Source organism: Tepidimonas fonticaldi (assembly GCF_001675355.1).
Classification (GTDB): Bacteria; Pseudomonadota; Gammaproteobacteria; order Burkholderiales; family Burkholderiaceae_C; genus Tepidimonas; species Tepidimonas fonticaldi.
Genome location: NZ_LZDH01000056.1, coordinates 726,903 through 840,195, shown reverse-complemented (window position 1 = coordinate 840,195; position 113,293 = coordinate 726,903). Strand labels below are relative to the sequence as shown.

Annotated in this window: 103 protein-coding genes, 3 tRNA genes and 1 other RNA gene (2 of these 107 only partly in view); 50 read left to right on the top strand and 57 right to left on the bottom strand. The window is 69.7% G+C overall.

Features of this window, described 5'->3' with window-relative positions; all coding sequences use genetic code 11:
- A protein-coding gene (locus tag A9O67_RS09775; protein WP_068609983.1) for a hemerythrin domain-containing protein crosses the window boundary here: on the top strand, positions 1-378 show its 3' portion. Its footprint begins 168 nt before the window's first position; 378 of the gene's 546 nt are visible here — the last part of the coding sequence; its start codon lies beyond the left edge, outside the window; the stop codon is at positions 376-378.
- Positions 379-397: 19 nt separating this feature from the next.
- Here the strand turns inward: A9O67_RS09775 and A9O67_RS09770 are convergent, their stop codons facing one another.
- Positions 398-2,404: a peptidase U32 family protein gene (locus A9O67_RS09770; RefSeq protein WP_068609627.1), complete on the bottom strand. Its 2,007-nt coding sequence runs from the start codon at positions 2,402-2,404 to the stop codon at positions 398-400.
- Positions 2,405-2,451: 47 nt separating this feature from the next.
- On the opposite strand from A9O67_RS09770, the gene A9O67_RS09765 reads away from it, so the two are divergent.
- Positions 2,452-3,309 (top strand): YbgC/FadM family acyl-CoA thioesterase, encoded by an 858-nt coding sequence (locus A9O67_RS09765; protein ID WP_068609625.1) that lies wholly within the window; start codon positions 2,452-2,454, stop codon positions 3,307-3,309.
- On the opposite strand, the gene A9O67_RS09760 is transcribed toward A9O67_RS09765, so the two are convergent.
- Both A9O67_RS09760 and ygfZ read right to left on the bottom strand, forming a co-directional pair.
- Positions 3,261-4,100: an NRDE family protein gene (locus tag A9O67_RS09760; RefSeq protein WP_068609623.1), complete on the bottom strand. Its 840-nt coding sequence runs from the start codon at positions 4,098-4,100 to the stop codon at positions 3,261-3,263. The genes A9O67_RS09765 and A9O67_RS09760 overlap by 49 nt on opposite strands.
- Positions 4,101-4,104: 4 nt before the next feature.
- Positions 4,105-5,001 (bottom strand): CAF17-like 4Fe-4S cluster assembly/insertion protein YgfZ, encoded by an 897-nt coding sequence (gene ygfZ / locus A9O67_RS09755; RefSeq protein ID WP_231960301.1) that lies wholly within the window; start codon positions 4,999-5,001, stop codon positions 4,105-4,107.
- Positions 5,002-5,132: 131 nt separating this feature from the next.
- Here ygfZ and mltG point away from each other — a divergent pair, with 131 nt between their 5' ends.
- The 14 genes from mltG (at position 5,133) to A9O67_RS09685 (ending at position 17,859) form a co-directional block, all read left to right on the top strand.
- Entirely contained in the window at positions 5,133-6,158 is a 1,026-nt protein-coding gene (mltG, locus tag A9O67_RS09750) for an endolytic transglycosylase MltG (protein WP_231960298.1), read from the top strand.
- Between the two features lie 5 nt (positions 6,159-6,163).
- On the top strand, positions 6,164-7,636 hold the full coding sequence (locus A9O67_RS09745; RefSeq protein WP_068609619.1) for a glycosyltransferase family 39 protein: 1,473 nt from the start codon (positions 6,164-6,166) through the stop codon (positions 7,634-7,636).
- A gap of 9 nt (positions 7,637-7,645) precedes the next feature.
- Positions 7,646-8,287 carry a dTMP kinase gene (tmk, locus tag A9O67_RS09740; protein WP_068609978.1) on the top strand — a complete coding sequence of 214 codons (642 nt, stop codon included), beginning with the start codon at positions 7,646-7,648 and terminating at the stop codon, positions 8,285-8,287.
- A gap of 38 nt (positions 8,288-8,325) precedes the next feature.
- Positions 8,326-9,339, top strand: coding sequence for a DNA polymerase III subunit delta' (locus tag A9O67_RS09735; RefSeq protein ID WP_068609979.1), 1,014 nt, complete (start codon positions 8,326-8,328; stop codon positions 9,337-9,339).
- The gene (locus tag A9O67_RS09730; RefSeq protein WP_068609617.1) at positions 9,336-9,716 is read left to right on the top strand and encodes a PilZ domain-containing protein; all 381 of its coding nucleotides are present in this window, start codon (positions 9,336-9,338) and stop codon (positions 9,714-9,716) included. Before A9O67_RS09735 ends, A9O67_RS09730 begins: the two co-directional genes overlap by 4 nt.
- A 53-nt stretch (positions 9,717-9,769) precedes the next feature.
- Positions 9,770-10,621, top strand: a complete 852-nt coding sequence (locus A9O67_RS09725) for a TatD family hydrolase (RefSeq protein ID WP_068609615.1) — start codon at positions 9,770-9,772, stop codon at positions 10,619-10,621.
- Positions 10,618-11,289 carry an ankyrin repeat domain-containing protein gene (locus A9O67_RS09720; RefSeq protein ID WP_068609613.1) on the top strand — a complete coding sequence of 224 codons (672 nt, stop codon included), beginning with the start codon at positions 10,618-10,620 and terminating at the stop codon, positions 11,287-11,289. The genes A9O67_RS09725 and A9O67_RS09720 overlap by 4 nt, the downstream gene beginning before the upstream one ends.
- Positions 11,290-11,377: 88 nt before the next feature.
- Positions 11,378-11,869, top strand: coding sequence for a tripartite tricarboxylate transporter TctB family protein (locus A9O67_RS09715; RefSeq protein ID WP_331711359.1), 492 nt, complete (start codon positions 11,378-11,380; stop codon positions 11,867-11,869).
- Between the two features lie 10 nt (positions 11,870-11,879).
- The gene (locus A9O67_RS09710) at positions 11,880-13,394 is read left to right on the top strand and encodes a tripartite tricarboxylate transporter permease (RefSeq protein WP_068609611.1); all 1,515 of its coding nucleotides are present in this window, start codon (positions 11,880-11,882) and stop codon (positions 13,392-13,394) included.
- A gap of 243 nt (positions 13,395-13,637) precedes the next feature.
- The gene (locus A9O67_RS09705) at positions 13,638-14,417 is read left to right on the top strand and encodes a lysine/arginine/ornithine ABC transporter substrate-binding protein (protein ID WP_068609609.1); all 780 of its coding nucleotides are present in this window, start codon (positions 13,638-13,640) and stop codon (positions 14,415-14,417) included.
- A gap of 65 nt (positions 14,418-14,482) precedes the next feature.
- Complete coding sequence (locus A9O67_RS09700; protein ID WP_068609607.1) at positions 14,483-15,178, top strand: ABC transporter permease; 696 nt, start codon at positions 14,483-14,485, stop codon at positions 15,176-15,178.
- An 18-nt stretch (positions 15,179-15,196) separates the two neighbouring features.
- Entirely contained in the window at positions 15,197-15,910 is a 714-nt protein-coding gene (locus A9O67_RS09695) for an ABC transporter permease (protein WP_068609605.1), read from the top strand.
- Positions 15,911-17,041, top strand: coding sequence for a succinylglutamate desuccinylase/aspartoacylase family protein (locus tag A9O67_RS09690; protein ID WP_068609603.1), 1,131 nt, complete (start codon positions 15,911-15,913; stop codon positions 17,039-17,041).
- A gap of 41 nt (positions 17,042-17,082) precedes the next feature.
- On the top strand, positions 17,083-17,859 hold the full coding sequence (locus tag A9O67_RS09685) for an ABC transporter ATP-binding protein (protein WP_068609601.1): 777 nt from the start codon (positions 17,083-17,085) through the stop codon (positions 17,857-17,859).
- 36 nt (positions 17,860-17,895) lie between these two features.
- On the opposite strand, the gene A9O67_RS09680 is transcribed toward A9O67_RS09685, so the two are convergent.
- Together A9O67_RS09680 and A9O67_RS09675 are read right to left on the bottom strand one after the other, a co-directional pair.
- On the bottom strand, positions 17,896-18,381 hold the full coding sequence (locus tag A9O67_RS09680; protein ID WP_068609599.1) for a cyanophycin metabolism-associated DUF1854 family protein: 486 nt from the start codon (positions 18,379-18,381) through the stop codon (positions 17,896-17,898).
- A 5-nt stretch (positions 18,382-18,386) separates the two neighbouring features.
- Entirely contained in the window at positions 18,387-20,675 is a 2,289-nt protein-coding gene (locus A9O67_RS09675) for a cyanophycin metabolism-associated ABC transporter (RefSeq protein WP_068609596.1), read from the bottom strand.
- Between the two features lie 181 nt (positions 20,676-20,856).
- Here A9O67_RS09675 and A9O67_RS09670 point away from each other — a divergent pair, with 181 nt between their 5' ends.
- On the top strand, positions 20,857-23,028 hold the full coding sequence (locus tag A9O67_RS09670; protein ID WP_068609594.1) for a cyanophycin synthetase: 2,172 nt from the start codon (positions 20,857-20,859) through the stop codon (positions 23,026-23,028).
- Between the two features lie 19 nt (positions 23,029-23,047).
- On the top strand, positions 23,048-25,633 hold the full coding sequence (gene cphA / locus A9O67_RS09665; protein ID WP_068609593.1) for a cyanophycin synthetase: 2,586 nt from the start codon (positions 23,048-23,050) through the stop codon (positions 25,631-25,633).
- A gap of 12 nt (positions 25,634-25,645) precedes the next feature.
- Here the strand turns inward: cphA and A9O67_RS09660 are convergent, their stop codons facing one another.
- Together A9O67_RS09660 and tadA are read right to left on the bottom strand one after the other, a co-directional pair.
- Positions 25,646-26,566 carry an LD-carboxypeptidase gene (locus A9O67_RS09660; RefSeq protein ID WP_068609591.1) on the bottom strand — a complete coding sequence of 307 codons (921 nt, stop codon included), beginning with the start codon at positions 26,564-26,566 and terminating at the stop codon, positions 25,646-25,648.
- 7 nt (positions 26,567-26,573) lie between these two features.
- Positions 26,574-27,635: a tRNA adenosine(34) deaminase TadA gene (gene tadA / locus A9O67_RS09655; RefSeq protein ID WP_082955484.1), complete on the bottom strand. Its 1,062-nt coding sequence runs from the start codon at positions 27,633-27,635 to the stop codon at positions 26,574-26,576.
- A 94-nt stretch (positions 27,636-27,729) separates the two neighbouring features.
- Between tadA and A9O67_RS09650 the strand changes: the two genes are divergently transcribed.
- Together A9O67_RS09650 and A9O67_RS09645 are read left to right on the top strand one after the other, a co-directional pair.
- Positions 27,730-27,993 carry an antitoxin gene (locus A9O67_RS09650; protein WP_068609587.1) on the top strand — a complete coding sequence of 88 codons (264 nt, stop codon included), beginning with the start codon at positions 27,730-27,732 and terminating at the stop codon, positions 27,991-27,993.
- Positions 27,990-28,397, top strand: a complete 408-nt coding sequence (locus A9O67_RS09645; RefSeq protein WP_068609585.1) for a type II toxin-antitoxin system VapC family toxin — start codon at positions 27,990-27,992, stop codon at positions 28,395-28,397. Before A9O67_RS09650 ends, A9O67_RS09645 begins: the two co-directional genes overlap by 4 nt.
- Before the next feature lies 1 nt (position 28,398).
- Here the strand turns inward: A9O67_RS09645 and guaA are convergent, their stop codons facing one another.
- The 4 genes from guaA to A9O67_RS09625 all read right to left on the bottom strand — a co-directional run bounded on the left by guaA (position 28,399) and on the right by A9O67_RS09625 (position 32,423).
- Complete coding sequence (gene guaA / locus A9O67_RS09640; RefSeq protein ID WP_068609583.1) at positions 28,399-30,015, bottom strand: glutamine-hydrolyzing GMP synthase; 1,617 nt, start codon at positions 30,013-30,015, stop codon at positions 28,399-28,401.
- A 71-nt stretch (positions 30,016-30,086) separates the two neighbouring features.
- Complete coding sequence (gene guaB, locus A9O67_RS09635; RefSeq protein ID WP_068609581.1) at positions 30,087-31,559, bottom strand: IMP dehydrogenase; 1,473 nt, start codon at positions 31,557-31,559, stop codon at positions 30,087-30,089.
- An 84-nt stretch (positions 31,560-31,643) separates the two neighbouring features.
- Entirely contained in the window at positions 31,644-31,958 is a 315-nt protein-coding gene (locus A9O67_RS09630; protein ID WP_068609579.1) for an RnfH family protein, read from the bottom strand.
- Positions 31,959-31,973: 15 nt separating this feature from the next.
- Complete coding sequence (locus tag A9O67_RS09625; protein WP_068609577.1) at positions 31,974-32,423, bottom strand: type II toxin-antitoxin system RatA family toxin; 450 nt, start codon at positions 32,421-32,423, stop codon at positions 31,974-31,976.
- A 33-nt stretch (positions 32,424-32,456) separates the two neighbouring features.
- Here A9O67_RS09625 and smpB point away from each other — a divergent pair, with 33 nt between their 5' ends.
- Entirely contained in the window at positions 32,457-32,939 is a 483-nt protein-coding gene (gene smpB, locus A9O67_RS09620; protein WP_068609576.1) for an SsrA-binding protein SmpB, read from the top strand.
- 46 nt (positions 32,940-32,985) lie between these two features.
- Here the strand turns inward: smpB and A9O67_RS09615 are convergent, their stop codons facing one another.
- The 8 genes from A9O67_RS09615 to rimP are packed head-to-tail and all read right to left on the bottom strand — an operon-like array spanning position 32,986 to position 43,206.
- Complete coding sequence (locus tag A9O67_RS09615; protein ID WP_068609574.1) at positions 32,986-34,116, bottom strand: enoyl-CoA hydratase/isomerase family protein; 1,131 nt, start codon at positions 34,114-34,116, stop codon at positions 32,986-32,988.
- Positions 34,113-34,991 carry a DMT family transporter gene (locus tag A9O67_RS09610; RefSeq protein WP_068609572.1) on the bottom strand — a complete coding sequence of 293 codons (879 nt, stop codon included), beginning with the start codon at positions 34,989-34,991 and terminating at the stop codon, positions 34,113-34,115. The genes A9O67_RS09615 and A9O67_RS09610 overlap by 4 nt, the downstream gene beginning before the upstream one ends.
- Positions 34,988-36,823 (bottom strand): translational GTPase TypA, encoded by a 1,836-nt coding sequence (typA, locus tag A9O67_RS09605; RefSeq protein WP_068609570.1) that lies wholly within the window; start codon positions 36,821-36,823, stop codon positions 34,988-34,990. Before typA ends, A9O67_RS09610 begins: the two co-directional genes overlap by 4 nt.
- The gene (gene truB, locus A9O67_RS09600) at positions 36,820-37,779 is read right to left on the bottom strand and encodes a tRNA pseudouridine(55) synthase TruB (protein WP_068609568.1); all 960 of its coding nucleotides are present in this window, start codon (positions 37,777-37,779) and stop codon (positions 36,820-36,822) included. The genes typA and truB overlap by 4 nt, the downstream gene beginning before the upstream one ends.
- On the bottom strand, positions 37,776-38,150 hold the full coding sequence (gene rbfA / locus A9O67_RS09595; RefSeq protein WP_068609565.1) for a 30S ribosome-binding factor RbfA: 375 nt from the start codon (positions 38,148-38,150) through the stop codon (positions 37,776-37,778). The genes truB and rbfA overlap by 4 nt, the downstream gene beginning before the upstream one ends.
- Before the next feature lie 9 nt (positions 38,151-38,159).
- Entirely contained in the window at positions 38,160-41,063 is a 2,904-nt protein-coding gene (gene infB, locus A9O67_RS09590; protein ID WP_068609563.1) for a translation initiation factor IF-2, read from the bottom strand.
- Between the two features lie 28 nt (positions 41,064-41,091).
- The gene (gene nusA, locus A9O67_RS09585; protein ID WP_068609561.1) at positions 41,092-42,591 is read right to left on the bottom strand and encodes a transcription termination factor NusA; all 1,500 of its coding nucleotides are present in this window, start codon (positions 42,589-42,591) and stop codon (positions 41,092-41,094) included.
- A gap of 33 nt (positions 42,592-42,624) precedes the next feature.
- Positions 42,625-43,206, bottom strand: coding sequence for a ribosome maturation factor RimP (rimP, locus tag A9O67_RS09580; protein ID WP_068609559.1), 582 nt, complete (start codon positions 43,204-43,206; stop codon positions 42,625-42,627).
- A gap of 185 nt (positions 43,207-43,391) precedes the next feature.
- On the opposite strand from rimP, the gene A9O67_RS09575 reads away from it, so the two are divergent.
- The 6 genes from A9O67_RS09575 (at position 43,392) to A9O67_RS09550 (ending at position 48,173) form a co-directional block, all read left to right on the top strand.
- The gene (locus A9O67_RS09575) at positions 43,392-44,051 is read left to right on the top strand and encodes a glutathione binding-like protein (protein ID WP_068609556.1); all 660 of its coding nucleotides are present in this window, start codon (positions 43,392-43,394) and stop codon (positions 44,049-44,051) included.
- Between the two features lie 3 nt (positions 44,052-44,054).
- Positions 44,055-44,131 (top strand) — tRNA-Pro (locus A9O67_RS09570).
- 14 nt (positions 44,132-44,145) lie between these two features.
- Positions 44,146-44,222, top strand: a tRNA-Arg gene (locus tag A9O67_RS09565).
- Between the two features lie 14 nt (positions 44,223-44,236).
- Complete coding sequence (map, locus tag A9O67_RS09560) at positions 44,237-45,070, top strand: type I methionyl aminopeptidase (protein WP_269451565.1); 834 nt, start codon at positions 44,237-44,239, stop codon at positions 45,068-45,070.
- Between the two features lie 63 nt (positions 45,071-45,133).
- Positions 45,134-47,803, top strand: coding sequence for a [protein-PII] uridylyltransferase (locus tag A9O67_RS09555; RefSeq protein ID WP_068609552.1), 2,670 nt, complete (start codon positions 45,134-45,136; stop codon positions 47,801-47,803).
- Between the two features lie 37 nt (positions 47,804-47,840).
- Positions 47,841-48,173: a cytochrome c gene (locus A9O67_RS09550; protein WP_068609550.1), complete on the top strand. Its 333-nt coding sequence runs from the start codon at positions 47,841-47,843 to the stop codon at positions 48,171-48,173.
- On the opposite strand, the gene ligA is transcribed toward A9O67_RS09550, so the two are convergent.
- The 5 genes from ligA to dnaX form a co-directional block, all read right to left on the bottom strand.
- Positions 48,142-50,253, bottom strand: a complete 2,112-nt coding sequence (gene ligA, locus A9O67_RS09545) for an NAD-dependent DNA ligase LigA (protein WP_068609974.1) — start codon at positions 50,251-50,253, stop codon at positions 48,142-48,144. The genes A9O67_RS09550 and ligA overlap by 32 nt on opposite strands.
- A 96-nt stretch (positions 50,254-50,349) precedes the next feature.
- On the bottom strand, positions 50,350-51,333 hold the full coding sequence (locus tag A9O67_RS09540; RefSeq protein WP_068609548.1) for an ABC transporter substrate-binding protein: 984 nt from the start codon (positions 51,331-51,333) through the stop codon (positions 50,350-50,352).
- A 147-nt stretch (positions 51,334-51,480) separates the two neighbouring features.
- Positions 51,481-52,080 (bottom strand): recombination mediator RecR, encoded by a 600-nt coding sequence (recR, locus tag A9O67_RS09535; RefSeq protein WP_068609546.1) that lies wholly within the window; start codon positions 52,078-52,080, stop codon positions 51,481-51,483.
- 29 nt (positions 52,081-52,109) lie between these two features.
- Positions 52,110-52,442, bottom strand: coding sequence for a YbaB/EbfC family nucleoid-associated protein (locus A9O67_RS09530; RefSeq protein ID WP_068609539.1), 333 nt, complete (start codon positions 52,440-52,442; stop codon positions 52,110-52,112).
- Between the two features lie 26 nt (positions 52,443-52,468).
- Entirely contained in the window at positions 52,469-54,202 is a 1,734-nt protein-coding gene (gene dnaX / locus A9O67_RS09525) for a DNA polymerase III subunit gamma/tau (protein WP_068609537.1), read from the bottom strand.
- Between the two features lie 34 nt (positions 54,203-54,236).
- On the opposite strand from dnaX, the gene ffs reads away from it, so the two are divergent.
- The 5 genes from ffs (at position 54,237) to A9O67_RS09500 (ending at position 58,423) form a co-directional block, all read left to right on the top strand.
- Positions 54,237-54,333, top strand: an RNA gene (gene ffs / locus A9O67_RS09520) — signal recognition particle sRNA small type.
- Positions 54,334-54,381: 48 nt separating this feature from the next.
- Positions 54,382-54,714, top strand: coding sequence for a thioredoxin TrxA (gene trxA, locus A9O67_RS09515; RefSeq protein WP_068609536.1), 333 nt, complete (start codon positions 54,382-54,384; stop codon positions 54,712-54,714).
- 252 nt (positions 54,715-54,966) lie between these two features.
- The gene (rho, locus tag A9O67_RS09510) at positions 54,967-56,232 is read left to right on the top strand and encodes a transcription termination factor Rho (protein WP_068609535.1); all 1,266 of its coding nucleotides are present in this window, start codon (positions 54,967-54,969) and stop codon (positions 56,230-56,232) included.
- A gap of 84 nt (positions 56,233-56,316) precedes the next feature.
- Positions 56,317-56,571, top strand: coding sequence for a type B 50S ribosomal protein L31 (locus A9O67_RS09505; RefSeq protein ID WP_068609972.1), 255 nt, complete (start codon positions 56,317-56,319; stop codon positions 56,569-56,571).
- 151 nt (positions 56,572-56,722) lie between these two features.
- The gene (locus A9O67_RS09500; protein ID WP_068609534.1) at positions 56,723-58,423 is read left to right on the top strand and encodes a hypothetical protein; all 1,701 of its coding nucleotides are present in this window, start codon (positions 56,723-56,725) and stop codon (positions 58,421-58,423) included.
- 23 nt (positions 58,424-58,446) lie between these two features.
- Here A9O67_RS09500 and phoR read toward each other — a convergent pair whose 3' ends face one another.
- The 7 genes from phoR to pstS form a co-directional block, all read right to left on the bottom strand.
- The gene (phoR, locus tag A9O67_RS09495) at positions 58,447-59,769 is read right to left on the bottom strand and encodes a phosphate regulon sensor histidine kinase PhoR (protein WP_068609533.1); all 1,323 of its coding nucleotides are present in this window, start codon (positions 59,767-59,769) and stop codon (positions 58,447-58,449) included.
- Between the two features lie 57 nt (positions 59,770-59,826).
- Entirely contained in the window at positions 59,827-60,546 is a 720-nt protein-coding gene (gene phoB / locus A9O67_RS09490; protein ID WP_068609532.1) for a phosphate regulon transcriptional regulator PhoB, read from the bottom strand.
- A complete protein-coding gene (phoU, locus tag A9O67_RS09485; RefSeq protein ID WP_068609970.1) occupies positions 60,543-61,244 on the bottom strand; it encodes a phosphate signaling complex protein PhoU in 702 nt (233 codons plus the stop codon). The genes phoB and phoU overlap by 4 nt, the downstream gene beginning before the upstream one ends.
- On the bottom strand, positions 61,244-62,062 hold the full coding sequence (gene pstB, locus A9O67_RS09480) for a phosphate ABC transporter ATP-binding protein PstB (protein ID WP_068609968.1): 819 nt from the start codon (positions 62,060-62,062) through the stop codon (positions 61,244-61,246). Before pstB ends, phoU begins: the two co-directional genes overlap by 1 nt.
- 49 nt (positions 62,063-62,111) lie before the next feature.
- A complete protein-coding gene (gene pstA / locus A9O67_RS09475) occupies positions 62,112-62,966 on the bottom strand; it encodes a phosphate ABC transporter permease PstA (protein WP_068609530.1) in 855 nt (284 codons plus the stop codon).
- 1 nt (position 62,967) lies between these two features.
- Entirely contained in the window at positions 62,968-63,951 is a 984-nt protein-coding gene (gene pstC / locus A9O67_RS09470) for a phosphate ABC transporter permease subunit PstC (protein ID WP_231960296.1), read from the bottom strand.
- Between the two features lie 98 nt (positions 63,952-64,049).
- A complete protein-coding gene (pstS, locus tag A9O67_RS09465) occupies positions 64,050-65,087 on the bottom strand; it encodes a phosphate ABC transporter substrate-binding protein PstS (protein WP_068609523.1) in 1,038 nt (345 codons plus the stop codon).
- Between the two features lie 141 nt (positions 65,088-65,228).
- Between pstS and A9O67_RS09460 the strand changes: the two genes are divergently transcribed.
- Positions 65,229-66,713 carry a Ppx/GppA phosphatase family protein gene (locus A9O67_RS09460; RefSeq protein ID WP_068609966.1) on the top strand — a complete coding sequence of 495 codons (1,485 nt, stop codon included), beginning with the start codon at positions 65,229-65,231 and terminating at the stop codon, positions 66,711-66,713.
- A 51-nt stretch (positions 66,714-66,764) separates the two neighbouring features.
- Here A9O67_RS09460 and A9O67_RS09455 read toward each other — a convergent pair whose 3' ends face one another.
- The 4 genes from A9O67_RS09455 to A9O67_RS09440 form a co-directional block, all read right to left on the bottom strand.
- Positions 66,765-67,238 (bottom strand): SixA phosphatase family protein, encoded by a 474-nt coding sequence (locus A9O67_RS09455; RefSeq protein ID WP_068609522.1) that lies wholly within the window; start codon positions 67,236-67,238, stop codon positions 66,765-66,767.
- Positions 67,239-67,243: 5 nt separating this feature from the next.
- The gene (ppk1, locus tag A9O67_RS09450; RefSeq protein ID WP_068609521.1) at positions 67,244-69,331 is read right to left on the bottom strand and encodes a polyphosphate kinase 1; all 2,088 of its coding nucleotides are present in this window, start codon (positions 69,329-69,331) and stop codon (positions 67,244-67,246) included.
- 128 nt (positions 69,332-69,459) lie between these two features.
- A complete protein-coding gene (locus A9O67_RS09445) occupies positions 69,460-70,383 on the bottom strand; it encodes a UDP-2,3-diacylglucosamine diphosphatase (protein WP_082955482.1) in 924 nt (307 codons plus the stop codon).
- Positions 70,383-71,240 (bottom strand): GNAT family N-acetyltransferase, encoded by an 858-nt coding sequence (locus A9O67_RS09440; protein ID WP_068609519.1) that lies wholly within the window; start codon positions 71,238-71,240, stop codon positions 70,383-70,385. Before A9O67_RS09440 ends, A9O67_RS09445 begins: the two co-directional genes overlap by 1 nt.
- Before the next feature lie 172 nt (positions 71,241-71,412).
- Between A9O67_RS09440 and lplT the strand changes: the two genes are divergently transcribed.
- A complete protein-coding gene (lplT, locus tag A9O67_RS09435) occupies positions 71,413-72,660 on the top strand; it encodes a lysophospholipid transporter LplT (RefSeq protein ID WP_068609965.1) in 1,248 nt (415 codons plus the stop codon).
- Here lplT and A9O67_RS09430 read toward each other — a convergent pair.
- On the bottom strand, positions 72,614-73,864 hold the full coding sequence (locus A9O67_RS09430) for a glycosyltransferase family 4 protein (protein ID WP_068609517.1): 1,251 nt from the start codon (positions 73,862-73,864) through the stop codon (positions 72,614-72,616). The genes lplT and A9O67_RS09430 overlap by 47 nt on opposite strands.
- Positions 73,865-74,035: 171 nt before the next feature.
- Here A9O67_RS09430 and A9O67_RS09425 point away from each other — a divergent pair, with 171 nt between their 5' ends.
- A complete protein-coding gene (locus A9O67_RS09425; protein ID WP_231960294.1) occupies positions 74,036-74,647 on the top strand; it encodes a hypothetical protein in 612 nt (203 codons plus the stop codon).
- 72 nt (positions 74,648-74,719) lie between these two features.
- Here the strand turns inward: A9O67_RS09425 and A9O67_RS09420 are convergent, their stop codons facing one another.
- Positions 74,720-76,399 (bottom strand): aminotransferase class III-fold pyridoxal phosphate-dependent enzyme, encoded by a 1,680-nt coding sequence (locus A9O67_RS09420; RefSeq protein WP_068609515.1) that lies wholly within the window; start codon positions 76,397-76,399, stop codon positions 74,720-74,722.
- A 61-nt stretch (positions 76,400-76,460) separates the two neighbouring features.
- On the opposite strand from A9O67_RS09420, the gene asd reads away from it, so the two are divergent.
- The gene (asd, locus tag A9O67_RS09415) at positions 76,461-77,345 is read left to right on the top strand and encodes an archaetidylserine decarboxylase (protein ID WP_231960292.1); all 885 of its coding nucleotides are present in this window, start codon (positions 76,461-76,463) and stop codon (positions 77,343-77,345) included.
- A gap of 87 nt (positions 77,346-77,432) precedes the next feature.
- Here asd and otnI read toward each other — a convergent pair whose 3' ends face one another.
- From otnI to A9O67_RS09365, 10 genes are all read right to left on the bottom strand, one after another.
- Positions 77,433-78,221, bottom strand: a complete 789-nt coding sequence (gene otnI / locus A9O67_RS09410; protein WP_068609513.1) for a 2-oxo-tetronate isomerase — start codon at positions 78,219-78,221, stop codon at positions 77,433-77,435.
- Positions 78,222-78,233: 12 nt separating this feature from the next.
- Positions 78,234-78,905 (bottom strand): class II aldolase/adducin family protein, encoded by a 672-nt coding sequence (locus A9O67_RS09405; protein WP_068609511.1) that lies wholly within the window; start codon positions 78,903-78,905, stop codon positions 78,234-78,236.
- Complete coding sequence (otnK, locus tag A9O67_RS09400) at positions 78,905-80,164, bottom strand: 3-oxo-tetronate kinase (protein WP_068609509.1); 1,260 nt, start codon at positions 80,162-80,164, stop codon at positions 78,905-78,907. The genes A9O67_RS09405 and otnK overlap by 1 nt, the downstream gene beginning before the upstream one ends.
- The gene (gene ltnD / locus A9O67_RS09395; protein ID WP_068609507.1) at positions 80,161-81,060 is read right to left on the bottom strand and encodes an L-threonate dehydrogenase; all 900 of its coding nucleotides are present in this window, start codon (positions 81,058-81,060) and stop codon (positions 80,161-80,163) included. Before ltnD ends, otnK begins: the two co-directional genes overlap by 4 nt.
- On the bottom strand, positions 81,057-81,845 hold the full coding sequence (locus A9O67_RS09390; protein WP_156682288.1) for a FadR/GntR family transcriptional regulator: 789 nt from the start codon (positions 81,843-81,845) through the stop codon (positions 81,057-81,059). The genes ltnD and A9O67_RS09390 overlap by 4 nt, the downstream gene beginning before the upstream one ends.
- Before the next feature lie 178 nt (positions 81,846-82,023).
- Complete coding sequence (gene glmM, locus A9O67_RS09385; protein ID WP_068609506.1) at positions 82,024-83,376, bottom strand: phosphoglucosamine mutase; 1,353 nt, start codon at positions 83,374-83,376, stop codon at positions 82,024-82,026.
- Entirely contained in the window at positions 83,373-84,260 is an 888-nt protein-coding gene (folP, locus tag A9O67_RS09380; protein ID WP_068609503.1) for a dihydropteroate synthase, read from the bottom strand. Before folP ends, glmM begins: the two co-directional genes overlap by 4 nt.
- 105 nt (positions 84,261-84,365) lie before the next feature.
- The gene (ftsH, locus tag A9O67_RS09375) at positions 84,366-86,297 is read right to left on the bottom strand and encodes an ATP-dependent zinc metalloprotease FtsH (protein ID WP_068609501.1); all 1,932 of its coding nucleotides are present in this window, start codon (positions 86,295-86,297) and stop codon (positions 84,366-84,368) included.
- A gap of 169 nt (positions 86,298-86,466) precedes the next feature.
- Positions 86,467-87,156 (bottom strand): RlmE family RNA methyltransferase, encoded by a 690-nt coding sequence (locus A9O67_RS09370; protein WP_068609498.1) that lies wholly within the window; start codon positions 87,154-87,156, stop codon positions 86,467-86,469.
- Between the two features lie 48 nt (positions 87,157-87,204).
- A complete protein-coding gene (locus A9O67_RS09365; RefSeq protein WP_068609496.1) occupies positions 87,205-88,383 on the bottom strand; it encodes an MFS transporter in 1,179 nt (392 codons plus the stop codon).
- A gap of 50 nt (positions 88,384-88,433) precedes the next feature.
- Here A9O67_RS09365 and A9O67_RS09360 point away from each other — a divergent pair, with 50 nt between their 5' ends.
- The 3 genes from A9O67_RS09360 (at position 88,434) to A9O67_RS09350 (ending at position 92,704) form a co-directional block, all read left to right on the top strand.
- Positions 88,434-88,913 (top strand): YhbY family RNA-binding protein, encoded by a 480-nt coding sequence (locus tag A9O67_RS09360; protein WP_068609494.1) that lies wholly within the window; start codon positions 88,434-88,436, stop codon positions 88,911-88,913.
- Positions 88,914-88,962: 49 nt separating this feature from the next.
- Entirely contained in the window at positions 88,963-91,023 is a 2,061-nt protein-coding gene (locus tag A9O67_RS09355; RefSeq protein ID WP_068609493.1) for a M3 family metallopeptidase, read from the top strand.
- Between the two features lie 103 nt (positions 91,024-91,126).
- The gene (locus A9O67_RS09350; RefSeq protein ID WP_197484469.1) at positions 91,127-92,704 is read left to right on the top strand and encodes a methyl-accepting chemotaxis protein; all 1,578 of its coding nucleotides are present in this window, start codon (positions 91,127-91,129) and stop codon (positions 92,702-92,704) included.
- 5 nt (positions 92,705-92,709) lie between these two features.
- On the opposite strand, the gene rpiA is transcribed toward A9O67_RS09350, so the two are convergent.
- Entirely contained in the window at positions 92,710-93,429 is a 720-nt protein-coding gene (gene rpiA, locus A9O67_RS09345) for a ribose-5-phosphate isomerase RpiA (protein ID WP_068609487.1), read from the bottom strand.
- A 104-nt stretch (positions 93,430-93,533) separates the two neighbouring features.
- On the opposite strand from rpiA, the gene A9O67_RS09340 reads away from it, so the two are divergent.
- Both A9O67_RS09340 and A9O67_RS09335 read left to right on the top strand, forming a co-directional pair.
- Complete coding sequence (locus A9O67_RS09340) at positions 93,534-94,601, top strand: quinone-dependent dihydroorotate dehydrogenase (RefSeq protein WP_068609485.1); 1,068 nt, start codon at positions 93,534-93,536, stop codon at positions 94,599-94,601.
- Positions 94,598-95,224 carry a LysE family translocator gene (locus tag A9O67_RS09335; protein WP_068609483.1) on the top strand — a complete coding sequence of 209 codons (627 nt, stop codon included), beginning with the start codon at positions 94,598-94,600 and terminating at the stop codon, positions 95,222-95,224. The genes A9O67_RS09340 and A9O67_RS09335 overlap by 4 nt, the downstream gene beginning before the upstream one ends.
- On the opposite strand, the gene A9O67_RS09330 is transcribed toward A9O67_RS09335, so the two are convergent.
- Genes A9O67_RS09330 through A9O67_RS09310 form a run of 5 tightly spaced genes read right to left on the bottom strand, consistent with a single transcriptional unit; the run spans position 95,221 to position 100,313 of the window.
- Positions 95,221-96,147: a universal stress protein gene (locus A9O67_RS09330; protein WP_068609481.1), complete on the bottom strand. Its 927-nt coding sequence runs from the start codon at positions 96,145-96,147 to the stop codon at positions 95,221-95,223. The two genes, A9O67_RS09335 and A9O67_RS09330, sit on opposite strands and share 4 nt — an antisense overlap.
- A complete protein-coding gene (locus A9O67_RS09325) occupies positions 96,144-97,817 on the bottom strand; it encodes a cation:proton antiporter (protein ID WP_068609480.1) in 1,674 nt (557 codons plus the stop codon). Before A9O67_RS09325 ends, A9O67_RS09330 begins: the two co-directional genes overlap by 4 nt.
- A gap of 52 nt (positions 97,818-97,869) precedes the next feature.
- Positions 97,870-99,006: an NAD(P)/FAD-dependent oxidoreductase gene (locus A9O67_RS09320; protein ID WP_068609478.1), complete on the bottom strand. Its 1,137-nt coding sequence runs from the start codon at positions 99,004-99,006 to the stop codon at positions 97,870-97,872.
- A gap of 4 nt (positions 99,007-99,010) precedes the next feature.
- Complete coding sequence (locus tag A9O67_RS09315) at positions 99,011-99,544, bottom strand: disulfide bond formation protein B (protein WP_082955479.1); 534 nt, start codon at positions 99,542-99,544, stop codon at positions 99,011-99,013.
- Positions 99,534-100,313: a ferredoxin--NADP reductase gene (locus A9O67_RS09310; protein WP_068609476.1), complete on the bottom strand. Its 780-nt coding sequence runs from the start codon at positions 100,311-100,313 to the stop codon at positions 99,534-99,536. Before A9O67_RS09310 ends, A9O67_RS09315 begins: the two co-directional genes overlap by 11 nt.
- A gap of 260 nt (positions 100,314-100,573) precedes the next feature.
- Between A9O67_RS09310 and A9O67_RS09305 the strand changes: the two genes are divergently transcribed.
- Both A9O67_RS09305 and mnmC read left to right on the top strand, forming a co-directional pair.
- Positions 100,574-100,849: an oxidative damage protection protein gene (locus A9O67_RS09305; protein ID WP_068609475.1), complete on the top strand. Its 276-nt coding sequence runs from the start codon at positions 100,574-100,576 to the stop codon at positions 100,847-100,849.
- Between the two features lies 1 nt (position 100,850).
- Complete coding sequence (mnmC, locus tag A9O67_RS09300; RefSeq protein WP_068609474.1) at positions 100,851-102,860, top strand: FAD-dependent 5-carboxymethylaminomethyl-2-thiouridine(34) oxidoreductase MnmC; 2,010 nt, start codon at positions 100,851-100,853, stop codon at positions 102,858-102,860.
- On the opposite strand, the gene A9O67_RS09295 is transcribed toward mnmC, so the two are convergent.
- Positions 102,848-104,830, bottom strand: coding sequence for a PHA/PHB synthase family protein (locus A9O67_RS09295; RefSeq protein WP_156682287.1), 1,983 nt, complete (start codon positions 104,828-104,830; stop codon positions 102,848-102,850). The two genes, mnmC and A9O67_RS09295, sit on opposite strands and share 13 nt — an antisense overlap.
- 189 nt (positions 104,831-105,019) lie before the next feature.
- On the opposite strand from A9O67_RS09295, the gene fdxA reads away from it, so the two are divergent.
- The gene (gene fdxA, locus A9O67_RS09290; protein ID WP_068609472.1) at positions 105,020-105,349 is read left to right on the top strand and encodes a ferredoxin FdxA; all 330 of its coding nucleotides are present in this window, start codon (positions 105,020-105,022) and stop codon (positions 105,347-105,349) included.
- 40 nt (positions 105,350-105,389) lie between these two features.
- Positions 105,390-106,454, top strand: a complete 1,065-nt coding sequence (locus A9O67_RS09285) for an NAD(P)/FAD-dependent oxidoreductase (RefSeq protein WP_068609471.1) — start codon at positions 105,390-105,392, stop codon at positions 106,452-106,454.
- Here A9O67_RS09285 and thiD read toward each other — a convergent pair whose 3' ends face one another.
- On the bottom strand, positions 106,455-107,318 hold the full coding sequence (thiD, locus tag A9O67_RS09280; RefSeq protein WP_068609470.1) for a bifunctional hydroxymethylpyrimidine kinase/phosphomethylpyrimidine kinase: 864 nt from the start codon (positions 107,316-107,318) through the stop codon (positions 106,455-106,457).
- Between the two features lie 81 nt (positions 107,319-107,399).
- On the opposite strand from thiD, the gene A9O67_RS09275 reads away from it, so the two are divergent.
- From A9O67_RS09275 to A9O67_RS09255, 5 genes are all read left to right on the top strand, one after another.
- Positions 107,400-108,542, top strand: a complete 1,143-nt coding sequence (locus A9O67_RS09275) for an FAD-dependent oxidoreductase (RefSeq protein WP_068609469.1) — start codon at positions 107,400-107,402, stop codon at positions 108,540-108,542.
- Positions 108,539-108,748, top strand: coding sequence for a sulfur carrier protein ThiS (gene thiS, locus A9O67_RS09270; RefSeq protein WP_068609468.1), 210 nt, complete (start codon positions 108,539-108,541; stop codon positions 108,746-108,748). The genes A9O67_RS09275 and thiS overlap by 4 nt, the downstream gene beginning before the upstream one ends.
- Before the next feature lie 6 nt (positions 108,749-108,754).
- Positions 108,755-109,573, top strand: a complete 819-nt coding sequence (locus A9O67_RS09265; protein WP_068609466.1) for a thiazole synthase — start codon at positions 108,755-108,757, stop codon at positions 109,571-109,573.
- Positions 109,574-109,581: 8 nt separating this feature from the next.
- Positions 109,582-110,532: a thiamine phosphate synthase gene (locus A9O67_RS09260; RefSeq protein ID WP_068609465.1), complete on the top strand. Its 951-nt coding sequence runs from the start codon at positions 109,582-109,584 to the stop codon at positions 110,530-110,532.
- Positions 110,533-110,543: 11 nt separating this feature from the next.
- A tRNA-Asn gene (locus A9O67_RS09255) sits at positions 110,544-110,619 on the top strand.
- Positions 110,620-110,673: 54 nt separating this feature from the next.
- Here the strand turns inward: A9O67_RS09255 and A9O67_RS09250 are convergent.
- Together A9O67_RS09250 and A9O67_RS09245 are read right to left on the bottom strand one after the other, a co-directional pair.
- The gene (locus A9O67_RS09250; protein WP_231960289.1) at positions 110,674-111,915 is read right to left on the bottom strand and encodes a glutamine synthetase family protein; all 1,242 of its coding nucleotides are present in this window, start codon (positions 111,913-111,915) and stop codon (positions 110,674-110,676) included.
- A 232-nt stretch (positions 111,916-112,147) separates the two neighbouring features.
- Positions 112,148-113,293 carry the 3' portion of a Rieske 2Fe-2S domain-containing protein gene (locus tag A9O67_RS09245; RefSeq protein WP_068609463.1) on the bottom strand. 207 nt of this gene lie beyond the right edge of the window, so 1,146 of the gene's 1,353 nt are visible here — the last part of the coding sequence; the start codon falls outside the window, past its right edge — the gene reads right to left on this strand; the stop codon is at positions 112,148-112,150.

Genomic DNA, 113,293 nt, shown 5'->3' with positions numbered 1-113,293 from the left:
GAGGCCATCTTCGAGCACCACCTGGACGAGGAGCGCGAGCTGTTCCCCGCCGTGATCGCCAGCAGCGAAGCCGGGGCGGAGCGCGATCGCGCCCAGGCCCTGGTGCGGCGGCTGACCGACGAGCACCGCACGCTGGAGACGCTGTGGAAGCGACTGGAGGGCGGGCTCAAGAAAGTGGCCAAAGGCCAGTCGTTCGAACTGGACACCGCCGGCCTGGAGGCGCTGGTCGCCCAGTACCGCGCCCACGCGCGCTTCGAAGAGACCGAATTTTTGCCCATGGCCCAGGCGATCCTGAGCCGCAACGGCGACCACATGGCCGCCCTGGGGCTGGCGCTGCACATGCGCCACACGCCCATGCCGGTGGCGGGTTACGTCTGACCGCGGCGGCCCCCTCCCGTCAGGGTGCCGTCGGCACGGGCCGGGTCCGGTAAAAGCGCAGCGGCGCCTCGCGCGACTGGCGTTTGGCGTCACGCACCACATGGCGCTTCAGGCGCCCGACGACGTGCATCTCGCACGGCTTGCAGTCGAAGCGCAGCGTCAAGCGCTCCTGCCCGTGGACCAGCACCAGCGGCTCGGCACGAATCGTGCCCTGCACGCCCGTCACCCCCTTGGCCTGTTTGGGGCACAGACTCAGGCTGTAGCGCACGCAGTGCTTGGTGATCATCAGGCTGACTTCGCCCGGTTCCTCGTGGCTCTCGTAGGCGGCCTCGATCACGCGCACCCCGTGGCGGGCGTAAAAGTCGCGCGCCTTGTGGTTGTAGACGTTGCCCAGGTAGGTCAGCACATCGTCGGGATAGGGCACGGGCGGCTGCACGGCCGGCGCGCGGACCGGCCGCACACGGGCCGCCTCGCGCGCGGCCATCAGGGCCTCCACGGCGTCGCGTCGCAGCGCATTCAGCCGGGACGCCGGCACGAACCACGGGGCCGGCAGCGCCACATCCAGCGCCACGGCCTCGAACACCGTATCGCCCAAACGGCCCAGCCCGTCGGCCAGCCGCGCCTCGTGCGACGCGGCATCGCGGGCCAGATCGAAGGGGCCGGGCAGGGTGGCCGAGCCCGTGCAGTCATCGGCATCGGTCAGCGTCAGGCACAGGGCGTCCCCCTGGGCGCGCAGTTGCACCCACAGCGGGATGCGCCGATCGGCCGACGGCCGCTCCAGCGCCCGCACCCAGGCCATGCTGCGGTTGCGGTTGACCACCGTGCCCGGGCGCAGGCCCTTCAGGCTGGCCATCGCATCCTTGGGGTGGATGCGCCAGCGCGTGCCCCCTTCCGTCCCCTGGCCCAGCCGCTCGACCCGGTTGGTCTGCAGACCGATCAGGTTGTGCTGCAGGTCCAGGTAACACAGGCCGTCGCCGTTGGCCAGTTCGGTGGCGGGGTCGTTGGTTTCGATCTCGATATGGTCCGCAGTCGTGCGCACCACCCAGCCGATCGGACGGCCGGGGTTCTTGGGGCTGTCGAAGGCGCCGATGTCGATCTGCCGGCCGTTGACGAAGTAATCTGTGAACTCCCGGTTGAAGTTCTGGTCCGGATCCGGCGTGAAGGTGTAGGTGCAGCGGCCGCTGGAAGAGGGCGCCAGATCGGGCCGCTCCTCCAGAATCTGGTCGAGCAGCCGGCGGTAGTGGGCGGTGATGTTTTTCACATACCCCATGTCCTTGTAGCGGCCCTCGATCTTGAAGCTGCGCACGCCGGCGTCGATCAGCGCGCGCAGGTTGGCGCTCTGGTTGTTGTCCTTCATGGACAAGACGTGCTTGTCGTGCGCCAGGATGCGCCCTTGCGCGTCGCGCACCTCGTAGGGCAGGCGGCAGGCCTGCGAGCAGTCGCCCCGGTTGGCGCTGCGCCCGGTGTGGGCGTGGCTGATGTAGCACTGGCCGCTGTAGGCCACGCAGAGCGCCCCGTGGATGAAAAACTCCAGCACCGCACGCCCGGGCGCGTCGCGCGGCCCCAGCGCCGCATCGACCGCGGCGATCTGCTCCAGCGTCAGCTCCCGCGCCAGCACCACCTGGGAAAAGCCCACATCCTGCAAAAACCGCGCTTTCTGCGGCGTGCGGATGTCGCATTGGGTGCTGGCATGCAACTGGATGGGGGGCAGGTCGAGCTCCAGCAGTCCCATGTCCTGCACGATCAGCGCGTCCACGCCGATGTCGTACAGCGCGTGGATGAGGCGCCGCGCCGGCTCCAGCTCGTCGTCGCGCAAAATGGTGTTGAGCGTGACGAAAACCCGCGCATGGTAGCGGTGGGCGTGGCGCACCAGCCGTTCGATGGCACCAAGCGGGTTGGCGGCGTTGGCGCGCGCCCCAAAGCCCGGCCCGCCGATGTAGACCGCATCCGCTCCGTGGTTGACCGCTTCGATGCCGATGTCGGCATCGCGCGCGGGTGACAGGAGTTCGAGCTGGTGGGGCAACATAATCGGGCTTGCGTCGTCCAAAGCCCGCGATTGTCCCAAATCCCGCCATGAAACGCCACGAATTCCGCTGTTTCCACCGCCTGCGCGTGCGCTGGGCCGAGGTGGATATGCAGGGCATCGTCTTCAACGCCCACTATCTGATGTACTTTGACGTCGGCATCACCGAGTACTGGCGCGCGCTGGGCCTGCCCTACGCCGATGCGATGCACCAACTGGGCGGCGAGCTCTACGTCAAGAAGGCGAGCCTCGAATTTGCCGCCAGCGCCCGCATGGACGACCAGGTGGACGTGGCGCTGCGCTGCGAGCGCATCGGCAACTCGTCGATGACGATGACCGGTGCGCTGTTCCTGGGCGAGCGCGCGCTGGTGGGCGCGAAAATCGTCTATGTGTTTGCCGATCCGGCCACGCAAACCTCGCGCCCGGTGCCGGCGGCGCTGCGCGAGCTGGTGCAACGCTACGAAGCCGGCCAGGACGTGCTGCGGGTGGTGACCGGCCCCTGGCACACCCTGGAGCGCGATGCGGCCCCGCTGCGCCGTGCGGTGTTCGTGGACGAACAGGGCATCCCGGAATCGGAGGAGTGGGACGCGGCCGACGCCACCGCGCTGCACGCGGTGGCCTACAACCACCTGGGGCAGGCGGTGGGCACCGGGCGGCTGCTGACCGCCGAGCCGGGGGTGGGCAAAGTGGGCCGCATGGCGGTGCACCGCGTGCTGCGCGGCACCGGCGTCGGCGCACGGGTGCTGCAGGCCCTGTCGGATGCCGCCCGCGCGCGCGGCGACCACACCCTGCGCCTGAGCGCGCAGCGCACCGCCATCGGCTTTTATGAGCGGCTGGGCTGGCGGCGCGTGGGCGAGCCCTATGACGAGGTTGGCATTCCCCACCAGTCGATGGAAATGCGCCTTTGATCGGCGCAATCGGCCGCCGCCGGCCCCTGCGGACTGGCATAGGTCCACTCGGTCAGCGTCAGGGTGCCGGCGCGATCCCAACGGGCGATCAGGCTGCTGCGCGTGCCGTAGCGGCGCTCGGGCAGGTGGACATAGGGGCTGGATTCCAGATGCTGCCCGACGTCTGCACTCGGCACGTGGGTGCGCAGGGCCTCCAGCAAGGTGCAGCACGCCGCGTCCACGCGGGGCGTGGCCAGGGCCTGGTCGAGGGCCGATTTGAGTCGGCGCAGCTTGGGCCAAGGCGTATCCAGCGCCGCATTCGACAGGGCATAGACGCCGGGCGGTAACTCCCGCGCCCACCAGCCCCCGACGCGCTCGGTCGCGGGGTCGTCGGCGAGCGCGGGGCCCGGGTCGCGGTTGGTCAGCCGCGCCCAGCGTCCCTGCAGGACATCGCCCAGCACCACGTTGCAGCCGTTATACGCCATGGGATCGTGTCGGTGGGCGAATTCGGCCCACGTCGGCAGATCCTCGGGCGACAGCCAGGCGGTGACCAGGCTGCCCCGGCTGCGGTCCTGCGCCGGCTCGGGCGGCCAGGCGCGCACATTGGTCAACATGGCCACCCGCCCCGCCGAGCCGAACGCCAGCCACGATCCCCCGGCCTGGGCATCCCGGCCGCTCCAGACCGTCCCGCCCTGGGGCAACGTCCAGGCGTGCAGCGGCAGGGTGGGGCGGTCCCACTGCTCGTCGCGGTTGGCCGCCACCCACAGCGGCGCTGCCGGGTCCTGCCCCAGCGCCCAGGCCATCAGGCACATGGTGTCAGATGTCCTGCAGCAGCTCGTAGGGCAGGGCTTGCAGGCGCACGGGGACGCCATCCGGGCCGCCGGCCGTCAGCGGCTGCCCATCGGCCGCGCTGATCTGCAGCGACACGATGGCGTCCCACCCCGCGACGGGATGGGGGGCCGCCTGCACCACCAGCCCCGCGGGCTGCTCTGGATCGGCGGCGTGGAACACCTCCTGCCCCGCCGCCAGGGGGCCATCGGCATGAACCAGGTAGCCGCGCCGCTTGAGCGTGCCGCGGAATTGGCTGCGGGCCACCACCTCCTGCCCCGGGTAGCACCCCTTCTTGAAATGGACGCCTCCCACCGATTCGTAGTTGATCATCTGCGGCACGAAGGCCTCCACCACGGGATCGGTGATGTGGGCCACACCGCTCATCACCGCCAGCCACTGCCAATGGGCCGGGGCGAGCGCAGGCCCCTCGGGCGCGGGGGCAGAGGCCGGCTGGATCAGCAGCGCCCGGGGCACACCCGCCCCTGGCGGCAACCGCACCCAGGTACGGTCGCCCTCGCGCCACACGGACCAGACGGCCGGCGGCAGCGCGACGGGCACCGCGTCACCCGCCGCCCCCCACAACGCCCATTGCTGGGACGCATCGCTGAGCCGCACCTTGGCCCGCAGCACGAACATCGACAAGCGCTTGACGGTCGGCGCGATGCGCTCACGCGGCGCACACAGCAGCACCTCGCCATCGCGCCGAACGCCGATGGCGCTGAACAGCATGCGCCCCTTGGGTGTGCAGTAGGCGGCGAGCCGCGCTTCGGCATCGCGCTGCAGGATGAAGTCCTGCGTCAACTGTCCATGCAGAAACGCGGCCGCCTCTTCGCCCTGGGCGCTGATCACGCCCCAGTCCTGAAGGCGGACGATCCCGTGCATGGCGGGGATGGTGGCAGGTTCGGTGGCGGGGGTCGGGGCGAGCGTCATGGGCGAACAACGGTTGCGGCTATCATCGATGGCCGTATTCTCCTGCAGCCTTGACGCCGCTGACGGCGACCTGCCCATTACCCGTGTCCCGCTCGTTGCGATCCCTGGCATTCCGTTGGACCCTGCTCGCGGCGGTGGCCGTGCTGGCCGGTGCCACGGCCATCGCCGCGTGGCTGCACCGCCCCTTGTCCCTGCGGCTGCAGGGGCAGCCGGCCGTGGATGTGGTGATCGAGCCGGGCATGTCCGCCGCCGAGGTGGCCGACGCACTGGTCGCCTCGGGGGTGGACACCTCGGCCTGGGGGCTGTTCCTGTGGTTTCGGCTCTCGGGGCAATCGCGCGCGCTCAAGGCCGGCAGCTACGAGATCGCGCCGGGCACCACCCCCACCACGCTGCTGGACAAGCTGGTGCGCGGCGAACAGGCGGTGCGGCGCCTAACGCTGGTGGAAGGGTGGAATGTGCGCCAGGTGCTGCAGGCGGTGCGTGCCGCCGAACACCTGATCGACGATTTGCCAGCAGGCGACGACCCGGTCGCCCTGGCGCGGCACCTGGGCCTGCGCGTCGCCCATGCCGAGGGGCGGTTCTTCCCCGACACGTATGTGTACCCCAAGCGCACGCCGGCATCGCGCGTCCTGCGGCAGGCCGCCGCGGCCATGGACACCCGCCTGGCCGATGCCTGGGCCCGGCGCCAGCCCGGACTGCCGCTGCGGACGCCGGACGAGGCGCTGATCCTCGCCAGCATCGTCGAGAAGGAAACCGGGCTGGAAGCCGACCGCGCCCACGTCGCTGCCGTGTTCATCAACCGCCTGCGCATCGGCATGCGCCTGCAGACCGACCCGGCCGTGATCTATGGCCTGGGCGAGCGCTTCGACGGCGATCTGCGCCGCCGGGATCTGGTCACCGACACGCCCTACAACACTTACACCCGGGCAGGGCTGCCGCCCACGCCCATCGCCATGCCCGGCTGGAACTCGCTGCTGGCCGCCGTCCAGCCCGCGTCCAGCCGTGCCCTGTACTTCGTCGCCCGAGGGGATGGCTCCAGCGCCTTCAGCCAGACGCTGGATGAACACAACCGAGCGGTGCGGCGCTATCAATTGCAGCCGCGCCAGTGACGGGGATGGTGCTGCACTCGGCTGAAGCGTCGGCGGACCGGCGGCTGTGGCACGCCGGCCTGATCGCGCTGGCCATCTATTTTGGCCTGCATGCCGCGGTGCGCGTGGGGGTCTCGCCCTCGCCGGAGCTGGACGAGGCCGAGCAACTCGTCTGGACACAGCGCCTGGCCTGGGGCTATGGCACCCAGCCGCCGCTCTATACCTGGGTGCAGGCGGTGTGGTTCGAGCTGGTGGGCGTGTCGGTGCTGGGGCTGACCACGCTGAAAAACGCGTTGCTCTGGATCTGCCACGCGGCCACCGCCGCAGCGGTGCGCCGGATCGCCGGAACGCGGGCCGCCTGGGTCGCCACCGCCTCGCTGTTGTGGTTGCCCACCCTGGGCTGGGAGTCGCAGCGCGACCTGACCCACACGGTGCTGGCCACGACGCTGGCCGCCGTAGCCCTGTGGCTCTTCGTGCGCATCGCCCAGGACGGCCGAGCGCGCGACTACCTGGCCTTGGGCTGGGTGGCGGGGGCGGGCGTGCTGGCCAAGTACAACTTCGTGCTTTTTGTGGTGCTGGCAGTGGCGGCGGCCGCGACCGTCCCGGCGCTGCGCCAGCGGCTGTTCTGCCGTTGGACGCTGTGGGCAATCGTCATCGCGCTGGCCGTGGCCTTGCCGCACCTGTTGTGGGCTATCGACCACTGGCATCTGGTCAGTGACCAGACCCTGGACAAGATGACCCGACACGACGCCCGCGCCCTGCCCGCGCGGCTGGGTGCGGCGGCCCTCACCCTGCTGTCGTTTGCCACGCCGTGGTGGGTGGCGTTTGGGGTGGCGCTGGCGGTGGATAGGCGGCAGCGGCGTGGCGAAGGAGCCTCTCCGACCCAGGGGGATGCCCGCAACTGTGTCCTGCGGCAGTGGGCGCTGGCCTACCTGGGGCTGGCGCTGCTGATGCTGGGGGGACTGGTGGCCTTGGGCGCCAGCGACATCAAAGCCCGCTGGCTTCAGCCGTGGCTGTTCCTGCTGCCGGCATTGGCGGTATGGATCGCCCGCATCGATGGTCATGGCCGCGCGTGGCGGGGTTTTCTGGCGGCATCGGTGTTGCTGGGACTGACCTGGGTGGTGCTGATGGCGGCCCGCGGCTACCATCAGGCAGCCCGCGGGACGCCGGACGAATGGAATGTGCCCATCCCGGCGCTGGCGCAGGCGCTGCGCGAGGCGGGGTTTTCCCGCGGCGTGATCGTCAGTCCGCAGGCCGTGATCGCGGGCGGTCTGCGGCTGCAGTTTCCCGACTCGACGGTCGTGGTCGCGCCGCACCCGCTGCCCGATGTGGGCGGACAGACCCAGGTGTTCGTGCAGACCAACCACGACGGGGAGGCCCTGGCACCATGGCCCGTGGCCACCGCCCCACGGTCCGTGCAGCTGCCCTTCTTGTATGCTCGCTCCGACACCCCTTTATTCGAGGCCCGCTTTGCCGTGCTGCCCCCCGCACGCCCCTGAATGCCCGCCATGTCGCTCCACGCTCCCGGACTGTTCATCACTTTCGAAGGCATCGACGGCGCCGGCAAATCGACGCATCTGACCACCCTGGCCGAGCGCTTGCGCCGCCATGGGCGCGAGGTGACGGTGACCCGCGAGCCGGGGGGCACGCCGCTGGCCGAGACCCTGCGCGAATGCCTGCTGCACACCCCGATGGATGCGCTGACGGAAGCCCTGCTGATGTTTGCGGCCCGGCGCGACCATTTGCGCCAAGTGATCGAGCCGGCGCTGGCCGCCGGGCAGGTGGTGCTGTGCGATCGCTTCACCGACGCCACCTTCGCCTACCAAGGCCACGGGCGCGGCTTCGACCTGGCCGTCCTGCGCACCCTGGAAGGCTGGGTGCAGACGATGGACGGCGGTTTTCGGCAGCCCGATCTGACCCTGTGGTTCGACGTCTCGCCCGCCGTTGCGGCGAGCCGGCTGTCGGGTGCTCGCGCGCCGGACAAATTCGAATCGGAGCCGCGCGCCTTCTTCGATCGGGTGGCGGCCGGCTACGCCCAGCGCGCCGCCGAAGCGCCGCAGCGCTTCGTGCGCATCGACGCCCATGTGCCCATGGACGACGTGTGGCAGCAGGTGGAGGCCGCGTGCCGCCAGCGGGGGTGGCTGTCGTGACGCTGCCCCCCTGGCTGCAGCGCCAGTTGCGCGATCTGATGTCGCTGCGCGGCCACGCGGTTCTGCTGACCGGCCCGGCGGGGCTGGGCCAGTACGACTTGGCGCTCGCGCTCGCGCGCACCTGGTTGTGCGAACGGCCGGGCGCGCACGGGGCCTGTGGCGACTGCCCCGCCTGCCACGCCATCGACGTGCGCACCCACGCCGATCTGTTCGTGCTGATGCCCGAACAGCAGGCCCTCGACCTGGGCTGGCCGCTGGACGCAGCAACCCAAGAGCGCATCGAGCGCAAGGAGATCAAGCCCAGCCGCCAGATCCGGGTGGAAGCCACCCGCGCGGCGGTTGCGTTCACCCAGGTGACGCACGCACGGGGACAGGGCAAGGTCGTGCTGATCCACCCCGCCGAGCGGCTGAATGTGGAATCGGCCAATACGCTGCTCAAGACGTTGGAGGAGCCCCCGGGGCGCGTGCGGTTCATCCTAGCGACCGAGGCCGCGCACCTGCTGCTGCCCACGATCCGCAGCCGCTGCCAAACCCACGCGATGGCCTGGCCCACCGAGGCCGAGGGCCAGGCCTGGCTGATGCAGACGGCGGGGGAGGGGTCCACGTCGACCCGGGCGCTGACCGAGGCGGACTGGGCGGCATGCTGGCAGGCGGCCGGCGGCCGGCCGCAGGAAGCGCTGGCCTGGGCCCGACTGGGGGTGACCGCACGGCTGTGGGCCGATCTCCCCCGCCAGCTGGCGCAAGGGGACTGGTCCGCCATCGTCGACTGGCCCATCCCGCGGCAGCTGCAGGTGCTGATGCTGCTGTGCCACGACGCCATGGCCGTGGCAGCGGGGGCGCCCCCGCGCTACTTTGCCGCCGAGGCGTTGCCGCCCGACCCCGTCGCGCGCCGCTTGTCCGGCTACTGGCGGGCTTTGCAGCAAGCATGGCGCACGGCCGAACACCCGCTGCAGGCCGGGCTGTGGGCCGAGGCATGGGCCGAGCGCACCCGCGCGGTTTTCGCCCGCACCTCCGGGCAGCCCGCCACCGCGGCGATACACTCGCGGGCATGAACACCGGCTCGCCGGCCGGCGGCGACGCGGCCTCCCATCCGCGCCCCACGGTCATCCAACTGTCGATCAAGGAAAAAGGCGCGCTCTACGCGGCCTACATCCCCTTGTTCACGGAGGGGGGCATTTTCGTGCCGTCCTCGCGCCAGTACACGCTGGGACAGGATGTGTACGTGCTGCTCACGCTGCCCGAGGACCCGCAGCGCTATCCCGTCGCCGGCAAGGTGGCCTGGATCACGCCCGCCGGAGCGACGGGATCGCGCACGCCGGGAATCGGGGTGCGCTTCCCGGCGGACGACAAGTCCCGCGCGCTGCGGGCACGGATCGAAGAAATCCTGGGCGCGCACCTGGCTTCCGACCGGCCGACCCAGACCCTTTGAACCAACAGCTGCCACCGCAATCGACGGGCGGCCCCCCAAGCACTCCCATTTGCATGTTCACCGACTCCCATTGCCATCTGGACTTTCCCGAGCTGCAGGCCCAATACCCCGAGATCCTGGCGGCGATGCGTGCCACCGGCGTGCTGCGGGCGCTGTGCATCTGCACCACCCTGGAAGGCTTTGACGCCGTACACCGCTTGGCCCTCGACGGTGCGGGCGCTGCCCCCCAGTTGTGGGCGACGGTCGGCGTGCACCCGGACAACGAAGGGGTGCGCGAGCCCACCGTGGCCGATCTGGTCGAGCGCGCCGCGCTGCCGCGGGTGATCGGCATCGGCGAAACGGGGCTGGACTACTACCGGCTGGGCGAGCGCACGGTGGCCGACATGGCATGGCAGCGCGAGCGCTTTCGGATCCACATCCGGGCCGCTCGCCAGACCGATCTGCCGCTGATCATCCACACCCGCAGCGCCTCGGACGACACGCTGGCCATTCTGCGGGAAGAGGGCGGTTTTGCGGCCGACGCCCCTCTGGAGCGCCCGCAGGCCCGGGGGGTGTTCCACTGCTTTACCGAAACCCGGGAGGTCGCGCGCGCGGCGCTGGACCTGGGGTTCTACATTTCGTTTTCGGGGATTCTCACGTTCAAGAACGCCGCCGACCTGCGGGAGGTGGCCCGCTTCGTGCCGCTCGATCGGTGCCTGATCGAGACCGACAGCCCCTACCTGGCCCCCGTGCCGCACCGCGGCAAAACCAACACCCCGGCGTATGTGCCGCATGTGGCCGCGCAACTGGCCGAGCTCAAGGGCCTGAGCGTCGATGCCGTGGCCGAGGCCACCAGCGCCAACTTTGATCGGTTGTTCACCCGTGCCGCCCGGGCGGTCGCGCCCACCCGCGCAGAAATCGCATGAAAAAGATTCTCTATCTTCTTTTTTCGATTGCGGTTTTTTTATCCTCTGGCGGGGCGCAGGCGCAACGCGCCTACGACCAGTTCATCACTGCGGTGATCCGCGACGACCTGTCCACGGTCCGGGATTTGCACGCGCGCGGGCTCGATCTGAATACCCCGGACCCCGACCTCAACCCGGCCCTGGTGCTGGCCCTGCAACGCGACGCCCTGGCGGTCGCGCGCTACCTGATCGCACAGCCCGCGGTCGACGTGGATGCGGTCAATGCGGTGGGCGAGAACGCGCTGATGATGGCTGCGCTGCGCGACCATCTGGATGTGGTGCAGCAGTTGCTGGCCCGGGGCGCGCAGGTCAACCGGCCGGGCTGGACACCGCTGCACTACGCGGCCACCAACAAGGGCGGGCACGCGCTGGCCATCACGCGGCTGCTGCTGGAGCACCATGCCTACATCGACGCCGAATCACCCAACCGCACGACGCCGCTGATGATGGCCGCCCGCTACGGGCGCGAAGAGGTGGTGCGCCTGCTGCTGGAGGAGGGCGCCGACCCGACCCTGCGCAATCAGCAGGGGCTCGACGCCATCGACTTCGCCCGCCAGGTGAGCCGACAAAGCGTCGTCGAGCTGATCGCGGCGGCCATCCGGGCGCGCCAACCCCGCGGCACCTGGTAGCCGGCCTGCCCGCGCCCAAGGGCAGACCCGGAGGCGGCACGGCGCCGAATCGGGGACAATCCGCTGCGCCATCGTTGGAGGAGAAACCGTGCTGGCCATCCGCAACCAGAAAGATTTCGTCGCCGGGCTGCTGTTCACCGTCACCGGCGGCGCCTTTGCCATCGGCGCGTTGGAGTACGAGGTGGGCAGCTCGGCCCGCATGGGGCCGGGGTACTTTCCCCTGGCGCTCGGGGTCATCCTGGCGATCCTGGGCGCACTCATCACGCTGAAAGCGCTCGGCGACACGCGCGACCCGGCGGGGGACTTGGGGCGCATCGCGTTCAAGCCGCTGCTGTACATCATTGGCGCCAATGTGATCTTTGGTGTCCTGTTGGGGGGGCTGCCTGTCATCGGCCTGCCGCCCATGGGGCTGATCGCGTCCGTGGTCGCGCTCGTCGTCGTCGCCTCGATCGCGGGCGACCGCTTCCAGCCGCGCGAAGTCGCGATGCTGGCCATCATCCTGGCCGCCGCCAGCGACGTGCTGTTCATCCGGCTGCTGGGGCTGCCGTTCCAGGCCTGGCCGGCCTTCATTTCGGGTTGAGGGGGATGCCGTGACCGACCTGCTGAACAATCTGGCGCTCGGATTCTCGGTCGCCTTCACCACCCAGAACCTGATCTACGCCTTCATCGGCTGTGTGTTGGGCACGCTGATTGGCGTGTTGCCCGGGCTGGGGCCTGTGGCGACGATCGCCATGCTGCTGCCGGCCACCTATGCCTTGCCCCCGGTCGCGGCCCTGATCATGTTGGCCGGGATCTATTACGGGGCGCAATACGGCGGCTCGACGACGGCCATTCTGGTCAATCTGCCGGGCGAGGCATCCTCCGTCGTGACCACGTTGGACGGCTACCAAATGGCGCGCCAGGGCAGGGCGGGGCCGGCGCTGGCAGCGGCGGGGATCGGCTCCTTTTTTGCCGGGACGGTGGGGACGCTGGTGCTCGCCGCGTTTGCCATTCCGCTGACGGAATTGGCCTTCGAGTTTGGTCCGGCCGAGTACTTTTCGCTGATGGTGCTGGGGTTGATCGGTGCCGTGGTGCTGGCCTCCGGGTCACTGCTCAAAGCCATCGCGATGATCATCCTGGGCCTGCTGATCGGCATGGTCGGCACCGACATCAACTCCGGCGTTGCCCGCTACACCTTCGAAATCCCCGAGCTGATCGACGGCATCGGCTTCATCGTCATCGCGATGGGTCTGTTCGGTTACGGGGAGATCATCCACAACCTCTCGCAGCCCGCCGAGCAGCGGCAGGTGTTCACCGCCAAGCTCAAGGGGCTGTTCCCGTCGCGGCGCGACTTCCGCCTGATGACGCCCGCCATCCTGCGCGGCACGACGCTCGGGGCCATCCTGGGCGTTCTGCCGGGCGGCGGCGCGTTGCTGTCGTCGTTTGCCGCCTACACGATCGAGAAGAAAACCCGCCTGGCCCCCGATGAAAAGCCGTTTGGCCACGGCAACATCCGCGGCGTGGCGGCCCCCGAGGCGGCCAACAACGCCGGCTCGCAAACGTCGTTCATCCCGCTGCTGACGCTGGGCATTCCGCCCAACGCCGTGATGGCGCTGATGGTGGGCGCAATGACCATCCACAACATCCAGCCCGGGCCGATGGTCATGTCCAACAACCCGGACCTGTTCTGGGGGCTGATCGCCTCCATGTGGATCGGCAACGCCATCCTGGTCATCCTCAACCTGCCGCTGATCGGCATCTGGATCAAGCTGCTGACGGTGCCATACCGCTGGCTGTTTCCGGCCATCGTGCTGTTTTGCGCGATCGGCGTGTATTCCACCAACAACAACACGTGGGATGTGTGGATGGTGGGGCTGTTCGGCATTCTGGGCTATGTCTTCATCAAGCTGGGCTGCGAGCCGGCGCCGCTGCTGCTGGGCCTGATCCTGGGCCCCATGATGGAAGAAAACCTGCGCCGCGCCTTGCTGCTGTCGCGCGGGGACTGGAGCGTGTTCGTCACCCGGCCGCTGTCGGCGGGTCTGCTGGTCGCTGCCGTGTTGCTGCTGATCGTCGTGGCGCTGCCGTCGATCAAAAAGCGCCGGGAAGAAGCCTTTGCGGAGGACTGACGTTCGCCGCGGCTCCGGTGTCTGGCGGCATGGCGTTGGCCGTGCTGCCGGACCAGTCTTGCGCTTGGAATCGGCCCCGATAAATGTTCCACAATGTGTATTATGTTAAGTCAGAGAAACGAGTGAGAAAGCCCGCCTGTGGCAAGCACGCCAAACGGAGCACTCAAAGGGAAAACCACAAGTCGGCACGGGGCACTCGCCTGTCTACAATGGCGCTCATGTTCAACTTCGGGTGACACCCTCATGAAGCGCCGCCACATTCTGCAAGCCATCGGTCTTGCGGCCGTCGTGTCCACCGGTGCCGTTCAGGCCCAGGGCAACGAGCTGAAGGTCGCCATCGATGCGACCTACGAGCCGTTCACCTACAAGACGCCCGATGGCAAGCCGACCGGTTTCGACGTCGACATTGCCGAGGCCATCTGCGCCAAGCTCAACCGCAAGTGCGTGTACGTCGAACAGGTGTGGGACAGCATGATCCCCGGCCTGCAGGCGCGCAAGTACGACGTCATCATCAGCTCGATGTCGATCACCGACGACCGCAAAAAGGTCATCGACTTCAGCGACAAGTACTACAAGACCCCGAGCGGCATCGTCGTCAAGGAAGGCACCCCCTACAGCGGCCCGGCGTCGCTCAAGGGCAAGAAGATCGGTGTGCTCAAGGGCAGCACGCAAGAGAAGTACGCCATGGGTGAGCTCAAGCCCGCCGGCGTGCAGGTGATCCCCTACGAGGCGCAGGACCAGGTGTATCTGGACATCAAATCCGGCCGGCTCGACGGCACCGTGGCCGACAAGGTCGAGGTGCGCGGCGGCTTCCTGCGCAAGCCGGAAGGCACGGGCTACGGTTTCGTCGGCCCGGATCTGTACGACGTCAAGTACTTCGGCTACGGCGTCGGCGTGGGCATGCGCAAGGGCCAAGACAAGCTCAAGGCCGACATCAACGCGGCGATCAAGGCGATCCGCGCCGACGGCACGTACGAGAAAATCGCCAAGAAGTATTTCGACTTCGATCCGTACGGCAACTGATCTGACGGGGTGAAGGGCGCGTCGCCCGCCGGTGGGCACCGGCGCGACGCGTTTTTCATTGGCACATGCTCGACTACATTCCCGCGATCCTCGAAGGCGCGCTGCTGACGGTGGCGGTGTCGCTGCTGTCGCTGGCCGTCTCGATCGTGCTGGGCTTGCTCGGCGCCACCGCCAAGCTCTCCGGGCGCCGCTTGCTCACCGGCGTGGCCACGGTCTACACCACCGTGGTGCGTGGCGTGCCGGAGCTGGTGCTGATGCTGCTCGTCTTCTATGGCGGCACGATTGGACTGAACGCGCTGCTGGAGTCGCTCGGCCGCGCCGAGCCGGTGGACATCAACCCCTTCGTCGCGGGCGTGCTGACCATCGGCTTCATCTACGGCGCCTATATGACCGAGACGTTTCGCGGGGCAATTCTGGCGATTCCGCGCGGACAGATGGAGGCGGCCTGGGCCTTCGGCATGGGCCGGCTGCAGACCTTCGTGCGCATCACGCTGCCGCAAATGGTGCGCTACGCCCTGCCCGGCTTCACCAACAACTGGCTGGTCCTGATCAAAAGCACCGCTCTGGTCAGCCTGATCGGGCTCAAGGACATGACGTTTCTGGCCAAACAGGCCTCGGCCGCGACGCGCGAGCCGTTCTTCTTCTTTTTGTTCGTGGGGGCGCTGTTTCTGATCTACACGTCGGTGTCGCTGTGGGCGCTGCGCCGCCTCAACGACCGTTACAGCCTCGGGGTGCGGCGCGTCACCTCGTGGCAGGGTTGATCGGGCGGGCGTGTCACCGTGAACTGGTCTGTGATTTTCGAACCGGCGCAGCTCGAGCTCTATGGCCAGGGGCTGTGGACCACGCTGAAGCTGCTGCTGTCGTCCTTGGCGGTCGGGGGCGTGTTGGCCCTGTTTCTGGCTTTGGCGCTCAACAGCCGCCATGCCTGGCTGCGCTGGCTGGTCGGCAGCTACACCTACGTCATCCGCGGCACACCGCTGCTGATCCAAGTCTATCTGATCTATTACGGCATTGCGCAACTGGACTGGATCCAGGCGCGTTGGGACGAGATCTGGCCTTGGACCTGGTTCAAGGAGGCGTTCTTCTGCGCCCTGCTTGCCTTCGCCTTGAACACGGCGGGCTACACGGCCGAGATGCTGGCCGGGGCCATCCGCGAAACCCCGCATGGCGAAATCGAGGCCGCGCGCGCGATGGGCATGTCGCCCCGCCAGGTGCTGTGGCGCATCGTCATGCCCAGCGCGCTGCGGCGCACACTGCCGGCCTACAGCAACGAGGTTGTCATGATGCTGCACAGCACGAGTCTGGCCAGCACCGTGCCCGCGATGACGGATCTGACCGCGGCGGCCAGCCGCGTCTACTCCGACTTTTACCTGCCCTTCGAGGCCTATCTGTTCGCCGGGGCCATCTACCTCGGCATCACCTTCACGCTGGTGGGCATGTTCAAGCTGGCCGAGCGCCGCTTCCTGGCCCACCTGGCGCCGCGCCGCACCTGAATGGACGTCCGTCACCACCCCCTGCCCTGCACCAGCCTCGGCAGTGCCCGCACGGTCACCAGCCTGCATTTCGGCACGCCCGGGGCTCGCCCCAAGGTGTACATCCAGGCCAGCCTGCACGCCGACGAGCTGCCCGGCATGCTGGTGGCCCACCACCTGCGCCAGAAGCTCGCCGCCGCCGAGGCGCAGGGCGCCATCCGCGGCGAAGTCGTGCTCGTCCCGGTGGCCAACCCGATCGGGCTGGCCCAGCGCATCGACCACCGGCCCATGGGCCGCTTCGAGCTCAACACCTCCGAAAACTTCAACCGCGGCTACCCGGACCTGGCCCAGGTGGCGTTCGATCGGGTGGGCCCTGCCCTGGGCGGGGACGCGGCGGAGAATGTCCGGCGGGTGCGGCAGGCCGTGCTCGACTGGCTGGCCGAGCAAACACCGGTCACCGAACTCGAAGGCCTGCGGCTGGCGCTGTTCCGCCTGGCGGCCGATGCCGATGTCGTCCTCGATCTCCACTGCGACTCCGAAGCCGTGCTGCACCTGTACAGCGAGACCGCCTGCTGGCCCGCGCTCGAACCCCTGGCGCGCTGGCTGCAGGCGCAGACGGTGCTGGTTGCCGACTATGGCGCCGGCGGCCAGCCGTTCGACGAGCAGCTCTCGGGTCTATGGTCGCAGTTGGCGGCGCGCCTGTCGGCGGCAGGGCGCCCGGTGCCGCTGCCCCAGGCCTGCGCCAGCGCGACGGTCGAACTGCGCGGCGAAGCGGACGTCGGCCACGCCTGGGCGGCCCGCGATGCCGATGGCATCTGGCGATATTTGCAGCACCTGGGCGCGGTGGCCTGCGACCCTGGGCCCATGCCCGATCCAGCCTGCGCCCCCACGCCGCTGGCTGGCTCCGAGCCGTTGAAGGCGCCCTGCCCCGGCGTGCTCGTGTTTCTGGCCGACACCGGCGCACGGCTGGCCCCCGGCGACGCCGTCGCCGAGGTCATCGACCCTGTTACTGGCCACACCACGACCCTGCGTACTGCCCAGGGGGGCGTGCTGTACGCCCGGGCCCGCGAACGCTATGCCCCCGCCGGACTGACGGTGGCCAAGGTGGCCGGCAGCCAGCCCGTGCGCCACGGCTACCTGCTGTCCGAATGAGCCCCTCTTGCCCCCCGCCTGGCCCCCACGCATCCCTTGCCATGAGCACTGCCCCCGTCAAACTCCAGGTCGAAGACATCCACAAGCGCTACGGCGCGCACGAGGTGCTCAAAGGCGTCTCCCTCACGGCGCGCGCCGGCGATGTGATCAGCATCATTGGCAGCTCGGGGTCCGGCAAGAGCACGTTTCTGCGCTGCATCAATCTGCTCGAGCGGCCGCACGCGGGGCGCATCGTCGTGGCCGGCGAGGAGTTGCGGCTCAAGCCCGGCCCCGATGGCGACCTCCAGGCGGCGGATCCCGCACAACTGCAACGCCTGCGCACGCGGCTGGCCATGGTGTTCCAGAACTTCAACCTCTGGGGCCATATGACGGTGCTGCAAAACATCATCGAAGTGCCCGTCCATGTGCTGAAGGTGCCGCGCGAGCAGGCCGTCGCCACCGCGCGCAAATACCTGGACCGGGTCGGCCTCAAGGGTGTGGAAGACCGCTACCCCGCCCACATGAGCGGCGGACAGCAACAGCGGGTGGCGATTGCGCGCGCGCTGGCGGTGGAGCCCGAGGTGATGCTGTTCGACGAACCCACCAGCGCGCTGGATCCGGAGCTGGTGATCGAGGTGCTGCGCGTCATGCAGGGCCTGGCCGAGGAGCACCGCACGATGGTGGTGGTGACGCACGAGATGGGCTTTGCCCGCGAGGTGTCCAACCACGTCGTCTTTTTGCATCAGGGCCGCATCGAGGAACAGGGCGACCCGCGGCAGGTGCTCACGTCGCCGCGCAGCGAACGGCTGCAGCAATTCCTCAGTGGTAACTTGAAGTGACGTCAACAACCCATTGTCAATAAATGGGTTGTTTGGTCACAGAAAACGGTCGAGCAGACGCCGGCTGTGCCGATCCAATTCCAACGGTCGGCGAATCAGGTACTGCACACCGTGGCTGTCCTGGATCAGCAACACATCGCGCGCCAGGCGGCGGATGTCCTCCTCGCCCTTGAGCACGAAGCGCGTGACGCCGCGGTCGGTCTCCACGGTCCAGGTGCTGGGGGTGGCAAAGCTGCTCACCTCCAGCAAGCGCCGGATGACGGGGGTGAACTCCCGCTCGTGCAGCGCCTGCTCGATCAGGGCGCGGGTCGGCGCATCCAGTGCCGCCAGCGACTCGACATACGCGACTTCGTGACCGTCCGGCCCGACGAGCGAGACATGCCGGTCGGGGGCCTGGATGGGGAAGGCGCGCACCGGCACCACGCCACTGACCCATTCCCCATCGGGGCCACGCCATTCCAGGCGTCCGGCGCTGTTGCGGCGCAGTTCAGGGGCTTGGGTGGCGGGCAGGCTCGTCGTCATGGCGGTTAATCCTTCAGCAGTTCGCGCTCGGCCTCGGCCTGACGGGCCTGCGCCTGGTAAAGCCGCCAGTAGGCGCCCTGACGGGCCATCAGCTCGTCGTGGCTGCCCTCCTCCACCTTGCGGCCCTTGTCCATGACCACCAACCGGTCGGCCCGGCGCAGGGTGGACAGGCGGTGCGCGATGGCGATCGTCGTGCGCCCGCGGACCAAGTTGTCCAGCGCCTTTTGGATTTCCTTTTCGGTTTCGGTGTCCACGCTGGAGGTGGCCTCGTCCAGAATCAGGATGCGCGGGTCGATCAGCAGCGCACGCGCGATGCTGATCCGCTGGCGCTCGCCACCGGAGAGGCCCTGGCCGCGCTCGCCCACCAACGAGTCGTAGCCCTGCGGCAGGCGCAGGATGAAGTCGTGCGCATGCGCGGCGCGCGCGGCGGCGATGATCTCCTCGCGCGTCGCATCGGGGCGCCCGTACGCGATGTTTTCGGCAATCGTGCCAAAGAACAGGAACGGCTCCTGCAGCACCAAGCCGATGTGGCGGCGGTAGTCGGCCACGCGCAGTTGCCGGATGTCCACACCATCCACCAGGATCTGCCCTTCGGCCACGTCGTAGAAGCGGCAGATCAGGTTGACCAGCGTGCTCTTGCCCGAGCCGCTGTGGCCGACCAGGCCAATCATCTCGCCCGGGCGCACATCCAGGTCCAGCCCCTGGATGACCGAGCGGTTGCCGTAGCGGAAGGTCACGCCCCGCACCTCGATGCGGCCCTGCACCGCGGGCAGTGGCACGGGCTGGGCGGGCTCCGGCACGCTGGAGACGTGGTCCAGAATGTCGAAGATGCGCTTGGCGCCCGCGGCGGCCTTTTGCGTCACCGAGACGATGCGGCTCATCGAATCCAGCCGGGTGTAGAAGCGCCCGATATAGGCCAAAAAAGCCGTGAGCACGCCCACCGTGACCGATCCGCGCGCCACCAGCCAGATGCCAAAGCCCCACACGACCAGCAGGCCGATTTCCGTCAGCAGCGACACCGTCGGCGAAAACAGCGACCACAGCCGGTTGAGCCGGTCGTTGACGGCCAGGTTGTGCCGGTTGGCTTCGCGAAAGCGCTCGGCCTCGCGCCCCTCCTGCGCAAACGCCTTGACGACGCGGATGCCGGGGATGGTGTCGGCCAGCACGCTCGTCACCTCGGCCCAGACGCGGTCGATCTTCTCGAACCCGGTGCGCAGCCGGTCGCGCACCACGTGGATCAACCACGCGATCAGCGGCAGCGGCAGCAAGGTCGCCAGCGCCAGCGTCGGGCTGATGGAAAACAGGATCACCGCCGTCATGCCGATCATGATCACGTCGGTGGCGAAGTCCAGCAGGTGCAGCGACAAGAAGATGTTGATGCGATCGGTCTCCGACCCGATGCGCGCCATCAGGTCGCCGGTGCGGCGGTTGCCGAAATATTCCAGTGACAAGCCCAGCAGGTGCTCATAGGTGGTGGTGCGCAGGTCCGCGCCGATGCGCTCCGACACCAGCGCCAGGATGTAGGTCTTGGCCCAGCCCAGGCCCCAGGCCAGCAGCGCAGCGCCCAGCAGGCCGCCGAGCAGCCAGCCCACCCGTGCCACGTCGATCGGCTGCCCGCTCTGGTAGGGGATCAGCACATCGTCCATCAGGGGGATGGTCAGGTACGGCGGCACCAGGGTGGCCGCCGTGGCGGCCAGCGTCAGCAAAAACCCCGCCAGCAACTGCCACCGATAGGGCCGCGCAAAACGCCACAGCCGCAACAGCGTCAGCGTGGACGGCGGGGTGTGCACCACCTGGGCGCAGACGGCGCATTCGTCGTCCTCCGGCTCCATCGGGGCGTGGCAAACCGGGCACTGCAACGCGGCCGCGTCGGGGACGGTGACCGGGCGGCCGGCGGCATCCCGCAGGGCCTCGAAGCGCTCCATCAGCCGCCGCGCGGGCACTTGGCGCCCCAGGGTGTAGCGCCACACCGCCAGCCGCTCGGCGGAGGCGCCGTCGCGGGCTTCGCGCACCAGCTCCAGCGCGGCCACGCCGTTGTGGTCGCTCATCCACAAGGCCAGACCGGCTTCGATGGGCCAACTCACCGGCGTGGCCTGCGGTTCGGCCGCCCACCACAGCCGGCCGGCCGCGATCCACAGCAAACCCTCGCGAAAGCGCAGCTCGGTGTCGAGGTCGGTCAGCAGCCAGACGCCACCGGCGGCACCCTCCCCGGCCGCCTCGGTGCGCTCGACGGCGGGGCGCCACGCGGCGGGCAGTCCCGCCCAGGCGGGGGTCGATGGCGTCGGATACGACATGTTGCAATTTCGTTTCACCAAATGCCACCAGTCTCGGGCCGCTGGATCACAATATCCATCGGCGATGCTGGCGCGCGGGCGTCGCATTCTACGGCCGACCCGGGCCGCGTGGATGCGACGGATCGCGCAGCGCCCCCGCACGGCGACGGTCGGGCCCGTTCGACCCTACAACGTTTTTTCCATGTCGCACAAGACCATCCGGATCCTGCGCATGCACCACCTGCGCGGACCCAACCTCTGGACCTACCGGGCCGCGATCGAGGCGCTGATCGACATCGGCGATCTCGAGGACTGCCCTTCCAACACCATCCCCGGCCTGTACGAGCGGCTGACGGCCTGGCTGCCGGGCTTGATCGAGCACCACTGCGGCGTCGGGGAGCGGGGAGGCTTTCTGCAGCGGCTGCGCGAAGGCACGTGGCCGGGCCACATCATGGAGCACGTGGCCATCGAGCTGCTGAACCTGGCCGGCATGGCGACCAGCTTCGGGCAGACCCGCTCGACCAGCGAGCGTGGCATCTACAAACTGGTGATCCGCGCCCGCCAGGAGGAAGTCGCCCGCCAGGCCCTGCTCGATGCGCGCGACCTGCTCATGGCCGCCATCGAGGACCAAACCTATGACGTGGAGGCGGCGGTCAAGGGCCTCAAAGGGCTGATCGACCGCCATGCCCTCGGACCGAGCACCGCGGCCATCGTCGATGCCGCGACGGCGCGCCGCATCCCGCACATCCGCTTGACCGACGGCAACCTGGTGCAGTTGGGCTACGGTGCGCGCCAGCGCCGTATCTGGACCGCCGAAACCGACCGCACCAGCGCGATTGCCGAGACCATCTCGCGCGACAAGGACCTGACCAAGCGGCTGCTGGCCGAGTGCGGCGTGCCGGTGCCGGAGGGGCGCGTGGTCACCAGCGCCGACGATGCCTGGGCTGCGGCCGAGGAAATCGGGCTGCCCGTGGTCGTCAAGCCGGTGGACGCCAACCATGCGCGTGGGGTCTCGCTGGATGTGCGCACGCGCGAGGAAATCGCCATCGCCTACGAGCTCGCCGACCGTGAGGGCTCCGAAGTCATGGTCGAGCGCTACATCCGCGGCCACGAACACCGGGTGCTCGTGATCGGGGGGCGCGTGGTCGCTGCCTCGCGCGGCGAGCGCGCGGTGGTCGTCGGCGACGGGGTGCACAGCGTGCGCGAACTGATCGAGCGCGACATCAACAGCGACCCCCGGCGGGGCGAGGAGGAAGAGTTCCCGCTCGACACCATCCGCCTGCCCGAAAACCGCGACGTGATGCTGGAGCTGCGCCGCCAAGGGCTGGAGCCCGACAGCGTGCCCGAGGCCGGCCGCGAGGTGCTGGTGCAGCGCACCGGGCTGCTGACGGACGACGTGACCGACCTGGTGCACCCGGACGTGGCCGAGCTGACGGCCCTGGCCGCCCGCGTGGTGGGGCTGGACATCGCGGGCATCGACTTGGTGGTGGAAGACATCGGCCGGCCCCTCGCCGCGCAGGGCGGGGCGATCGTGGAGGTCAACGCCGGCCCCGGGCTGTTGCCTCACCTCAAGCCCGCCAACGGCAAGCCGCGCCCGGTGGGCGAGGCCATCGTCGATCACCTATTCCCCGGGCAAGAGAATGGCCGCATCCCCGTCGTCGGCATCACCGGCACCCGGGAGACGGCACCGCTAGCGCTGCTGATCGGGTCGCTGCTGCAACGCGCCGACCACACCGTCGGCGTCTCGTGCGGGGGGCGCCTGTACCTGCAGTCCCACCCCATCGACGCCAGCCTGCCCTCGGACTGGGAGGCCGGCCAGCGCATCCTCATGAACCGCTGCGTCGATGCGGCCGTAATCGAAAACTCCCCGCGCAGCATGCTGGACGAGGGCCTGCCCTACGACCGCTGTCTGGTGGGCGTGGTGACCGACGTGCCCGAACCCCAAGGGCTGGAGGACCACTACATCACCACCCGCGAGCACATGCGCAAGGTGTTGCGCACCCAGGTCGATGTGGTGCTGCCGCAGGGGTGCGCCGTGCTCAATGCCGACTGCGACGTGTGCGCCAGCCTGGCCGAGCTGTGCGACGGCGATGTGCTGCTGTTCAGCACCGATCCGCGCCACACGGCGCGCGAGGCGCATGTGGCCGATGGCCGGCGCTTTTTGACCGTCGACGGACGGCAAGCCGTGCTGGTGCGCGCCAACGGCACCACCCCGGTGCTGGATCTGGACCACCCCGGCGTGCAAGCCGTGCTGCGCCACATCCGGGTCGAGACGCTGCTGGCCGTGCTGGGCGCCGCCGTGGCGCTGGGCCTGCCCCTCGGCCTGATCCGTGCCGGAATCGAAACCGCCGCCCCTCAACTCTCCGTCCTCTGACACTGCTGCCCGAGCCGCCATGAACGTCACCCGCCTGCGGGCCCTGCGGGGCCCGAACCTGTGGAGCCGCTACACGGCCATCGAAGCGACCGTGCACTGCACGCCAGAGGAGTCCGACCTGCGCCGCCTGGCCGGCTTCGAGGCGCGGCTGCGGCAGCGCTTCCCCGAGCTGGGCATGCTGCCGGAGCCGACCGCCGACGGCGTGGTGTCGATGGCGCACGCGCTGGAGATCACCGCCCTGGCGCTGCAGACCCACGCCGGCTGCCCGCTGAGTTTCAGCCGCACCATCGCCGCGCCCGAGCCGGGCATCTACCAGGTCGTCGTCGAGTACACCGTGGAGGAAGTCGGGCGTCTGGCCTTCGACACGGCCCTGGAGCTGCTGCAGGCGGCGCGCGACGACCAGCCCTACGACACGGCCGCCGCCATCGGCCGGCTGAAAGAACTGGACGAGGACATCCGCCTGGGCCCCTCGACCGGCTCCATCGTCGATGCGGCCGTCGCGCGCGGCATCCCCTTCCGGCGCCTGACCACGGGCAGTCTGGTGCAGTTCGGCTGGGGCAGCAAGCAGCGCCGCATCCAGGCGGCGGAGTGCGACACCACCAGCGCGATTGCCGAGGCGATCGCGCAGGACAAGGAGCTGACGAAAAAACTGCTGCACGCGGCCGGCGTGCCCGTGCCGCTGGGGCGCCCCGTTACCGACGCCGAGGACGCCTGGCGGGCCGCACAGGCCTTGGGCGGGGCCGTTGTCGTCAAGCCGCGCGACGGCAATCAGGGCAAGGGCGTGACGGTCAACATCCAGACGCGCGAGCAGGTGTTGGCCGCCTACGAAGTCGCCAGCCACTACGGCAGCGAGGTGATGGTCGAGCGCTATTTGCCGGGCATCGATTTTCGGCTGCTGGTCGTCGGGCGCAAGCTGGTGGCCGCGGCGCGCCGCGATCCGCCGCTGGTCGTGGGGGATGGGGTGCACACCGTGCGCCAGTTGGTGGACGCGGTCAATGCCGACCCTCGGCGCGGCGATGGGCACGCCACGCCGCTGACGCGCATCCGGCTCGACGACATCGCCATCGACCGACTGGCACAGCAGGGGCTGACGCCGGACTCGGTGCCACCGCGCGGTGCGCGCGTCGTGCTGCGCAACAACGCCAACCTGTCCACCGGCGGCACCGCCACCGACGTCACCGACGAGGTGCATCCACTGGTGGCGCAGCGCGCCGTGGCCGCTGCCATGACGGTGGGGCTGGACGTGTGCGGTGTGGACGTGGTGTGCCGCAACGTGGTCGAGCCGCTGGAGTCGCAAAGCGGCGGCATCGTCGAGGTAAACGCCGCGCCGGGCCTACGCATGCACCTCAGCCCTTCTTTTGGCAAGGGACGCAACGTCGGGCAGGCCATCATCGACCATATGTTCGCGCCGGGCGAGGACGGGCGCATCCCCGTCATCGCCGTCACCGGCACCAACGGCAAGACCACCACCGTGCGCCTGACCTCGCACCTGCTGGAACAGCGCGGCTGGCGCGTGGGCTTCACCGACACCAACGGGGTGTATGTCAACGGCCGGCAAATCGACAGAGGCGACTGCAGCGGTCCGCGCAGCGCCCGCCGCGTGCTCGCCCACCCCGATGTGGATGCCGCCGTGCTGGAGACCGCCCGCGGGGGCATTCTGCGCGAGGGTCTGGCGTTCGACCGCTGCCAGGTGGCCGTCGTCACCAACATCGGCACGGGCGACCACCTGGGCCTCAACTACATCACCACCGTGGAGGACCTGAGCGTCCTCAAGCGCGTGATCGTGCAGAACGTGGCCGCCGGGGGCATGGCCGTGCTCAACGCGGCCGACCCCCACTGCGTGGCCATGGCGGACTTTTGCCCGGGCCAGATCACCTATTTCGGCCCCGCGCCGCACCACCCGGTCATCGCCACCCACCGCGCGCTGGGCAAGCGCGTGGTGTTCGTGGAAGACGGGCACATCGTCGCGGCCGAAGGGGGCTGGCAGGTGCGCCTGCCGCTGGCCCAGATCCCGCTGACCGATGGCGGGGCGCTGGGCTTTCAGGTCGACAATGCCATGGCCGCCATCGCCGCGGCGTGGGCCGTCGGGGTGCCATGGGATGCCATCGCCCGCGGACTGGAGAGCTTTGCCTCCGACGCCGCCACCGTGCCCGGCCGGTTCAACCGCTTCGAGTACCGCGGCGCCACGGTGATTGCCGACTACGGTCACAACCCGGATGCGATCGCCGCGCTGTGCCGCGCCGCCGAGGCCTTGCCGGCAGGCAAGCGGGTCGCAGTCATCAGCGCGGCCGGCGATCGGCGCGACCAGGACATCGTGGACCAAACCCGCCAGATCGGCCAGGTCTTCGACGAAGTGGTGCTGTTCGAGGACGCCTGCCAGCGCGGACGGGCGGACGGCGAAGTCATCGCCCTGCTGCAGCAGGGCCTCGAAGGCGCGCCCAAGACCCGCTGGCACACCGCCATCCGGGGCGAGTTCCTGGCCATCGACACGGCGCTGGCGCGCCTGCAGCCCGGCGACCTGTGCCTGATCCTCATCGATCAGGTGGACGAGGCGCTGGCACACATCGCGCGCCGCGTGGCGGAGGCGGCCGCGGTCGCGGCCTGATCGGCCGGCGGATCAGCCCCAGAACAACAAGGCGTCGCGGCCCTCGACCATCGCATCGACGGGCCGCCCCACCGGCAGCACGACCTTGGTCGGCACATGGCCGAACGGCAGCCCGGTCAGCACCGGCACCCCGGGCAGTTGGGCGCGCAACCACGCCACCACCGTCTCGAGCCGGAACCCCCGGTCGTGGGGCGTGAGCGCAAAGCGGTTGAACGCGCCCAACAGGATGGCCTTTTGCCGCCCCAACACCCCCGCAAGCAGCAGTTGCGTCAGCATCCGCTCGATGCGGTAGGGGTGTTCCCCGACATCCTCCAAAAACAGCAATCCGCCATCCACCGACGGCAAGTAGGGGGTACCCACCAGCCCGGCCAGGATCGACAGATTGCCTCCCCAGAGCATGGCGCCTTCCACACGCCAGCCGGCCGCCAGCTCGGGGTGCGCCCGCAGGTCGGACAGCGGCAGCCGCCAGCCGGAACCCTCCCCCACGCCCTGCGCCAGGTCATCGAAACAGGCGGTGGTGATGTCGTCCGGCGCATCGACCGCCCAGTCCTCCATCACCGCCGGGCCGGCCCAGGTGGCCGTCCCGCGCTGGGCCAGCACAGCCAGGCCAAACGCAGTGAAATCGCTCAGCCCCACCCACGACATGCCACGGCACGCGGCGGCGTCGATCGCATCGTATGGCAGGCGCGGCAGCAGACGGGTCAGGCCATAGCCCCCGCGCGTGGTCAGCGCCACGTCCGCACCGCTGGCGGCCGCGCGCTCGATGGCGGCCAGCCGCGCATCGTCATCGCCCGCAAAGCGTTGGTGTCGGGCCAGCGCCGCGGGGTCCACCGCGACCTCGTAGCCGGCGGCCTGCAAGCGGCGCACGGCGCGCCGAAAGGCGGCGCGGTCGCGCACCGCCCCGCTGGGGGAGTAGATGTACAGACTGGGCATGGCCCGATTATCGGGCCGCACCGGTCAGCGCCCGGGGGCCAGCCCGGTGACCGCGATCGGGGAAGGGCGCATCCAGCCAGTCCCCAGCGGGGGGCAGCAGCTCCTCCGCCGGCACATGGAGCACATCCCGTACGCGCGGCCCCAGGGCGGTCTGCAGCGCTGGCCACAGGGCTTCCGCGCCGGGGGCCAGGGCCAGCCGGCAGGTGTCCACGGCCAGCGCATCCAGCCAGTCGCGCAGGATTGCGGCATGGCGCGCGGGACTGTGCCACGCGGGCTTTTTGGGCTTGTCGCTCTGGCCAAAGCCGATCAGGTCTGGAACCAAACAGCGCTCGCCCTGCGCCAGCCGGGGCGGCAGCCACGGCCCCCATTGCGGCCACCACGCCAGCGGCCCGTGCAGACAAAGCCACGGCGCCGTGCTGTCCGATGGCCCCACATCCACCCAGTGCAAGCGCAGCCCGTCCAGACTGGGCAAATCCTGGCGCGTATGGGAAGCCTGGGGTGTCACCCCCCAGGCACTTGCCCGCTGCCACACGGCCTTGAAGGCCGCGGTGGGGGTGCGCAACGCGTCTTCGCGCAACGGCTCGGCGGCGGCCCGCTGCTCGCGGCGCCGGCGGGCGAAAAAGGCCCGCATCAGGGCCGCCGCCGGCTCGGCCTGCACCCCTGCCACCACGGCGGTGTGCGCGTTGAGCGCCGGCAGGGCAAACAGATCCACGACCGATCCCACCGCCCCCGTGCGGGGCTCCGCCGCACCATAGACCACGCGGGCCACCCGCGCGTGCAAGGCCGCTTGCGCGCACATGGCGCACGGCTCCAGCGTCACATACAGCGTGCAGCCGTCCAGGCGGTAGTTGCCCAGTGTGCGTGCGGCCTCGCGCAGCGCGACGATTTCGGCATGCGCCGTGGGATCGCCGCTGCCCACCGGCTGGTTGTGCCCCCGGCCGACGATGCGCCCGGCATGCACCACCACGGCCCCCACCGGCACCTCGCCGGCCTCGGCTGCCTGCTGCGCCAACGCCAGCGCTTCGGCCATGTAGCGTGTGTCTTCGGGGTGAGTGGGGGTTGGCTCCATCGTAGTGCCACTGTAGCGCAGCTTGTCGCCCGGACGTACATCTATGACAATACACACATCCGGCGACCCCAGCTACGACCCAGGAAACCCACCCATGACGACCGTGACCACGCGCGTCTTCCACAACGGCAACAGTCAGGCGGTGCGCATCCCGGCCGAATTCCGCCTCGACACCGACCGCGTCGCCATCTCGCGCAACGAGGCGGGCGACCTCGTCCTGCACCCGCTGCGCCTTCGCCGCGGAGAGGCGCTGCTGGCGGCCGCGCGGGCCCTGCGGGACGAGGACGAGGCCTTCGTAGCGGCGCTGGAAGACGACCGTTGCAACGCACAGCCGCCCCAGGAGCGGGAGGCCCTGTGACGACCTACCTGCTCGACACCAACATCCTGATCTACCTGATCAAGCAGCAGCCGCCCTCGGTGGCCCAGCGCGTCGACGCGCTCGCCGACGACGACCGCCTCGTGATGTCGTTCGTCACCTGGGGCGAACTGCTGGCCGGCGCCGAGCGAAGCAACCGCAGGGCCCAGGTGCTGCGCCGCCTGCAGGAGCTGACCCGGATCGTCACCGTTCTCTACCCCAGGGGACCGGCAATTTGCCGCCACTACGCCGAGCAATCGACCCGGCTGCGTCAGGCCGGCACCCCGATCGGGGCCAACGATCTCTGGATCGCCTGCCACGCCCTGGCCGAGGACGCCACGCTCGTTACCCACAACATGCGGGAGTTCGAACGGGTGCAGGGGCTGCGCGTGGAGGACTGGGTCTGAGTCACTCCCACTCGATCGTCGCTGGCGGCTTGGAGCTGACGTCGTAGGTGACGCGGTTGATGCCGCGCACCTCGTTGATGATGCGGCTGGAGACGCGCTTGAGCAGGCTGTAGGGCAACTCGGCCCAATCCGCCGTCATGAAGTCGCTCGTCTGCACCGCGCGCAAGGCCACCACGTAGTCGTAGGTGCGGCCGTCGCCCATCACGCCGACGCTCTTGACCGGCAGGAACACCGCAAACGCCTGGCTGACGAGGTCGTACCAGCTTTTGCCGGAGTTCGGCTCGATGGTGGAGCGCAGCTCCTCGATGAAGATGGCATCCGCCCGGCGCAGCAGGTCGGCGTATTCCTTCTTCACCTCGCCCAGGATGCGCACGCCCAGGCCCGGCCCCGGGAACGGGTGGCGGTACACCATGTCGTGCGGCAGGCCGAGCGCCACGCCGAGCTCGCGCACCTCGTCCTTGAACAGGTCGCGCAGCGGCTCCAGGAGCTTGAGGCCCAGCTGCTCGGGCAGGCCGCCGACGTTGTGGTGGCTCTTGATCGTGACGGCTTTCTTGCTCTTGGCGCCGCCGGACTCGATCACGTCCGGGTAGATGGTGCCCTGCGCCAGCCACTGGATGCCCTTGGAGCCGGGGCGCGCGGCCTTGAGCTTTTCCGCCTCGGCCTTGAAGACATCGACGAACAGCCGCCCGATGATCTTGCGCTTGCGCTCGGGGTCGGTCACGCCAGCCAGCTCGCGCAGGAACAGGTCGCTGGCGTCCACCCGGATCACCCGGGCGTGCAGCTTGCCGGCGAACATGTCCATCACCATGTCGCCTTCGTGCAGGCGCAGCAGGCCATGATCGACGAACACGCAGGTGAGCTGGTCGCCAATCGCCCGGTGGATGAGCGCTGCGGCCACCGAGGAATCGACCCCTCCCGAGAGGCCCAGCAGCACCTCCTCGTCGCCGACCTGGGCGCGGATGGCCGCCACCGCCTCCTCGATGTGGTCGCGCATGATCCAGTCGGGCCTGGCGCCGCAGATCTCCAGCACGAAGCGCTCCAGGATCGCCCGCCCCTGCACGGTGTGCGTCACCTCCGGGTGGAACTGCACGCCGTAGAAGCGCCGCGCCTCGTCGGCCATGCCGGCGATCGGGCAGGAGTCGGTGCTGGCCATCAGCTTGAAGCCGGGCGGCAGCTCCACCACCTTGTCGCCGTGGCTCATCCACACCTTGAGCATCCCATGCCCCTCGGGGGTGTGGAAGTCGGCGATGTCCTTCAGCAGCGCGGTGTGGCCGCGCGCGCGCACCTCGGCGTAGCCGAACTCGCGCACCGGCGAGCCCTCCACGCGCCCGCCGAGCTGCTGTGCCATCGTCTGCATGCCGTAGCAGATGCCCAGCACCGGCACGCCCAGCTCGAACACCGCATCGGGCGCGCGGTCGTCCACCTCGTAGACGCTGGCGTGGCTGCCCGAAAGGATCACGCCCTTGAGCCGCCCGTCGGCGGCGTACTGCCGCACCCACTCGCTGCTGACGTCGCAGGGGTGCACCTCGCAATAGACGTGCGCCTCGCGCACGCGCCGCGCGATCAGCTGCGTGACCTGCGAGCCGAAGTCGAGGATGAGGATCTTGTCGTGGTTCATCGGGTCATATCCGCTGCGGGGCCGACAAAGCGAAGGGCCGCCTCGCTGGCGGCCCTCGGCACGGCGTGGTATCAATCCAGCCGGTAGTTCGGCGCTTCCTTGGTGATCTGCACGTCGTGCACGTGGCTTTCGCGGATGCCGGCGGCGGTGATCTCGACGAAGGCGGCCTTCTCGTGCAGCTCGGCGATGCTGGCGCAGCCACAGTAGCCCAGCGCCGCGCGGATGCCGCCGGCCATCTGGAAGATGATCGTCACCACCGAGCCTTTGTACGGCACGCGGCCCTCGATACCCTCGGGCACCAGCTTGTCGGCGTTGGGGTTGGCGGCCTCGTCGTTTTCCTGAAAGTAACGGTCGGCGCTGCCGGCCTTCATCGCACCGATCGAGCCCATGCCGCGGTAGCTCTTGTAGCTGCGGCCCTGGTACAGGATCACCTCGCCGGGCGCCTCCTCGGTGCCGGCGAACATGCCGCCCATCATCACGCAGTGCGCGCCGGCGGCCAGGGCCTTGGCGATGTCGCCGCTGTAGCGGATGCCGCCGTCGGCGATCAGCGGCACACCCGTCCCCTTGAGCGCCGTGGCCACGTTGTCGATGGCGGTGATCTGCGGCACGCCGACCCCGGCGACGATGCGCGTGGTGCAGATCGAGCCCGGCCCGATGCCGACCTTGACCGCGTCCGCGCCGGCCTCCGCCAGCGCGCGGGCGGCCTCGCCAGTGGCGATGTTGCCGCCGATGACCTGCACCTGCGGGAAGTTGTGCTTGACCCAGCGCACGCGGTCCAGCACGCCCTTGCTGTGGCCGTGCGCGGTGTCGACGACGATCACGTCCACGCCGGCCTTGACCAGCGCCTCGACGCGCTCGTCGGTGCCGGGGCCGACGCCGACCGCGGCGCCGACGCGCAGGCGGCCGTTGTCGTCGCGCGCGGCGTTGGGGAAATTAAGCTGCTTGGTGATGTCCTTGACGGTGATCAGGCCCTTGAGCTCGAAGGCGTCGTTGACGACCAGCAGCCGCTCCAGCTTGTGCTTGTTCAGCAGCGCCTTGGCCGCCTCCGGCGTAGTGCCCTCCGGCACGGTGACCAGCCGCTCGCGCGGCGTCATGATCTCGCGCACCGGGGCGTCCATGCGCGTCTCGAAGCGCAGGTCACGCCCGGTGACGATGCCGACCACCTTGCCACCCTCGACGACCGGAAAGCCCGACACGCCCAGCTCGTCCGACAGCCTGACGACCTGGCGCACCGTGGTGTCGGGACTGATGACGACCGGGTCGCGCAGCACGCCGGATTCGTAGCGCTTGACCTTGGCCACCTGCGCGGCCTGCTCCTGCACCGACAGGTTCTTGTGGATGATGCCGATGCCGCCTTCCTGCGCGATGGCGATCGCCAGCCGGGCCTCGGTGACGGTGTCCATGGCGGCCGACACCAGCGGCAGGTTGAGGGTGATGTCGCGGGTAAAGCGGGTGGCCAGCGACGTGTCCTTGGGCAGAACTTGCGAGTACGCGGGGACCAACAACACATCGTCGAAGGTCAACGCTTTTCCGAGCAGGCGCATGGGATGGGCTCCAAAAGCGCTATTGTATTCGGGGCATCGGCACCGCACGGGGCCCGGTCCGCCCGAAGGGTGAGCCCCGGCGCGTCAACGTTTGGGGGTGCGGGCAAACAGGCCAGCCGCGCGCGCGCCTTGGCGCTGGAAGCGTTCCCGCCGCGCGACCTTGGGGTCCACCCGCAGCGGGCGGGTCAGTTCCAGCCGGTCACCGTCGCGCAGCGGTGTATCCGGGGTCACACGCCGACCCCAGACGCTCGACGCCAAGCCGCCCGGCCTCGCATCGAGCGGCCCGAGGTCCCAACCGGTAACGGCCAGCGCCTGCGCCACCGTCGCCCCGTCTGGCAGATCCAGGGCGACCTCCTGCACGGTGCGGGGGGCCGAGGCCCAGACGACGGTCACGCGCATCGCACCCCCTGCACCTCACACCCCATACACCTGGTCGGCCCGTTTGACGAAGGCGTCCACCAGGGAATCGGCAATGCGGTCGAACACCGGCCCCACCAGGGCCGCCAGCACGCTGCTGGAAAACCCGTACCGCAGCGAAAACTCGATCTTGCAGGCGCGCGCGTCGCCGTCGCCCACGGGCAAGAACTCCCAATGCCCCTCCAGCTGGGAAAACGGCCCCTCCACCAGGCGCAGATGGATGCGGCGGTCGGCCTCGTGCACATTGCGGGTGGTGAAGCTTTTGCGCACGCCACCAAAGGCCATGCCGATCGATGCCACCATGCCGTCCGGCGTGCGCTCGAGCACCTGGCCGGACGCGCACCACGGCAGAAACTCGGGGTAGCGCTCCACGTCGCTGACCAGCTGAAACATCTCGTGCGGGCTGTGCCAGACGAGCACGGACTTGCGGACGGTTTTCGGTTTCATACAATCGTCGGCCCTGCCCCGATTGTAGGTCCCATGTCAGCCCCCAAGTCCAAAGCCGCCACCGACAGCCGCATCGCCGAGAACAAGAAGGCGTTCTTCAACTACCACATCGAAGAGCGCTTCGAGGCCGGCGTCGTCCTGCAGGGCTGGGAGGTCAAGGCCATCCGCGACGGCAAGGTGCAGATCACCGAGGGCTATGTCGTGGTGCGCGACGGCGAGCTGTTCCTGATCGGCTGCCTGATCCACCCGCTGCGCAGCACATCCACGCACATTCGGGCGGATAGCGACCGCACGCGCAAGCTGTTGATGCACAAGGCCGAGATCCGCCGCCTCATCGGCAAGGTGGAGCAAAAGGGCTACACCCTGGTGCCGCTGAACCTGCACTGGAAAAATGGCCGCGTCAAGTGCGAAATCGCGCTGGCGCGCGGCAAGGCGCAGCACGACAAGCGCGACACCATCAAAGAGCGCGAGGGCAAGCGCGAGGTGGAGCGCGCGCTCAAACACCGCATGCGCTGACCCCCGGCCGCCCTGCCCCGGCGGCGCCGGCCGCCGGAGGGACGAATCAGCGCAAATGCCCGAGCGGATGCGCGTGCGCGGGCCAGGGGCTGTCGAAGAACGGCGCCACCATCGCCGCCGTCACGTCCTCGATGCGCGCCGGGTTCCAACGCGGCTGCTGGTCCTTGTCCACCGCCAGGGCGCGGATGCCCTCGACCGTCTCCCCCTCGGCTGGCGAGCGCCCCAGATGGCGGGGATGGAAGCAATGGCGCACCAGGTCCCGCTCCAGGCGCAGATCCTCGGCCAGGGTCATGCCCCGCGCGCGCCGCACATGTTCCAGCACCACATGCAGCATCAGCGGGCTGCGCAGGCGCAGTGTGGCCAGGGCCTGTGCCGCCGCGTCCGTGCCGGCCGCCTGCAGCGCCTGCACGATGCCGCCCACGGTGTCGGCACCAAAGGCGGCATCCACCTCTGGCGCCAGCGGCGCCACGGTGCGAGGCCCCGCGCTGCGCCAGCCGGCCTGCGCCGTCCACCCACGCCACGCAGCCTCGAACGCCTGGGGGCTATCCGCCTGCACGGTGGCGAGTGCGTCCCACGCGCGCGGCAGATCGGCCGCGGGGGCGGCCACATCGGCCAGGCCCCAGGCCAGCGCCGCATCCGCCCCGACGACCACCCCGGTCAGCCCCAGATACTCCCCGACATGCCCCGGGCAGCGGCTCAGGAAATGCCCTCCGCCGACATCTGGGAACAGCCCGATGTTGGTCTCGGGCATGGCCATCTTGGTGCGCTCGGTGACGATGCGGCAGCGCCCGCCCTGGCTGATGCCCATACCGCCACCCATGACGATGCCGTCCATGAAAGCGATATACGGCTTGGGGTAGGTAAAGATCAGGTGGTTGAGGGCGTACTCCTCGGTAAAGAAGTCCTCCAGCCGCGGATCGCCCGCCAGCGCGGCCTGATGGAAGAAGCGGATGTCCCCGCCCGCGCAAAAGGCCCCGAACGGCCCGTCCTTGGAGGTGCCGCGAATCGCCACCGCCACCACGGCGGGGTCATCGCGCCAGGCGAGCAACGCCTCGGCGAGCGCCCGGATCATGCCCAGATCCAGGGCATTGAGGGCCTTGGGTCGGTCGAGGGTGATGCGCCCGACGCCGTTGGGCGTGCGCTCGATGTGGACGAAATCGCTCCAGCGCGAAGTCATGGGGATGTCTCCTTCCGTTGGGTCAACCACAAGTGGGTCAGCAATGCGCCCAGCACCAGGGCGCCGCCTTGCCAGACGGCGGGCGAAGGCACCTCGCCCGCGCCCAGCCACGCCAGCACGATGCCAAAGAGCACCTCCAGCAAGGCCAGCATCGAAACCTCGGTGGGCTTGAGCACACGCGCGCAGACGACGGCCAGCACGCACGGCACCGCCAGTTGCCACACGCCCAGCCCCGCCAGCCACGCCACGTCGTGCGCGCTGGCCCGCAGCGGCCAGGCCAGCGGCAGCGTCACCGCCGCCGACACGGCGGCGCCCACCAGCACGGCGGGCACCAAATCCACCCCGTGCCCTTCGCGCTGGCTGCGCTGCACCAGATTCCAGTTGAAGGCGCCCCCCAGCGGGGCGCCCAGCGCCACCACGCTGCCCAGCCAGCCGCCCTCGCCCAGTTGGCGCGCAAACATCCATGCGATGCCCAGGCCCGCCACCACGATGGCCGCCCAGGTCTGTCGCGCCAGCCGCTGCCCGAAGAACAGGCGCGAGATGAGCGCCGTCAGCAGCGGCCCGGCCGCCAGCGTGATCAGCACATTGGCCACACTGGTCAGCGCCAGCGCGATCATGAAGGCGGTGAACATGACCGCCCAGCACACCCCCGACCACCACAGAGCGCGGCCGCTGGTGACCATCCGGCGCCACACGCCGCGACCCTGCCACAGAGGCAGGATCAGCGCCAGCGACAGCGCGGTGAACGCGCTGCGCCAGAAGGTGATCTCGAACGCCTGCGCCTGCTCGAGCTGGCGCGTGACCACGCCCGCCGTCGCCCACAGGAACGTCACCGCCACCATCAGGGCGACGGCCTGCCCGTGACGCAGCGTCATGCGCCTTCCCGCGCGGCGCGCTTGCGCTCGTGCTCCTTCAGGTAGCGCTTGCGCAGGCGGATGCTCTTGGGCGTGATTTCCACCAGCTCGTCATCCTCGATGAACTCGACCGCGTACTCCAGCGTCAGCTCGATGGGCGGGGTGATCTTGATCGCATCCTCCTTGCCCGAGACGCGGAAATTGGTCAGCTGCTTGGTGCGCGTCGCATTGACCACCAGGTCGTTATCGCGGTTGTGCACGCCGACGATCATGCCCTCGTACACCGGGTCGCCGGCCTTGACGAACATGCGGCCGCGATCGTCCAGCTTGCCCAGCGCGTAGGTGAAGATCTCGCCGTCGTCCATGCTGATGAGCACGCCGTTCTTGCGACCGCCGATGTCGCCCTTGTGCGGCTCGTAGCCGTCAAAGATATTGGAGATCAGGCCCGAGCCGCGCGTGAGGTTGAGGAATTCGTTGGAAAAACCGATCAGCCCCCGCGCCGGGATGCGGTACTCCAGCCGCACGCGGCCGCGGCCGTCGGGCTCCATGTTCACCAACTCTCCCTTGCGCTCGCCCAGCGCCTGCATCACGCCGCCCTGGTGCTGCTCCTCGATGTCGCAGGTCACCAGCTCGATCGGCTCGCACCGCACGCCGTCGATCTCTTTGAACACGACGCGCGGCTTGCTCACGGCCAGCTCGTAACCCTCGCGGCGCATGTTCTCCAGCAGGATGGTCAGGTGCAGCTCGCCCCGGCCCGAGACTTCGAAGACTCCGTCCTCGCCCGTCTCGCGCACGCGCAGCGCCACGTTGGATTGCAGCTCCTTTTGCAGCCGGTCCCAGATTTGCCGGCTGGTGACGAACTTGCCCTCACGCCCGGCCAGCGGCGAGGTGTTGACGCAAAAATTCATCGTCAGCGTCGGCTCGTCGATCTTGAGCATGGGCAGCGGCCGCGGGTTGGCGATGTCGGTGACCGTCACACCGATGCCGATCTCGTCGATGCCGTTGATCAGCACGATGTCGCCCGGCCCGGCCTCGCTCACCTGCACCCGGTCCAGCCCCTGGAACTTGTGCACCTGGTTGATGCGGCCCTTGAACTGCCGGCCGTCCGGCCCCTCCATGACCAGCACGTCCATTGCCGGCCGCAGCGTGCCGGCGTTGATGCGGCCCACGCCAATGCGGCCCACGAAGCTGTTGTAGTCCAGCGCCGAAATCTGCAGTTGCAGCGGCGCAGCGGGATCGCCCTCGTGGGCGGGCACATGTTTGAGGATGGTCTCGAACAGCGCGGACATGTCCGGCCCCCAGCGCTCGCCAGGCGCCCCCTCGGTCAGCGACGACCAGCCGTTGATGCCCGAGGCATACACCACCGGAAAATCCAGCTGCTCGTCGGTCGCCCCCAGCTTGTCGAACAGGTCGAACGCGGCGTTGATCACCTTGTCGCAATTGGCCCCGGGCTTGTCCACCTTGTTGACCACCACGATGGGCTTGAGGCCCAGCGCCAGCGCCTTCTTGGTCACGAAACGTGTCTGCGGCATCGGCCCTTCCTGGGCGTCGATCAGCAGCAGCACGCCATCCACCATGGACAGCGCGCGCTCGACCTCGCCGCCAAAGTCGGCGTGGCCCGGTGTGTCCACGATGTTGATGTGCGTGCCGTTCCAGCGCACGGCGCAGTTCTTGGCCAGGATGGTGATGCCGCGCTCGCGTTCGAGCGCGTTGCTGTCCATGACCGTGTCCTCCACCTTCTCATGGGCGGCAAAGGTGCCGGACTGGCGCAGCAGTTGGTCGACCATGGTCGTTTTGCCGTGGTCGACGTGGGCGATGATCGCGATGTTGCGAATCGGGGGGCGGGAGGTCATGGTGCAGCCTGTTGCAGATATTGGGAAACTTCGGTGGGCGCGAGCAGACGCGCCGGAATCAATTCGCCGCCGGCACAGCGGGCGGTGCCCAGCAGGGCCCGCGGGCGGTCGCCGAACACGGCAACCAGTTCAGCGGGCGGCCACGGGCCGCGGCGGCGCAAACCGCTCAGAAAACGGCCCGCATCGCGCTCATCCAGCACGACGCGCGGCGCGCCCTCCAGCAAGGTCTCGGGGGGCAGCAGGCAGCGCAGGCGTTGCGGTGGAGACAGGGCTTCCAGCGCGTCCAGCGTGATCGCCTGCGGCAGCGTCAGCCCCCCGGTGGCGGTGCGCCGCAGCGCGGTCAGGTGCGCGCCACAGCCCAGCGCCGCGCCGATGTCCTCGGCCAGCGTGCGCACATAGGTGCCTTTGCTGCAGCGCACTCGCAGGCGCAGCGCGGCGGGGTCGTCGGGCATCGGCTCCAGCGTCAACGCATGGATCGTCACGCGGCGCGGCGCGCGCTCGACCTCGATGCCCGCACGCGCATATTCGTACAGCGCCTTGCCGTCCTTTTTGAGGGCACTGTGCATCGGCGGAATCTGCTCGATCACGCCGGTGAAGCGGCGCGCCAGCTCGGCCAGCCGCGAGGGGGTCAGCCGGGCCGCGTCCACCGGCGCGGTGGCGATCACCTCGCCCTCGGCATCGCCGGTGGTGGTGCGCACACCCAGGCGCAGCACGGCCTCGTAGGCCTTGTCGGCCTCCAGTTGCACCTGCGCAAACTTGGTGGCCGCGCCCAGACACACCGGCAACAGCCCGCTGGCCAGCGGGTCGAGGGTGCCGGTGTGGCCGGCCTTTTCGGCCGCCAGCAGCCATTTGACCTTGGACACCGCCGCCTGCGCGGACAAACCGACGGGTTTGTCCAGCAGCAGCACCCCATGCACGGGGCGCCGCGGCACCCGTGCACGGGGCTCGGCCGTCATGTCGCGTCCTCGTCCTTGCCGCGCGAGGCGACCGCCTTGGCGATCAGGGCGTTCATGTCCGCCGCCCGCTCAATGGAGCGGTCGTAGACGAAGTGCAGCGTCGGCACCGTGTGGATGTGCAGCCGCTTGAACAAGGCATTGCGCAAAAAGCCCGCGCCCTGGTTGAGCGCGTCCTGGCTGTCTTGCGGGTCGCCGACCAGCACGCTGAAGTACACCTTGGCGTGCGCATAGTCGGGCGACACCTCAACGGCCTGGATGGTGACCATGCCCAGACGCGGATCCTTGAGCTCGCGCGGGATCAGCTCGCTCAGGTCGCGCTGGATCTGGTCGGCCACCTTCAGGCCGCGGTTGGATGCCTTTCTCGTCGCCATGCGGGTCTCTTACAGCGTGCGCGCGATTTCCTTGATCTCGAAGAACTCCAACTGATCCCCTTCCTGGATGTCGTTGTAGTTCTTGAGCTTGATGCCGCACTCGAAGCCTTCCTTGACCTCGCGCACATCGTCCTTGAAGCGCTTGAGCGACTCCAGCTCGCCGGTGTAGATGACCACATTGTCGCGCAGCAGGCGGAAATGCGCGCTGCGTGTGACGTGGCCCTGCGTGACCATACAGCCCGCCACGGTGCCGATCTTGGAGGCGACGAAGACGCTGCGGATCTCGGCCATGCCGATGACTTCCTCGCGCTTCTCGGGCGCGAGCAGCCCCGCCATCGCGGCCTTCAGGTCGTCCACCGCGTCGTAGATGATGTTGTAGTAGCGGATCTCGACGTCGCTGGCCTCGGCCACCTTGCGCGCGTTGGCGTCGGCGCGGGTGTTGAAGCCGATGATGATGGCCTTGGACGCGATCGCCAGGTTGACGTCGGATTCGCTGATGCCGCCCACGCCCGCGTACACGAGCTGCACCCGCACCTCGTCGGTGGAGAGCTTGAGCAGCGCGGCCGACAGCGCCTCCTGCGAGCCTTGCACATCCGCCTTGATGATGATGGGCAGGGTCTTGACCTCGCCCGCCGCCATCTCGGCAAACATGTTCTCCAGCTTGGCCGCCTGTTGCTTGGCCAGCTTGGTGCTGCGGTACTTGCCGGCGCGGTAGGTGGCGATTTCGCGCGCGCGGCGCTCATCGGCCATGACCATGAAGTCGTCGCCCGCCAGCGGCACCTCGGCCAGGCCCTGGATCTCCACCGGGATGGACGGCCCGGCTTCCTTGACCGGACGGCCGGCCTCGTCGAGCATGGCGCGCACCCGGCCATAGGTCTGACCGGCCAGCACCACGTCGCCGACGCGCAGCGTACCCGACTGCACCAGGGCGGTCGCCACGGGGCCGCGGCCTTTGTCCAGCCGCGCCTCGATCACCAAGCCCTTGGCCTTGGCGTCCACCGGGGCCTTCAGCTCCAGCACCTCGGCCTGCAGCAACACGTTTTCCAGCAGCTCGTCGATGCCCTGGCCGGTCTTGGACGACACGCCAATGAAGGGCGAATCGCCGCCATACTCCTCGGGCACCACCTCCTCGGCCACCAGCTCCTGCTTGACGCGGTCGGGGTTGGCCTCGGGCTTGTCGATCTTGGTGAGCGCCACCACGATCGGCACCCCCGCCGCCTTGGCGTGCTTGATCGCCTCGCGCGTCTGCGGCATCACGCCGTCGTCGGCCGCCACCACCAGGATGACGATGTCGGTGGCCTGCGCGCCGCGCGCCCGCATGGCGGTGAACGCTTCGTGACCCGGCGTGTCCAGGAAGGTGACGACGCCGCGCGGCGTCTCGACGTGGTAGGCGCCAATGTGCTGGGTGATGCCACCGGCCTCGCCCGCGGCGACCTTGGCGCGGCGGATGTAGTCCAGCAGCGAGGTCTTGCCGTGGTCGACGTGGCCCATGACCGTGACGACCGGCGGGCGGGGCTTCTCCTCGCCCTGGTACAGCACCGCTTCCTCTTCCGAGAAGGCCTCCGGGTCGTCCAGGGCCGCGGCCACCGCCTTGTGGCCCAGCTCCTCGACGACGATCATCGCCGTGTCCTGGTCCAGCGACTGGTTGATGGTCACCATCTGACCCAGCTTCATGAGCTGCTTGATGACCTCGGACGCCTTGAGCGCCATCTTGTGGGCCAGTTCGGCCACGGTGATGGTCTCAGGCACGTGCACTTCGATGACACGCTGCTCGCTGGCGGGGGCGGCAGAGGCGCCGCGCTCGTCCCGTCCGCCGCGGCCGGGCTTGCCCTTCGGGCCGGCGCGCCAATTGCTGCCCGAGCGTGCCGGACCGCTGTCGCCGCGCGTCTTGAGCTCCTTCTTCTTGCCGGCCTCGTCCTTCCACGACGACGACAGCGCCTCGGACTTGACCTCCTTCTTGGCCGAAGGCGCCGCCGGTGCGCCGGCGGGCGGACGCGCGGGCGTGCCCGCGGGCTTGTGCAGCGTGCCCTTGATGCCCGGCTTGGCTTCGGCCGCGGGCTTGGGTTCCTCGGGCTTCTTGGCCACCAGCACCTTGCGCGGCTGGGCCATCATGGCCCGGATGGCTTCCGCCTCGGCCAGCGCCTTGCGGCGACGTTCTTCGATTTCGCGCACGCGGGCTTCCTCGGCCGCTTTTTCGGCGGCCTTCTCGGCGGCTTGCTCCGCCGCCCGGCGGGCCTGCTCCGCCTGTTCGGCCTCGGCGCGCTCGGCTGCCGCGCGCACCGCCTCATCGGCCGCCGGTTGGGCCGGGGCCGCGGGCTCGTCGGCGACCGACTCGCCGGTCGTGGCGACGGCGGTTTCGGCGCGGGCCTTCAGGGCCGCCGCCTCGCGCTCGGCTCGGGCCCGGGCTTCGGCCGCTTCGCGGGCCAGCCGGGCCTCCTCGGCGGCGCGGGCCTCGGCCTCTTCGCGCTCGCGGCGCTTGCGGGCGAGTTCTTCCTCTTCCTGACGCAGGCGCTCCGCCTGCAGCCGCGCCTCTTCTTCCAGCCGGGCCAGTTCGGCCGCCTGCGCCGCTTCCTCGGCCTGGGCGGCAGCGTCGCTGGCGCGCTCGGCCTCGTCGTCGCGCTTGACGAAAGTGCGCTTCTTGCGCACCTCCACTTGGATGGTGCGCGCACGGCCGGAGGCGTCGGCTTGCTTGATCTCGGTGGTCGAGCGCTTGGTCAGCGTGATCTTGCGCCGCTCCTGCCCCAGGGTGCCGTGGGCGGCCTTGAGGTGGGCGAGCAGGCGCTGCTTGTCCGCCTCGGTGACGGGGTCGCTGCCGGCGTGCTTGTCCACACCAGCGGCGACGAACTGCTCCAGCAGCAGCGAGACGGGTTTGTTCAGTTCGGCGGCGAATTCGGCGACGGTGTTACTCGACATACGGTGTCCTTCTCCTCGGCTGGGCTGTTCACGAACGCGCGGACGATGCATCGCCGGCGAACCAGTGTTCGCGCGCCTTCATGATCAGGGCCGTCGCTTCCTCGCGGCTCTGTCCCGTGATCTCGACCAATTCGTCGACGGCCAGATCGGCCAGGTCGTCGAGCGTGTGCACACCGGCATCGGCCAGCTTGGCGATCAGGTCGGTGGTCAGCCCGTCCAGATCGCGCAGATCCTGCGAGACCTCCTCGACGCTTTCCTCCTTGGCGATCTCCATCGTCAGCAGCGCGTCCTTGGCGCGGGCGCGCAGCTCGTTGACGGTGTCCTCGTCGAAGGCCTCGATCTCCAGCATCTCTTGCAGCGGCACATAAGCCACTTCCTCGAGGCTGGTGAAGCCTTCCTCGATCAAGATGTCGGCGATCTCCTCGTCGACGTCGAGCTTGCTCATGAACAGCTCGCGCAGCGCCTGGCGCTCCTGGGCCTGCTTCTCGGCCGATTCCTCGGCCGTCATGATGTTGATCTTCCAGCCCGTCAAGTCGGATGCGAGCCGGACGTTCTGCCCGCCGCGGCCGATGGCGATGGCCAGGTTTTCCTCGTCGACGACCACGTCCATCGCGTGCCGCTCTTCATCGACGACGATGGACTGCACATTGGCCGGTGCCAACGCGCCGATCACGAACTGGGCCGGATCGTCGCTCCACAGCACGATGTCCACGCGCTCGCCGGACAGCTCGTTGGTCACCGCGTTGACGCGCGAGCCGCGCACTCCGACACAGGTGCCGATGGGGTCGATGCGGCGGTCGTGCGACAGCACGGCGATCTTGGCGCGACTGCCCGGATCGCGCGCGCAGGCCTTGATCTCCAGCAGGCCCTGCTCGATCTCGGGCACCTCCTGGCGGAACAGCTCGATCATGAACTCCGGGCTGGCGCGCGACAGCAGAATGGGCGCGCCCCGCAGGGTCGGGTCCACCTCGATGATGAGGGCGCGCACGCGGTCGCCCGAGCGGAAGTTTTCCTTCGGGATCATCTCGCTGCGCTTGAGCCGCCCTTCGACACGGCCGCTCTCGACGATCACATCGCCCTTGTCCAGCCGCTTGACGGTGCCCACGAAGATCTTGTCGCCACGCGACAGAAAATCGTTGAGCAGCATCTCGCGCTCGGCGTCACGGATCTTTTGCAGGATCACCTGCTTGGCCGCCATCGCGCCGATGCGGCCAATGGGCACGCTCTCGATCGGCTTTTCGATGAAATCGCCCACCTGGATGCCGGGGTGGTCCTCCACGGCGTCGGAGTACAGCTCCTCGGCATCGGGGTTTTGCAGGCCGGCCTCATCCGGCACCACCTTCCAGCGCTGGAAGGTTTCGTAGGCGCCGGTGTCGGGGTCGATCGACACCCGCACGTCCACCTCGCCGCCCAGCAGCTTTTTGGTGGCCGACGCCAGCGCGGACTCCACCGCGCCCAGCACGACGCGCGGCTCCACGTTCTTCTCGCGCGAGATGGCATCGATCAACATCAACATTTCGCGGTTCATTGCTCTGGCCTGCCTTTCACTGCCTGCGTACTCTTATGCGTTACCGGCGGCGCCGCGCGGGCGACGCCCCTTGAAATCCACGATCGGCGCCAGCCGTGCCTCGCGCACCTCGTCGAGCGTGAAGCCGAGCACCTGCACGGCTGCGGGCTCGGCGGGGCGGCGCGACGACTTGGCGGCCGGTTTGGCGGGCGCGTCCTCGACCAGCTCGAGCTGCCACGCCCCGGGCGCCTCGCCGCGGCGCAAGACGCCACGAAACTTTTTGCGCCCCGGCGCCACCGCCCCCGCGCCGGCCGCCCCGATGGGCGCGCGCAGCGTGACATCGACGGTCTCGCCGACGAAGCGCTCGTAATCGCGGGCGTGGCGCAGCGGGCGGTCGATACCGGGCGACCCCACCTCGAGGCGGCGATAGTCCACGGCCTCGACCTCCAGGACATACTGGAGCTGGCGTGTGACGCGCTCGCAGTCCTCGACGGTGATGAAGCGCTCCTGCGCCTGCGTCGCATCCCAGGGCCAATCGATGGTCACGCGCAGCAAGCCGCCGGCGGACCGCTCCAGGTCCACCAAGTCATATCCGAGCCCGACCACCGTCTGCTCCACCACCTGCTGCCAGCTCATGCGTCCCGTTTTCGCCTTTCGTGTCGGCACCGGGCGGTGCCTGATTGCGCCTTGCGCTGGATGGCGCTCGATCGCGTTCGACCAAAAAAAATGGGCCGGTGTGCACCCGCCCATTCGGTCGTGAGATCATTATTCTACCACCCTAGGTCAGAATTCGCACTCCCTCCACCCACCCGCCCACCGCCATGATCGACGTCTATTCCTGGCCCACCCCCAACGGCCACAAGGTCCACATCGCACTCGAGGAGTGCGGCTTGCGCCTGGGGCGCGACTGGCGGGTGCATCCCGTGGACATCGGCAAGGGCGAGCAGTTCGCCCCCGACTTTCTGCGCATCAGCCCCAACAACAAAATCCCCGCCATCGTCGACCCCGATGGCCCGGACGGCAAACCGATTGCGCTGTTCGAGTCCGGCGCGATTCTGCTCTACCTGGCCAGCAAAACCGGCAAACTGCTGCCCAAGGGCGAGCGCCAGCGCTGGGAGGTGCTGCAGTGGCTGATGTTCCAGGTCGGCGGCGTCGGCCCCATGCTGGGCCAAGCGCACCATTTTCGGATATACGCACCGCAAAAAATCGACTACGCCGTCGACCGCTACACCAACGAGGCGCGTCGCCTGTACGGCGTGATGGAGCGCCGCCTGCAAAGCAGCCCCTGGCTCGGCGGGCGCAGCTACAGCATCGCGGACGTGGCGACCTTCCCCTGGGTGCGCGTGTGGCAAAACCAGGGCGTGGCGCTGTCCGACCACCCCGCGGTGCAGGCCTGGCTGGACCGCATCGCCGCGCGTCCCGCGGTGCAGCGCGGCCTCGCGACCCTGGCCAATGCCCGCCCGCAGGTACAATCGCGCTGATGTCGGAGCGTAGCGCAGTCTGGTAGCGCATCTGCTTTGGGAGCAGAGGGTCGAAGGTTCGAATCCTTTCGCTCCGACCACAAACAAACCCCTGCCGTCCGTAGCTCAGCCGGATAGAGCAACGGCCTTCTAAGCCGTGGGTCGGGGGTTCGAGCCCCTCCGGACGGGCCATCCGCACACGCACGATTCACGACATGACAGCCACCATCAAGGACGCCGCAGGCATCGAGGGCATGCGCACCGCCGGACGTCTGGCGGCAGAGGTGCTGGACTACCTGACACCGCACGTGCGGCCGGGCGTCACCACCAACGAGCTGGACCGCCTGGCGCACGACTACATCGTGCACGTCCAGCAGGCCATCCCCGCGCCGCTCAACTACGCCCCCAGCGGCTACCAGCCCTACCCCAAGAGCATCTGCACCTCGGTCAACCACGTCGTCTGCCACGGCATCCCCAACGACAAGCCGCTCAAAAAAGGCGACATCGTCAACATCGACGTCACCGTCATCAAGGACGGCTGGCATGGCGACACGAGCCGCATGTTTCTGGTCGGTGAGGTGCCCCCGCACGCGCGGCGCTTGTGCCAGGTGACCTACGAGGCCATGTGGAAAGGCATCGAGCAGGTCCGCCCCGGCGTGCGCCTGGGCGATATCGGGCACGCGATCCAGACCTACGCCGAGAGCGCCGGTTACAGCGTGGTGCGGGAGTTCTGCGGCCACGGCATCGGTCAGCGCTTTCACGAGGACCCGCAGGTGCTGCACTACGGCCGCCCCGGCACGGGGATGGAAATCAGGCCGGGCATGACGTTCACCATCGAACCCATGATCAACCAGGGCCGGCGCGAGATCCGCGAGATGGGCGACGGCTGGACGATCATCACCAAGGACCGGTCGCTGTCCGCGCAGTGGGAGCACACCGTGCTGTGCACCGAAGACGGCTACGAGATCCTGACCCGGTCGGCCGGCATGCCGGCGTCGCCCCCCTTCGTCTCGGCAGCGGCCAGCCCGGCTGCGGCTTGACGCAGCCGCTGGAGGTCGCCGCTGGATGCCGTATCTGGCCCCGGTCTTGCTTGTGACCGAGCCATGTCCGCCCCACCCTGCCCCGCCCCAGCCGACCGTCTGGACATCGCCGCGCTGCGGCAGCACTACCGCGATGCCAAGCGCGGGGTGCTGCACGCCATCGAGGGCCTGAGCGGCCGCTCGCGCGGCGTGCGCGTTCTGTTGCGGCGGCTGAGCCGCCTGACCGACGACACACTGCGCACGCTGTGGGCGGCCTCCGGACTGCCGGACACGCTGGCGCTGGTGGCCGTGGGCGGCTACGGGCGGGGGGAGCTGTTCCCCTACTCCGACGTCGATGTGCTGGTGCTGCTGCCCGACGGCGTCCGCGCCGAGGCGGATGCGGCGCTCAAGGCCGCGCTGGAGCGCTTCATCGGCCACTGCTGGGACATCGGGCTGGAGATCGCCTCCAGCGTGCGCACCGTGACCGAATGCCTGCAGGAGGCGGCCGCCGACATCTCGGTGCAAACCGCGCTGCTGGAAAGCCGCTGGCTGGCCGGGGACCGGCGGCGCTTCGTCGCGCTGGGCCGCGCGCTGGACGAGCAGATCGACCCGCTGGCGTTTTGCCGCGCCAAGCAGTTCGAGATGCAGCAACGCCACCAGCGCTACGAGAACACGCCCTACGCGCTGGAGCCCAATTGCAAGGAATCGCCGGGCGGGCTGCGTGACCTGCAGGTGATCCTGTGGGTCGCCAAGGCCGCCGGTTTCGGCCACACCTGGGGCGAACTCGCGCGCCGCGGGCTGGCCACGGCGCGCGAGGCCCGCCAGCTCAAGGCCAACGAGGCGCTGTTGAGCCTCATCCGCGCCCGTCTGCACACCCTGGCCCAGCGGCGCGAGGACCGCCTGGTGTTCGACCTGCAGACCGCGCTGGCGGCCTCGTTCGGCATCGAGGCCGAGGGCACGGGCGACGGCAGCCGCGAGCAATCGGCGCGCCGCGCGCGCAAGGCCAGCGAGCGGCTCATGCGGCGCTACTACTGGGCGGCCAAGGCGGTGACGCAGCTCAACCAGATCCTGCTGCTCAACATCCAGGAGCGCCTGGAGCGCGACGAGCACGGGATGGAGCCCCCGCGCCCGCTGAACCCGCGCTTTCTGGACAAGGGCGGCCTGCTGGAGGTGGCCAGCGACGACCTGTATCTCCAGCAGCCGCACGCGATCCTGGAAACCTTTTTGCTGTACCAGCAAATCCCGGGCATCAAGGGCTTGTCCGCGCGCACGCTGCGGGCCTTGTACAACGCCCGCCCCATCATGAATGCGGCGTTTAGGCGCGATCCCGTCAACCGCCGCACCTTCGTGCAGATGCTGCAGCAGCCGCAGGGCATCACACATGCCTTCCGGCTGATGAACCAGACCTCGGTGCTGGGGCGCTACTTGTGGCCGTTTCGCAATACGGTCGGCCAGATGCAGCACGACCTGTTCCACGTCTATACGGTGGATCAGCACATCCTGATGGTGCTGCGCAACATGCGGCGCTTTTTCATCCCGGAGCATGCGCACGAGTACCCGTTTTGCTCGCAGCTGGCGGCCGGCTGGGACAAGCCGTGGGTGCTGTACGTCGCGGCGCTGTTCCACGACATCGGCAAGGGCCGGGGCGGCGACCATTCCGTGCTGGGCGCGCGGGACGTGCTGACCTTCGCGCGCCAACACGGCATCGATCGCGAGGATGCGGCGCTGATCCGCTTTCTGGTCGCGGAGCACCTGACCATGAGCCAGGTGGCCCAGAAAGAGGACATCAGCGATCCGGACGTCATCCGCGCGTTTGCGCGGCGCGTGGGCGACGAGCGGCACCTCACGGGCCTGTACCTGCTGACCGTGGCCGACATCCGCGGCACCAGCCCCAAGGTCTGGAACGGCTGGAAAGCCAAGCTGCTGGAGGACCTCTACCGCGCCACCCTGCGCGCGCTCGGCGGCGGGTCGCCGGACCCCCACGCCGAAATCGAAGCCTGCAAGCGCGAAGCGCTCGCGCTGCTGGCCCTGCACGCCCTGCCGCACCAGGCCCACCAGGCGCTGTGGTCACGGCTGGATGTCGGCTACTTCATGCGCCACAGCGCCGACGAGATCGCCTGGCATACACGCCACCTCTCGCGCGCGCTGGCGCAGGCCGCGCCGGGCGCGCCGCTCACCCTGGTGCGCGCCCGCCTGTCCCCCGCCGGCGAGGGGCTGCAGGTGCTCGTCTACACGGACGACCAGCCCGATCTGTTTGCCCGCATTTGCGGCTACTTCGACCAGGCCGGCTTTTCCATTCTGGACGCCAAGATCCACACCACGGGCGACGGCCGCGCCCTCGACACCTTTCAGGTCGCGACGGAAACCCTGTCCGAACACTACCGCGAGCTGGTGGGCATGGTCGAAAGCGGCCTGCCGCGCGCGCTGGATCCGGCCACGCCGCTGCCCCCGCCGGGGCGCGGCCGCGTCTCGCGCCGCGTGCGCAGCTTTCCGGTCGTGCCGCGCGTGCAGCTGCAGCCGGACGAGCGGGGCCAGCGCTGGCTGCTGAGCCTCTCGGCCAGCGACCGCAAGGGGCTGCTCTACCGCATCGCGGGGGTGTTCGCCCGCCACCGGGTGCAACTGCAGCTCGCCAAGGTCACGACGCTGGGCGAGCGGGTGGAGGACACCTTCGTCATCTCCGGCCCCGCGCTCCACGTCCACCGCGAGCAGGCCCTGTTGACGCAGGATCTGCTGGCGGTGCTGGACGAAACCTGAGCGCTGGATTTATAGTGCCGCCACAAGGAGGTGCGGCATGGTCCTTTCACACGTTTGGCCCCTGATCGTGGGGATGGTGCTGTTGATCCCGACGCTCAGCCGCGGCGAAGTCCCCGCGATCTTCCGCGGCGCCGATCTGGCCGCGGGCGAACAGCTCATCCGCCAGCACCGCTGTGCCCAGTGCCACACCGAGAAGGTGGGCGGCGACGGCAGCGGCATCTACCGTCCGCTCGGCCGCATCAACACCCCCGGGTTGCTGCGCGGCATGGTGGAGCAATGCAACGCTTCACTCAACCTGCAGATGTGGCCGGAAGAGGTGACGGCGGTGGCGGCGGTCCTCAACCGGGATCACTATCGCTTCCGGGACTGACGGCGCCGGGGTTGTCCAGCAAGGCGATCAGGCCCGCTTCGTCGAGGATCGGCACGCCCAGCTCCCGCGCCTTGTCGAGCTTGCTGCCGGCGGCTTCGCCCGCCACCACCCAGTCGGTCTTGCGGCTGACCGAGCCCGCCACTTTACCGCCCGCCGCTTCGATGCGGGCCTTGGCCTCCTCGCGCGTCAGGGTGGGCAAGGTGCCGGTCAGCACGAAGGTCTTGCCGCTCAGCGGCAGCGGTTCGGCCTTGGCGTCGCCGTCGTGCTCGGGCCAGTGCACGCCGCTGGCGCGCAATTGCTCCACCACCTCGCGGTTGTGCGGCTGCGCAAAAAAGGTGTGGATGCTGTTCGCCACCACCGGCCCCACGTCGGGCACGCGCAGCAGGTCGTCCACCGACGCGTCCATGATGGCGTCCAGCCGCCCGAAGTGGCGGGCCAGATCGCGCGCCGTACTTTCGCCGACGTGGCGGATGCCCAGGCCAAACAGAAACCGCGCCAGCGTCGTGGACTTGGACGCCTCGATGGCCGCCAGCACATTGGAGGCCGATTTGTCCGCCATGCGATCCAGCCCGACCAGCGACGACAGGCCCAGCCGGTACAGGTCCGCCACGCCGCGCACGACGTTGCCGTCCACCAACTGATCGACCAGCTTTTCGCCCAGGCCCTCGATGTCCATGGCTCGGCGCTGCGCGAAGTGCAGGATCGCCTGCTTGCGCTGGGCGGGGCAGTACAGCCCCCCCGAGCAGCGGTGGTCGACCTCGTCCGCCTCGCGCACCACCGCGCTGCCACAGACGGGGCAGGCCGACGGCATCACGAAGGGCTCGCCGCGCGGCTGCGGCAGGGGCGGCGCCACGGCCACCACTTCCGGGATCACGTCGCCGGCGCGGCGCACGATCACGGTATCGCCCACCCGCACGTCCTTGCGCGCCACTTCGTCGGCGTTGTGCAGCGTCGCATTCGTCACGGTCACCCCACCGACGAACACCGGCTCCAGCTTGGCCACGGGCGTGAGCTTGCCCGTGCGCCCCACCTGCACGTCGATCGCCAGCACCCGGGTGAGCTGCTCCTGCGCGGGGAACTTGTGCGCGATCGCCCAGCGCGGCTCGCGCGTGACGAAGCCCAGGGTGCGCTGCCAATCCAGCCGATCCACCTTGTACACGACGCCATCGATATCGAAGGGCAGCGCGTCGCGGCGCGCCCCGATGTCGCGGTGGTAGGCCGCCAGGGCCTCGCCCCCTTCGCAGCGGCGCACCAAGTCCGACACGGGAAAGCCCCAGTCGCGCAGCGCCTGCAGCACCTGCCAATGGGTCCCTCCCTCGGGGCCGTCACCCAAAGCGGCGGGCCATTCGCCCACGCCATAGGCAAAAAAACTCAGCGGGCGCGACGCCGTGACGGCCGGGTCCAACTGGCGCACGGCGCCGGCGGCGGCATTGCGCGGGTTGACGAACGTCTTGTCGCCCCGGGCGCGCTGGCGTTCGTTGAGCGCCTCGAAATCGTCGCGGCGCATGTACACCTCACCGCGCACCTCCAGCCGCTCGATCTCCGCCCCCGCCCCCCGCAGGCGCAATGGAATCTGGCCGATGGTGCGGATGTTTTGCGTCACGTCCTCGCCGGTTTCGCCATCGCCGCGCGTTGCGGCGCGCACCAGCAAACCGTGCTCGTACAGCAGCCCGATCGCCAGACCGTCGAACTTGGGCTCGGCCACGTAGACCACCGGCGGGTCGTCCGGGCCCAGCGCCAGCTCCTTGCGGATACGGGCGTCGAAGGCCAGGGCGGCGCCTGCCTCGGTATCGGTTTCGGTGCGGATGCTGAGCATCGGCACCGTGTGGCGCACCGGCTCAAAACCTTCCAGCGGGCGCCCCCCGACGCGTTGGGTGGGCGAATCGGGCGTGACCCAATCGGGGTGTCGCGCCTCGATGGCCTGTAGCTCGGCGAAGAGGCGGTCGTACTCGGCGTCCGGGATTTCGGGGTCGTCGAGCACATAGTAGCGCCACGCATGGTGATGGAGGGCACGGCGCAAGGCCTCGGCACGCCGCCATTCGGGATCGGCCACCGCCCCCGTGGGCAAGGCGGCGAACAGATCGGGTTGCGGGGACGGATCGGGGGCAGAGGATGGTGCGGACACGGCCCCGATTATCCATCCGCGCATCCCCCCGAGCGACGATGCGGCGCCTTTTCAAGGCGTAGAGACCAACCGAGCGGTGTAGAGGCGCGCTGGCTCCAGACCGTCGTACTGGTGTCCCTGCGGCAGCGAACGCAAGACCCGCAACACGTTGTGGATGGCGCGCTCGTCCACCGCACCGTCCACGGCAAACGACTCCCCGGTGTGCATGATGACGGACAGAAATGCCCCGGGGTCACCGGCAAAGCCGGCGAGACCGGCATGGGGGGCCAGGTCCATCGGCCCGGCCGTCTGCAACCAGCGCAGCGCCCGCTGAACGGCACGGGCAACGGCCTGCAATTCGGCCGCGTGCGATTCGACCATGGCTGCGGGGGTGCTCAGCCCCGCGCACAGCACGGGGCCGCCAAGCAGGCGCAGGCTCTCGCTCAGGTGGCGGGTGTCCGTGACGACCCGGATGGCCCCTCGGCGTTGCAGGCCCGTCAACAGCGGGTCGCCCACGCAGACGGCATCCACCTCGCCGAGCAGAAACGCGGCCTGCGCCCGCTGCGCCGTGGGCAGGGCGACGAACTGCGCGGGGCGCGGCTGGGCCCCATGGGCCTGCACCACCAACCACGCAATCCGTTGGGCCAGACGGCTCGTCTGCGGCACCCCGATGCGGGCATCCTGCAGTTGCAGGGGCAGCTCCGCGCCGGCCCGCAACGGATGCCGCAGACCAAAGCCCAGTTGCGGTGTCCGCGCCAGGGTCAGAAACACCAGCTCCGGCTGTCCTTGCAGGTGCTGCCGCAGCACGGTGTCGAAGCCCCCCGCGCTCACCCGCACGGGCGGGCGTGCCCCCGGCAGCGCCTGCGGCGGCCGCTCGCTCCAGGGCTCGAACGCCACAGGCACGCCTTCGGCAGAGAAATACCCCAGGCGCTCCGCCAGCCGAACCGGCAGGACTTTGAGGGGCGCATCGGTCTGCCACTGGATCGTGACCGGGCGCAGCGTCGCCGCCCGCACGCGCACCGCGGCGGCAGCGACCACCGCCGTCATCGCCCCCATGCGCAAGCACCGCCGCCTGTCCATCGCCGTCGCCTCGTCGCCGCCCGTGCGGGCCGTTGGCGTCAGCGTACGCCGCCCCAGGCCCGGCAGGCATCGGGATCTGCCCCATGCGGGAAGACCCGGACGACGCCCAACACGGCGTTCGTGTCAGCGCCGATCGGCCAGCGCGTGGGCGATGGTGCCCAGGTCCACGTACTCCAGCTCGCTGCCGACGGGCACCCCGCGCGCCAGCCGCGTGGCCTTCAGGCCCAGGGCCCGCGCCAGTTCACCCACGACATGGGCGGTGGCCTCGCCTTCGGCGGTGAAGTTGGTGGCCAGGATCACCTCGCGAACCGGCGGCTGCGCCTGGAGGCGTTCCAGCAGCGGACGCACACCGATGTGGTCGGGGCCGATGCCGTCCAACGGGCTGAGCCGCCCCATCAACACGAAGTAGCGGCCGCGATAGGCCCCGGTGCGCTCCAGCGCCGCCTGGTCGGCGGGCGTCTCCACCACGCAGAGCAGGCCGGTGTCGCGGGACGGATCGGCGCAGGTAGGGCACACCTCCTCTTCCGAAAAGGTGTGGCACAGCGCACAGTGCCGGATGCCTTCGGCCGCGGCCTGCAGCGCCTGCGCCAGTTGCAGCGCGCCGTCGCGGTCGTGCTGCAGCAGGTGGTACGCCATGCGGGAGGCCGACCGCGCCCCCACGCCGGGCAGACGTTGCAGCGCCTGCACGAGCCGATCGAGCCGCCGCGAGGCCGACGGGGCCATGGGGGACGGGGGCCGAACCAATGGCGCCGTCAGAACGGGAACTTCATGCCGCCGGGCAGCCCCGGCATGCCGGCCGTCACTTTGGCCATGCGCTCCTGCGTGGTCTCTTCGACCTTGCGCACGGCGGCGTTGAAGGCGGCCGCCACCAGATCTTCGAGCATGTCCTTGTCGTCGGCCAGCAGGCTGGGGTCGATGGTCACGCGCTTGACGTCGTGCTTGCCCGTCATGACCACTTTGACCAGCCCCGCGCCGGATTCGCCGGTGACTTCCATTTGGGCCAGCTCCTCCTGCGCGCGCTTGAGGTTGTCCTGCATGGCCTGGGCCTGCTTCATCAGGCCCGCGAGTTGTCCTTTGTTGAACATGGTTGGCGACTTTCGTGAATGCGGATTCAGACGGCGGCAGCGCCGTCGACGGGCTGGATGCTACCAGGGACGATGGTGGCCCCGTACTCGTGCATCATGGCCTGGACGAAGGGGTCGGACAGAATGGCGGCCTCGGCCGCCGCCTGTCGGGCACGGCGGGCCGCCGCCCGCCGTTCGGCCGGGGAGTCGGGGGCCGGCCCCACCTCCACGACCAGGCGCCAGTCCTCCCCCACCCCCAGATGCTCGACCAGGGCGGCGCGCAGGCGCTCGCGCGGGGTGTCCTGGGCCAGGGTGGTGCGCGGCACGCGCAAGCGCCACCCCTCGGCACGGCGCTCGATCAGCTCGGCCTGCAGCGCCAGCTCGCGCGCCAGGGCCTGTACGCGCCCGGCCGCCTCCAACGCCTCGACCACACGCGCCCATTCGTCGCCGAGCGACCCATCGGGTGTCGCCTCGCCATCGGTTGCCACAGGGGGCGGTATGGTCGTATCCGGTGGCGGCCCCGCTGGTGGTGGCGATGCCGGTTGGGGCAATGGCTGCGGTTGAGGCGGTTCAGGCGGAGGGGGCGGACTCTCCGGCGTTTTTTTTTCCGGTACGGCCGGGGCTGCCACGGCCACGGCACCTTCGACACCCGCGGGGAGCTGCCCGGCGCTCTGTCCGCTCGGCCCATCGCCCCAAAAGGTGAGCGCCCGCAGCAACACCATGGTCAGCGCGGCATATTCGTCGGGGGCCAGACCCAATTCGCCGCGCCCGTGCAGGCACAGGCTGTAGAGCAATTGCGTGATATCGGGGGACAGCGCCGATGCCAGGGCTGCCAGCCGCGGCTCGGGCGGCTCATCGGCCCCCGCCGTACCCGTCCATTGCAGCACCGCCATGCGCTGCAGCGCGGCGACCAGTTCCTCGAGCGTCGCGGCGGGTGCCACGCCGTTGCGGCGCATGTCCTCCACGGCGGCCACCAGTGTGCGCGCGTCGCGGGCCGCCAGCGCCTCCAGCAACCCATACACGGGGTCGCGGTCCACCACGCCGAGCATCTGGCGTACTCCGGCTTCGTCCAGGCGGCCGCCGCCGAATGCAATGGCCTGATCCGTCAGGCTCAAGGCGTCGCGCATCGATCCGCGCGCGGCGCGCGAGAGCAGGCGCACGGCCTGTGCGTCCGCGGCAATGCCTTCCACTGCCAGCACGCGCTGCAGATGCTCGGCGACGGTGGCCGGCGCCATCGGCCGCAGGTTGAACTGCAGGCAGCGGCTCAGCACCGTCACCGGCACCTTCTGCGGGTCGGTGGTGGCCAGCACGAACTTGAGGTACTCCGGCGGCTCCTCCAGCGTCTTCAACATGGCGTTGAAGGCGGTGTTGGTCAGCATGTGCACTTCGTCGATCATGAAGACCTTGAAGCGCCCCTGCACCGGCTTGTAGACCGCCTGCTCCAGCAGCGTCTGCACCTCGTCGACGCCGCGGTTGGAGGCGGCGTCCAGCTCCGTGTAGTCCACGAAGCGGCCCGCGTCGATCTCGCGGCAGGCGTCGCACACGCCACACGGCGCGTCGGTGATGTCGCCCTGCCCGTCCGGGCCCGTGCAGTTGAGCGACTTGGCCAGGATGCGGGAGACCGTGGTCTTGCCCACCCCGCGCGTGCCCGTGAACAGGTAGGCGTGGTGCAGCCGCCGCGCGCGCAGCGCATTGCCCAGGGCCTGCACCACGTGCTCCTGCCCCACCATCTCGGCAAATGTCTTGGGGCGGTACTTGCGGGCCAGGACCAGATACGACATGCGGGGATTCTAGCGGTCGCATACAATGCGGGGTGACGGGCCTTCCCGCATGGTGAAGCGGCCAACCGGGTCAGGTGGGGAACCAAGCAGCCCTAACCGTGTAGCCAGTGCCGGGGTCAAGGCTCGTCACCCCCGATTTCTCCGTTGACGCGAACAAGACGACCCGAGGCCCATCCACCATGGCGAGCGACCTGATCAAACACGTGACCGATGCCACCTTCGAAGCCGACGTGCTCAAGTCGGCGACGCCGGTGCTGGTCGACTTCTGGGCCGAGTGGTGCGGGCCGTGCCGCATGATCGCCCCCATCCTGGACGAAGTGGCCGGCGCCTACCAAGGCAAGCTGCAAATCGCCAAAGTCAACGTGGACGAGAACCGGGCCATCCCCGCGCAGTACGGCATCCGCGGCATCCCCACGCTGATGCTGTTCAAGGACGGCCAATTGGCCGCCACCAAGGTGGGCGCACTGAGCAAGGCGCAACTCACCGCCTTCGTCGAGCCCTACCTGGCCTGATAGCCGTTTGCCGGCCGGCGCCTCGCGCACGGCCTCGGCCTACCTGCCGGTCTGTTGGCCGGCGGTAATGTCATAATATGCGCTGATACGGCATCGTACCTCTCGCTGCCGCGCTGCGGTCGTCAGATCGACCCACCACAGCAACCCATCCAGATGCCGGCACCGTCGGCCCCTCGTGATCCTCTCTTGCCTTAGGCGCCCGCCCCCGCGGCGGCTCGCCGATACCGCACTCCCCATCCGGAGTTGACCCCCATGCACCTGAACGAACTGAAGGCCCTGCACGTCTCGGAGCTGCTCAAGATGGCCGAGGCGCTCGAGATCGAGAACACGGGCCGCATGCGCAAACAGGAGCTGATGTTTGCCATCATCAAACGGCGCGCCAAGGCCGGTGAGCAGGTGTTCGCCGACGGCGTGCTGGAGGTGCTGCCCGACGGTTTCGGCTTCCTGCGCGACCCGAGTGCCAGCTACACAGCCAGCACCGACGACATCTACATCTCGCCCAGCCAGATCCGCCGCTTCAACCTGCACACCGGCGACATGATCGAGGGTGATGTGCGCATCCCCAAGGATGGCGAGCGCTACTTCGCCCTCAACAAGCTCGACAAGATCAACGGGCTGCCGCCGGAGCAGAACAAGCACAAGATCATGTTCGAGAACCTCACGCCGCTGTTCCCCAAGGAACAGATGAAGCTGGAGCGTGAGGGGCTCAAGAGCGAGGAAAACATCACCGGCCGCATCATCGACATCATCGCGCCGATCGGCAAGGGCCAGCGCGCGCTGATCGTCGCGCCGCCCAAGAGCGGCAAGACCGTCATGATGCAGCACATGGCGCACGCCATCACGGCCAACTACCCCGAAGTGACGCTGATGGTGCTGCTGGTGGACGAGCGCCCCGAAGAAGTGACCGAGATGCAGCGCACCGTGCGCGGCGAGGTCATCGCCTCCACCTTCGACGAGCCGGCGGCGCGCCATGTGCACGTAGCCGAAATGGTGATCGAGCGCGCCAAGCGGCTGGTGGAGCTGAAGAAGGACGTGGTGATCCTGCTGGACTCCATCACCCGGCTGGCGCGCGCCTACAACAACGTGCTGCCTTCCAGCGGCAAGGTGCTGACCGGCGGCGTGGACGCCAACGCGCTGCAGCGGCCCAAGCGCTTCTTCGGTGCCGCGCGCAACGTCGAGGAAGGCGGCAGCCTCACCATCATCGCCACCGCGCTGGTGGACACCGGCAGCCGCATGGACGAAGTGATTTTTGAAGAGTTCAAGGGCACCGGCAACAGCGAACTGCACCTGGACCGCCGCCTGTACGAAAAGCGCGTCTTCCCCTCGATCCAGCTCAGCCGCAGCGGCACGCGGCGCGAGGAACTGCTGCTGCCGCCGGAGATCCTGCAGAAGACCCGCATCCTGCGCCAGTTCTTCTACAACATGGACGAGATCGAGGCGATGGAGATGGTGCTCAAGAGCATGAAGCAGACGAAGAACAACCAGGAGTTCTTCGAGCTGATGCGCCGCGGCGGTTGAACGCGGCCGTCCGCCGTATAATGCGAAGCTTTGCAGCAAGTGCGCCGGATGGGCCGGTCGTGGCTACTGCAGCAGGAAGCGATCATGAAAGAAGGCATCCACCCGAACTACCGCGACGTGTGCTTCGTCGACCTGTCCAACGGCAACCAGTTCATCATCCGCTCGTGCGCGCCGACCAAAGAGACCATCAAGCTCGACGACGGCCGGGAGCTGCCGCTGTTCAAGCTGGAAACGTCGAGTGAGTCGCATCCCTTCTACACGGGCACGCAAAAGAGCGTGGACACCATGGGTGGCCGTGTCGAGAAGTTCCGCAACCGCTACGCGCGCGTCGGCAAGTAAGCCTTTGTGGTCGTCGGCCGCAGCCCCGCGCGGCCGAGTCCCCTGCACGAAAGCAGCCCTGCGGCTGCTTTTTTGTTGTCCGGCTCGTGTAGGCTAGCGACCCATTGACGCTCTCGCTCTCGCTCTCGCCCCCCGCCGCCCCGCCCTTGCCGTGCTGCGCCCCAATCCCGCCCTCGTCACCGCGAATGCCGCCCGCCGTCTGCCCCGCTGGGTGCCGTGGCTGTTGATCGCCGCCTACGTCCTGCCCGGCTTTCTGGGACGGGACCCGTGGCGTACGGAGGATCTGGCCGCCTTTGCCGTGATGCTGGACATGCACCATGGCGGGCCGTGGTGGACGCCCCAGGTGCTGGGCCAGCCCGCGGAGACGCTCGCATGGCTGCCCTACTGGCTGGGCGCGCTGGCCCTGGGCACCCTGCCCCTGCCGGCCGAGCTGGCCGTTCGCGTGCCCTTCGCGGGATTGCTGGGCCTGACGCTGGCGGCCACGTGGTATGCCACCTACCACTTGGCACGCGAGCCCGCCGCGCAACCGCTGAGCCTGGCTTTTGGCGGCGAAGCCCGGCCGGCGGACTACGCGCGCGCCCTCGCTGACGGTGCCCTGCTCGTTCTGGTGGCCACGCTGGGTTTGGCCATGCTGTCGCACGAGGCCACCCCGACGGCGGCGCAACTGGGGTTTGCCACGCTGGTGTTTTATGCGGTGGCGCTGGGACTGCGCTCCCCGTCCGACGCCACACGACCCGCCGTCTGGCCCAACTTGGCGCTGTGGTGGGCGGGCGCCTGGGGATGGGCGTTGTCGGGCGGCCCCGTGCCCATGCTGGCGGTCTCGGCGGCGGGCGTGTGGTGGTGGTGGCGCTGCGGGCGCCCCCCCAGGGTCTGGGGGATCGCGGCATTGGGCAGCCTGTGCGCGGCCGGCGTGGCGTTTGCGCTCGGCGCAGCGGCCGGTCAAACGGCCGAGCTCATCCCCCTGCGTTGGGGGGGCTGGTCCACGCTCGCGGCATGGCAGGGGCTGGGGCGGCTGCTTGCGTGGTTTCTGTGGCCGGCAGCGGCCTTTGCGCTCTGGACGCTGTGGCGCTGGCGCGGCCGCTGGCGTGCGCCGCACATCGGCTGGCCCGCGACGGTGGTGGTGCTGGTGCTGGGCATGACCTTTTTGAACGGTGGCGACGATCGCACCCTGCTGTTGGCGCTGCCACCGCTGGCGTCGCTGGCGGCGTTTGCCCTACCGACCCTGCGGCGCAGCGTCAGCGCGCTGATCGACTGGTTTGCGGTGCTGTTTTTTACCGGGGCGGCGGTCCTCGTCTGGCTGATCTGGATCGCCATGCAAACGGGGGTCCCGCCCAAACCCGCCGCCAACATTGCCCGGTTGGTTCCGGGGTTCGAGCCCGTGCTCGACGGGTGGCTGCTGCTGCCGGCGCTGGTCGCCACGGCGGCCTGGATCGGCCTGGTGGCCTGGCGCCTGGGGCGCTATGCGCCGGCGCTGTGGAAAGGGGTGGTGCTGTCGGCATCCGGCCTGACGCTGAACTGGGTGCTGCTCATGACCCTGTGGCTGCCGCTGCTGAACTACGGCCTGGGGCAGGCTCCGGTGTCACGGCGGATCGCCGCGCTGGTGGCGCCCGGCGATTGTGTGCTGGTGCACGGGCTGGATGCCGCGCGCATCGCCGGGCTGCAGCACCACGGCGGCCTGACGGTGCGGCGCATCGGGCAAGCGGACGCACCACGCTGCCGCTGGCTGGTGGCCTCGCCCACGGACTTTCCGGGTCTGGCCCGCAGCGAAGATCTGTCCGGCTGGCAACTGCGCACCGAAGTCCCGCGCCTGCGCGAAAACCGCGAAAAGTGGCTGGTGTTCGAGCGCCGCTGACGCTCAGGCCGGTTGGGGTGGACTCAAGCCCGCTCGCGGACGAGCACGCGCGCCGGTGGCAGGCGCAGCCGGAACGTCGAGCCGACCCCCAGCGTGCTCTCGATGAGCAACTGGCCGCCGTGCCGCTGGGCCACGTGCTTGACGATCGCCAGCCCCAGCCCGGTCCCGCCGCTGTCGCGCGAGCGGCTGCGGTCCACGCGATAGAAGCGCTCCGTCAACCGGGGCAGATGCTCCGGCGCGATGCCGGGGCCAGTGTCCGTGACGTAGAACTCGACCTCGTCGTCCGCCAACAGCCGCCAGCCCGCCTCGACACGGCCCTGCGCCGGGGTGTAGCGCACGGCGTTGGTCAGCAGGTTGCCAATGGCGCTGAGCAACTCGCCGCGCGCGCCGGCCACCTCCAGCGCCGGGCCGGGCTGCAGCACGAGCGTCTGCTGGCCGGCGTGCAGCACATCGGCCAGCGCCTGGGCCTGGGTGCCCGCCTCGGTCAGCAAATCGGCGGCCGCCACCCATTGCGAATCGTCGGGGATGGGGCTGCCCTCCAGCCGCGACAGGGTGAGCAAATCGTCTACCAGCGTTTGCATGCGCTGCGCCTGCTGCCGCATCAGCTCCAGAAAGTGCGCGCGCTCGGCCTCTTGCAGCGGCAGGGTTTGCAGGGTTTCGATGAAGCCGGCGATCACCGTCAGCGGGCTGCGGATCTCGTGCGAGACATTGGCCACGAAATCGCGCCGCATCGCCTCGGCCAGTTCGATCGTGGTGACGTCGCGCGTGAGCAGCAGGCGGCGCCCTTTGGCGTAGGGGAAGATCTGGATCGCGATGTGCTGCGGATGACCGGGGCGGGCATTGCGGCCGTCGATCTCCACCGGCTGGCTGAAGTCGCGCTGGTTGAGATAGGCGATGAAGGCCGGATCGCGGACCAGGTTGCGGATGCGCTGGCCCAGATCGCGCTTGGCGTCGAAGCCCAGATGCTCGCCCGCCATCAGATTGCACCACTCGATGGTGCCTTCCTTGCCCAACAGCACGACCCCGTTGGGCGAGGCCTGCATGGCCGCCAGCAGCTCCTGCAACCGCGCATTGCTTTTGCGCGCCTTGCGGTTCAACACCTTGAAGGCGCGCCGGGAGCGGTCTACGACCTCCCCCCACACCGAGCCGACGGCGGGCAGCCGCGCGGCGGAGGGCTCGCGCAACCACGCCAGCACCCGGCGCGCGCGCCAGTTGTCCACGGCCAGCCACACCAGCGCGCCCGCCAGGGCGCCCAGCACGCCCCAACCCGGCCCATCGGACCACAGGAGCGCCAAGCCACCCCCTGCGGCCACCAGGCCGGTCAGTTCTAACGAGCGTCGCATCATCGCCGCGCCATCATAGCGAAGCCCCTGCGCCGGGGACCGGACGATGGCGCGGCGGCATCACGCCGAGCGGGCGTCGGCGACCGATTCCAGCGCGCGCGGCGAGAAGCGATAGCCCGCCCCGCGCACCGTCTCGATCAGCGCACCGGCCACCCCGAGCGCCTCGCGCAGGCGCTTGATGTGCACATCCACCGTGCGCTCCTCGATAAACACATGGTCACCCCAAATGCGGTCGAGCAGCGCGGCCCGCGTGTGGACCCGCTCGGGGTGCTTCATCAGGAAATGCAACAGGCGAAACTCGGTGGGTCCGAGTTTGAGCTCCCGTCCCTCGAAGGACACGCGGTGGGCGGCGGCGTCCAGCATCAGCCCACCTGCCTGCACGGTGTCGTTGACCGCTTCCGGCGCGCGGCGGCGCAACACCGCGCGGATGCGCGCGAGCAGCTCCTGCGTGGAAAAGGGCTTGGTGATGTAGTCATCGGCGCCGGCATCCAGCCCCTGGACCTTGTCGGACTCCTCGGAGCGGGCGGTGAGCATAATGATGGGCACCGCCTTGGAGCGCTCGTGGGCGCGCCACTGCCGGGCCAGTTGCACCCCGCTCTGGCCCGGCAGCATCCAGTCCAGCAGGATGACGTCCGGCAGCACGGCATCGACCTCGCGCTGGGCAGCGTCGGCGTCGAAGACGACGATGGGCGAGAACCCGTTGTGCCGCAGGTTCACCGCAATCAGTTCCGCGATCGAGGGCTCGTCCTCGACCACCAGCACGCGGGGCAGCTTCCTCATTTGAGGGCGGACTCGCGCTGTTCCGGCGTGGCGTGCCGGATGTCCTTGCCCATGGCCACGTAGACCGCGGCCTCGGCGATGTTCTTCGCGTGGTCGCCCACGCGCTCGACCGCCTTGGCCAGGAACATCAGCCCCAGACACGGGGTGATCATGCGCGGGTCTTCCATCATGTAGGTGATCAGCTTGCGCACGAAGCCCTCGTACACCACGTCGAGGCGGTTGTCCTCGTCGATGACCTTGATCGCCGCCTGCACATCCAGCCGGGCAAAGGCGTCGAGCGTGGCGCGAATCGACTCGGCCGCCATCTTCGCGGCGTTGACCAGATCGTCGATGGGCAGCGCGCGCGGGGCACCGGCGTCGATGAAGTCCTTGGTCAGGCGTGCGATGCGCGCGGCCTCGTCGCCAGCGCGCTCCAGGTTGACGATGACGCGCGAGACGCCCACCAGCAGGCGCAGATCGCGCGCGGTGGGCTGGCGGCGGCTCATCACCGAGGTGATGTCGCGGTCGATCTCGACCTCGAGCCGGTTGACGCGCTCCTCCAGCTCCAGCACCTGCTGCGTGGCCGGCAGGTCGAGCTGATAGAGGGCATAGATGGCATGGCGAAGCTGCGACTCCACCACGCCCCCCATCTCGAGCACGCGGGTCGAGATGCGGTTGAGTTCCTCGTCGAACTGGCTGGACAGGTGTTTTTCCATGATCAGCCGAACCTCCCGGTGATGTAGTCCTCGGTTTCCGTGCGCTTGGGCTTGACGAAGATTTGCTCCGTCTCGCCAAACTCGATCAACTCGCCCAGGTACATGTAGGCGGTGTAGTCGCTGCAGCGCGCGGCCTGCTGCATGTTGTGGGTGACGATGGCGATCGTGTACTCGGTCTTGAGCTCGTGGATCAGCTCTTCGATCTTGCCGGTGGAGATGGGGTCCAGCGCCGAGGTCGGCTCGTCGAGCAGCACCACCGAGGGCTTGACCGCCACGCTGCGCGCGATGCACAGACGCTGCTGCTGGCCGCCCGACAGCGACATGCCGTTTTGGTGCAGCTTGTCCTTGACCTCGTTCCACAGGGCCGCCTTGGTCAGCGCCCACTCGACGCGGTCGTCCATGTCGGACTTGGACAGCTTTTCGTACAGACGCACGCCAAAGGCGATGTTCTCGTAAATCGTCATCGGAAACGGCGTGGGCTTTTGGAACACCATGCCGATGCGCGCGCGCAGCAGGTTCAGGTCCGTGTCGGGGTCGAGGATGTTGCGGCCGTCGAAGCGGATTTCGCCCTCGGCACGCTGCCCCGGATACAGGCTGTACATGCGGTTGAGCGTGCGCAGCAGCGTGGACTTGCCGCAGCCCGAGGGGCCGATGAAGGCCGTCACGCGGCGCTCGGGGATGTCCAGCGAGACGTTCTTGAGCCCCTGGAACTGACCGTAATAGAAATTGAGGTTGCGGATCTCGATCGCGTTGCGCTCGGGCGCGGCCGAGGCCGCCCGGTTCTCGCCGAGTGCCGCTGCGGTGGAAATGGAGGCGGTCATGGTGGAATGTTCCTGCGTATCCTGCGAATCCTGGGAATGGGTCATCGGCTCACTTGGGCGCGCGCTCGCGGAAGTAGACGCGCGCCAGGATGTTGAGCAGCAGCACGGCGAGCGTGATCAGCAGCGCCCCGCCCCACGCCAGGCGGATCCAGTTGTCGTACGGGCTCATGGCGAACTGGAAGATGACCACCGGCAGGTTGGCCATGGGCTTGCCCATGTCGGTGCTGAAGAACTGGTTGTTGAGGGCCGTGAACAACAGCGGCGCGGTCTCGCCGCTGATGCGTGCGACGGCCAGCAGCACGCCGGTGATGACGCCGCTCTTGGCCGCCCGCAGCGTCACCATGATCGCCACCTTCCAGCGCGGCGCCCCCAGGGCGAAGGCCGCCTCGCGCAGGCTGCCCGGCACCAGGCGCAGCATGTTCTCGGTGGTGCGCACCACCACCGGCACGGCGATCAGCGACAGCGCCAGGCTGCCCGCATAGCCCGAGAAGTTGCCCACGGTGGCCACCGCGATGGCATAGACGAACAGCCCCAGCACGATGGATGGCGCCGACAGCATGATGTCGGTGACGAAGCGCGTCAACGACGCGGTCCGGCTGGTGTCGCCGTACTCCGCGAGGTAGACGCCGGCCAGGATGCCGATAGGCGTGGAGACCAGCACCGTGAGCCCGACGATCATCAGGCTGCCGACGATGGCGTTGCGCAGGCCGCCCCCTTCGGTGCCCGGGGCCGGCGTGTCTTTGGTGAAGATGTTGCCGTCGATCGCGGCGATGCCGTTGGAGAACAGCACGTACAGGATCCACAGCAGCACGGTCAGGCCCAGGGCCATGGCCGCCATGGACAACGTCAGGCCGATGGCGTTGGAGAGCCGGCGGCGGGCGTAGAGTCGATCGTTCATTGCCATGTCAGAGCCCCTTGGCTTTCTCGGCGCGCAGGATCATCAGCTTGGCCAGCGACAGCACCACGAAGGTGATGAGGAACAGCAGCAACCCCAGCGCGAACAGCGTCGAGAGGTGGAAGTCGGCCGCCTCGGCGAACTCGTTGGCCAGCGTCGAGGCGATGGACGTCCCCGGCGAGAACAGCGAGTTGGGCAGGCGGTTGGCATTGCCGATCACGAACGTCACCGCCATCGTCTCGCCCAGCGCACGCCCCAGCCCCAGCATCACCCCGCCGATCACCCCCTTTTGCGTGTACGGCAACACGATGCGCCGCACCACCTCCCAGGTGGTGCAGCCCAGGCCATAGGCGGACTCGCGCAGGATGCCGGGCACGATCTCGAACACATCGCGCATGACGGCGGCGATGAAGGGCAGGATCATGAACGCCAGGATGATGCCAGCGGCCAGGATGCCCAGGCCGGTGGGAGCGCCGCCGAACAGCCAGCCGATCAGCGGCATCCCCCCGAGCACGTCCTGCAACGGCACCTGCACGTAGTCCGCGAACAGCGGGGCGAACACGAACAGGCCGAACATGCCGTAGATGATGGAGGGTACCGCGGCGAGCAGCTCCACCGCGGTGCCGAGCGGCCGCCGCAGCCAGACCGGGCACGTCTCGGTCAGGAACAGCGCGATGCCAAAGGCCAGCGGCATGGCCAACAGCAGCGCGATGCCCGCGCTGATCAGCGTGCCGACGATGGCGATGGCGGCCCCGAACTCCTCGTTGATGATGTCCCACTCGACATACCAGATGAAGCCCACGCCAAACTTCTGGAAGGTGGGCCACGCCTTGATCATCAGGGACACGATGATGCCCAGCAGCGCCGCCAACACCAGCAGCGAGAAGGCCTGGGTCAGGCGGTGGAAGATGGCGTCCTGCCAGCGCTGACGGCGGGCGATCGCCGCCACGCGCGACGCCTGGGCCGCATCGGAGACTTCGGAAAGAGGGGTCATGGGGATGTCCACGTTCATCGACCAGAGACTCCGCAGAATATCCAACAAAAACCCGTCGGCGCTCAGGAGCCGCCGACGGGCGATCGGTCATCCACCCATCACTTGGTGTTGATCTGCGACCACACCTTGCTGCGGATTTCGGCGGTCAGCTTGTCGGGCAGCGGGACATACTCCAGGTCCAGCGCCATTTGCTTGCCGTTCTTGAACGCCCAGTCGAAGAACTTGAGCACTTCGGCGCTCTCGGCCTTGTTGGTGGGCTCCTTGTACATCAGGATGAACGAGGCCGTGACCACGGGGTAGGCGTTGTCGCCCGGCTGGTTGACCAGCGAGATGCCCATGCCCGGCACGCTGAACCAGTCGGCGCCGGCCGCGGCCGCCGCAAACGTCGTGTCGTCCGGCATCACATACTTGCCGTTGCGGTTTTGCAACTGCATGACCGGAATGTTGTTCTTCTTGGCGTAAGCGTATTCCACGTAGCCGATGGAGCCCTTGATGCGCGAGACGTTGGCCGCCACCCCTTCGTTGCCCTTGCCGCCCACCGAGGTCGGCGCGGGCCACTTGACGGCCGCCCCCTTGCCCACCGTGTCCGCCCATTCCTTGCTGACGGCGCTCAGATAATCGGTCCAGTTGAAGGTGGTGCCCGAGCCGTCGGCGCGGTGCACGACGGTGATGGCCAAGTCGGGCAGGTTCTTGCCCGGGTTCAGCGCGGCGATCTTGGGATCGTTCCACTTGCTGATCTTGCCCATGAACATCTCGGCCAGCACGGGACCGGTGATGCGCAGCTCGCCCTTGCCGAAGCCGTCCAGGTTGAACACGGGCACCGTGCCACCGATGATGGCGGGGAACTGCACCATGCCGTCGCGCTCCAGCTCGTTGCCCGGCACGGGGGCGTCGGAAGCACCGAAGGCCACCGTCTTGGCGCGAATCTGGCGAATACCGCCCGAGGATCCGATGGACTGGTAGTTCAGGCCGGTGCCGGTGACCTTCTTGTACTCTTCCGCCCACTTGGCGTAGATCGGGAACGGGAAGGTCGCGCCCGCGCCGGTGATGTCGGCGGCCATGGCGGCGGAGCCCCAGCCCAGGGTGACGGAAGCCACGGCGACGGCGGCGACGGTCTTGAGGAATTGGCGTTTCATGCGGATCCTTTCGTGGTGTGCATCAACACGATCGGGACTGTAGTGACGCTTTGTGACGGTTCTGTGACATCCGTGCGGCGCGGCACCGCGGCGCCGTCACGGGGGTTTGGTATGCTGCGGGCCGACGACTGGAAGCCCTGCATGCAAGACGGAACCCTGCTGGCCGCGCTGGACCTCGGCTCGAACAGCTTTCGCCTGGAAATCGGCCGCTACCATGGCGGCCACATCGAACGCGTCGAGTACCTGAAAGAGACGGTACGCCTAGGCGCGGGCCTGGACGAGCACAAGACGCTGAGTCTGGTGGCGATGGAGCGCGGCTGGGAATGTCTGGCGCGCTTTGCCGAGAAGCTGCGCCCGTTCGAGCGCCGGCAGGTGCGCGCGGTGGCCACCCAGACGCTGCGCGAGGCGCGCAACCGCGACGATTTTCTGGGCCGGGCGCAGGCGATTCTGGGCTTTCCCATCGACGTCATCGCCGGCCACGAGGAGGCGCGGCTGATCTATCAAGGCGTGTCGCACCTGCTGCCGCAGTCGGACGAACGCCGCCTGGTGGTGGACATCGGCGGCCGCTCGACCGAGGTGATCCTGGGCCAGGGCTACAGCCCGCAGCGCATGGAGTCCTACGGCCTGGGCAGTGTGGCGTGGTCGACGCGGTATTTTCCCGGCGGGCGGGTGAGCGAGGCGGCATTGCGCCGGGCCGTCGTCGCGGCCAAGGCCGTGGTGGACGAGGCGCTGGACGTCTTTGCGCCGGGGAGTTGGGACGCGGTGTACGCCTCCTCCGGCACGGCGGGGGCGCTGGCCGACATTCTGGCGCTGGCCGGCTTTGCGCCAGGGGTGATCACGCGCGAGGGGATCGACTGGGTGGCCGACCGGCTGGTGCGCGCGGGCCACGTGGACGAGGTGCGGCTGGAAGGGCTGAAAGACGACCGCCGACCGGTGCTGGCCGGGGGCCTGAGCGTGCTGCTCGCGCTGTTCGAACTGTTCGACTGGACCGTGGTCAACCGCGCCCAAGGCGCGCTGCGCCAGGGCGCCCTGTACGACCTGATCGACCGGGCGTCGGACCAGACGGACGTGCGCGAGCGCACCGTGCGCTGGCTGGCGCAGAAGTTTGCTGTCGATACGGCGCAAGCCGAGCGCGTGCGCCGCGTGGCCACCGGTCTGTTCGAGCAGGTGGCCACGCCCGATCCGCGCAACGGCCGCTATTCCCAAAAACTGGCATGGGCGGCGCGGCTGCACGAGATCGGCGCGCACATCTCCCACACCAGCGCCCACCGCCATGGGGCGTACATCCTGGACCATGTGGATGCGCCGGGTTTTTCGCTGCCCGAACTGCACCGCATGAGCCTGCTGGTGCTGGGGCAGCGGGGCAAACTGCGCAAGCTGGAGCCCCACTTTGGCGACGAGCTGTTCGTCAAGCAGTTGCTGTGCCTGCGCCTGGCGGTGCTGCTGTGCCACGCGCGCAAAGATCCGGACGTCGCGGCACTGCGGCTGCAGTATGCCTCGCGGCAGTTCCGGCTCACCACGGTGCCCGGATGGGCCCGGCAGTACCCGCAGTCCGCGTGGCTGCTGCAGGAAGAAGCCGACGCCTGGGGCAAGACCGCATGGCGGCTGACGGTGGACCTGCGCTAAATCAGCCGGTGCGCTGACCGCGCTTGCCGAGCTGGCCGCGGGTGCAGCGCCTCAGAGCAGTTCCGGCGACTGCACGCACAGCAGCACGGTTTGCCAGCCCTGGTGGCGTTCGCGGCGGCGCAGCCACCAGACCGCGCCCTTGCGGATCGAGCATTCGCCGCTTTCGATACCCAGCAACCCCGCCACGACGCGGCCCAGGGTTGGCTGGTGCCCCACCACCAGGGCCGGGTGGCGCGCATCGGGCCACTGCACCACGTTCAGCAGCCCCTGCGGCGTGCCGTCGGGGGCCAGCTCATGCCGGACGCGGTAACGCCGCCCGAGCGCCAGCACCGTCTGCTCCGTGCGCACGGCGGGGCTGGACCAGATGCGGGTGCCCTCCGGCAGCTGGCGGTCGAGCCATGCCGCCATGCGCGCGGCCTGCTTCTCGCCCTTCGGCGTCAGACGGCGCGACAGGTCGTCACCCCCGCCCTCGTCGGTTTCGTCCAGGTCCTCGGCTTCGGCGTGTCGCCACAAAATCAGGTCCATCCGGTTCACCCTTTGGTGCCGTAGCGGCCCATCAAGCTGGCCTGCGCCGACGGCAGACCGCTGCCGCGCGCGGGCTTGGCCGCCAGGGACGCGGCCTTGACGTAGTTCCCGTCAGGCTGCAGCAGCCAGGCGTCGCGCTGATCGGCCAGATACAAATGCAGGCACTCGTCCATGATGCGGGCGCGCAGATGCGGATCGGTCACCGGCCAGGCCAGCTCGACCCGACGCAACATGTTGCGGTTCATCCAGTCGGCGCTGGACAGCCACAGCTCCTCCTCGTCACCGCAACGGAAGTAAAACACCCGCGAATGTTCGAGAAAACGCCCGATCACCGAGCGGATGCGCACGTTGTCGGTGTGGCCGGGCACCCCTGCGGGCAGGATGCACGCGCCGCGCACGATCGCCTCCACCTGCACACCGGCCTGGGAGGCGGCCACCAGCGCCCGCGCGAGCGGCTCGTCCGTCAGGGCGTTCATCTTGAGGACGATCTGCGCGGGCCGGCCCGCCTTGGCCGCGGCAATGGCGGCATCGATGCGCTCCAACATCCCTTTGTGCAGATGGAACGGCGCCATGAGCACCTTCTGCAACCGCGGCAGCCGGTTCTGGCTGGCCAAATGGCCGAAGATGTGGTCGACGTCGGCGGTCAGCGCCTCGTCGGCGGTGAGGTAGCTGAGGTCGGTGTAGACCTTGGCCGTGCCGGGGTTGTAGTTGCCGGTGGAGACGTGGGCATAGCGCACGATGCGCCCGTCCTCGCGCCGGGTGACGAGCAGCATCTTGGCATGCGTCTTGAGGCCGACGATGCCATAGACCACTTGTGCGCCGACCGACTCCAGCCGCTCGGCGTGGTTGATGTTGGCCTCCTCGTCGAAGCGGGCTTTGAGCTCCACCACCGCGGTGACTTCCTTGCCGCGGCGCACCGCCTCGCGCAGCAGCTCGGTCATTTCGCCGCGCGAGCCGGTGCGATAGATGGTTTGCTTGATGGCGAGCACTTGAGGGTCTTCCACCGCCTCGCGCAGGAAGGCCAGCACCGCGTCGAAGCTCTCGAACGGCTGGTGGATGAGCACATCCCCCTGCTTGAGCCGTTCGAAGAACGACTGCCCCGGCACCAGCGCCACCGGCCAGCCGGGCGTAAAGCGCTCGAAGCGCAGCGCCGGGGCGTCGATCAGGTCCACCAACTGGTTGAGGCGCACCAGGTTCACCGGACCCGCCACGCGGTAGAGGCTCTCGGGCGGCAGATTGAATTGCTCGAGCAAAAAGCCCGCCAAAAAGTCGGAGCAACCGGCAGACACCTCCAGCCGCAGCGCCTGGCCGTAGTGGCGCTGCTGCAGGCCCAGCCGCAGCGCGGTGCGCAGGTTTTTGACCTCTTCCTCGTCCACGGCCAGGTCGGAGTGGCGCGTGACGCGAAACTGCGAGAACTCCAGCACCGTCCGCCCCGGGAACAGATCGGCCAGATGGGAGCGCACGATGCTGGAGATGGAGACGAAATGCAGCTGCTTGGAGCCCTTGACCCCCGGCATCGGCACGAAACGCTTGAGCGCCCGCGGCACCTTGACGATGGCGATCTCGTTTTCGCGCCCGAAGGCGTCGCGCCCGCCCAGCCGCACGATGAAGTTGAGCGACTTGTTGGCCACCTGGGGGAAGGGGTGGGACGGATCCAGTCCCACCGGCAGCAGCAGCGGCTGCACCTCGTTGACGAAGTACTCGCGCACCCAGCGGCGCTGGCGGGGGTTGCGCTCGCCGTGCGAGATGATGCGGATGCCGCGCTTTTCCAGCGCGGGCAGCAGCTCGTCGTTGTAGATCGCGTACTGGCGTTCCACCAGGGCGTGCACCCGTTCGGTCAGGGCGCGGTAGGTATCGACCGTGGCGGCCCCCCGCTGCTCGTTGGTCAGGCGGGCCGTGTGGTGCGGCGCGAAGCGGACCTCGAAAAACTCATCCAGGTTGGACGACACGATGGCCAGGTAGCGCAGCCGCTCCAGCAGCGGGACGTCGGCGCGGCAGGCCCAGTCGAGCACGCGCTCGTTGAAGGCGAGGATGCTCTGGTCGCGATCGAGAAAAACGTGGCGGTGGACGGAGTTCAAGGCAGCGTGGGTCATGGTCGAGGACAGGGGGCGTGACCGGGACGCCCAGGTACACGGTTCAGCCTACCATTATTTCCACTCTGCGCGTCGATTTGATGACAACTCGATGACGCTCACCGCACCGTGCGGGCTCGGTGACCGGCTCAGGCGCGCGCACGGTGGACCGCGGCCCCGGCCGTGACGGGGACGGCCACCCGCTCCTGCGCCCAGTGGACGATCTCCAGTCGGCCATCGGCGTGTTCGACCAGGGCGCTGAGGCTCTCCACCCAATCCCCGTCGTTGCAGTACAGCACACCGTCGATGACACGCATCTCCGGCCGGTGGATGTGGCCGCAGACGACGCCGTCCAGCCCGCGGCGGCGCGCCTCGTGCGCCAGCGCCTCCTCGAAGCGGGTGATGAAGCTGACCGCCGACTTGACACGGTGCTTGAGGTACTGCGACAGGGACCAGTAGGGCAACCCCATGCGGGCGCGCCAGGAGTTGACATGGCGATTCAGGCGCAGCGCCCACTCGTACAGGGTGTCCCCCAAGTAAGCCAGCCATTTGGCGTACTGGATCACGCCGTCGTACAAATCGCCGTGCGTCACCCACAGGCGGCGGCCGTCGGCGGTCTCGTGCACGGCTTCTTCCACCACGCCCACCCCGCCGAAGGGGTGCCCGACGAACTCGCGCACGAACTCGTCGTGGTTGCCGGGGATGAACACCACCTGGCAGCCCTTGCGCGCGCGGCGCAGGATCTTCTGCACGACGTCGTTGTGGCTCTGCGGCCAGTACCAGCGCCGGCGCAGCTGCCAGCCGTCGATGATGTCGCCGACCAGGTACAGCCGGTCGCTCGGGTGCGCCTTGAGGAACGCCAGCAGCGCCTTGGCCTGGCAGCCCGGCGTGCCCAGGTGCAGGTCCGAGATGAACACCGCGCGCAGCCGCTCTCGCCCCTCGGCGGGATGGTCGTCCTCGTCGGGTTCGATCCAGCCCCCGTCCCGCGCCGCGGCCACCCCGCTCGGCCGGGCACCGCCCGCCGCGTCCGGCCACCGGGCCGTCCGTCCTGCCACAGAGTCGCTGCGCAGCATCAGGCCCCCAGCAGGTGGCGCCGGTAGCGCGACGGCAGGTCCGCCAGCCGCATCATCATCGGCAGGTCGGCGGTGTTGAAGTCCGGGTCCCAGGCCGGCGCGCCCAGCACCCTGGCGCCCAGCCGCAGGTAGCCCTTGACCAGCGCCGGCGGCTCCACCGGCAGCGTGTCGTCCAGCTCGTGCACCGGCAGCGGCAGCCGCGGCGTGACGTGGAACTCCACCGGCGCCAGATGGCGCTCGCGCACCTGGCGCCAGATGCTGGCCGCGGCATGGCCGCCGCCGGCCATGCCGTGCGGGCCCTCGTAGTGCATCGGGATGCTGGCGCAGCCGATCATCACGTCCAGCCGGTTGCGCACCATGAAGTCCGCCAGCGCCCCCCACAGCGCCATGATGACGCCGCCGTGGCGGTGCTGCGGGTGCACGCAGGAGCGGCCCAGCTCCACCATCTGCTCGCGCAGCGCGCGCAGGCGCGTCAGGTCGAACTCGGTGTCGCTGTAGAAGCAGCCGACGCGCTTGGCCTGCGCAGGGGTCAGCACGCGGTAGGTGCCGATCACCTCACCGGTGTCGGCCTCGCGCACCAGCAGGTGCTCGCAGTAGTCGTCGAACAGGTCGATGTCGTGACCTGGCAGCGGCGTGCGCAGGCGCGCGCCCATCTCCTCGGCGAACACCGCGTACCTCAGGCGCTGGGCGGCGCGCACGTCGTCGAGGTGGCGCGCCCACGCCACCTCCAGGCGCGCAGCGGGCGCAGCGGCAGCGTCGGCCGCGCGCGCTGGAAGCAACCTCCCGGCCGTGCGGCCCGGGGTCTGGCCCCCAACCAGGGTGGACAGGTGCAGCGTGGGCGTCGGAAGCTCTTTCATCGGGCGTCATCTCCGCTTGGGGTGGCGGGCGGCGCCGCGGCCGCCCACGGCTGGGCATTCTGGGCGGCGGGCGTGACGCGGGCTTGGCGGTTCCGTGTCAGCGGCATGACATCGCACGCGGCCGGGCCGGCTTCACGCGCGTGTCATGCAGCGGCGCCAGACTTGCGGCCCCATGCCGGCGGGTTTTTTCTGGTTGCTGGCGGCGCAGTTCCTCTCGGGGCTGGCCGACCACGCGGTGCTGATCGTCGCGATCGCCTATCTGCAGGAGCAGCGCCACCCGCTGTGGTGGGCCCCGCTGCTGAAGTTCGCCTTCACGTGGAGCTACGTGCTGCTGGCGCCGGTGGCCGGCGCCTGGGCCGACGCGGTGCGCAAGAACGTGCTGATGGGGCGCATGAACGCGCTGAAGGCGCTGGCGGTGGCCGGGCTCGTGGCCGGCGCGCACCCGCTGGCGGCGTTCGCGCTGCTGGGGCTGGCCGCGGCGCTGTACGCGCCGGCCAAGTACGGCTGGATCACCGAATCGACGCCGGGGCGCGATCTGGTGGCGGCCAACGGCTGGGTGGAGGTGTCGGTGGTGCTGTCGGTGCTGCTCGGCACGGCGCTGGGCGGCTGGTGGGTGTCACCGGCCTGGCAGGCGCCGCAGGCGCAGGCGTGGCTGGGGCTGGACGGTTGGCTGCCGGCCACGGCGCTGCTGCCGGCGTTCGCGGCGGTGCTGGCGCTCTATGCCCTGGCGGCGTGGTGCAACCGCCACATCCCGTCGCGGCCGGCGCGGCGCGCGCTGCCGCTGCGCGACTGGCCGGCACTGTGGCCGCGCTTCTGGCGCGACAACGCGCGGCTGTGGCGCGACCCGCTCGGCGGGCTGTCGCTGGCGGTGACGACGTGGTTCTGGGGCTTCGGCGCGCTGATGCAGATCGCCGTGCTGCGCTGGGCCGAGCTGCGGCTGGACCTGCCGCTGTCGCAGGCAGCCTACCTGCAGGCCACCGTGGCGCTGGGCGTGGTGGCCGGCGCGGTGTGGGTGGCGCGGCGGGTGGAGCTGCGCCGCGCCTGGCGCGTGCTGCCGCTGGGCATCGTGCTGGGCGCGCTGCTGGCGCTGGCCGTGCACACGCGCGAGCTGGAGCTCGCGGTACTCGGGCTGCTGGTCATCGGCGCGCTGGGCGGGATGCTGGTGGTGCCGATGAACGCGCTGCTGCAATACCGCGGACACCGGCTGCTGCAGCCGGGGCAGTCGATCGCCATCCAGGGCTTCAACGAGAACGCCAGCGTCCTCGTCATGCTGGGGGCGCTCGCCCTGGCGATGCGCGCCGACTGGCCGCTGGTGCCGCTGCTGTCGGCGCTCGGGTTGACGATGGCGCTGGGGCTGGCGCTGCTGTGGGGCCTCACGCGCCGGTTGCGGGCAGACCGTCCCACCACGGCGACGACTTGACCACCGCCGGCCCGGCCGCGTGCGCCGCCAGCAGCCGCAGCCAGATCGACTCCACCTGCTCGACGATGCGCCCCCAACCGAGGTGCTGCACCGCGTGCACCGCGCCGGCGCGCAGCCGCTGCAGCAGCGCCTCATCCCCGGCCACCGTGCGCGCCAGCTGGAGGTAGGCGTCCGCATCCCCCACCGGCGCCAGCAGGCCGCTGTCGCCGTGGCGCACCACCTCGGCCGCGGCGGCGTAGTCGAACGCCAGCACCGGCAGCCCGCTGGCCAGCGCCTCCAGCGTCACGTTGCCGAAGGTCTCGGTCAGGCTCGGGAAGGCCAGCAGGTCGCCGTTGGCGTAGGCCTGCGCCAGCGCCTCGCCGGTGAGCGCCCCCAGCAGCACCGCCTGCGGGCAGCGCTGCGCCAGCCAGGCGCGCTGCGGCCCGTCGCCGACCACCACCAGCCGCCAGCCCGGCTGCACCGCGCGCATCGCATCGTACGCCGCCGCCAGCAGCTCCAGGTTCTTCTCCGGCGCCAGGCGGCCGACGTACAGCAGCACGCGCTCGCCCGGCTGCACGCCCCACACCGCGCGCAGCGCCGGGTTGCGCAGCGCTGGCGTGAAGCGGTCCACGTCCACGCCGCGCTGCACGACGATCAGCCGCTCGAAGCCCGCAGCGCGCAGATGCTGGCGCAGGCCGTCGGTCGGCACCAGCGTGCAGTCCGCCAGGTTGTGGAAGCGCCGCAGGTAGGCCTGCACCGAGCGGCGCAGCCAGCCGACGCCGTAGTGCTCGCTGTAGGCGTCGAAGTTGGTGCGAAAATCCGAGCTGACCGGCAGCTGAAGCTTGCGCGCGGTGCGCAGCGCCGACCAGCCCAGCGGACCTTCGGTGGCGATGTGCACGATGTCCGGGCGGCGGCGCATCCACAGCGCCTGCAGCGCGCGCTGCGCCGGCAGCCCCATGCGCAGCTGCGGGTAGCGCGGGATCGGCAGGCCCCGCGTCAGCACCTGCTCCAGCCCCAGGCGGCTGCCGTCGCGGTCCCAGGCGTCGGCCGCCTGGCGCGGCCGCACCACCTGCACGTCGTGGTCGCGCAGCTGCAGCCCGCGCACCAGCCGCTCCACCGTGGTGGCCACGCCGTTGACCTCGGGCGGGAAGGTTTCGGTGACCACCGAGACGCGCAGCAGCGCACGGCGGGGCGGAAAGCTCTCGATCATCAGGCGCGCATCCATGGCCGGCGAGCTTGGCCGCGGCGTGCGACAGCCGTGTGACAGACCCCGGCGCGGCCGTGGACGTCACCGTGGCGTCACACGATGTCGCGACCATGACGCCCGCCGGAGCCGCCGCGGCGACGCGCGGCCCCGTACCCCCTCCTGCCCTTTCCCCCTCGACGAGGACACCCGATGATGCTGCAACGCTTTCTGCACACCCTGCGCGAGCAGCGCTGGGACGACCACCGCTACTACCACCAGAGCCGCATCAACCAGACGCTGCACCTGATCAGCGCGATCAGCTTCGTGGTCGCCTACGTCTGGCTGTTCCAGGACCCCGCCACCGCGGCGCTGATCGCCTGGGGCATCTCGATGGTGACGCGCCAGTCGGGGCACTTCTTCTTCGAGCCGAAGGGCTACGACCCCATCAACCAGGTGACGCACGAGTACAAGGAGGCGGTCAAGGTCGGCTACAACCTCAGGCGCAAGGTGGTGCTGATGACGGTGTGGGCGGCCTCGCCGCTGCTGCTGGTGTGGGATCCGACGGCGTTCGGCTGGCTGGAGCCGCACGAGGATTGGCGCGGCTTCTGGCACAACGTCGGCTGGCTGTGGTTCGCGATCGGCGTCGGCGGGCTGCTGGTGCGCGTGCTGCAGCTGTGGGTGGAGAAGGACCTCTACACCGGCATCGTCTGGGTGACGAAGATCCTCACCGACCCGTTCCACGACATCAAGCTGTACCACCGCGCGCCGCTGTACCTGCTGCGCGGCCAGCTGCTCGACCCGGGTCACCCGCGCGCCGGCTGACGGCGCGGCGCCACTCCCCCCGCAGGTGGCGCGGGCGGGCCGGGTCACCCGGGTCGGCGCGGCAGCCCCGCTTCAGGCCGCCGCCCGATCCCGCCGCTGCGCCTGCCACCAGGCCTGCAGGGTCTCGCGCAGCAGGCCGCGGCGCAGCCGCCGGGCCCACGCCTCGGGCGGCAGCGCCTCGTCGCGCCACCACCAGCCGTCGGCCTGCATGCGCCGGCAGGCGGCCAGAAACCGCTGCAGCGCCTCCTCGAACGCCGCCTCCTCCAGCGCGATCGGAAAGATCAGCCGCCCGGTGCCGACCCAGCTCAGCGCCAGCCCGGCATCGCGCAGGTAGTACTGCAGCAGCCAGTGGTAGCGCCCCGGCTGGGTGTAGAGCACCGTCCAGATCGACGACAGCGCCGCCACCCGCACCGGCACGCCCTCGGTCTGCAGCGCCGCGTTGAAGCGCCGCTCGCGCGCACGCCAGCGCTCGTCTAGCCCGTCGTAGGCGGCGCGCACCTCCGGGCGTTCCAGCGCGCGCAGGAAGGCGTTCATCGCCCCCATCACGTACGGATGGGCGTTGAAGGTGCCGCGCGCGAAGCACAGATCCGCCGGGCGCTCGGGGCGGAAGCGCTCCATCCAGCGCCGCTTGCCGCACACCACGCCGACCGGCAGGCCGCCGCCGAGCGTCTTGCCGTAGCAGACCAGGTCGGCCTGCACGCCGAAGTACGCCTGCGCGCCACCCGGCGCCAGCCGAAAGCCGACGAACACCTCGTCGAAGATCAGCGCGATGCCGGCCTCGGTGCAGACCTCGCGCAGGCGCTGCAGCCAGCGCGCGTAGGCGTCGCGGTCGAAGCTCGCCGCGCGCGTGCGGCCGACCAGCGTGGAGTCGCTGGGGGCGGCGCGGTTGGGGTGCAGCGCCTGCAGCGGGTTGACCAGCACGCAGGCGATGTCGCGCCGCGTGCGCAGCACCTCGAGCGTCGCCTCGCTCAGGTCCGCCAGCGTGTAGGTCTCGCGCGGCGGCAGCGGGTTGCCGGGGCCGGGCTGCACGTCCTCCCACCAGCCGTGGTAGGCACCCGCAAAGCGCACCACGTGGCGCCGCCCGGTGTGGTAGCGCGCCAGCCGCACGGCCTGCATCACCGCCTCGGTGCCGGACATGTGAAACGTCACGTCGTCCATGCCGCTCAGGGCCTTCAGCCGCGCGACGTTGTCGGCCACGCACGGGTGCAGGCCGCCCAGCACCGGCCCCAGCGCCGCGCCGAGGCGCGCGCCCTCCTCCATCGTGCCCTTGTAGAAGTCCAGCCCCAGCACGTTGACGCCGTAGGAGCCGGTCAGGTCGAGGAAGCGATTGCCGTCGAGGTCGATCAACCACGGGCCGTCGCTGCGCGCCCAGAAGGCGCCGACCGGCAGCTCGCGCGCCAGCTCCGCGAACGGGTACGGCACGCGGTAGCGCCCGGTCAGGCGCAGGTCGGGCATGCCGTCACGCGCCTGGGCGGTCAGCGCCAGCGTCTGCGGCGCGGCGGCGCGCAGCCGCTGCGACAGCGCCTGCCAGCCCTGCAGCCGCGCCTGCAGGACCTCGGCCGGCGCGCCGTCCAGCGCGAACGCCTGCGGCGCCTGCAGCGCGTAGCCGGGCAGCCAGCGCGCCACGCGCTTGGCCATGCGCTGGTGCCCGGCGAGCGACGGGTGCTTGGCGCGCGACAGGCGCAGCCGCCGCCAGCCCCACGGCGCGGCCGCCAGCGCGGCGGCGGCCCCCAACCAGACGGGTTCGAGCATCGGTGTCACCATTCCTTCAACGGGTTCGGCGACAGTTGTACGCATGGCCTTTGACACGCCCGTGAAACCCGAACCCACGCCGGCCGGCTGGCGCGCCTGGCGCGACCGCGTGCTGCAGCACGAGCCGCTCAACTTTGCGCTGACCAACCACGTGCCGCGCGTGGCCCTCACCCTGCTGATGGGGCGGCTGAGCCGCATCGACAGCCCCGCCTTCACGCGGCTGGCGCTGGCGGTATGGCGGCTGTTCGCCGACCTGGACCTCAGCGACGCCGCCCCGGCCGATTACCGCAGCCTGCGCGACGTCTTCACGCGCGCGCTGCGCGACGGCGCGCGCCCCTTCGACCCCGACCCGGACGTGCTGTGCAGCCCGTGCGACGCCATCGTCGGCGCCTGCGGCGACGTGCACGGCACCACCGTCTGGCAGGCCAAGGGCATGCCGTACCGGCTGGAGGACCTGATCGGTCCCGAGGCCGCCGCCGTGCACGCCAACGGGCGCTTCGTCACGCTGCGGCTGACCTCGACGATGTACCACCGCTTCCACGCCCCGGCGGACCTGCACGTGCGGCGCGTGCGCTACGTCAGCGGCGACGTCTTCAACGTCAACCCCCCGGCGCTGCGGCGCATCCCGGCGCTGTTCTGCCGCAACGAGCGCGCGCTGATCGAGGCGACGCTACCGGACGGCAGCCCGATCGCGCTGGTGCCGGTGGCGGCGATCCTGGTGGCCAGCATCCGGCTGCACTTCCTCGACGTCACGCTGCACCTGCGCTGGCGCGGCCCGCACGAGCTGCCGTGCGACGCGCGCCTGAGCTGCGGGCAGGAGATGGGCTGGTTCGAGCACGGCTCCACCATCATCCTGTTCGTGCCGGCGCACTGGCGGCTGGCCGACGGCATCGAGCCGGGCCGCACGATCCGCGCCGGGCAGGCGCTGTGGCGGCGGGAGGCTTGAAACGGATCGGTCAGACGCAGCGCCCGCCGTCGACCTCCAGGCAAACCACCGCCCCTTGGCCGCAGTGCCTCGCGCTGGTCGCTGGCGTCAGGACTGAACGTCTTTGTACGGTGCGAACCAGCCCAGCCCGGCCGAGGTCGCGCCGCGCGGACGGTATTCACACCCGATGTACCCGTCGTAGCCCAGCGCGTCGATCTCGTCGAACAGCCAGCGGTAATTGACTTCGCCGGTATCCGGCTCGTGCCGGTGCGGCACGCCTGCGATCTGCAGATGGCCGACGCCGGTCAGATGGCGTTGGAGCCGCATCAGAAGGTCGCCCTCCATGATCTGGCAGTGGTAGAGGTCCATCTGCACCTTCAGGTTGGTGGCGCCGACTTCGGCCACCACCTCGTGGGCCTGTTGCTGAAAGTTCAGGAAATAGCCCGGCATGTCCCGGGTGTTGATCGGTTCGATCAACGCGGTGATGCCATGGGGCGCCAGCTGTTGCGCCGCGTGGCGCAGGTTGGCCACGTAGGTGCGCCGCATCGCGTCGCGGTCGGCGCCTTCCGGCACCCGACCCGCCATCACATGCAGACGCCGGCAACCCGTGGCCAGGGCGTACCGGAGCGCCTGCTGCACGCTCTCGGCAAACTCGGCTTCGCGACCGGGCAACGCCGCCACGCCCCGCTCGCCCGCCGCCCAGTCGCCGGGGGGCAGATTGAACAAGGCCTGGGTGAGACCATGCTCGCGCAGCCGCCGCGCGATCTCTTCGGCGGGGTACTCGTAGGGAAACAGGTACTCGACCGCCCGGAAACCGTCCGCCGCCGCCGCGGCAAAACGGTCCAGGAAGTCGTGCTCCGTGTACATCATCGACAGATTGGCGGCAAAGCGGGGCATGGTCGGATTCGGTCACCAGCGCGCGCCAAAGTGGCGGCGCAGTTCATCGATCTGGGCGTCCGTCAACGGCGCCGGCTTGGGGTGGCACATCAGCCACAGGCGGGCGGTTTCTTCGAGTTCCTCCAGCGTCGCCATGGCCTGCGCGGGGCTCTCGCCCCACACATTCGGGCCCAGGCGATCGAGCATCACGGCCCGCAACGGCGTACCCCGCTGCGCGGCTGTGTGGATGGCTTGCGCCACCCGTTCGGCCACGGCCGGATCGCCCGGGCGGTGATAGGGGATGAGGGGGACATGCCCCACTTTCATCACGTAATACGGTGTGAGCGGGGGCAGGATGTCATCCGCACTCCACACACCGCACAGGGTAAGGGCCACCAAATGGGTGGAGTGGGTATGCAAAACACAGCGCGCCTCGGGCACGGCGTCATAGATCCGCCGGTGCAAGGCCAAGGTCTTGCTGGCACGCTCGCCACTGCGCTGCTCACCCCGGGCATCGACCCAGGCCAGTTCCTCGGGCGCCAAAAATCCCAGGCAGGCATCGGTGGGCGTGATCAAGAATCCGCCGCCCTGCGACTCGTCCAGCCGCACGCTGATGTTGCCCGCGGTGGCATGGACATAGCCCCGCTCGAACAGCGAGCGGCCGATGCGGCAGATTTCGTGGCGCTGGGCGTCCTGGCTGGTCATCACGCCACCTGCGCCAAGGCCTTGGCAAAAAAATCGACGCCGCCGAAGTTGCCCGACTTCAGCGCCAGCAACAGCGGACGGCCCTCGGCGTGTGTCCAGGGCACCCCCGGATCGATGGGCGCGCCGATGCGCAACTGCCGCACCCCGAGCGCCTGCACCACGGCGCCCGAGGTTTCACCGCCCGCCACCACGAGGCGGCGCACACCGGCATCGACCAAACCCTGCGCAATCGTGGCAAGGCATTGCTCCACCATTGCGCCCGCGCGCTCTGCCCCCAGCTCCGATTGGATGGCCCGCACTTCATTGGGCCGCGCCGTGGTGTACACCAGCACCGGCCCGTCGAGCAGCCGATCGCGCGCCCACGCCAGCGCCTCGGCCGCGGCGGGGCGGCCTTGCGCGAGCGCGTGCGGATCGATTCGCAGGGCGGGCCGGCCCGCTTCGATCCAGTGTTGCACCTGCGCATTGGTCGCGTCCGAGCACGAGCCCGACAGCACGGCCGCCGCGCCGCCCACGGTGGGCAATGCTGCGGCCTGCGCATCGGGCCGGATCCAGCCCCGGGCCTGGTAAACCGCGGGCAGCCCCAAGGCCACGCCCGAACCGGCCGTGATCAGGGGCAGCTCGGCGCAGGCCGCGGCCAGGGTGCGCAGGTCGTCGTTGTCGATGGCGTCGGCCACCGCCAGACGCACCCCCTCGGCGCGCAACTGGGCAAAGCGGGCCCGCACGGCCTCCACGCCCTGCCCCACGGTGTCGTAGCGCACTAGGCCCACCCTGCCCCGCGACTGTGCTTGCAGCACGGCGACCAGGTTCGCATCCGTCATCGGTGTGAGCGGGTGGTGGCGCATGCCCGACTCGCTCAGCAGTTGGTCCCCCACGAACAGATGCCCGCGAAAGACCGTGCGGCCGTTCTCGGGGAAAGCCGGACAGGCGATGGCGAAGTCGCTGTTCAGTGCTTCCAGCAGGGCCTCCGCCACCGGACCGATGTTGCCAGCCGGGGTGGAGTCGAAGGTGGAGCAGTACTTGAAATAAAACTGCCGGGCGCCGGCGGCCTGCAGCCAGCGCAGCGCGGCGAGCGACTCGGCCACGGCCTGCGGGGCCGGCACGGTCCGCGACTTCAGCGCCACCACGATGGCATCGGCTTGCGGCGGCGGACCTTCCGGCACGCCGATGACCTGTACCGTCCGCATGCCCGCCCGCACCAGCATGCTGGCCACATCCGTGGCGCCGGTGAAATCGTCGGCGATGACTCCCAGCACCGTCATGCCACGGCGCCCTTCGGCAGTTCGATGCCCGGGAAGATCTTGATCACTGCGCTGTCGTCCTCCCCCCCATGGCCGGCGGCCGCGGCCTGCAGATACATCTGGTGGGCAGCGGCCGCAAGCGGCAGCGGCATCGTGAACTGGCGCGCGGCATCGAGCACGATGCCCAGATCCTTCACGAAGATGTTGACGGCCGACAGCGGCCGGTAGTCGCCCGCGAGGATGTGGGGAACGCGATTCTGGAACATCCAACTCATGCCGGCGGAGTTGCAGATCACCTCGTACAACTGCGCCGGATCGGCCCCAGCACGCATCCCCAAGGCCATGGCTTCGGCGGCGGCGGCGATGTGCACGCCGGCCAAGTGCTGGTTCACCATCTTCACCGTCGAGCCGATACCGGGCTCATCGCCCAGGCGATAAACCTTGCCAGCCAGAGCCTGGAGCACATCGCCAGCGGCCTCAAAGGCTTCCCGGCTGCCCGACGCCATCACCGTCATCTGGCCTTGCGCTGCCTTGGCCGCGCCACCCGAAACCGGGCCGTCGATCAGCCACACACCGCGCTCGCGCAGCCGCGCCGCCCATTGCGGCGGCAGGGAGGGATCCACCGTGGCCGAGGCCACCACGACGGAGCCCGGTTTCAGGTGTTCGGCGACCGCCCCAGTGCCAAACAACACGTCTTCGGTCTGCGCGGCATTGACCACCAGCGTGAGCACCACATCGCACTGCGTGGCCAGTTCAGCGGGACTTGCCGCGACGCGACCGCCCTCCTGGGCAAAGGCCGCGCACGCTTCGGGACGCACGTCATAACCCCAGGTGGGTACGCCCTTGCGATGGGCCGAGAGCGCCGCGCCCAGCCCCATGGAGCCAAGGCCGATCACACCAAGGGTTCTGGACGTCATGCCAGCGATTCCTTTCGCGGGTCGCCACGCGGCACGAGCGCTTCGCTCAGTGCCGCGCGCACCGACGCATCGGCCTCTTCGATGCGTCGGGCCGCACGCAACATGTGGGTGGTGGCTGCCTGCCGGGCCCGCTCGGGGTCGTGGGCCGCGATGGCGTGGGCAATCTCGCGGTGCTCGCCCCGGACTTGCTCCATGAAGTCTGCATGCATGGCCTCGTTGGCCCGCGTGACGGTCATGGCATCGCGTTGGTACTGCTCCAGAAAGCCCAGCAGCCGGGTGAACTGTGGGTTGTGGGTGGCCGCCGCCACCGTGCGATGAAAATGCAGATCTTCCTCGACGCCATCGCCCCCGGCTTCCACGGCGGCATCGATGGCCGCCAGCGCGGACCAAATGCGCTGCACCTCGGCGTCGTCGGCACGCTGAGCCGCCAAGGCCGCGACTTCCCCCTCCAGCGCCCGCCGCACTTCGACGATTTGCACCACCGCTTTCAGCGAATGCAGCACGGCCGGATCGAACGTCAGTGCCTTGGCCCGCGACTGCGGAGCGACGAAAACACCGGACCCCTGGCGCGACACGAGCAGGCCCGTCGACTTGAGGCGGCTGACCGCCTCCCGCACCACGGTGCGCGAGACGCCATGCCGCTCCGCGAGTTCCTGTTCCGTGGGCAAGCGGTCCAGAGGGCGCAGTTCGCCCCGCTCGATGCGAGCTTGCAACAACTCCGCCAACCGGTCCGACAGGCGATGGGGCGCCAGCAGCGTCTCGGCAGGAACGGGCTGTCGGTTCATCAGGTCATCATACTTATTTGACCCAAGGGCTTCCCATTCGGGACAACCCGCAGCCCGCAGGCCCGGCATTCACAAGCACCATCGGTCCTGTCGATGGTCCGATCTCAGGGGAAAAGCCTGAACCGACGCCCTATCGTGGGCGTCGGCGTGGGGAGCGAACGCCGACGCGCTTGGCGTCTCAAGCCGACACGGGCGCCCCCGCAACAGCCGCCTCGGCCAGCTGCGCGGCCCAGCGCTCGGCGTCCTCGGCGCGGCGTGCCTCCACCATCACGCGCAGCACCGGCTCGGTGCCGCTGGCGCGGATCAGCACGCGGCCGTCCGCGCCCAGCGCCGCCTCGGCCTCGCGTTGCGCCTGCTGCAGCGCGGCATTGGCGCGCCAGTCCGCGCCCGGGGCCAGCCGCACGTTGCGCAGCACCTGCGGAAAGCGCTCCACGCCGCGCAGCACGTCCGCGAGCGTGCGCTGCTGGCGCAGGCAGGCCTGCAGCACCTGCAGCGCCGAGACGATGCCGTCGCCGGTGGTCTGCCTGTCCAGGATGATCAGGTGGCCGGAGCCCTCCCCGCCCAGCAGCCAGTGGTGGCGGTGCAGCTCCTCCAGCACGTAGCGGTCGCCGACCTTGGCGCGCACCAGCCGCACGCCGCGCGCGGCCAGCGCCTGCTCGATGGCCATGTTGGTCATCAGCGTGCCGACCACGCCCGGCACCACCTCGTCGCGGCCCAGCCGGTCGTCCGCCAGCACATACAGCAGCTCGTCGCCGTCGTAGAGGCGGCCGCTGGCGTCCACCATCTGCAGGCGGTCGGCGTCGCCGTCCAGCGCGATGCCGAGGTCGGCCTCGTGCGCGCGCACCGCGGCGACAAGCGTCTGCGGGTGCGTGGCGCCGACGCCGTCGTTGATGTTGCGGCCGTTGGGGCTGCAGCCGATCGGCACCACGTCCGCGCCCAGTTCGTGGAACACGGCCGGTGCGATCTGGTAGGCCGCGCCGTGCGCCGCGTCAACCGCGATCTTGAGCCCCCGCAGGCTGAGGTCGGGGGCAAAGGTGCTCTTGCAGAACTCGATGTAGCGCCCGGCGGCGTCGCTCAGCCGCCGCGCCGCCCCCAGCGCCGCCGACTCCACCCAGGCCGGCGGCTGCGCCAGCGCCGCCTCCACCGCCAGCTCCCACTCGTCGGGCAGCTTGGTGCCCTGGGCGCTGAAGAACTTGATGCCGTTGTCCGGGTAGGGGTTGTGGCTGGCGCTGATGACGACGCCGAGGCTGGCCCGCTGCGCGCACGTGAGGTACGCCACCGCGGGCGTCGGCACCGGCCCGAGCAGCACCACGTCCACCCCGGCGGAGGCGAAGCCCGATTCCAGCGCCGACTCGAGCATATAACCGGAGATGCGCGTGTCCTTGCCGATCAGCACCGTCGGCCGCGCCTCGGTGCGCCTGAGCACCTGCCCGACCGCGTGCGCCAGCCGCAGCGCGAAGTCCGGCGTGATCGGCGCTCGGCCCACCGTGCCGCGGATGCCGTCGGTGCCAAAGTACTGTCGTGTCGTCATGTTTCCTCCCTTTCGTTCAGTGCCATCCAGACCTGCAGCGCCTGCACCGTGGCGGCGACGTCGTGCACGCGCACGATGCGCGCACCACGCTGCACCGCGAGCAACGCCGCGGCGACGCTCGCCCCCAGCCGCTCGGCGGCCACCTCCACGCCGGTCAAGCGCCCCAGCGTGGACTTGCGCGACCAGCCGGCCAGCAGCGGGTAGCCGAGCGTCAGCAGCTCGCGCTGGCGGGCCAGCAAGTCGAGGTTCTGCTCCACCGTCTTGCCGAAGCCGATGCCGTAGTCCAGCACGATGCGCTCGGCCGCGACGCCCCGCGCGCGCAGCGCCGCCGCCCGCGCGGCCAGAAAGTCGCGCACCTGCGGCACCGCGTCACCCTGCATCGGCTGCACCTGCATGTCCTGCGGCTGGCGGTGCATGTGCATCAGCACCACGCCGCAGGCCGGATCCTGCGCCACCACGTCCTCGGCGCGGCGGCCGTCCGCGCCGGTGCGCCGCAGCGCCCAGATGTCGTTGACGATGTCCGCCCCCAGCGCCAGGCACTCCGCCATCACCTCGGGCTTGTAGGTGTCGACGCTGATCGGCACGCCCCAGCGCACCGCCTCGCGCACCACCGGCACGACGCGCGCGAGCTCCTCCTCGAGCGGCACCGGCGGCGCGCCGGGCCGGGTCGATTCGCCGCCGACGTCGAGGATATCGGCCCCTTCCTTCAGCAGCGTCTCGGCATGGCGCAAGCCGCTCGTGGCGTCGGCGTGCGCCCCCCCGTCGGAGAACGAGTCCGGCGTGACGTTGACGATGCCCATCACGCGCGGGCGGCTCAGATCGATGCGAAAGCGTGCCGTCTTCCAGCAGGCAGACAGGGGGGCGGACGGAAGGAACGACGGCATGGCCGCTATTGTGCCCGGGCCGCGAGGCCACCCTCGAGGCCGCCACAGCCAAAATCATCGAGGCCGCGGAAAGCGGCCTCGACACTCATGCGATGGACAGACCGATCAGGCCGCCGTGGGTGCCTGCGGCGAGGGATCGGCCTTCACCGGTTCGGCCGCGCCCCCGGCGTCGCCCCCACCACCGGCGTTGGGTGTGCGGGGACTGATGTCCTTGGGCGGACGCGGCGGGCGACCGGCCATGATGTCGTCGATCTGCTCGCTCTCGATCGTCTCCCACTCCAGCAACGCCTTGGCCATGGCGTGCATCTTGTCGGCGTTTTCCTCGATCAGCCGGCGGGCCAGCGCGTATTGCTCGTCGATGATGCGGCGCACCTCGGCGTCGACCTGCCGCATCGTCTCCTCGCTCATGTGCGTGGTCTTGGTGATCGAGCGGCCCAGGAACACCTCGCCCTCGTTCTCGGCATAGACCATCGGCCCGAGCTTTTCGGACATGCCGTAGCGCATCACCATGTCCCGGGCGATCTGCGTGGCGCGCTCGAAGTCGTTGCTGGCGCCAGTGGTCATCTGGTTCATGAAGACCTCTTCGGCGATGCGGCCGCCAAACAGCATGCTGATCTGGTTGAGCATGTACTCCTTGTCGTAGGAGTAGCGGTCCTTCTCCGGCAGGCTCATCGTCACGCCGAGCGCCCGGCCGCGCGGGATGATGGTGACCTTGTGCACCGGGTCGCATTTGGGCAGCAGTTTGCCGATCAGCGCATGGCCGGCCTCGTGGTAGGCCGTGTTGCGGCGCTCCTCCTCGGGCATGACCATGCTCTTGCGCTCCGGCCCCATCAGGATCTTGTCCTTGGCCTTCTCGAAGTCCTGCATCTCGACCACGCGGGCGTTACGGCGCGCGGCCATCAGCGCGGCCTCGTTGCAGAGGTTGGCCAGGTCGGCCCCGCTCATGCCGGGCGTGCCGCGGGCGATGACCGCCGGGTTGACGTCCTGCCCGATCGGGATCTTGCGCATGTGCACGTTCAGGATCTGCTCGCGGCCGCGGATGTCGGGCAGCGTCACATAGACCTGCCGGTCGAAACGGCCGGGGCGCAACAGGGCGGCATCCAGGATGTCGGGCCGGTTGGTGGCCGCGATCACGATCACGCCCAGATTGGTCTCGAAACCGTCCATTTCGACCAGCATCTGGTTGAGCGTCTGCTCGCGCTCGTCATTGCCGCCGCCCAGGCCCGCGCCACGCTGGCGCCCGACGGCGTCGATCTCGTCGATGAAGATGATGCACGGGGCGTTCTTCTTGGCCTGCTCGAACATGTCGCGCACGCGCGCGGCGCCGACGCCGACGAACATTTCGACGAAGTCCGAGCCCGAGATGCTGAAGAACGGCACCTTGGCCTCGCCCGCGATGGCCTTGGCCAGCAGCGTCTTGCCGGTGCCCGGGGGGCCCACCAGCAGCAGGCCGCGCGGAATGCGGCCGCCGAGTTTCTGGAATTTCTGCGGATCCTTGAGGAAATCGACGACTTCCTTGACCTCCTCCTTGGCCTCGTCGCAGCCGGCCACGTCGGCAAAGGTGACCTGGTTGCTCGATTCGTCGAGCATGCGCGCCTTGCTCTTGCCGAAGCTGAACGCGCCGCCCTTGCCGCCGCCCTGCATCTGGCGCATGAAGTAGATCCACACGCCGATGAGCAGCAGCATCGGCCCCCAGCTGACCAGCAGGGTCATCAGCAGCGAGCCCTCTTCGCGCGGGCGCACGTCAAACTTGACGTCGTTGGCGATCAGGTCGCCCACCAAGCCGCGGTCGAGATAGGTGGCGTTGGTGCGCACCCGCCGGTCGTCGGTCGTGATGGCCACGATCTCGGTGCCGTTGGCGCCCTCCTGGATGGTGGCGCTCTTGATGCGCTGGGCCTTGACCTCGTTGAGGAAGTCCGAGTACGCCATGTAGCCGGCGCCGGACGTGGCACGGCCGTCAAACTGCTTGAAGACCGTGAACAGCACCATGGCGATCACCATCCAGATCGCCACTTTGGAAAACCACTGGTTGTTCAACGAAGGCTCCTACCTTGTCATGGTGGGGTGGCGGATGCGAGGGCTCCGCGCTTGCACCCCATGTGCGCCCCATTGTAGGACTTATCAAGACCGTCCCCCCTTGACAAAAGCGAAACCCTTTCGATCGATGGGATAGGACGCGCAAATCGGCTCGGCGGACCGAGGAATGTCACCCGCCCGATTTCAGACCCACCCCAACCAGAAAGGTTTCCGCCGACTGGGGGCGCGACGCCTTGGGCTTGTGCGCCTTGACGGTCCGAAAGTGCGCCCGAAACAGCCGCACCGCCGCGTCGTACGCCCCACCGTGGAACACCTTGGCCACGAGCGCCCCGTCGGGCTTGAGGTGCGCCACCGCAAAATCCACGGCCAGTTCGATCAGATGCTCGATGCGCGCGGCATCCACCTCCTCCACGCCGGACAGGTTGGGGGCCATGTCCGACACCACCAGATCCACCCGGTGGGCCGCATCGCCGCCCAGGGCGTCGGCCAAGGCCGCCTGCAACGCGGCCAGCGTGGCCTCCTCGCGGAAGTCGCCTTGGATGAAGCGCACCCCATCCACCGGCTCCATGGGCAGCAGGTCCAGGCCGATGACCGTGCCGCGCACCCGGGGCTGCCCGTCCGGGCCTGTTGTCGTCCCCAGGCGCCGGCGCAAATACTGGCACCACGCCCCCGGCGCACAGCCCAAGTCCACCACGCACTGGCCAGGGTGGACCAAGTGGAAGGTCTCGTCCAGCTCCTTGAGCTTGTAGGCGGCGCGGGCGCGATAGCCCTCTTTTTGCGCCAGGCGCACCCAGGGATCGGTGACGTGCTGGTTGAGCCACGCCTTGTTGACCTTCTTGCTTTGCGTCTTGACCTTCATGGGGGTGGGACTATACGGCCGGACTGCGCCCCCCGCCGCCCAACCCGCTCAACGGTGGGGGCTGCGCCACAGCGGACGCATGGCCAGCAGACCCAGGGCGGGGCCCAGCGCCAGCCCGGGCAGCAGCAGCCCCAGCGGGAAGCGCTCGGCCAGCGCCGTGAACAGCAGAATGCTGGCAATCGAAATGGCAAACCCCAGGCAGTTGGTCAAGGTCAGCACACTGCCGACCGCGCTGGGCGGCGCATTGCGGGCCGTGAGGGTGGAAAACTGCGGGGAGTCGCCAGCCACGGTGATGCCCCACAGCACCAACCAGCCATAGAACCAGGGATCGGGCGCATTCAGCATCCAGGGCGCGGCCAGACAGCACGAGCCGCTGATGGCAAGCTGCACGCACGCCACACGCGCACTGCCCCACCGCATGGCCAGCCAGCCACCCCCGGCACACCCCAGGGCGCCCGCCCCCAGCACCCCAAAGGCCACCCACGACAGTGCCGCCCCCTCGAGCCGCAGCGCCAGCACCAGCGGCACCATCACCCACATGGTGTAGAGCTCCCACATGTGGCCGAAATACCCCAGCACCGAGCTGCGCACCCGCCGGTTCGACCACAGCGTCGCCAGCGCACGCCCGTCGAAGCTCCGCGCCCGCGGGGCGGCGGGCACGACGGTCGGGGGCTCGCCGAGCGCCAGGTACAGCCCCACCCCGCCCAACGCGGCCAGCGCGGCCACCCCCAGCATCAGCGACTCCCACGGCAGCGCCGCCCCCAACGCCCGCAGCCCATGAGCGCTGGCCGACCCCAGGATCAGCGCCGCGATCAGCAGCCCCATCGCCGCGCCCAGGCCCTCGCGGAACCACTGCGCCGCGAGCCGCATGCCCACCGGATAGATGCCCGCCAGACACACCCCCGTCGCAAAGCGCCAGACCATCAGGGCCTGCGGATCGCGCACCATCGCCCACGCCCCGACGGTGAACGCGGCAGCGGCCAGCGAACACAGCAAGAACACCCGCCGCGGCGGGTACCGGTCGACCACGGCCAGCAGCGCAAACGCCAGCGTGCCGGCGATGAAGCCGAACTGCAGCGCCGACGTCATCGACCCGACCCAGGCCAGCGGCCAGCCCAGTTCGCGCTGCAAATCGGGCATCACCGCATTGACGGCAAACCACGGCGACGTCCCGGCAAACTGGGCCAGCACGAGCACCGGCAGCACGTGGCGCGCAACGGCGGTCATGCCTGCACTGTAGCGCCCCGCCGATGCGGCGGATACCGGATAATCCCCCCATGCCGCGAATCGAACTCACCCCCGCCCAGCGCGCCGCCCACCGCGGGGACGCGCACCACCTCGAGCCGGTCGTCATGATCGGGGCCGACGGCCTGACCGACGCCGTCAAGGCCGAGGTGGACGCGGCCCTGAATGCGCACGGCCTGATCAAGGTGCGCGCCCTGGAGGGCGACCGCCCGCAGCGCGAAGCCTGGCTGCAGACGCTGGCGGACGAACTCAACGCCGCGCCGGTGCAGCACATCGGCAAGCTGCTGGTGCTGTGGCGCCCCATCCCGCCCAAAGCCAAAGCCGTCGACGAGGACCGCAAGCCCGGCCCGCGCGAATACAAAGTGGTCAAATACAGCAAAAAGGGCGGCCAGCGCCCCGAGATCAAGACCGTGCGGGTGCTGGGCAACCAGCGGCTGACGCCCGGCGGGCTGGTCAAGAAGGCCAAGCGGCGCCAAAAGAGCGCCAAAAAATCCGCGTCCGCCGCCGGCTGATCGCCCCCCGCGGCGGCGGGGCGGCGGTTTCCATGGCATCCTTGGGTGCATGAACGACCGCATCGACCCTGCCCTGCTCGACAACCCCCTGCTCGACTTTGCCGATCTGCCGCGCTTCGACGCGGTGGAACCCGGCCACGTCGCCCCGGCCATCGAATCGCTGCTGCGCGAGGCCGACGCCGCCCTGCAGCAGGTCACCGCCCCCGACTTCCCGGCGGACTGGAATGCACTGGCCGCCACCTTGGACGTGGCAACGGAGCGCCTGGGGCGCGCCTGGGGCACCGTCAGCCACCTCAACGCCGTGGCCGACACGCCGGCACTGCGCGCCGCCTACAACGCCATGCTGCCGCGCGTCACGGAGTTCTGGACCCGGCTGGGCGCGGACGAGCGGCTGTACGCCAAGTACAAGGCCATCGATCCCGCGCGCCTGAATGCGGCCCAGCGGCGCGCGCGCGAGATCGCCTTGCGCGGCTTCGTGCTCGGCGGCGCCGAATTGCGGGGCGAGGCCAAGGCACGGTTTGCCGCGATCCAGGAGCGCCAGGCCGAGCTGGCCCAAAAGTTCAGCGAAAACGCCCTGGACGCGACCGACGCCTATGCCTATTACGCGAGCGACGCGGAGCTGGCTGGCGTGCCCGACGATGTGCGCGCGGCGACCCGCCAGGCGGCCCAGGCCGAGGGGCGCGATGGCCACCGCCTGGGCCTGAAGCTGCCGGTGTACCTGCCCGTCATGCAATTTGCCCACGACCGGGCGCTGCGCGAACGGCTCTACCGCGCCTATGGCACGCGCGCCAGCGACCAGGCCGAGGGCGACGGCACGCGGTTCGACAACACCCCATTGATGCGCGAGCTGCTGGCCCTGCGCACCGAAGAGGCGCGGCTGCTCGGCTACCCCAGCTTTGCGCACGTCTCGCTCGTGCCCAAGATGGCGCAATCCCCCGAGCAGGTGATCGACTTTCTGCGCGATCTGGCCCGGCGCGCCCGCCCCTACGCCGAGCAGGACGTGGCCGACATGCGCGCCTTCGCGGAGGACCACCTGAACCTGCCCGACCCGCAGGCCTGGGACTGGCCCTACATCGCCGAGCAACTGCGCCAGGCGCGCTATGCCTACAGCGAGCAGGAGGTCAAGCCCTACTTCCCGCTGCCGCGCGTGCTGCAAGGGCTGTTTCGCATCGTCGAGACGCTGTTCGAGGTCCGCATCCGCGAGGACCAGGCACCCGTGTGGCATCCCACGGTGCGATTTTTCCGCTTGGAGCGCGACGGCGCGCTGATCGGCCAGTTTTACCTGGATCCGTCGGCGCGCGCCGGCAAGCGCGGCGGCGCCTGGATGGACGATGTGCGGGGCCGCTGGCGCCGCCCGGACAATGGCGGCCTGCAAACGCCGGTGGCGCATCTGGTGTGCAATTTCGCCGACGGGGTGGATGGCAAGCCCGCCCTGCTCACGCACGACGACGTGATCACCCTGTTCCATGAATTTGGACACGGCCTGCACCATTTGCTCACCCAGGTGGATGAGCACGACGTCGCGGGCATCGGCGGGGTGGAGTGGGACGCCGTGGAGCTGCCCAGCCAGTTCATGGAGAACTTCTGCTGGGAATGGGTGGTGCTGCAGCAGATGACGGCGCATGTGGACACGGGCGAGCCCCTGCCGCGCGCGCTCTACGACAAGATGCTGGCGGCCCGCAACTTCCAAAGCGGTCTGCAGACGCTGCGCCAGATCGAGTTTGCGCTGTTCGACATGCGGCTGCACCTGGAAGGCGCCCCGGATGGCGACGTGATGGCCCTGCTGCAGCAGGTGCGCGACGAGGTGGCCGTGCTGCAGCTGCCCGCGTGGCACCGCATGCCGCACACCTTCAGCCACATCTTTGCAGGGGGCTATGCGGCGGGCTATTACAGCTACAAGTGGGCCGAAGTGCTCAGCGCCGACGCCTACGCCGCCTTCGAGGAGGCAGCCGCGCAGCGCGGATCACCACTGGATGTCGAGGTCGGGCGGCGCTACCGGCAACAGATCCTAGAAGTCGGCGGCAGCCGCCCGGCGTTGGAATCCTTCCGTGCCTTCCGCGGCCGCGACCCGCAGATCGACGCGCTGCTGCGCCACCAAGGCATGGTCTGAACCGTGATGGTGTGACAGGGCGGGCAATGACTGTCACTCCCCTGTCACACGAATGTCGGAAAGTGCGCGCTTGGCGACAGTTCCACGCCTCGCGCACCCCGACATGGTTCTTCTTCGCTCCCTTCGCATTGGTCCCCGCCTGGGGGTCGCCTTCGGTCTGCTGCTGGCCATGATGGCCGCGCTGGCGGCGACGGGCCTGGTGGCCGTGGTGTGGACCAGCGATCGCGTGACGACCGTCTATCAGAATCGGGCCGTGCCCCTGCAACGGCTCGGGGAGCTGAATCAGCTACTGCAGCGCAACCGCGCGCTGGTCATGGACATGCTGATCGACCCGGGCCGCGCCAATGTGGAACGGCATGCGCAGGAATACGCGCAGAACGACCAACGCATGCGGGACATCTGGGCCGACTACCAATCCCGTCTCCACGCCTCGGACGAGCACCGGGCTGCGGATGCCTTCGAGCAGGCGCGCGCGGCCTATCTGGCACAGGGTTTGGACGCCGCCGCCCGCGCCATGACAGACGGCCGCTACGACGACGCGCAGGAGCTGTATCTGCTGCAGGTCAAGCCGCAGGAGCCCGCGGTGCAAAACGCTCTGAATGCGCTGCTGGCGATCAAGCTGAACCAAGCCAACCAGGAGTACGAGGCCGCGCAGGCCCTGCGGCGCAAGGTGACGGTGACGCTGATCTCCACGTCCGCGGGCGCCCTGCTGCTGGGGGTGTGGTTGGCGTGGCGCATCACCCGCTCGATCACCGGCCCCGTGCGCCAAGCCGTGCAGGTGGCGGACCGGGTCGCCGCCGGCGACCTCACCGCTCGTCCTGCCGTGCGGGGCCGGGATGAGCTGGGCGACATGCTGCGCGCCCTGGCCACCATGCAGGCGCGGCTGACCACCCTGATCGGGGACGTGCGCGACGTCTGCGACAACGTGGCGGCCGGCACCCACCAGATCGCCGCCGGCAGTACCGACCTGTCGCAACGCACCGAATCGCAGGCCGCGCAACTGCAACAGACGGCCGCCGCGATGGCGGAGCTCAACGGTGCCGTGACGCGCAACACCGAAACCGCCCGCTGCGCCGTCGAGTCGGCCCTGCAGGCCCGCGCGGCCGCCGGCGATGGCGGCCGGCTGATGCAAGATGTCGTGGCGACGATGGGCGACATCGCCGCCGGCAGTCACCGCGTCGCGGACATCACGGGCGTCATCGACGCCATCGCCTTCCAGACCAACATCCTGGCCCTGAACGCCGCGGTCGAGGCCGCCCGGGCCGGCGAGGCGGGGCGCGGCTTTGCCGTGGTCGCAGGTGAGGTGCGCGGGCTGGCCCAGCGCAGCGCTGCGGCCGCGCGCGAGATCAAGGACCTGATCGCCAACGGCGTGGCGCGCGCGCAAGCCGGATCCGCCCTGGTCGATCGCGCGGGGGATAGCGTCGCGGGCATGGTCGCCCACATCGAGCGGGTCACGGCGCTGATCGAGTCCATGGCCCAGGCGAGCCTGGAGCAGGCGTCGAGCCTGCAGCAGATCCACCTGGCCCTGGGGCACTTGGACGACACCACCCAGCGCAACGCCGCCCTGGTGGAGCAAACCACCGCCGCTGCCGAAAGCCTGCGCCGGCAAGCCGGCCACCTGGCCGAGGCGGTGCGCGTCTTTCGCCTGGAACGCGGCGAAGTCGAACTGCTGCCCGGCTGAGCCGGTCAGGGCGTGTCGAACGCGATGGTGCGCACCCCCTCGGGCGTGCCCAACAGGCAGACATGGGCGCGCTGGTGCGCGAACACCCCCACCGTCACCACCCCAGGCCAGTCGTTGACCATGGACTCGAAGGCCACGGGGTCCGCGATGCGCAGGCCATGCACATCCAGGATGTGCTGGCCGTTGTCCGTGACCAGCGGGACGCCATCGCGCAGGCGCACCCGTGCCTCGCCCCCCAGGGCTGCGAATTGCCGGATCAGGCGCTGGGTGGCCATCGGGATGACCTCCACCGGCAACGGAAAGCGCCCCAGCGTCTGCACCCACTTGGACTGATCGGCAATGCAGACGAAGCGCCGCGCCTGCGCGGCAACGATTTTTTCCCGCGTCAGTGCCGCCCCGCCCCCTTTGATCATGTAACCGCGGGGGTCGATCTCGTCGGCGCCGTCGATGTACACCGCCAGTTCGCCCACCTCGTTGGCGTCGAACACGGCAATGCCATGCGCCCGCAGGCGCTGGGTGGAGGCCTCCGAGCTGGACACCGCGCCGGCGATGCGCGTTTGCGCCTGGGCCTGAGCCTGGGCCAGCGCGTCGATGAAGCAATTGACGGTCGAGCCCGTGCCCACGCCGACGATCTGCCCCGGCTCCACATACGCCAGGGCGGCACGCCCCACCAAGGCCTTGAGTTCGTCCTGTGTCATCGCCGGGGCGGACGGGTCGCGGTTCATCGTGCAGGATCCTGTCAGTGTCGAAAAAGCGGGGGCTCGGGGTGCGACAATCGGCCACCATCCGGCACTGTGCCGATGACCGATACGACGACCGCGATTATCCGATGGCCTGGATCCCCTACGCGCCGGCCCGCGCGCTTTTGTTCCGGCTCGATGCCGAAGACGCGCACGATCTGACCTTGCGCACCCTGGAGCGCGTGCAGCACTCCCCCCTGCTGAACCTGGTGGCCCAACCCCGGATCGACGATCCGGTCACGCTCGCCGGCCTGCACTTCCCCAATCGGGTGGGGCTGGCCGCGGGGCTGGACAAGAACGCCCGCTGCATCGATGCCTGGGCGGCGATGGGTTTTGGCTTCGTCGAGGTGGGCACCGTCACCCCGCGGCCTCAGCCCGGCAACCCCCGCCCGCGGCTGTTTCGCCTGCCGCAGGCCGAGGCGCTGATCAACCGCTTCGGCTTCAACAACGACGGGCTGGATGCCTTCATCCGCAATGTCAACCGCTCACACGTCCGCCAGGGCCGCGCCGGCGCGCGCCCCCTGGTGCTGGGCCTCAACATCGGCAAAAACGCCAGCACCCCCATCGAACGCGCGACGGACGACTACCTCATCGGCCTGGAGGGGGTGTACACCCAGGCCGACTACATCGCGGTCAACATCTCCAGCCCCAACACGCAAAACCTGCGCCAGTTGCAGGGCGATGCGGCGCTGGACGGCCTGCTGCAGGCCCTGGCGCGGCGGCGTGCGGACCTGGCCGACCGGCTCGGCGTGCGGCGACCCATCTTCGTCAAAATCGCCCCCGATCTGGACGACGGGCAGATCGCCGTGATTGCCGACGCCCTGCTGCGCCACGGCATGGACGGCGTCATCGCCACCAACACCACCCTGGCGCGCGATGCGGTCCAGGGCCTGCCCCACGCGCAGGAGGCCGGGGGTCTGTCCGGCCGGCCGGTGGCGCACGGCAGCAACCGCGTCATCGCCGCGCTGCGCCAGCGCCTGGGGCCCGGCTTTCCGATCATCGGGGTCGGCGGGGTGATGGACGAAGCCTCCGCGCGCGACAAGCTCGCGGCGGGGGCGGACCTCGTCCAGCTCTACACGGGGCTGATCTACCGCGGACCGGACCTGGTGCCGACGGTGGCCCGGGCGCTGCGCGACAGCCGGGGGGCGGGACGATGATCGACACCACCGTGGCCCTGGCCTTCTTCGGCGCGGCGGTGCTGCTGGCGCTCAGCCCCGGGCCGGACAATCTGTTCGTGCTGATGCAATCGGCCACCCACGGCCGGCGCACCGGCTTGCTGGTCACGCTGGGCTTGTGCACGGGGCTGCTGGGGCACACCGCGGCGGTCGCGCTGGGACTAGCGGCCGTGCTGGCGGCTTCGCCCTGGGCCTTCTGGGCCCTCAAGCTGCTGGGGGCGGCGTATCTGCTGTACCTGGCTTGGGGGGCCTGGCGGGCGCCCACCGGCCCCATCGATACGGCCCGGGTACCGCCGCTGCGCCCGCTCGCGGCCTACGGGCGGGGCATCGTGATGAACCTGACCAACCCCAAGGTCGCGCTGTTCTTCCTGGCCTTTCTGCCCCAGTTTGCCGATCCCGCGCGGGGCGCGGTGGGCTGGCAGATCCTGCAACTGGGTGCGCTGTTCATGGTGGCCACGCTGCTGACCTTCGGGTCGTTTGCGGTCTTTGCGGGCTGGATCGGCGGGGCGCTGCGGCGTTCCGCCCGGGCGCAGCGGGCGCTCAACCGGGCGGCCGCCGTCGTCTTCGCGGCGCTGGCGGCGCGCCTGGCCTTTGCCTCGCGCTAGGCCGAGGCCCGGCCCGGCGAGACCAGGACATCGCAGGGCGCTTCGGACAGCACATGCTCCGTGACGCTGCCGAGCAGCAGCTCCTCCGCGGCGCTCAAGCCGTGCTTGCCAATGACGATCAGGTCGCACGCCCGACGGGCGGCCTGTTGCACGATGCCCGGCGCCGCATCGCCCTCGTGCAGCGTGGCGTGGTAGCGCGAGGGCGGCCAGCCCCGCTGTCGCGCCAGTTCGTGCAGGCGAGCGGCGGCGCGCTCGCGCGTCTTTTCCCGATACAGGGCGATCATGTCGTCGTCCACGCCGGCAAACCGCAGCTTTTCTTCGAACGGCACGGTATAGGCGTGCAGCATCTCGACCGCGGCATGGGGCGCGAGCGCATCGGCCAGCGCCAGGGCCGGTGCCGACCAGGGCGAAAAGTCCACGGGCACCAGCGCGCACCGGTAGCCGTGTTGCACCGGCTGGCGCACCACGAGCAAGGGATAGGTGGCCTTGCGCAACAAACGCTCGGCCGTGGTGCCCAGCAACAGGCGCTGCAATCGCCCGCGCCCATGCGCGCCCACGACCACCCAGCGCGCGGCGCAGCGCAGCGCCGTCTCGCCGATCGCCTGCACCGGATGCCCCTGCGCAAACACTGGGTGGACGGGCCAGCCCTGCTCGTCCTGTAACCGGCGCGCCGTGGCCTGCAACGTGGCCTGCGCATCGGCCACGATGCGATCCGACGGCCGCTCGGCCCCCAGCCATTCCTGCAAGGCGGCCATCCAGTCGTTCGGCAGGACGTGCAGCAAGACCAGCGGCACGCCATGCTCGCGGGCCAAGTGGGCAGCCCGTTGTTCGGCCAGCCGCGCGCCGTCGGAAAAATCGGTTGCCACCAGCACGCCACCCGCGGGCGGGTCGGCCGGGGGGCGGCAGCCATCGTCGATCGTCATGGGTTTGCTCCGGAAGCTGGCGGCACCGTCAGCACGCCGACCAGGTGTTCGGCTGCGTGCACGGCGGCGTCGCGAAAGGGCAGATAGATGTGCTGCACGTCCAGGCGCTGCAGCTCTTGCAGCGCCGCTTCGTCGCGCGCGGTCACGGCAATCGGGCCCGCGTAGCCCGCGCCGCGCAGCGCGTGCACCAGCGCGCGGGTGGACGACACCAGCGGCAGGGTCACCACCACCCAGCGCGTGTCGTGCAGGGGCAGGGATTCGACGAAGTCCGGATTCTCGCCATCGCCGTAATGGACGGGGAGGCGTTCCCGTTTGAGCTCGCGCACGGCCTCGGGATCGTGGTCGATGCCCACCGCCGCCACCCCCTGGCGGCGCAGCTCGCGCAGCAGCCGGCTGCCGTAGCGCCCCAGGCCAAAAACCAGCACCGCCGACTCGTCGCTGCGCGGCGGGTGGCGGTCGACGGCCAGTTCCCGGTGCGGGCGCTGCCGCTCGAACACCCCCAGCCACGGAGCCAACCGTTCGTACAACGGCTGGGAATACAGGATCATGTAGGTGGACAGGGTGATGGTGATCAACCCCACCAGCGTCGTCAGCCCCAGCGCCTGTACATCCACATGGCCCAGGCTGATGCCCATGGCCACGAAGACGATGGAAAACTCGCTGATCTGCGCCACCGTCAGCCCGGCCAGAAACCCAGTGCGCTTGCGGTAGCCCATGTAGCCCATGATGGCCATCACGACCAGCGGGTTGCCAATGAGCACGAACACCGCCAGCACCAGCGCAGGCCACAGCTCCTGCCCCAGGGTGGACAGGTCCAGCTCCGCCCCCAGGTGGATGAAAAAGAACAGCAGCAAAAAGTCCCGCACCCCGCCCAGCCGGGCATTGATCGCCTCGCGGAAATGCGTGGACGCCAGCGTAAAGCCCGCAACGAAGGCACCGGCCTCCATCGAAAAACCGGCCCAGGCCCCCAGCGCCGCCAACCCCACCCCCCAGGCCAGCGCAAAGACCAGCAGCAACTCTTGCCAGCGCGCCATCAGCGCCACCAGGCGCGGCAGCACCCAGCGCATCAGCACCGCGATGACGAGCACCGCCAACACGATCCGCCCGGCGAGCGAGGCGGCGACCATCCAAGCGCTGGCTTCCGCCCCCGCCTCGGACGCGCGCAGCGCGCTCATGGCCATCATCGCCAGCACCACGGCCAAGTCCTGCACGATCAAAAAACCGACGGCGATGCGCCCGTGCAGCGAGTCCAGCTCCCGCTTGTCGGTCAGCAGCTTGACGATGATGATGGTGCTGGAAAACGTCAGCGCCACGGCCACGTACAGCGCGGCCATCACATCCTTGCCCAGCGCCAGGATCAGCACGAAGCCCCCCGCGATGGTGAAGGCCAGCTGCCCCAGCCCGGTGGCGAGCGCCACCGGCCCGATGTGGCGCACATGGTGCAGGTCGAGCTTGAGGCCGACGATGAACAGCAGCACCGTCACCCCGATTTGCGCCAGCAGCGCCACCTGATCGTGGGCCTTGACCCAGCCCAGGCCAGCCGGTCCGAGGGCGATGCCGACCACGATGTACGCGATCAGCACCGGCTGGCGCAGCCGCACGAACAGCGCGCCGGCGGCGGCCGCGAGCAGCAGCAAAATGGCAAACTCGGCAAAGGGCGCGGCAGTCATGCTGAGGCGATTCTGCCTCGCGCCTGGCGTTCCCGCCGTGGTTTGATCCGGATCAAGAAGCTGCCAAGGCGTCCACGACGCGCTCGCCCACCGCCAGCGCGCTCGTCAACCCCGGCGACTCGAAGCCCAGCAGATGCACCAGTCCGGCCCAGCCGTGCTCGTGCGGGCCGTCCAGCCGAAAATCCGGCGCCGGCTCGCCGGGCCCGTGGATCTTGGGACGTACGCCGCTGTAGGCCGGCTGCAGCGCACCGTCGGGCAAAGCCGGCCAGTAGCGGCGGATGGCGTCATAAAACACCGACGCACGCTGCGCATCGACGGCGTAGTCCAGCCCGTCCGGCGAGGCGGCGTCCACCCACTCGTGGTCGGGGCCAAAGCGCGCCTGCCCGCCCAGATCGAGCGTCAGGTGCACGCCCAGCCAGGCGTCCTGCGGCGCGGGATAGATCAGGCAACCGAACGGCGAACGCCCGACCAGCGCAAAGTAACTGCCCTTGGCATAACGGGGCCGCGACCAGCGCTCGGGGTCGGGCCCCTGGATGGCGCGCGCCACATGGCAGGCCCACAGCCCCGCCGCGTTGACCAGCACGTCGGCCTGCAACTCGAAGGGCTCGCCCTCGCGCGTCGCGCCCTGCACGCGCCAGCCGCCTTGGCCCTGGGCGCCGATCGGCTCGGCCGAGGTGAACACCGAGCCCAGCGCGACGCTGCCTCCGGCGGCTTCCAGATCGCCCTGCAGCGCCACCATCAAGCCGTGGCTGTCGACGATGCCCGTGCTGGGCGACCACAGTGCGGCGTGGCAGCGCAAGGCGGGCTCGCGCTCGCGCGCCTGGGCGGCGGACAGCCACGACACGGGCACGCCATTGGCCTGCGCGCGCGCGGCGAGCGCCTGCAGCGCGTCCGTTTGCTCGGGTTCGGTCGCAACGATCAGCTTGCCGCAGGGGCGGTGGCCGATGTGCCGCTCGGCCACATAGTCGTACAACAGCGCCTTGCCACGCACGCACAACTGCGCCTTGAGCGATCCAGGCGCGTAGTACAGCCCGGCGTGGATGACCTCGCTGTTGCGCGCGCTCACGCCGGTGCCAATGGCCGTTTCGCGCTCCAGCACGACCACATCGCGCCCCGCACGGGCCAGCGCGCGGGCGACCGCCAGGCCGATCACCCCCGCCCCGACGACCAGCGCCCCCACCCGTTCCATCGCGTCAACGGCGGCTGCACCGCAGCCAGGCCAGCAGGGCTGCGGCCATCGCCACAAAGTTCAAAAACGACCAGTTCGCGATCGTCAGGCCCAAAAAAGTCCAGTCGATGGCCGTGCAGTCCCCGCTGCCGCGAAAGATCATGGGGATTGCCCGCTTGAGGGGGAAGGACTCGATCATGCCGAACAAATCCCGCCCGCAGGTCAGGATTTCGGGCGGATACCACTGCAGCCACGACTGGCGCGCGGCCACCGCCGCCCCCGCCAGCGCCAGCACGAGCGCCAGCCACGCCAGCACGCGCCGCAGCCCGGGGCCCGCCGCGGCCGCGACCGCCGTGGCCAGCGCCACCAGGATCAGCGCATAGCGCTGCACGATGCACATCGGGCACGGCTCCAGCCCGACCCCGTGCTGCAGGTACAGGCCATAGCCGAGCAGGCCGCCGCACCACAGCGCCAAGCCCCCCAGCACCGCACGGGGCGACGCGGCCACCCATCCGGCCCAGTCGGCCCAGCCGCCGGAGCCCGAGGCCTCAGTTGGCATCGGCAAACGCCCTCTCGATCACGAACTGCCCGGGCGTGCTCGTGTTGCCCTCGACGAAACCCAGGCGTTCACACATGGCCTTGAGGTCGCGCAGCATGGCCGGGCTGCCGCAGATCATGACGCGGTCGGTCTCGGGGTTGAGCTGCGGCAGGCCCAATTCGCGCGCCATCTGGCCGCTTTGCACCAGATCCGGAATGCGGCCCTGACGCTCGAAGGGCTCGCGGGTGACGGTGGGGTAGTACAGCATCTGTCGGCTCACGTACTCACCGAGGAATTCGTGCTGCGGAAGTTCCTGCGTCAGATAGTCGCGGTAGGCCAGCTCGGCCACCTGCCGCACGCCGTGCACCAGCACGACCTTCTCGAAGCGCTCATAGGTGGCCGGATCGCGCACGATGCTCAGAAACGGCGCCAACCCCGTGCCGGTGCCGAACAGGTACAGGTTCTTGCCGGGCAACAGGTAATCGATGACCAGCGTGCCCGTGGGCTTGTGGCCGACGATCACCGTGTCGCCGGGCTGGATGTGCTGCAGCCGGCTGGTCAGCGGGCCATCGGGCACCTTGATGCTCAGGAACTCCAGATGCTCCTCGTAATTGGCGCTGACGATGCTGTAGGCGCGCAGCAGCGGTTTGCCGTTTTCCAGCCGCAGCCCGATCATGGTGAACTGGCCGTTGAGGAACCGCAGCCCCGGGTTGCGCGTGGTCGTGAAGCTGAACAGCCGGTCGGTCCAGTGGTGGACGGTCAGGACGCGTTCTTCGTCGAATGCACTCATGATCAGGTGATGGAAAATCGCGATGGCCCAGCGTAGCCGCCCGCGGGGCGGGCGGGCTTGTCCTGCCTCAATCCCCGGCCCCTTTGGGGAAGGGACAACTGGGTTACAGTCCGGGCCCGATGAAACCGCTGGGACCTGTGGGGGACCGGCGGTCGCCCACCGGGCAAAACCCGCATCGTATCAAACCCCTTATGCCGTTTCCGTGGGGCGTTTATCACCACGGGGCATGAGACAGATTTTTTGCGCAGGAGCACGACACCATGGCACGCACCGTTCGCTGCATCAAACTCGGCGTCGAAGCCGAGGGACTCGACTTCCCCCCCTACCCGGGCGAGCTGGGCAAGCGCATCTGGGAAAACGTCAGCAAACAGGCCTGGCAGGACTGGCTGCGCCACCAGACCATGCTGGTCAACGAAAACCGCCTGAACCTGGCCGACGCGCGCGCGCGGCAATACCTGGCGCGGCAGATGGAAAAGCACTTCTTTGGCGAAGGTGCGGACGTCGCCGCCGGCTACGTGCCCCCGACGCAGGGGTGACATGGCCGACGTCGTGGTCGAGTGGCTGCCGGACGGCACGCCGCGCAGCCCCCGCTTCGACGACATCTACCGCAGCCGTGGCGCCGACGGTCAGGGCGGCCTGGCGCAGGCGCGGCACGTGTTTTTGGGCGGTTGCGGCCTGCTGCCCGATGACGGGCAGTCTCCGGCTTGGGCGGGCGCGGCGCGCTGGCACGTGCTGGAAAACGGCTTCGGTCTGGGGCTGAACTTTCTGGCCACTTGGCAAGCGTGGCGGGCCGATGCATCCGCCCCATCCACGCTGTGCTACACCGCCACAGAGGCCCACCCCGCCACCGCCGACGACCTGCGCCGCAGTACGGCCCCGTTTGCCCACCTCCAGCCCCTGGCCGCGGCGCTGGCCGAGCGCTGGATGGGGCTGCTGCCGGGCGTGCACCGCTGGACCTGGGAATGGCCCGCCGACGGCGGCGATGGCCCCAGCCGGCGCCTGCTGTTGACCCTGTGCGTGGGCGAAGCGGCGCGCTGGCTGCCCACGCTGGACGTGCCGGTGAACAGCGTGTTTCTGGACGGCTTCGACCCGGCCGCCAACCCCGACATGTGGTCGCCCGATGTGCTGCGTGCGGTCGCGCGCTTGTGCCAGCCGGGTACCCGGCTGGGCACCTGGACGGTGGCGCGCGCGGTCCGCGACGGGCTGGCGCAGGCGGGTTTTCGGGTCGAGAAGGCCCCGGGCTTGCCTCCCAAGCGGCACTGCCTGCGGGCGGTGTTCGCGCCGAGCTGGACACCCCGGGCCGCTTTGCGGTCTGCGAGCGCCCCGGCCGCGGCGCCGGGATCGCCCCCCCCGCAGAGCCACGCGGTTGTGATCGGTGCCGGTCTGGCCGGCTCGGCGGCCGCTTGGAGCTTGGCCGCGCGGGGCTGGCGTGTGACGGTGCTGGACGCAGCCGACGCCCCCGCGACCGGCGCATCGGGCTTGCCCGTGGGGCTGGTCGCCCCGCATGTGTCGCCCGACGATGCGCCGCTGTCGCGTCTGACCCGGGCGGGCTTGGCCAGCACCCTGGAGCGGGCCCGGGCGCTGCTGACGCCGGGTGTGGACTGGAGCCCCAGCGGTGTGTTCGAGCACCGCGTGGAGGGCAAGCGCGCCCTGCCCGACACGGGGGCGTGGCGCGAACACGGCCAGGTTTGGAGCGAGCCGGCCGATCCCGCGCGCACGGTGCGCGCGGGCCTGCCTGCGGACACGCCCGCCCTGTGGCACCCCCAGGCGGCGTGGCTGCGGCCGGCGCGGCTGGTGGCCGCCCAACTGGCCCGCGCCGGCGTGCGCTTCGTCGGCGGAGCGCGCGTCGCCGGTCTGCGCCGCACGACGGATGATGCCGAGTGGATCGTGATCGACGACACCGGCCGACCGGTGGCCCAGGCCCCCGTGGTCGTGGTGTGCGCGGGCTTCGGCAGCTTGGCGCTGCTGCCGCACACCGACCGAATGCCTTTGCCTCTGCATGCCCTGCGCGGACAGGTGACGTGGGGACCCATGGCCGCCCTGTCGCCATCGGCGGCGAGCGCCTTGCCGCCGTTTCCTGTCAACGGGCACGGGTCGCTGATCGCCGGTGTGCCCGGGCCCGATGGGCAGCCGCTGTGGTGCATGGGCTCCACCTTCATACGGGGCAGCACGGATCGCGCCGTCCAAGCCGCGGACCATGCCGCCAATCTGGACAAACTGCGCCGCTTGCTGCCCCCGGCGGCCGAAGCGCTGTCCCGCCTCTGGCCCCAGGCACACGGCTGGGCCGGCGTGCGCTGCACGCTGCCGGACCGCTTCCCCGCCGTCGGGGCGGTGGAGCCCGATCGGCTGCCCGGCCTGTGTGTGCTGACGGGGCTGGGCGCGCGCGGGCTGACCCTGTCCGTGCTGTGTGGCGAGGTATTGGCGGCCGAACTGCACGGCGAGCCTTGGCCCGTAGAGCGCCCGTTGGCGCAGGCCCTACTGGCCCGGCGCTTTGCCGCCCCGCGCGGGCGAAGCAGTGCAGGCGGGGGGCTGATTCAGTCGCCGTAGCGCACCATCACGTAGCGGCCCGGCGCCGACCCGAGCGCCGGATCCTGCGGCGGCTGGCGCGCCGGCACCTCCTGCCCGCTGCCGCGCTGCTTGAGCCACGCCGACCACGACGGCCACCAGCTGCCCTCCAGCCGCGGCGCCGCGGCCAGCCACTCGTCCGGGGTGCGCCACGGATGATCCGCGGGCGTCGTCAGCAGGTGGTGGTAGCGCCCGCGGTGCCCCGGCTCCGACACGATGCCGGCGTTGTGCCCGCCGTTGGTCAGCGCAAACGTCACGTCGGCCGAGACCAGGTGGTGGATCTTGTACACCGAGCGCCACGGCGCCACGTGGTCCTTGACGGTGCCGACCGCGAACACCGGCACGCGGATGTCGCGCAGCGCGATCGGCTGCCCCTCGAACTGGAAGCGCCCCTCGGCCAGGTCGTTGTTCAGGTAGCAGCTGCGCAGGTACTGGCTGTGCATCACCGCCGGCAGGCGCGTCACGTCGACGTTCCACGCCATCAGGTCGTTGCCGACCTCGTCCTCGCCCAGCAGCCAGCGCCGCGTCTGGCTGGACCAGACCAGCTCGCGCGAGTGCAGGAACTGGAACGACCCGGCCATCTGCTGCCCGGTCAGGTAGCCGCGCGCGGCCATCATGTCCTCCAGCAGCCGCACCTGCGCCTCGTCGATCAGGATGCCGAGCTCGCCGGGCTCCTTGAAGTCGGTCTCGGCGGCCAGCAGCGTCAGGCTTGCCAGCACCCCCTCCTCGGCCGCGTCGACGGCGTGCTGGCAACCCAGCCGCGCGTCGCCGCCGCCCAGCGCCGCCGCGGCGATGGCAGCGAACGTCCCGCCGAGGCAATAGCCCATCAGGTGCACCGGCGCGCCGGTGGCGCAGCGCACGTGGTCCAGCGCCGCCAGCACGCCGTCGCGCACGTAGTCGTCCATCGCCAGCAGGGCGTCGTCTTCGTCGGGGTTCTTCCACGAGACGATGTAGACCGTGTGGCCCTGCCCGACCAGCCAGCGCACCAGCGAGTTGTGCGGCGACAGGTCGAGGATGTAGTACTTCATGATGCACGAGGGGATCACGAGCACCGGCTCGCGCTGCACCGTCGGCGTCGTCGGCGCGTACTGGATCAGCTCGATCAGGGCGTTGCGCAGCACCACCTGCCCCGGGGTCGTCGCCAGCCCCCGCCCGGGGGCCAGCTCCGGATCGAAGCGCCGCCGCGGCGGCTGCAGCCCCAGCCGCCACTGCACGTCTTCCACCATGCGGCCCCAGCCCTTGACGAGCGACTGGCCGCCGCTCTCCCAGGCGCGCTGCAGCGCCTGCGGGTTGGTCCACAGCACGTTGCTCGGCGCCCAGGCGTCCAGCCACTGGCGCCCGTAGAAGCGCATCTGCTCGCGGCTGTGCGGCTGCATGCCGCGCAGTGCCGCGGCCTGCTGCCACCACAGCTCCAGCGCCTTGCCGGCGCTGGCCAGCCCCGACCACGGCCAGCGCTGCCACGCCGGGTCGGCGTAGCGCGCGTCCTCGCGCAGGGCGCGCGCCAACGGGGAGGCGTCGTCCGGCGGTGCGCCATCGTCACCGGGACCGCCCTGCGTCCCACTCCCTCCGCCGGCCTCGCCGGTACGCGCTGCGGCCGCACCGGCCGCACCGGCCACACCGGACACATCGGGCGTCAGAAAGGCCGTGGCCGTGCCCATCCCAGCGCGCCACGCGTCTTGCCACCACGCGTGGCCGAGTTCGGCCGCTTGCCGCGCCAACCGCCGTTGGGTCCCCGGCGAACTCAGCACGTGCAGTGCCCAGTCCGTGGCCGCCAGGGTCAGCGAAATGGGCGACAGACCGCTCCACAACTGGGCCATCAGCACCGACGCCTGTTGGTCCATGGCCTCGGCGGCGTCCGCCTGCCGACGGTGGGGCTCGGCTGCCGCTGGCGGGGGCCCGCTGTCGGACCCGGCGGGAGGGAGGGACGAACGGCGGCGGGACATGTCGGTCATGGGCAAGGCCTTTGGAGCGGTCGGCGCACGAACACCGTGCATGGACACAATAACCGCTTTGCCGGTCGGCGTGCTGACCCAGATCAACCAGCCTCGCGCCCCGAGCGCCTACAATCCGCCCTCTGCCGAGACCCGACGCGCGGCCCACGCCGCGTTGGGGCGCTGGCCGCCCCCGAAAGACCCTGCGCCATGACACACGTTGTTACCGAAGCCTGCATCGCCTGCAAGTACACCGACTGTGTGGACGTCTGCCCCGTGGATTGCTTCCGCGAGGGGCCCAACTTCCTGACCATCGACCCCGACGAGTGCATCGACTGCGCGGTGTGCATTCCGGAGTGCCCGGTCGGCGCCATCTACGCCGAGGAAGACGTGCCGCGCGACCAGCAGCACATGATCGCCCTCAACGCCGAGCTGGCCAAGCTGCCGACCTGGAAGAGCATCACCAAGCGCAAAGCGCCGCTGCCCGAAGCCGAGCAGTACAAGGACAAGACCGGCAAGCTGCCGCTGCTCAAGCGCTGATCGCCCGATCGCAGGAGCGGCGCGCGCCGCCCCGACCACCATGACGTCCGCCTCTCCCATCCGCACCGATGCCGTCGTGATCGGCGCTGGGCCGGTCGGGCTCTATCAGGCCTTTCAGTTGGGCCTGCAAGAGCTGGGCGTACATGTCGTGGAGGGTCTGCCCCACGCCGGGGGGCAATGCGCCGAGCTGTACCCCGGCAAACCCATCTACGATCTGCCGGGCATCCCTGCCTGCAGCGGGCAGGAGCTGACGCAGCGGCTGTTGCAGCAGTTGGCGCCGTTGCGGATCCCCCTGCATTTGGGGCAAATCGTGACGTCGCTGCAGCGCTTGGCGCCCGACAGGGCCGAACCGTCTCCGCGGTTTCGGCTGGCAACGGACGGCGGCCTGGCCTTCGAATGCGATGCGCTCGTCATCGCCGCGGGCGTGGGCGCGTTCCTGCCGCGCAAGGTGCCGGTGCCCGGGCTGGAGGCCTGGGAGGGCCGGCAGGTGCACTACCGCGATCCCCCCGCCGACATCTGGACGGGCCAGCGCATCGTCGTCATGGGCGGGACCGAATCCGCCGCGGCACTGGCGCTGCAACTGGCGGACGGCGGGGCGGCCGATGTCACGCTGCTGCACCGCAACGACCGCTTCGCCATCGACGCCGAACTGGATGAACGGCTGCAGTCCGCCATCGGTGCGGGTTGGGTGCGCCTGTGTATGGGGCAGCCGGTGGGGGCCATCGCCGCCGCCGACGGCCGTCTGGAGGCGCTGGAGATCGCCACCGCCGACGACCGGCGGCTCACGCTGCCGCTGGATCTGTTCATGCCCCGGCTGGGGCTGAATCCGCGCCTCGGCCCGATTGCCGACTGGGGGCTGGCGCTGGAGCGCAAGCACCTGGTCGTGGATACCGAGGGCTACCGCACCTCGGAGCCGGGCATCCATGCGGTGGGCGATGTCAACACCTACCCCGGCAAGCGCAAGCTGATCGTGTGCGGCTTTCACGAAGCGACCCTGGCCGCATTCGCCATCGCCCAATGGCTGCGCCCGCAGGAGCGGGTCGTCCTCGAATACACCACCACCAGCACCCGGCTGCAGCGGCTGCTGGGTGTCGGGCCGGGTTGATCAGTCGAGCAGCCGCATTGGCACCGGCGCATAGCCGTGGTTGAGCGGCCCGCTGCCCTGGCCGGTGCGCACATGCGCGCCGGCGGCAATAGCCCCCCGCACCCAGCCCTGGGCGGATTGCACCGCCTCCTCCAGCGTCTGGCCGATGGCCAGGAACGAGGCGATGGCCGACGACAGGGTGCACCCCGTGCCGTGCACATTGTCGCTGACGATGCGCTCACCGCTGAGGCGGATCCAGTACGCCGGCGGCTCGCCGCGGATGGCCAGCAGGTCGGTGACCACATCCCCGGGCAAGTGCCCGCCCTTGAGCAGCACGGCCGACGCGCCGCGCTGCAGCAGATCGGCGGCCGCGGCCTCCAGCTCCTCCACCTGCGCCAGCGGGCGGCCCAACAGCAACGCGGCCTCGTCCAGGTTGGGGGTCACCACGGTGGCGCGCGGGAACAGCTCGCGCACCAGGCGCTCGATGGTCGCGTCCTCGATCAAGGTGTCGCCGCTGGTGGCCACCATCACCGGGTCCAGCACCACGTTGGGCAGGCGGTAGGTGTCGATGGCCCAGGCCACGGCATCGACGATGTCCGGCGCATGCAGCATGCCGATCTTGACCGCGTCCACGCCGATGTCCTCCACCACGGCGGCGATCTGCTCTTTCAAAAACGACGCCGGCACGCCCTGGATGGCGCGCACCCCCAGGGTGTTTTGCGCCGTCAGTGCCGTGATCGCCGTCATGCCGTAGCAGCCCAGGGCCGCGATGGTCTTCAGATCGGCCTGGATGCCGGCACCGCCACCGGAATCGCTGCCGGCGATGGACAACACCCGCGGGTAGCGCGAGCGGTGCGGGTGGGCAAGATCGTTCAGATGCGACATGTGTGACATTATCCGCCGCCCGTGCACGGACGTGGCGCCCGCGGGCGTGGCGCGGGTTTTCCCTGGGGTACCATCCAGGGCATGCGCTCCCGCGAACCCGTCCTGATCCTCGGCGCCGGCCTGATGGGTCGGCTGCTCGCCCTCACGCTGGCGCGGGCCGGTCACCCGGTTCACATCGTCGATCCCGCCCCCGATGCCACACAGGCCGGGGGCGCCGCCCGCGTCGCGGCCGCCATGCTGGCGCCGCTCGCCGAATCGGCCGTGACCGAGCCCAACGTCGTCGCCATGGGGCGCTACGCGCTGCCCCGCTGGCAGGCGCTGTGCGAGGGGCTGGCGCAACCGGTGTACTTTCAGCAAAACGGCACGCTCATCCTGTGGCACCGCCAGGATGCGCAAGAGGCCGTCCGCTTCGAGGCGCTGCTGCGCCACACCACCGCACGCCTGCCCGATTTGCCCGCCCCGCGCGCGCTGGACGCGCAGGGCGTCGCCGAGCTGGAGCCGGCCGTGGCCGGGCGCTTCCAGCGGGGGCTGTACCTGCCGGACGAAGGCCAGCTCGACAACCGCCAACTGCTCGATGCGCTGCTGGCCACGCTGGCCACGCTGGGCGTGGCGGTGCAGTGGGGCACCGCCATGACGCTGGAGCAAGCCCTCGGCTGGCAGAACGACCACCCAGACGGCTGGGTGCTCGACTGCCGCGGCCTGGGCGCCCGCGAGGACTGGCCTACGCCAAATGCTGCGGGCGGTGGCCCCCTGCGCGGGGTGCGCGGCGAGGTGGCACGCCTGCACGCGCCGGACGTCACCTTGCAGCGCCCCACCCGGCTGCTGCATCCGCGCTACCCCATCTACATCGCCCCCAAGCCGGGCCATCTGTTCGTCATCGGCGCCACCCAAATCGAGTCCGATGACCTGTCCCCGGCCAGCGTGCGCTCCACCCTCGAGTTGCTCAGCGCCGCTTATGCCGTCCACCCCGGCTTTGCCGAGGCCCGCGTGCTGGAGTTGTGCGCCCAATGCCGACCCACCCTGCCGGACAATCTGCCCGCGGTCGTCGAGCGCGCACCGCGCGTGCTGCAGATCAACGGGCTGTACCGCCACGGGTTCATGATCTCGCCCGCGGTGCACGACGCCGTCATCGAGTATCTGCAGACCGGCCGCACCGACCTGGCGCAGCGCCTGGGGCTGGCATTCGCCCGGGCCGAGGCCGACGCCCCCGTCCGCACACCATGAAGATTTGGATCAACGCGCAACCCGCAGAACTGCCCGACGGCGCCAGCGTCGCCGACGCGGTGGCCCGCGCCACCGATGGCCAGCCCCCCCAAGCGCCGTTTGCCGTGGCCGTCAACCTGCAGTTCGTGCCGCGCGCACAATACGCCCTCACGCCGCTGCGCGATGGCGACCGCGTCGAAGTCATCGCCCCCGTCACTGGCGGCTGACCCACCATGACCGCACTCCCCACCCCAGCGTCCCCCCCGTCCGATCCGCTCCTCCTGTACGGCCAAGCGTTTGGCAGCCGCCTGATGCTGGGCACGGCGCGCTACCCCTCGCCCGCCGTGCTCGAGCAGGCCGTCCTGCGCGCCTCGCCCTGCATGCTGACCGCATCGCTGCGCCGCCAGGGGGCGCTGGGCCTCGATGCCTCGCACGGCTTTTGGACGCTGCTGCAGCGCCTGGGCGTGCCGGTGCTGCCCAACACCGCCGGCTGCCACAGCGTGCAGGAGGCCGTCACCACCGCCGAAATGGCGCGCGAGGTGTTCGGCACCGAGTGGATCAAGCTCGAGCTGATCGGCGACGACTACACGCTGCAGCCCGACACGCTGCAACTGCCCGTGGCAGCGGACCTGCTGATCCAACGCGGCTTCAAGGTGTTGCCCTACTGTACCGACGACCTGGTGCTGTGCCAGCGCCTGCTGGACGTGGGCTGCCAAGCCGTCATGCCGTGGGCGGCCCCGATTGGCACCGGCCTGGGCCCCGTCAACCCGCACGCCCTGCGCACGCTGCGCGAGCGCCTGGACGTGCCGCTGATCGTGGATGCGGGGCTGGGCCTGCCGTCCCACGCCTGCCAGGTGATGGAATGGGGCTTCGACGCCGTGCTGCTCAACACCGCCGTGGCGCTGGCGCAGGACCCGGTCGCCATGGCGGGCGCCTTTGCCGATGCGGTCGCGGCAGGTCGTGCCGCCTATCTGGCGGGGGCGATGGCCCCTCAAGCATCGGCGCAGCCCAGCACCCCCGTGCTGGGCACCCCCTTCTGGCACCAAGGCTGAAACTCCCCATGCCCCCCGCCCCCGCTGTCCTCGACGCCCCCCTGTCCGCGGTGGACGCCATCGTGCAGCACCACCGTGCGCTGCGGATCGAGCGCGACGCCGACCCCACGGCCACCCCCGCCGATGGCACCGTGCAGGCCGTGGCCTACGCCGCGGCGCGTCGCCTCGGCTTCGTGGATGGGGACGCGCAGTGCGTCGCGCAGGCCTGGGCCCGGCGCAGCGCCCGCCGCCCGTTCGACCCCGCCGACTGGCCGGACGATCCGGCGGACTTTGGGTTCGACCCGCCCGCGGCCCGCTTTGCCCCCTGCCCGCATCGGCTGGGGCTGTACGCCGTGTTGCCGGACGCGGCCTGGGTGGCCCGCATGGCACGTGCCGGGGTGCCCACGCTGCAACTGCGCTTCAAACACCCCGATCCCGAACGCATCACCCATGAAGTGCGCGCCGCCGTCGCCGCCGTGCGCAGCACACCCGCGCGGCTGTTCATCAACGACCACTGGCGCGACGCCATCGCCGCCGGCGCCTACGGCGTCCACCTGGGGCAAGAGGATCTGGACACCCTGACGACGGACGATCTGGCCCGCCTGCGCGACAGCGGGCTGCGCCTGGGGCTCAGCACCCACGGCTACGCCGAAATGGCGCGTGCCTGGCGCGTGGGGCCCAGCTACCTGGCGCTGGGGGCCGTGTTCCCCACCACACTCAAAGTCATGCCCACCGCCCCGCAGGGGCCGCAACGGCTGGCGCATTACGCCCGCTTGGCGCGCGACGTGCCCACGGTCGCCATCGGCGGCATCGGCCTGGCCGAGTTGCCCGCCATCGCAGCCAGCGAGGTGGGGTCGTTCGCCGTGGTGCGGGCCATCACCGGTGCCGACGAACCCGAGGCAGCGGCGGCCACTCTGATGCGCACCTGGGCCCGCCTGCAGACTGGCGCGCAGGAGCAAAGGGCCGGCGAAGGGTTATAATGGAAGCTTGTTCCCCGATAGCTCAGTCGGTAGAGCGCCGGACTGTTAATCCGTAGGTCCCTGGTTCGAGCCCAGGTCGGGGAGCCAGCAAAATCAATGACTTAGCCCGCTTCGCGCGGGCTTTTTGCTTTTCCCAGCCGCTCACAACCGACTGAAATACTCCCGCCGCTCGAAGGCCTCGCGGTCCTCGGCCGCGGTGTAGCGCTGCCACTCCAGCCCCTTGATCTGGCGAATGTAGGCCACCCAGTCGTGGCCCAGCCGTTCGGTCAGCGCCGTGTCCTGGTCCAGGGCGTCGAGCGCCTCACCCAGGCTGGTCGGCAAAGGGGTGGCGGTCGAGCCGTACGGGTCCTCGGTGGCAGGCGGCGGCATCAGCCCCCGCTCCAGGCCGTCCAGTCCGGCTTCGATCTGCGCGGCCAGGTACAGGTAGGGATTGGCCGCCGGCTCGCCGATGCGGTTTTCGATCCGGGTGGCCGCATCGCCGCAACCACCGATGACGCGCAGCATGGCGCCGCGGTTGTCGCGCCCCCACTGCACCGACTGCGGGGCCAGCGCATGCGGGCGAAAGCGCCCGTAGCCATTGGCCGTGGGGGTGCAGAAAACGGCCATGCCGCGCGCATGCGCCAGCAGGCCGGCCAGATAGTGCGCGCCGGCGTCGGACAACACGCTGCGCGCGTCGCTGGGGGTGCAATCGGGCGCAGGCGCCGCGCGGCACATGGCGTTGGCACCAGTGGCCAGATCGACCAGCGACTGGTGCAAATGCCACCCGCTGGACATGATTTGGGCAAACGGCGGCCGGCACATGAACGTGGCGTGGTAGCCCGCCTCGCGCAGCGCCATGCGCACCGCGTTGCGAAACAGCACCATGTTGTCCGCCGCCGTCAACGCATCGGTGACGTCGAACACCGCCTCCACCTGGCTGGGGCCCATCTCGGCCTCCAGCGACGACAGCGGCAGGCCCAAGCCCTGCGCCGTCTGGCGCACGATGCGCAGGGCGGCGTCGGCCTGGTCCAGCCAAGCCTCGGAGAGCAACTGGTAGCCCGGGTGGATCATGCGCACCGCCGGGGGCTCGCCCGGCCAGGCGGCGCACCGCGGGTCGGTCTGCGCGCCGTCGTCCACGATGCGGTAGATGTGGAACTCGACCTCCAGCCCGCAGCGCAGGCCATAGCCCCGCGCGGCCAGGCGCTGCAAGGCGCGCTGCAACAGGCGGCGGCTGTCGAAGGGGACGGGCCGGCCGTCGGCAAACCACGCCTGCGCGCGCAGCCAGCCGGTGGAGGGCCGCCACGGCAGCACCCGGAAACTGGCCGGATCGGGCAGCAGCACCACATTGTTGGCTTGCCCGAAGCCGGGCAGATCGGCTGCCCCCCGGGCTGGAAAACCGGCCACGCCGTGCGGTCCGATGTGTCCTTGAGCAGCAGCGTGGATACCATGCCGACCCCGCCGTGCAAGGCGGCGCGAACGGCCGCCGGCGTCAGGGCCTTGGCGCGGCTGATGCCGTGAATGTCGCACCATGCCACCCGCACCAGATCCAACCCGCCGGACTCGATGGCGGCCAGCACCGCCTCGGCGGCCCGCTGCCGCTCGGGCGAGTGTTCGCCGCAGCGGAGGGCGAAATCGCTCATGCCGCCGTGGCCGCGCGATGGTCGGACGGATGGTCGGACCGCGGGTCTGCCCGCCGCTGCGACAGCCACGGCGCGCGTCGCCGCTTGTCCTGGGCCTGCTGCTGCCACCAGCCGGCCCAGTCTCCGGCCGGGGCGATGCCGTCCACCGTATCGGGCCCGGCGATCTGATCGTGCAGCGCCGCATCCGCCACCCCGGGGGCCTCTCCCCCGGCCTGCACGGTGTCGATGGCCTGCAGCAACAGGCGCCGGTGCGCCATGATGACCTTGTCCGTCGTGCCCAAATGCTCCCGAGTGCGGTCCTGAATCGGGCCCATGCTCTCGACCGCCCATTGGTCGTGGACGTTGATGTCCTCCTCCCCCATCCCGAGGTAGGTGCGTTCGCGCTGCTCCCGCGGGTCGAACCCCCACTGGTTGTGGCGCCCAGCCTTGGGCAGGTAGTGCGGCGGTTCGATGAACTGCGCCCGCTGGGCGCGCATGGCCACCTTGTCCACCGGCTTGTCGAAGCTGGTGAAAAACGCATACCAGTAGGTGCGCGTGTCGTCCACGGGCACATGCATCTGGGTGATGGTGAGCGCCTCGGTCATGGCCCGCAGCGTGGTGAGCTGAAAGCCCCACGAGCGCGGCTCGAAGCGGATGTCGGGGCGGTGGAACTCGCGCATGATGCGCGTCATGGGCCAGCGCTGGCCATCGGCCTCGCCCAGGCTGGCGCTGCGGAACTGCTTGCCCGCCGCGTTATCCCCGATGGCCTCCAGAGGCGCATCGTTCAAGAAGCGGTGCAAAAACGACGTGTGCGCCGGATCGATGCCCACCTCGAAGGCCTGCAGCCAATTGCAGTGCCACAAGCCCTTGAAGGCAAACACATGGGTATCGGGCGCCACCCAACAGTCCAGCCGCGGCAACGGTGGGGGCGAGCGCCCCTCCTCCCACAGCCACGCAAACAGCACCCCGCTGCGCTCGACGACCGGGTAGCTGCGCTGTCGCACCCGGTCGCACAGCGTGCTGCCCAGCGGCTCTGCCGGCGTCTCCAGACAGCGGCCGGTGGCGTCGAACTTCCAGCCATGGAAGGGACAGCGCACGCCATCCCCCTCGTGCCGGGCAAAGGCCAAATCGGCATTGCGGTGCGGGCAGTCCCGATCCAACAG

Coding starts and splice junctions, on each gene's coding strand:
- ppk1 (WP_068609521.1), bottom strand. CDS start 69,331: ATGACCCACGCTGCCTTGAACTCCGTCCACCGCCACGTTTTTCTCGAT.
- infB (WP_068609563.1), bottom strand. CDS start 41,063: ATGTCGAGTAACACCGTCGCCGAATTCGCCGCCGAACTGAACAAACCC.
- A9O67_RS09445 (WP_082955482.1), bottom strand. CDS start 70,383: ATGCTGCGCAGCGACTCTGTGGCAGGACGGACGGCCCGGTGGCCGGAC.
- A9O67_RS09680 (WP_068609599.1), bottom strand. CDS start 18,381: ATGACGACGAGCCTGCCCGCCACCCAAGCCCCTGAACTGCGCCGCAAC.
- cphA (WP_068609593.1), top strand. CDS start 23,048: ATGAACGTCACCCGCCTGCGGGCCCTGCGGGGCCCGAACCTGTGGAGC.
- A9O67_RS09705 (WP_068609609.1), top strand. CDS start 13,638: ATGAAGCGCCGCCACATTCTGCAAGCCATCGGTCTTGCGGCCGTCGTG.
- A9O67_RS09305 (WP_068609475.1), top strand. CDS start 100,574: ATGGCACGCACCGTTCGCTGCATCAAACTCGGCGTCGAAGCCGAGGGA.
- A9O67_RS09335 (WP_068609483.1), top strand. CDS start 94,598: ATGATCGACACCACCGTGGCCCTGGCCTTCTTCGGCGCGGCGGTGCTG.
- A9O67_RS09745 (WP_068609619.1), top strand. CDS start 6,164: ATGGTGCTGCACTCGGCTGAAGCGTCGGCGGACCGGCGGCTGTGGCAC.
- tadA (WP_082955484.1), bottom strand. CDS start 27,635: ATGGAGCCAACCCCCACTCACCCCGAAGACACACGCTACATGGCCGAA.
- A9O67_RS09720 (WP_068609613.1), top strand. CDS start 10,618: ATGAAAAAGATTCTCTATCTTCTTTTTTCGATTGCGGTTTTTTTATCC.
- mnmC (WP_068609474.1), top strand. CDS start 100,851: ATGGCCGACGTCGTGGTCGAGTGGCTGCCGGACGGCACGCCGCGCAGC.
- A9O67_RS09260 (WP_068609465.1), top strand. CDS start 109,582: ATGCCCCCCGCCCCCGCTGTCCTCGACGCCCCCCTGTCCGCGGTGGAC.
- A9O67_RS09425 (WP_231960294.1), top strand. CDS start 74,036: ATGATGCTGCAACGCTTTCTGCACACCCTGCGCGAGCAGCGCTGGGAC.
- A9O67_RS09555 (WP_068609552.1), top strand. CDS start 45,134: ATGTCCGCCCCACCCTGCCCCGCCCCAGCCGACCGTCTGGACATCGCC.
- glmM (WP_068609506.1), bottom strand. CDS start 83,376: ATGACGACACGACAGTACTTTGGCACCGACGGCATCCGCGGCACGGTG.
- tmk (WP_068609978.1), top strand. CDS start 7,646: ATGTCGCTCCACGCTCCCGGACTGTTCATCACTTTCGAAGGCATCGAC.
- nusA (WP_068609561.1), bottom strand. CDS start 42,591: ATGAACCGCGAAATGTTGATGTTGATCGATGCCATCTCGCGCGAGAAG.
- pstA (WP_068609530.1), bottom strand. CDS start 62,966: ATGGCAATGAACGATCGACTCTACGCCCGCCGCCGGCTCTCCAACGCC.
- A9O67_RS09700 (WP_068609607.1), top strand. CDS start 14,483: ATGCTCGACTACATTCCCGCGATCCTCGAAGGCGCGCTGCTGACGGTG.
- A9O67_RS09265 (WP_068609466.1), top strand. CDS start 108,755: ATGACCGCACTCCCCACCCCAGCGTCCCCCCCGTCCGATCCGCTCCTC.
- A9O67_RS09295 (WP_156682287.1), bottom strand. CDS start 104,830: ATGACCGACATGTCCCGCCGCCGTTCGTCCCTCCCTCCCGCCGGGTCC.
- A9O67_RS09440 (WP_068609519.1), bottom strand. CDS start 71,240: ATGAAAGAGCTTCCGACGCCCACGCTGCACCTGTCCACCCTGGTTGGG.
- rimP (WP_068609559.1), bottom strand. CDS start 43,206: ATGAGCTGGCAGCAGGTGGTGGAGCAGACGGTGGTCGGGCTCGGATAT.
- A9O67_RS09730 (WP_068609617.1), top strand. CDS start 9,336: ATGAACACCGGCTCGCCGGCCGGCGGCGACGCGGCCTCCCATCCGCGC.
- thiD (WP_068609470.1), bottom strand. CDS start 107,318: ATGTCGCATCTGAACGATCTTGCCCACCCGCACCGCTCGCGCTACCCG.
- ltnD (WP_068609507.1), bottom strand. CDS start 81,060: ATGACGTCCAGAACCCTTGGTGTGATCGGCCTTGGCTCCATGGGGCTG.
- A9O67_RS09760 (WP_068609623.1), bottom strand. CDS start 4,100: ATGTGCCTGATGGCCTGGGCGCTGGGGCAGGACCCGGCAGCGCCGCTG.
- A9O67_RS09735 (WP_068609979.1), top strand. CDS start 8,326: ATGTCGCTGCGCGGCCACGCGGTTCTGCTGACCGGCCCGGCGGGGCTG.
- A9O67_RS09575 (WP_068609556.1), top strand. CDS start 43,392: ATGATCGACGTCTATTCCTGGCCCACCCCCAACGGCCACAAGGTCCAC.
- A9O67_RS09625 (WP_068609577.1), bottom strand. CDS start 32,423: ATGAAACCGAAAACCGTCCGCAAGTCCGTGCTCGTCTGGCACAGCCCG.
- A9O67_RS09550 (WP_068609550.1), top strand. CDS start 47,841: ATGGTCCTTTCACACGTTTGGCCCCTGATCGTGGGGATGGTGCTGTTG.
- A9O67_RS09685 (WP_068609601.1), top strand. CDS start 17,083: ATGAGCACTGCCCCCGTCAAACTCCAGGTCGAAGACATCCACAAGCGC.
- pstS (WP_068609523.1), bottom strand. CDS start 65,087: ATGAAACGCCAATTCCTCAAGACCGTCGCCGCCGTCGCCGTGGCTTCC.
- phoR (WP_068609533.1), bottom strand. CDS start 59,769: ATGATGCGACGCTCGTTAGAACTGACCGGCCTGGTGGCCGCAGGGGGT.
- fdxA (WP_068609472.1), top strand. CDS start 105,020: ATGACACACGTTGTTACCGAAGCCTGCATCGCCTGCAAGTACACCGAC.
- phoB (WP_068609532.1), bottom strand. CDS start 60,546: ATGAGGAAGCTGCCCCGCGTGCTGGTGGTCGAGGACGAGCCCTCGATC.
- lplT (WP_068609965.1), top strand. CDS start 71,413: ATGCCGGCGGGTTTTTTCTGGTTGCTGGCGGCGCAGTTCCTCTCGGGG.
- A9O67_RS09330 (WP_068609481.1), bottom strand. CDS start 96,147: ATGACGATCGACGATGGCTGCCGCCCCCCGGCCGACCCGCCCGCGGGT.
- A9O67_RS09310 (WP_068609476.1), bottom strand. CDS start 100,313: ATGAGTGCATTCGACGAAGAACGCGTCCTGACCGTCCACCACTGGACC.
- A9O67_RS09670 (WP_068609594.1), top strand. CDS start 20,857: ATGTCGCACAAGACCATCCGGATCCTGCGCATGCACCACCTGCGCGGA.
- recR (WP_068609546.1), bottom strand. CDS start 52,080: ATGGCCCCGTCGGCCTCGCGGCGGCTCGATCGGCTCGTGCAGGCGCTG.
- A9O67_RS09770 (WP_068609627.1), bottom strand. CDS start 2,404: ATGTTGCCCCACCAGCTCGAACTCCTGTCACCCGCGCGCGATGCCGAC.
- thiS (WP_068609468.1), top strand. CDS start 108,539: ATGAAGATTTGGATCAACGCGCAACCCGCAGAACTGCCCGACGGCGCC.
- trxA (WP_068609536.1), top strand. CDS start 54,382: ATGGCGAGCGACCTGATCAAACACGTGACCGATGCCACCTTCGAAGCC.
- guaA (WP_068609583.1), bottom strand. CDS start 30,015: ATGAACCACGACAAGATCCTCATCCTCGACTTCGGCTCGCAGGTCACG.
- A9O67_RS09360 (WP_068609494.1), top strand. CDS start 88,434: ATGCCGCGAATCGAACTCACCCCCGCCCAGCGCGCCGCCCACCGCGGG.
- A9O67_RS09630 (WP_068609579.1), bottom strand. CDS start 31,958: ATGCGCGTGACCGTCGTCTGGGCCTCGGCCCCCCGCACCGTGCAGGAG.
- A9O67_RS09320 (WP_068609478.1), bottom strand. CDS start 99,006: ATGGAACGGGTGGGGGCGCTGGTCGTCGGGGCGGGGGTGATCGGCCTG.
- A9O67_RS09365 (WP_068609496.1), bottom strand. CDS start 88,383: ATGACCGCCGTTGCGCGCCACGTGCTGCCGGTGCTCGTGCTGGCCCAG.
- A9O67_RS09460 (WP_068609966.1), top strand. CDS start 65,229: ATGCAAGACGGAACCCTGCTGGCCGCGCTGGACCTCGGCTCGAACAGC.
- A9O67_RS09690 (WP_068609603.1), top strand. CDS start 15,911: ATGGACGTCCGTCACCACCCCCTGCCCTGCACCAGCCTCGGCAGTGCC.
- A9O67_RS09350 (WP_197484469.1), top strand. CDS start 91,127: ATGGTTCTTCTTCGCTCCCTTCGCATTGGTCCCCGCCTGGGGGTCGCC.
- A9O67_RS09430 (WP_068609517.1), bottom strand. CDS start 73,864: ATGGATGCGCGCCTGATGATCGAGAGCTTTCCGCCCCGCCGTGCGCTG.
- A9O67_RS09340 (WP_068609485.1), top strand. CDS start 93,534: ATGGCCTGGATCCCCTACGCGCCGGCCCGCGCGCTTTTGTTCCGGCTC.
- A9O67_RS09325 (WP_068609480.1), bottom strand. CDS start 97,817: ATGACTGCCGCGCCCTTTGCCGAGTTTGCCATTTTGCTGCTGCTCGCG.
- guaB (WP_068609581.1), bottom strand. CDS start 31,559: ATGCGCCTGCTCGGAAAAGCGTTGACCTTCGACGATGTGTTGTTGGTC.
- otnK (WP_068609509.1), bottom strand. CDS start 80,164: ATGACGGTGCTGGGAGTCATCGCCGACGATTTCACCGGCGCCACGGAT.
- A9O67_RS09390 (WP_156682288.1), bottom strand. CDS start 81,845: ATGAACCGACAGCCCGTTCCTGCCGAGACGCTGCTGGCGCCCCATCGC.
- A9O67_RS09275 (WP_068609469.1), top strand. CDS start 107,400: ATGCGCTCCCGCGAACCCGTCCTGATCCTCGGCGCCGGCCTGATGGGT.
- A9O67_RS09285 (WP_068609471.1), top strand. CDS start 105,390: ATGACGTCCGCCTCTCCCATCCGCACCGATGCCGTCGTGATCGGCGCT.
- A9O67_RS09660 (WP_068609591.1), bottom strand. CDS start 26,566: ATGCCCAGTCTGTACATCTACTCCCCCAGCGGGGCGGTGCGCGACCGC.
- typA (WP_068609570.1), bottom strand. CDS start 36,823: ATGACCTCCCGCCCCCCGATTCGCAACATCGCGATCATCGCCCACGTC.
- rho (WP_068609535.1), top strand. CDS start 54,967: ATGCACCTGAACGAACTGAAGGCCCTGCACGTCTCGGAGCTGCTCAAG.
- pstC (WP_231960296.1), bottom strand. CDS start 63,951: ATGACCCCTCTTTCCGAAGTCTCCGATGCGGCCCAGGCGTCGCGCGTG.
- A9O67_RS09530 (WP_068609539.1), bottom strand. CDS start 52,442: ATGTTCAACAAAGGACAACTCGCGGGCCTGATGAAGCAGGCCCAGGCC.
- truB (WP_068609568.1), bottom strand. CDS start 37,779: ATGACGGCCGAGCCCCGTGCACGGGTGCCGCGGCGCCCCGTGCATGGG.
- A9O67_RS09420 (WP_068609515.1), bottom strand. CDS start 76,399: ATGCTCGAACCCGTCTGGTTGGGGGCCGCCGCCGCGCTGGCGGCCGCG.
- A9O67_RS09505 (WP_068609972.1), top strand. CDS start 56,317: ATGAAAGAAGGCATCCACCCGAACTACCGCGACGTGTGCTTCGTCGAC.
- smpB (WP_068609576.1), top strand. CDS start 32,457: ATGTCAGCCCCCAAGTCCAAAGCCGCCACCGACAGCCGCATCGCCGAG.
- A9O67_RS09540 (WP_068609548.1), bottom strand. CDS start 51,333: ATGGGGGCGATGACGGCGGTGGTCGCTGCCGCCGCGGTGCGCGTGCGG.
- rpiA (WP_068609487.1), bottom strand. CDS start 93,429: ATGAACCGCGACCCGTCCGCCCCGGCGATGACACAGGACGAACTCAAG.
- A9O67_RS09405 (WP_068609511.1), bottom strand. CDS start 78,905: ATGACCAGCCAGGACGCCCAGCGCCACGAAATCTGCCGCATCGGCCGC.
- rbfA (WP_068609565.1), bottom strand. CDS start 38,150: ATGGCGACGAGAAAGGCATCCAACCGCGGCCTGAAGGTGGCCGACCAG.
- ygfZ (WP_231960301.1), bottom strand. CDS start 5,001: ATGCACGGGATCGTCCGCCTTCAGGACTGGGGCGTGATCAGCGCCCAG.
- dnaX (WP_068609537.1), bottom strand. CDS start 54,202: ATGTCGTATCTGGTCCTGGCCCGCAAGTACCGCCCCAAGACATTTGCC.
- A9O67_RS09370 (WP_068609498.1), bottom strand. CDS start 87,156: ATGAAGGTCAAGACGCAAAGCAAGAAGGTCAACAAGGCGTGGCTCAAC.
- A9O67_RS09355 (WP_068609493.1), top strand. CDS start 88,963: ATGAACGACCGCATCGACCCTGCCCTGCTCGACAACCCCCTGCTCGAC.
- A9O67_RS09675 (WP_068609596.1), bottom strand. CDS start 20,675: ATGTCGTATCCGACGCCATCGACCCCCGCCTGGGCGGGACTGCCCGCC.
- A9O67_RS09650 (WP_068609587.1), top strand. CDS start 27,730: ATGACGACCGTGACCACGCGCGTCTTCCACAACGGCAACAGTCAGGCG.
- folP (WP_068609503.1), bottom strand. CDS start 84,260: ATGCCGTCGTTCCTTCCGTCCGCCCCCCTGTCTGCCTGCTGGAAGACG.
- A9O67_RS09615 (WP_068609574.1), bottom strand. CDS start 34,116: ATGACTTCGCGCTGGAGCGATTTCGTCCACATCGAGCGCACGCCCAAC.
- pstB (WP_068609968.1), bottom strand. CDS start 62,062: ATGACCGCCTCCATTTCCACCGCAGCGGCACTCGGCGAGAACCGGGCG.
- otnI (WP_068609513.1), bottom strand. CDS start 78,221: ATGCCCCGCTTTGCCGCCAATCTGTCGATGATGTACACGGAGCACGAC.
- A9O67_RS09455 (WP_068609522.1), bottom strand. CDS start 67,238: ATGGACCTGATTTTGTGGCGACACGCCGAAGCCGAGGACCTGGACGAA.
- A9O67_RS09315 (WP_082955479.1), bottom strand. CDS start 99,544: ATGCCAACTGAGGCCTCGGGCTCCGGCGGCTGGGCCGACTGGGCCGGA.
- A9O67_RS09765 (WP_068609625.1), top strand. CDS start 2,452: ATGAAACGCCACGAATTCCGCTGTTTCCACCGCCTGCGCGTGCGCTGG.
- A9O67_RS09610 (WP_068609572.1), bottom strand. CDS start 34,991: ATGACGCTGCGTCACGGGCAGGCCGTCGCCCTGATGGTGGCGGTGACG.
- A9O67_RS09725 (WP_068609615.1), top strand. CDS start 9,770: ATGTTCACCGACTCCCATTGCCATCTGGACTTTCCCGAGCTGCAGGCC.